Annotated in this window: 105 protein-coding genes, 2 tRNA genes, 1 other RNA gene, 1 pseudogene and 1 riboswitch (1 of these 110 only partly in view); of the genes and pseudogenes, 63 read left to right on the forward strand and 46 right to left on the reverse strand. The window is 67.1% G+C overall.

From position 1 onward, the window contains the following. The 10 genes from ABD024_RS02875 to ABD024_RS02920 all read left to right on the forward strand — a co-directional run. On the forward strand, nucleotides 1-695 hold a 695-nt coding region (locus ABD024_RS02875), incomplete at its 5' end, for a DUF819 family protein (RefSeq protein WP_343849423.1). Between the two features lie 26 nt (nucleotides 696-721). After that, the gene (locus ABD024_RS02880) at nucleotides 722-2,125 is read left to right on the forward strand and encodes a C40 family peptidase (RefSeq protein ID WP_343849425.1); all 1,404 of its coding nucleotides are present in this window, start codon (nucleotides 722-724) and stop codon (nucleotides 2,123-2,125) included. A gap of 49 nt (nucleotides 2,126-2,174) precedes the next feature. Next, the gene (locus tag ABD024_RS02885; RefSeq protein ID WP_343849427.1) at nucleotides 2,175-3,272 is read left to right on the forward strand and encodes a dipeptide epimerase; all 1,098 of its coding nucleotides are present in this window, start codon (nucleotides 2,175-2,177) and stop codon (nucleotides 3,270-3,272) included. Then, on the forward strand, nucleotides 3,272-4,129 hold the full coding sequence (locus ABD024_RS02890) for a MurR/RpiR family transcriptional regulator (protein WP_343849429.1): 858 nt from the start codon (nucleotides 3,272-3,274) through the stop codon (nucleotides 4,127-4,129). Before ABD024_RS02885 ends, ABD024_RS02890 begins: the two co-directional genes overlap by 1 nt. Before the next feature lie 89 nt (nucleotides 4,130-4,218). Further along, complete coding sequence (locus ABD024_RS02895) at nucleotides 4,219-4,998, forward strand: L,D-transpeptidase family protein (protein WP_343849431.1); 780 nt, start codon at nucleotides 4,219-4,221, stop codon at nucleotides 4,996-4,998. Continuing rightward, a complete protein-coding gene (locus ABD024_RS02900; RefSeq protein ID WP_343849433.1) occupies nucleotides 4,995-6,230 on the forward strand; it encodes a dicarboxylate/amino acid:cation symporter in 1,236 nt (411 codons plus the stop codon). The genes ABD024_RS02895 and ABD024_RS02900 overlap by 4 nt, the downstream gene beginning before the upstream one ends. A 107-nt stretch (nucleotides 6,231-6,337) precedes the next feature. Further along, entirely contained in the window at nucleotides 6,338-6,934 is a 597-nt protein-coding gene (locus ABD024_RS02905; protein WP_343849435.1) for an anthranilate synthase component II, read from the forward strand. Continuing rightward, entirely contained in the window at nucleotides 6,931-7,989 is a 1,059-nt protein-coding gene (gene trpD / locus ABD024_RS02910; protein ID WP_343849437.1) for an anthranilate phosphoribosyltransferase, read from the forward strand. The genes ABD024_RS02905 and trpD overlap by 4 nt, the downstream gene beginning before the upstream one ends. A gap of 89 nt (nucleotides 7,990-8,078) precedes the next feature. Then, a complete protein-coding gene (trpC, locus tag ABD024_RS02915) occupies nucleotides 8,079-8,873 on the forward strand; it encodes an indole-3-glycerol phosphate synthase TrpC (protein ID WP_343849439.1) in 795 nt (264 codons plus the stop codon). Between the two features lie 5 nt (nucleotides 8,874-8,878). Further along, nucleotides 8,879-9,571, forward strand: coding sequence for an HAD family hydrolase (locus ABD024_RS02920; protein ID WP_343854446.1), 693 nt, complete (start codon nucleotides 8,879-8,881; stop codon nucleotides 9,569-9,571). A gap of 17 nt (nucleotides 9,572-9,588) precedes the next feature. On the opposite strand, the gene ABD024_RS02925 is transcribed toward ABD024_RS02920, so the two are convergent. Continuing rightward, nucleotides 9,589-10,332 (reverse strand): sulfite exporter TauE/SafE family protein, encoded by a 744-nt coding sequence (locus ABD024_RS02925; RefSeq protein WP_343849441.1) that lies wholly within the window; start codon nucleotides 10,330-10,332, stop codon nucleotides 9,589-9,591. Nucleotides 10,333-10,424: 92 nt separating this feature from the next. Further along, entirely contained in the window at nucleotides 10,425-11,126 is a 702-nt protein-coding gene (gene crp, locus ABD024_RS02930) for a cAMP-activated global transcriptional regulator CRP (protein ID WP_056387876.1), read from the reverse strand. A gap of 289 nt (nucleotides 11,127-11,415) precedes the next feature. On the opposite strand from crp, the gene speD reads away from it, so the two are divergent. After that, nucleotides 11,416-12,201 carry an adenosylmethionine decarboxylase gene (gene speD, locus ABD024_RS02935; protein WP_056387873.1) on the forward strand — a complete coding sequence of 262 codons (786 nt, stop codon included), beginning with the start codon at nucleotides 11,416-11,418 and terminating at the stop codon, nucleotides 12,199-12,201. Between the two features lie 79 nt (nucleotides 12,202-12,280). On the opposite strand, the gene coq7 is transcribed toward speD, so the two are convergent. Both coq7 and ABD024_RS02945 read right to left on the reverse strand, forming a co-directional pair. Further along, a complete protein-coding gene (gene coq7 / locus ABD024_RS02940; protein WP_343849445.1) occupies nucleotides 12,281-12,922 on the reverse strand; it encodes a 2-polyprenyl-3-methyl-6-methoxy-1,4-benzoquinone monooxygenase in 642 nt (213 codons plus the stop codon). Next, entirely contained in the window at nucleotides 12,919-13,164 is a 246-nt protein-coding gene (locus tag ABD024_RS02945) for a 4Fe-4S binding protein (protein ID WP_343849447.1), read from the reverse strand. Before ABD024_RS02945 ends, coq7 begins: the two co-directional genes overlap by 4 nt. Nucleotides 13,165-13,309: 145 nt before the next feature. Here ABD024_RS02945 and rplM point away from each other — a divergent pair, with 145 nt between their 5' ends. The 4 genes from rplM to ABD024_RS02965 all read left to right on the forward strand — a co-directional run bounded on the left by rplM (nucleotide 13,310) and on the right by ABD024_RS02965 (nucleotide 16,392). Beyond that, on the forward strand, nucleotides 13,310-13,738 hold the full coding sequence (gene rplM, locus ABD024_RS02950) for a 50S ribosomal protein L13 (protein ID WP_343849449.1): 429 nt from the start codon (nucleotides 13,310-13,312) through the stop codon (nucleotides 13,736-13,738). 10 nt (nucleotides 13,739-13,748) lie between these two features. Continuing rightward, a complete protein-coding gene (gene rpsI / locus ABD024_RS02955; RefSeq protein ID WP_214555787.1) occupies nucleotides 13,749-14,141 on the forward strand; it encodes a 30S ribosomal protein S9 in 393 nt (130 codons plus the stop codon). Nucleotides 14,142-14,154: 13 nt separating this feature from the next. Continuing rightward, a tRNA-Gln gene (locus ABD024_RS02960) sits at nucleotides 14,155-14,229 on the forward strand. A 240-nt stretch (nucleotides 14,230-14,469) separates the two neighbouring features. Beyond that, entirely contained in the window at nucleotides 14,470-16,392 is a 1,923-nt protein-coding gene (locus ABD024_RS02965; protein WP_343849452.1) for a chloride channel protein, read from the forward strand. A 97-nt stretch (nucleotides 16,393-16,489) separates the two neighbouring features. Here the strand turns inward: ABD024_RS02965 and rpiA are convergent, their stop codons facing one another. The 6 genes from rpiA to ABD024_RS02995 all read right to left on the reverse strand — a co-directional run bounded on the left by rpiA (nucleotide 16,490) and on the right by ABD024_RS02995 (nucleotide 19,122). Beyond that, the gene (gene rpiA, locus ABD024_RS02970) at nucleotides 16,490-17,131 is read right to left on the reverse strand and encodes a ribose-5-phosphate isomerase RpiA (RefSeq protein WP_343849454.1); all 642 of its coding nucleotides are present in this window, start codon (nucleotides 17,129-17,131) and stop codon (nucleotides 16,490-16,492) included. A gap of 34 nt (nucleotides 17,132-17,165) precedes the next feature. Beyond that, the gene (locus ABD024_RS02975; RefSeq protein ID WP_343854450.1) at nucleotides 17,166-17,603 is read right to left on the reverse strand and encodes an EVE domain-containing protein; all 438 of its coding nucleotides are present in this window, start codon (nucleotides 17,601-17,603) and stop codon (nucleotides 17,166-17,168) included. 11 nt (nucleotides 17,604-17,614) lie between these two features. Continuing rightward, complete coding sequence (locus ABD024_RS02980; RefSeq protein WP_343849456.1) at nucleotides 17,615-18,235, reverse strand: 5-formyltetrahydrofolate cyclo-ligase; 621 nt, start codon at nucleotides 18,233-18,235, stop codon at nucleotides 17,615-17,617. 66 nt (nucleotides 18,236-18,301) lie between these two features. After that, nucleotides 18,302-18,488, reverse strand: a non-coding RNA gene (ssrS, locus tag ABD024_RS02985) — 6S RNA. A gap of 77 nt (nucleotides 18,489-18,565) precedes the next feature. After that, nucleotides 18,566-18,874: a cell division protein ZapA gene (locus tag ABD024_RS02990; protein WP_343849458.1), complete on the reverse strand. Its 309-nt coding sequence runs from the start codon at nucleotides 18,872-18,874 to the stop codon at nucleotides 18,566-18,568. A gap of 8 nt (nucleotides 18,875-18,882) precedes the next feature. Beyond that, nucleotides 18,883-19,122 carry a TIGR02449 family protein gene (locus ABD024_RS02995; protein WP_343854454.1) on the reverse strand — a complete coding sequence of 80 codons (240 nt, stop codon included), beginning with the start codon at nucleotides 19,120-19,122 and terminating at the stop codon, nucleotides 18,883-18,885. Nucleotides 19,123-19,231: 109 nt separating this feature from the next. Between ABD024_RS02995 and ABD024_RS03000 the strand changes: the two genes are divergently transcribed. Both ABD024_RS03000 and ABD024_RS03005 read left to right on the forward strand, forming a co-directional pair. Beyond that, complete coding sequence (locus ABD024_RS03000; RefSeq protein ID WP_343849460.1) at nucleotides 19,232-19,795, forward strand: UPF0149 family protein; 564 nt, start codon at nucleotides 19,232-19,234, stop codon at nucleotides 19,793-19,795. Continuing rightward, on the forward strand, nucleotides 19,792-21,132 hold the full coding sequence (locus ABD024_RS03005; protein ID WP_343849462.1) for an aminopeptidase P N-terminal domain-containing protein: 1,341 nt from the start codon (nucleotides 19,792-19,794) through the stop codon (nucleotides 21,130-21,132). Before ABD024_RS03000 ends, ABD024_RS03005 begins: the two co-directional genes overlap by 4 nt. Here the strand turns inward: ABD024_RS03005 and cydX are convergent. From cydX to rph, 10 genes are all read right to left on the reverse strand, one after another. Next, complete coding sequence (cydX, locus tag ABD024_RS03010; protein WP_343849464.1) at nucleotides 21,129-21,269, reverse strand: cytochrome bd-I oxidase subunit CydX; 141 nt, start codon at nucleotides 21,267-21,269, stop codon at nucleotides 21,129-21,131. The genes ABD024_RS03005 and cydX overlap by 4 nt on opposite strands. 15 nt (nucleotides 21,270-21,284) lie before the next feature. Further along, nucleotides 21,285-22,415 carry a cytochrome d ubiquinol oxidase subunit II gene (cydB, locus tag ABD024_RS03015; protein ID WP_343849466.1) on the reverse strand — a complete coding sequence of 377 codons (1,131 nt, stop codon included), beginning with the start codon at nucleotides 22,413-22,415 and terminating at the stop codon, nucleotides 21,285-21,287. Nucleotides 22,416-22,425: 10 nt separating this feature from the next. Further along, the gene (locus ABD024_RS03020) at nucleotides 22,426-23,997 is read right to left on the reverse strand and encodes a cytochrome ubiquinol oxidase subunit I (RefSeq protein WP_343849469.1); all 1,572 of its coding nucleotides are present in this window, start codon (nucleotides 23,995-23,997) and stop codon (nucleotides 22,426-22,428) included. Next, complete coding sequence (gene cydP, locus ABD024_RS03025) at nucleotides 23,994-24,224, reverse strand: cytochrome oxidase putative small subunit CydP (protein WP_343849473.1); 231 nt, start codon at nucleotides 24,222-24,224, stop codon at nucleotides 23,994-23,996. The genes ABD024_RS03020 and cydP overlap by 4 nt, the downstream gene beginning before the upstream one ends. A 93-nt stretch (nucleotides 24,225-24,317) precedes the next feature. Continuing rightward, nucleotides 24,318-25,634: a Xaa-Pro dipeptidase gene (gene pepQ / locus ABD024_RS03030; RefSeq protein ID WP_343849478.1), complete on the reverse strand. Its 1,317-nt coding sequence runs from the start codon at nucleotides 25,632-25,634 to the stop codon at nucleotides 24,318-24,320. A 178-nt stretch (nucleotides 25,635-25,812) separates the two neighbouring features. Beyond that, a complete protein-coding gene (locus tag ABD024_RS03035; RefSeq protein ID WP_343849482.1) occupies nucleotides 25,813-26,160 on the reverse strand; it encodes a PilZ domain-containing protein in 348 nt (115 codons plus the stop codon). Further along, nucleotides 26,157-28,460 (reverse strand): DUF1631 family protein, encoded by a 2,304-nt coding sequence (locus ABD024_RS03040; RefSeq protein ID WP_343849485.1) that lies wholly within the window; start codon nucleotides 28,458-28,460, stop codon nucleotides 26,157-26,159. The genes ABD024_RS03035 and ABD024_RS03040 overlap by 4 nt, the downstream gene beginning before the upstream one ends. 91 nt (nucleotides 28,461-28,551) lie before the next feature. Beyond that, nucleotides 28,552-29,733: a radical SAM family heme chaperone HemW gene (gene hemW, locus ABD024_RS03045; RefSeq protein WP_343849488.1), complete on the reverse strand. Its 1,182-nt coding sequence runs from the start codon at nucleotides 29,731-29,733 to the stop codon at nucleotides 28,552-28,554. Beyond that, on the reverse strand, nucleotides 29,730-30,332 hold the full coding sequence (gene rdgB / locus ABD024_RS03050; protein ID WP_343849492.1) for an RdgB/HAM1 family non-canonical purine NTP pyrophosphatase: 603 nt from the start codon (nucleotides 30,330-30,332) through the stop codon (nucleotides 29,730-29,732). Before rdgB ends, hemW begins: the two co-directional genes overlap by 4 nt. Before the next feature lie 5 nt (nucleotides 30,333-30,337). Then, entirely contained in the window at nucleotides 30,338-31,069 is a 732-nt protein-coding gene (gene rph, locus ABD024_RS03055; RefSeq protein WP_343849495.1) for a ribonuclease PH, read from the reverse strand. Between the two features lie 76 nt (nucleotides 31,070-31,145). Between rph and ABD024_RS03060 the strand changes: the two genes are divergently transcribed. From ABD024_RS03060 to ABD024_RS03090, 7 genes are all read left to right on the forward strand, one after another. Then, nucleotides 31,146-32,009 carry a YicC/YloC family endoribonuclease gene (locus tag ABD024_RS03060; protein ID WP_343849497.1) on the forward strand — a complete coding sequence of 288 codons (864 nt, stop codon included), beginning with the start codon at nucleotides 31,146-31,148 and terminating at the stop codon, nucleotides 32,007-32,009. Next, nucleotides 32,006-32,641, forward strand: coding sequence for a guanylate kinase (gene gmk / locus ABD024_RS03065; protein WP_343849501.1), 636 nt, complete (start codon nucleotides 32,006-32,008; stop codon nucleotides 32,639-32,641). The genes ABD024_RS03060 and gmk overlap by 4 nt, the downstream gene beginning before the upstream one ends. A 75-nt stretch (nucleotides 32,642-32,716) precedes the next feature. Next, nucleotides 32,717-33,553 carry an ABC transporter ATP-binding protein gene (locus ABD024_RS03070; protein ID WP_343849504.1) on the forward strand — a complete coding sequence of 279 codons (837 nt, stop codon included), beginning with the start codon at nucleotides 32,717-32,719 and terminating at the stop codon, nucleotides 33,551-33,553. Beyond that, nucleotides 33,550-34,326: a lipid asymmetry maintenance ABC transporter permease subunit MlaE gene (gene mlaE / locus ABD024_RS03075; RefSeq protein WP_343849508.1), complete on the forward strand. Its 777-nt coding sequence runs from the start codon at nucleotides 33,550-33,552 to the stop codon at nucleotides 34,324-34,326. The genes ABD024_RS03070 and mlaE overlap by 4 nt, the downstream gene beginning before the upstream one ends. A gap of 34 nt (nucleotides 34,327-34,360) precedes the next feature. After that, a complete protein-coding gene (gene mlaD, locus ABD024_RS03080) occupies nucleotides 34,361-35,212 on the forward strand; it encodes an outer membrane lipid asymmetry maintenance protein MlaD (RefSeq protein WP_343849511.1) in 852 nt (283 codons plus the stop codon). Nucleotides 35,213-35,261: 49 nt separating this feature from the next. Continuing rightward, entirely contained in the window at nucleotides 35,262-35,936 is a 675-nt protein-coding gene (locus ABD024_RS03085) for an MlaC/ttg2D family ABC transporter substrate-binding protein (RefSeq protein WP_343849516.1), read from the forward strand. Then, the gene (locus tag ABD024_RS03090; protein WP_343849520.1) at nucleotides 35,933-36,241 is read left to right on the forward strand and encodes an STAS domain-containing protein; all 309 of its coding nucleotides are present in this window, start codon (nucleotides 35,933-35,935) and stop codon (nucleotides 36,239-36,241) included. The genes ABD024_RS03085 and ABD024_RS03090 overlap by 4 nt, the downstream gene beginning before the upstream one ends. A gap of 68 nt (nucleotides 36,242-36,309) precedes the next feature. Here ABD024_RS03090 and ABD024_RS03095 read toward each other — a convergent pair whose 3' ends face one another. Continuing rightward, a complete protein-coding gene (locus ABD024_RS03095; protein WP_343849522.1) occupies nucleotides 36,310-37,140 on the reverse strand; it encodes an MlaA family lipoprotein in 831 nt (276 codons plus the stop codon). Nucleotides 37,141-37,337: 197 nt separating this feature from the next. On the opposite strand from ABD024_RS03095, the gene rpoZ reads away from it, so the two are divergent. From rpoZ to ABD024_RS03130, 7 genes are all read left to right on the forward strand, one after another. Next, entirely contained in the window at nucleotides 37,338-37,628 is a 291-nt protein-coding gene (gene rpoZ / locus ABD024_RS03100) for a DNA-directed RNA polymerase subunit omega (protein ID WP_007509529.1), read from the forward strand. Between the two features lie 126 nt (nucleotides 37,629-37,754). Next, on the forward strand, nucleotides 37,755-39,920 hold the full coding sequence (locus tag ABD024_RS03105) for a RelA/SpoT family protein (RefSeq protein WP_343849528.1): 2,166 nt from the start codon (nucleotides 37,755-37,757) through the stop codon (nucleotides 39,918-39,920). A 103-nt stretch (nucleotides 39,921-40,023) separates the two neighbouring features. Next, nucleotides 40,024-40,407, forward strand: a complete 384-nt coding sequence (locus tag ABD024_RS03110; RefSeq protein WP_343849531.1) for a RidA family protein — start codon at nucleotides 40,024-40,026, stop codon at nucleotides 40,405-40,407. A gap of 82 nt (nucleotides 40,408-40,489) precedes the next feature. Continuing rightward, nucleotides 40,490-42,604, forward strand: a complete 2,115-nt coding sequence (gene recG / locus ABD024_RS03115) for an ATP-dependent DNA helicase RecG (RefSeq protein WP_343849533.1) — start codon at nucleotides 40,490-40,492, stop codon at nucleotides 42,602-42,604. Nucleotides 42,605-42,655: 51 nt separating this feature from the next. Further along, entirely contained in the window at nucleotides 42,656-43,591 is a 936-nt protein-coding gene (locus tag ABD024_RS03120; protein WP_343849535.1) for a nucleoside hydrolase, read from the forward strand. Between the two features lie 71 nt (nucleotides 43,592-43,662). Next, entirely contained in the window at nucleotides 43,663-43,917 is a 255-nt protein-coding gene (locus tag ABD024_RS03125; RefSeq protein WP_056387772.1) for a type B 50S ribosomal protein L31, read from the forward strand. Nucleotides 43,918-44,201: 284 nt separating this feature from the next. After that, nucleotides 44,202-45,497, forward strand: coding sequence for a citrate synthase (locus ABD024_RS03130; protein ID WP_343849540.1), 1,296 nt, complete (start codon nucleotides 44,202-44,204; stop codon nucleotides 45,495-45,497). A 72-nt stretch (nucleotides 45,498-45,569) separates the two neighbouring features. On the opposite strand, the gene ABD024_RS03135 is transcribed toward ABD024_RS03130, so the two are convergent. Beyond that, entirely contained in the window at nucleotides 45,570-46,241 is a 672-nt protein-coding gene (locus tag ABD024_RS03135) for a hypothetical protein (RefSeq protein ID WP_343849543.1), read from the reverse strand. Nucleotides 46,242-46,303: 62 nt separating this feature from the next. Further along, complete coding sequence (locus tag ABD024_RS03140) at nucleotides 46,304-48,832, reverse strand: penicillin-binding protein 1A (RefSeq protein WP_343849546.1); 2,529 nt, start codon at nucleotides 48,830-48,832, stop codon at nucleotides 46,304-46,306. A gap of 271 nt (nucleotides 48,833-49,103) precedes the next feature. On the opposite strand from ABD024_RS03140, the gene ABD024_RS03145 reads away from it, so the two are divergent. The 11 genes from ABD024_RS03145 (at nucleotide 49,104) to ABD024_RS03195 (ending at nucleotide 61,479) form a co-directional block, all read left to right on the forward strand. Further along, entirely contained in the window at nucleotides 49,104-50,162 is a 1,059-nt protein-coding gene (locus ABD024_RS03145; RefSeq protein WP_343849548.1) for a pilus assembly protein PilM, read from the forward strand. After that, the gene (locus tag ABD024_RS03150) at nucleotides 50,162-50,905 is read left to right on the forward strand and encodes a PilN domain-containing protein (RefSeq protein WP_343849550.1); all 744 of its coding nucleotides are present in this window, start codon (nucleotides 50,162-50,164) and stop codon (nucleotides 50,903-50,905) included. The genes ABD024_RS03145 and ABD024_RS03150 overlap by 1 nt, the downstream gene beginning before the upstream one ends. Beyond that, complete coding sequence (locus ABD024_RS03155; RefSeq protein ID WP_343849552.1) at nucleotides 50,902-51,555, forward strand: type IV pilus inner membrane component PilO; 654 nt, start codon at nucleotides 50,902-50,904, stop codon at nucleotides 51,553-51,555. The genes ABD024_RS03150 and ABD024_RS03155 overlap by 4 nt, the downstream gene beginning before the upstream one ends. Continuing rightward, nucleotides 51,555-52,097: a pilus assembly protein PilP gene (locus ABD024_RS03160; protein WP_343849556.1), complete on the forward strand. Its 543-nt coding sequence runs from the start codon at nucleotides 51,555-51,557 to the stop codon at nucleotides 52,095-52,097. Before ABD024_RS03155 ends, ABD024_RS03160 begins: the two co-directional genes overlap by 1 nt. A 55-nt stretch (nucleotides 52,098-52,152) precedes the next feature. Next, nucleotides 52,153-54,297: a type IV pilus secretin PilQ gene (locus tag ABD024_RS03165; RefSeq protein ID WP_343849560.1), complete on the forward strand. Its 2,145-nt coding sequence runs from the start codon at nucleotides 52,153-52,155 to the stop codon at nucleotides 54,295-54,297. A 183-nt stretch (nucleotides 54,298-54,480) separates the two neighbouring features. Beyond that, nucleotides 54,481-55,476 carry an AAA family ATPase gene (locus tag ABD024_RS03170; protein WP_343849564.1) on the forward strand — a complete coding sequence of 332 codons (996 nt, stop codon included), beginning with the start codon at nucleotides 54,481-54,483 and terminating at the stop codon, nucleotides 55,474-55,476. Then, the gene (locus tag ABD024_RS03175; protein ID WP_343849568.1) at nucleotides 55,473-56,408 is read left to right on the forward strand and encodes a DUF58 domain-containing protein; all 936 of its coding nucleotides are present in this window, start codon (nucleotides 55,473-55,475) and stop codon (nucleotides 56,406-56,408) included. Before ABD024_RS03170 ends, ABD024_RS03175 begins: the two co-directional genes overlap by 4 nt. After that, on the forward strand, nucleotides 56,405-56,926 hold the full coding sequence (locus tag ABD024_RS03180; protein ID WP_343849571.1) for a DUF4381 domain-containing protein: 522 nt from the start codon (nucleotides 56,405-56,407) through the stop codon (nucleotides 56,924-56,926). Before ABD024_RS03175 ends, ABD024_RS03180 begins: the two co-directional genes overlap by 4 nt. Further along, nucleotides 56,919-57,905, forward strand: coding sequence for a VWA domain-containing protein (locus ABD024_RS03185; RefSeq protein WP_343849575.1), 987 nt, complete (start codon nucleotides 56,919-56,921; stop codon nucleotides 57,903-57,905). Before ABD024_RS03180 ends, ABD024_RS03185 begins: the two co-directional genes overlap by 8 nt. Next, a complete protein-coding gene (locus ABD024_RS03190; protein ID WP_343849577.1) occupies nucleotides 57,902-59,788 on the forward strand; it encodes a VWA domain-containing protein in 1,887 nt (628 codons plus the stop codon). The genes ABD024_RS03185 and ABD024_RS03190 overlap by 4 nt, the downstream gene beginning before the upstream one ends. Further along, nucleotides 59,788-61,479 carry a BatD family protein gene (locus tag ABD024_RS03195; protein WP_425543118.1) on the forward strand — a complete coding sequence of 564 codons (1,692 nt, stop codon included), beginning with the start codon at nucleotides 59,788-59,790 and terminating at the stop codon, nucleotides 61,477-61,479. The genes ABD024_RS03190 and ABD024_RS03195 overlap by 1 nt, the downstream gene beginning before the upstream one ends. Here ABD024_RS03195 and ABD024_RS03200 read toward each other — a convergent pair. Continuing rightward, nucleotides 61,466-61,987 (reverse strand): O-acetyl-ADP-ribose deacetylase, encoded by a 522-nt coding sequence (locus tag ABD024_RS03200; protein WP_343849579.1) that lies wholly within the window; start codon nucleotides 61,985-61,987, stop codon nucleotides 61,466-61,468. The two genes, ABD024_RS03195 and ABD024_RS03200, sit on opposite strands and share 14 nt — an antisense overlap. Nucleotides 61,988-62,049: 62 nt before the next feature. Between ABD024_RS03200 and ABD024_RS03205 the strand changes: the two genes are divergently transcribed. From ABD024_RS03205 to ABD024_RS03220, 4 genes are all read left to right on the forward strand, one after another. After that, nucleotides 62,050-62,505: a MarR family winged helix-turn-helix transcriptional regulator gene (locus ABD024_RS03205; RefSeq protein WP_343849583.1), complete on the forward strand. Its 456-nt coding sequence runs from the start codon at nucleotides 62,050-62,052 to the stop codon at nucleotides 62,503-62,505. Between the two features lie 224 nt (nucleotides 62,506-62,729). Next, entirely contained in the window at nucleotides 62,730-63,839 is a 1,110-nt protein-coding gene (locus tag ABD024_RS03210; protein ID WP_343849588.1) for an efflux RND transporter periplasmic adaptor subunit, read from the forward strand. Between the two features lie 4 nt (nucleotides 63,840-63,843). Then, nucleotides 63,844-66,936, forward strand: a complete 3,093-nt coding sequence (locus tag ABD024_RS03215; RefSeq protein ID WP_343849593.1) for an efflux RND transporter permease subunit — start codon at nucleotides 63,844-63,846, stop codon at nucleotides 66,934-66,936. Nucleotides 66,937-66,994: 58 nt separating this feature from the next. Then, entirely contained in the window at nucleotides 66,995-67,387 is a 393-nt protein-coding gene (locus tag ABD024_RS03220; RefSeq protein WP_343849596.1) for a hypothetical protein, read from the forward strand. Nucleotides 67,388-67,435: 48 nt separating this feature from the next. Here ABD024_RS03220 and ABD024_RS03225 read toward each other — a convergent pair whose 3' ends face one another. The 3 genes from ABD024_RS03225 to ABD024_RS03235 form a co-directional block, all read right to left on the reverse strand. Beyond that, nucleotides 67,436-68,869 (reverse strand): M20/M25/M40 family metallo-hydrolase, encoded by a 1,434-nt coding sequence (locus tag ABD024_RS03225; protein ID WP_343849600.1) that lies wholly within the window; start codon nucleotides 68,867-68,869, stop codon nucleotides 67,436-67,438. A gap of 103 nt (nucleotides 68,870-68,972) precedes the next feature. Further along, nucleotides 68,973-69,383, reverse strand: coding sequence for a large-conductance mechanosensitive channel protein MscL (gene mscL / locus ABD024_RS03230; RefSeq protein WP_343849604.1), 411 nt, complete (start codon nucleotides 69,381-69,383; stop codon nucleotides 68,973-68,975). 88 nt (nucleotides 69,384-69,471) lie between these two features. After that, a complete protein-coding gene (locus ABD024_RS03235; protein ID WP_343849610.1) occupies nucleotides 69,472-70,155 on the reverse strand; it encodes a fumarylacetoacetate hydrolase family protein in 684 nt (227 codons plus the stop codon). 159 nt (nucleotides 70,156-70,314) lie between these two features. On the opposite strand from ABD024_RS03235, the gene ABD024_RS03240 reads away from it, so the two are divergent. Genes ABD024_RS03240 through ABD024_RS03255 form a run of 4 tightly spaced genes read left to right on the forward strand, consistent with a single transcriptional unit; the run spans nucleotide 70,315 to nucleotide 74,802 of the window. After that, nucleotides 70,315-71,550 (forward strand): efflux RND transporter periplasmic adaptor subunit, encoded by a 1,236-nt coding sequence (locus ABD024_RS03240; protein ID WP_343849614.1) that lies wholly within the window; start codon nucleotides 70,315-70,317, stop codon nucleotides 71,548-71,550. Between the two features lie 56 nt (nucleotides 71,551-71,606). Next, nucleotides 71,607-72,293, forward strand: coding sequence for an ABC transporter ATP-binding protein (locus ABD024_RS03245; RefSeq protein WP_343849619.1), 687 nt, complete (start codon nucleotides 71,607-71,609; stop codon nucleotides 72,291-72,293). Between the two features lie 10 nt (nucleotides 72,294-72,303). Then, nucleotides 72,304-73,467 carry an ABC transporter permease gene (locus ABD024_RS03250; RefSeq protein ID WP_343849625.1) on the forward strand — a complete coding sequence of 388 codons (1,164 nt, stop codon included), beginning with the start codon at nucleotides 72,304-72,306 and terminating at the stop codon, nucleotides 73,465-73,467. A gap of 12 nt (nucleotides 73,468-73,479) precedes the next feature. Continuing rightward, nucleotides 73,480-74,802, forward strand: a complete 1,323-nt coding sequence (locus tag ABD024_RS03255) for an ABC transporter permease (RefSeq protein WP_343849629.1) — start codon at nucleotides 73,480-73,482, stop codon at nucleotides 74,800-74,802. 87 nt (nucleotides 74,803-74,889) lie between these two features. On the opposite strand, the gene ABD024_RS03260 is transcribed toward ABD024_RS03255, so the two are convergent. The 3 genes from ABD024_RS03260 to ABD024_RS03270 form a co-directional block, all read right to left on the reverse strand. Continuing rightward, nucleotides 74,890-76,278, reverse strand: coding sequence for a short-chain fatty acid transporter (locus ABD024_RS03260; protein WP_343854462.1), 1,389 nt, complete (start codon nucleotides 76,276-76,278; stop codon nucleotides 74,890-74,892). A 181-nt stretch (nucleotides 76,279-76,459) separates the two neighbouring features. Next, nucleotides 76,460-77,371, reverse strand: a complete 912-nt coding sequence (gene yedA / locus ABD024_RS03265; RefSeq protein WP_343849634.1) for a drug/metabolite exporter YedA — start codon at nucleotides 77,369-77,371, stop codon at nucleotides 76,460-76,462. A 78-nt stretch (nucleotides 77,372-77,449) separates the two neighbouring features. Further along, nucleotides 77,450-77,719 (reverse strand): hypothetical protein, encoded by a 270-nt coding sequence (locus tag ABD024_RS03270; protein ID WP_343849636.1) that lies wholly within the window; start codon nucleotides 77,717-77,719, stop codon nucleotides 77,450-77,452. Between the two features lie 77 nt (nucleotides 77,720-77,796). Here ABD024_RS03270 and ABD024_RS03275 point away from each other — a divergent pair, with 77 nt between their 5' ends. The 6 genes and pseudogenes from ABD024_RS03275 (at nucleotide 77,797) to ABD024_RS03300 (ending at nucleotide 82,667) form a co-directional block, all read left to right on the forward strand. After that, nucleotides 77,797-78,153, forward strand: a complete 357-nt coding sequence (locus ABD024_RS03275; protein WP_343849638.1) for a Rieske (2Fe-2S) protein — start codon at nucleotides 77,797-77,799, stop codon at nucleotides 78,151-78,153. 36 nt (nucleotides 78,154-78,189) lie between these two features. Next, nucleotides 78,190-78,357 (forward strand): annotated as a pseudogene (locus ABD024_RS03280) (IS3-like element ISPsy28 family transposase); the annotation flags it as partial. A gap of 27 nt (nucleotides 78,358-78,384) precedes the next feature. Continuing rightward, on the forward strand, nucleotides 78,385-78,819 hold the full coding sequence (locus ABD024_RS03285; protein ID WP_343849643.1) for a low molecular weight protein-tyrosine-phosphatase: 435 nt from the start codon (nucleotides 78,385-78,387) through the stop codon (nucleotides 78,817-78,819). Between the two features lie 479 nt (nucleotides 78,820-79,298). Then, a complete protein-coding gene (tviB, locus tag ABD024_RS03290) occupies nucleotides 79,299-80,576 on the forward strand; it encodes a Vi polysaccharide biosynthesis UDP-N-acetylglucosamine C-6 dehydrogenase TviB (protein ID WP_343854466.1) in 1,278 nt (425 codons plus the stop codon). A 19-nt stretch (nucleotides 80,577-80,595) separates the two neighbouring features. After that, nucleotides 80,596-81,609, forward strand: a complete 1,014-nt coding sequence (gene galE / locus ABD024_RS03295; protein ID WP_343849647.1) for a UDP-glucose 4-epimerase GalE — start codon at nucleotides 80,596-80,598, stop codon at nucleotides 81,607-81,609. A 47-nt stretch (nucleotides 81,610-81,656) separates the two neighbouring features. Next, a complete protein-coding gene (locus ABD024_RS03300) occupies nucleotides 81,657-82,667 on the forward strand; it encodes an NAD-dependent epimerase (RefSeq protein WP_343849651.1) in 1,011 nt (336 codons plus the stop codon). Between the two features lie 124 nt (nucleotides 82,668-82,791). Here ABD024_RS03300 and ABD024_RS03305 read toward each other — a convergent pair whose 3' ends face one another. The 4 genes from ABD024_RS03305 to ABD024_RS03320 form a co-directional block, all read right to left on the reverse strand. Continuing rightward, nucleotides 82,792-84,141, reverse strand: a complete 1,350-nt coding sequence (locus ABD024_RS03305) for a phosphohexomutase domain-containing protein (protein ID WP_343849654.1) — start codon at nucleotides 84,139-84,141, stop codon at nucleotides 82,792-82,794. Nucleotides 84,142-84,695: 554 nt separating this feature from the next. Continuing rightward, nucleotides 84,696-86,513 (reverse strand): SLC13 family permease, encoded by a 1,818-nt coding sequence (locus tag ABD024_RS03310; RefSeq protein ID WP_343854470.1) that lies wholly within the window; start codon nucleotides 86,511-86,513, stop codon nucleotides 84,696-84,698. 445 nt (nucleotides 86,514-86,958) lie between these two features. Continuing rightward, a complete protein-coding gene (gene trmB, locus ABD024_RS03315) occupies nucleotides 86,959-87,669 on the reverse strand; it encodes a tRNA (guanosine(46)-N7)-methyltransferase TrmB (protein ID WP_343849659.1) in 711 nt (236 codons plus the stop codon). Between the two features lie 81 nt (nucleotides 87,670-87,750). Next, nucleotides 87,751-89,973 carry a DUF6600 domain-containing protein gene (locus ABD024_RS03320; RefSeq protein WP_343849662.1) on the reverse strand — a complete coding sequence of 741 codons (2,223 nt, stop codon included), beginning with the start codon at nucleotides 89,971-89,973 and terminating at the stop codon, nucleotides 87,751-87,753. A 277-nt stretch (nucleotides 89,974-90,250) separates the two neighbouring features. Here ABD024_RS03320 and ABD024_RS03325 point away from each other — a divergent pair. From ABD024_RS03325 to ABD024_RS03350, 6 genes are all read left to right on the forward strand, one after another. Further along, nucleotides 90,251-90,324 (forward strand) — tRNA-Gly (locus ABD024_RS03325). 30 nt (nucleotides 90,325-90,354) lie between these two features. Next, nucleotides 90,355-90,807, forward strand: coding sequence for an ATP-dependent zinc protease family protein (locus tag ABD024_RS03330; protein ID WP_343849665.1), 453 nt, complete (start codon nucleotides 90,355-90,357; stop codon nucleotides 90,805-90,807). Nucleotides 90,808-90,817: 10 nt separating this feature from the next. Next, on the forward strand, nucleotides 90,818-91,702 hold the full coding sequence (gene rimK, locus ABD024_RS03335) for a 30S ribosomal protein S6--L-glutamate ligase (RefSeq protein ID WP_343849667.1): 885 nt from the start codon (nucleotides 90,818-90,820) through the stop codon (nucleotides 91,700-91,702). Nucleotides 91,703-91,836: 134 nt separating this feature from the next. Next, entirely contained in the window at nucleotides 91,837-92,358 is a 522-nt protein-coding gene (locus ABD024_RS03340) for a hypothetical protein (RefSeq protein ID WP_343849670.1), read from the forward strand. A 579-nt stretch (nucleotides 92,359-92,937) separates the two neighbouring features. After that, the gene (locus ABD024_RS03345; RefSeq protein WP_007509416.1) at nucleotides 92,938-93,624 is read left to right on the forward strand and encodes a response regulator transcription factor; all 687 of its coding nucleotides are present in this window, start codon (nucleotides 92,938-92,940) and stop codon (nucleotides 93,622-93,624) included. Continuing rightward, nucleotides 93,608-94,891, forward strand: a complete 1,284-nt coding sequence (locus tag ABD024_RS03350) for a sensor histidine kinase (protein WP_343849675.1) — start codon at nucleotides 93,608-93,610, stop codon at nucleotides 94,889-94,891. Before ABD024_RS03345 ends, ABD024_RS03350 begins: the two co-directional genes overlap by 17 nt. Nucleotides 94,892-95,309: 418 nt before the next feature. Here ABD024_RS03350 and ABD024_RS03355 read toward each other — a convergent pair whose 3' ends face one another. The 4 genes from ABD024_RS03355 to ahcY all read right to left on the reverse strand — a co-directional run bounded on the left by ABD024_RS03355 (nucleotide 95,310) and on the right by ahcY (nucleotide 99,374). Next, complete coding sequence (locus ABD024_RS03355; RefSeq protein WP_343849678.1) at nucleotides 95,310-96,227, reverse strand: branched-chain amino acid transaminase; 918 nt, start codon at nucleotides 96,225-96,227, stop codon at nucleotides 95,310-95,312. A 53-nt stretch (nucleotides 96,228-96,280) separates the two neighbouring features. Continuing rightward, on the reverse strand, nucleotides 96,281-96,859 hold the full coding sequence (locus ABD024_RS03360) for a DUF4124 domain-containing protein (protein WP_343849681.1): 579 nt from the start codon (nucleotides 96,857-96,859) through the stop codon (nucleotides 96,281-96,283). A 25-nt stretch (nucleotides 96,860-96,884) separates the two neighbouring features. Further along, complete coding sequence (gene metF, locus ABD024_RS03365; RefSeq protein ID WP_343849683.1) at nucleotides 96,885-97,709, reverse strand: methylenetetrahydrofolate reductase [NAD(P)H]; 825 nt, start codon at nucleotides 97,707-97,709, stop codon at nucleotides 96,885-96,887. Between the two features lie 225 nt (nucleotides 97,710-97,934). After that, nucleotides 97,935-99,374, reverse strand: a complete 1,440-nt coding sequence (gene ahcY, locus ABD024_RS03370) for an adenosylhomocysteinase (protein WP_343849685.1) — start codon at nucleotides 99,372-99,374, stop codon at nucleotides 97,935-97,937. 80 nt (nucleotides 99,375-99,454) lie between these two features. Continuing rightward, nucleotides 99,455-99,588, reverse strand: a riboswitch (S-adenosyl-L-homocysteine riboswitch). A 97-nt stretch (nucleotides 99,589-99,685) separates the two neighbouring features. Here ahcY and ppc point away from each other — a divergent pair. Beyond that, the gene (ppc, locus tag ABD024_RS03375) at nucleotides 99,686-102,391 is read left to right on the forward strand and encodes a phosphoenolpyruvate carboxylase (RefSeq protein WP_343849687.1); all 2,706 of its coding nucleotides are present in this window, start codon (nucleotides 99,686-99,688) and stop codon (nucleotides 102,389-102,391) included. Between the two features lie 78 nt (nucleotides 102,392-102,469). On the opposite strand, the gene ABD024_RS03380 is transcribed toward ppc, so the two are convergent. The 8 genes from ABD024_RS03380 to ABD024_RS03415 all read right to left on the reverse strand — a co-directional run. Beyond that, complete coding sequence (locus ABD024_RS03380; protein WP_343849689.1) at nucleotides 102,470-102,742, reverse strand: GIY-YIG nuclease family protein; 273 nt, start codon at nucleotides 102,740-102,742, stop codon at nucleotides 102,470-102,472. A 4-nt stretch (nucleotides 102,743-102,746) separates the two neighbouring features. Further along, nucleotides 102,747-103,376: a glutathione S-transferase family protein gene (locus ABD024_RS03385; protein WP_425543119.1), complete on the reverse strand. Its 630-nt coding sequence runs from the start codon at nucleotides 103,374-103,376 to the stop codon at nucleotides 102,747-102,749. A gap of 74 nt (nucleotides 103,377-103,450) precedes the next feature. Then, nucleotides 103,451-105,313, reverse strand: coding sequence for an ATP-binding cassette domain-containing protein (locus ABD024_RS03390; protein ID WP_343849693.1), 1,863 nt, complete (start codon nucleotides 105,311-105,313; stop codon nucleotides 103,451-103,453). A gap of 121 nt (nucleotides 105,314-105,434) precedes the next feature. Continuing rightward, nucleotides 105,435-106,634, reverse strand: coding sequence for a methionine adenosyltransferase (metK, locus tag ABD024_RS03395; protein WP_343849695.1), 1,200 nt, complete (start codon nucleotides 106,632-106,634; stop codon nucleotides 105,435-105,437). Between the two features lie 197 nt (nucleotides 106,635-106,831). Further along, nucleotides 106,832-107,662, reverse strand: coding sequence for a class I SAM-dependent methyltransferase (locus ABD024_RS03400; RefSeq protein WP_343849697.1), 831 nt, complete (start codon nucleotides 107,660-107,662; stop codon nucleotides 106,832-106,834). 101 nt (nucleotides 107,663-107,763) lie between these two features. Next, nucleotides 107,764-108,750, reverse strand: a complete 987-nt coding sequence (gene dusB / locus ABD024_RS03405) for a tRNA dihydrouridine synthase DusB (protein ID WP_343849699.1) — start codon at nucleotides 108,748-108,750, stop codon at nucleotides 107,764-107,766. Nucleotides 108,751-108,806: 56 nt separating this feature from the next. Next, on the reverse strand, nucleotides 108,807-111,353 hold the full coding sequence (locus tag ABD024_RS03410) for a TonB-dependent receptor (protein ID WP_343849701.1): 2,547 nt from the start codon (nucleotides 111,351-111,353) through the stop codon (nucleotides 108,807-108,809). A gap of 401 nt (nucleotides 111,354-111,754) precedes the next feature. After that, nucleotides 111,755-112,309, reverse strand: partial view of a PepSY-associated TM helix domain-containing protein gene (locus ABD024_RS03415; RefSeq protein ID WP_343849703.1) — the 3' portion only. Its footprint extends 558 nt past the window's final position; only the last 555 of its 1,113 coding nucleotides appear in the window; its start codon lies off the right edge, out of view — the gene reads right to left on this strand; it ends in the stop codon at nucleotides 111,755-111,757.

The raw sequence follows: 112,309 nt of genomic DNA on the forward strand, positions 1-112,309 counted from the left end.
ACACGTACCTGGCAATGTCGCTGCTGACCGATGCGCTGGGTTACTCGATGTGGGTGGTGGTGCTGTTCTCGGTGGCGCGACTGGCACCGGCGTTCAACCGCTGGACCCGGGCGAAATCCAGCGGCGACATTCCGCTGGCGCCGGTGAAGGCCAAGGCGCCGACCACCTACGACAGCGTGCTGTTGTGGTTGGGCATGGCGCTGGCGGTGGCGGCGCTGTCGGGCTGGCTGGCCGGCTGGCTGCCGGTTTCCGGCATGATCAGCGCGACCACCTGGACGATCCTGCTGGCCACCGGCTTGGGCCTGGTGGTGGCGCACACGCCACTGGCGGAGTTCCCCGGCGCCAGCACGATCTCCAGCGCGATGTTGATAAGCGTGGTGGCGGTGCTGGCCTCGCAGAGCAACTTCCAGGGCATCGCGGCGGCCCCGCTGTACCTGCTGTGCGGCGTCACCATCATCGCGATCCACGCGGTGCTGCTGATCGGCTGCGCCAAGCTGTTCCGCTTCGACCTGTACCTGTGCGGGATCTCTTCGCTGGCGCATATTGGCGGCGTGGCCGCCACGCCGATCCTGGCGGCCAGCTATTCGGCTGCACTGGTGCCGGTCGGTATCCTGCTGGCCCTGCTCGGCTACATCCTGGGCACCGGTTTCGGCCTGCTGGTGGCGACGATCCTGTCCACGCTGGCGACTACCTGATGCGGTTTCAACATAGGACCAAGACGATGCGACTTCCCCTGCTTGCCGTTACCGTGCTTGCGCTCGCCTTCGCCGGCGCACCGTCGCAGGCGCGCGAGGCGAACGCTGCGTTGACCGTGCCGCCGTCCGGCGTGCTCGGCGTCGGCGAGGCGCAGCTCACCCCCGCGTTCTGGGTCGGCCTGCAAGCCAAACCCGATCAGGTGATCCTCGACCGCGCCGCGATCGAGGCGCAGAACGCGAAGCTGCTGCAGCTCGATCCGTCGATGTACGACCTGCGCGCGCTGCCGAAAACCTTGAGCCGCGAGCAGGTTGCCGGCTGGATCACGGCGCTGTCCGAGCGGCCGGACCGTCCGCTGTTCGACGTCGACGGCCGTCCGGTGCCGGCCGCAACGCTGGATGCCGTGGTCGGCAACCTCGCGCTCGATGCGATTCCCGCACAGCAGCCGACGCGCTACGGCCTGGTGGTGCGCCGCGCCGCGTTGCGCACGTTCCCGACCACGCTGCGAGTGTTCAGCGAGAAGGGCGACACCGACATCGACCGCTTCCAGGAAAGCGCCGAGTTTCCCGGCACGCCGGTGGCGATCGTGCACGCCAGCGCCGACGGCCAGTGGCTGTTCGTGGTCAGCCCGCGCTACGCGGCGTGGATCGACAAGAATGATGTCGCCGAAGGCAGCGCGACCGAAGTGTTCGGCTACGCCGACAAGACGCCGTACCGGGTGGTCACCGGCGCCGTCGAGCGCACCGTGTTCACCCGCGAGCAGCCGGCGGTATCGCAGCTGCCGCTGGACATGGGGACGCGCGTGCCGGTGGTGACCAAGCTGTCGCCGGATCAGCCGGTCAACGGCCAGACGCCGTACGCCGCGCACGTGATCGAGTTGCCGCTGCGCCAGGCCGACGGCTCGCTGGGGTTCAGCCCGGCGCTGCTGCAGAAGAACACCGATACCGCCGCCGACTACCTGCCGCTGACCCGCGCCAACATCATCCGCCAGGCGTTCAAGTTCCTCGGCGAGCGCTATGGCTGGGGTCACGCCTATGACGGCCGCGACTGCAGCGGCTTCGTTTCCGACGTGTACCGCAGCATGGGCGTGCAGATGCCGCGCAACACCAGCAGGCAGGCGATCAGCCCGGCACTGGAGCATCGCGCGTTCACCGCGAAGGACAGCCGCGAGGAGCGCCTCAAGGCCGCGCGGGCGTTGCAGGTGGGCGACCTGGTCTACATCCCCGGCCACGTGATGATGGTGATCGGCCAGCTGCACGGCCAGCCGTACGTGATCCACGACGCGGGCGGCATGAGTTACCGCAAGGCCGACGGCAGCAAGGCGCGGGTCAGGCTCAATGCGGTGTCGGTGACGCCGCTGCTGCCGATGCTGTTCAACGACAAGCAAAGCTATGTCGACCGCATGACCAGCATCGTGCGCATTCGTCAGTGAGCACGCCTGTACCAAGAAAAAAGGACACAGATTCCATGAAGGTTTGCCCATGAAAATCACCGACATCCAGTTCGGCATGCTGCGGGTGCCGCTGAAGACCCCGTTCAAGACGGCGCTGCGCACGGTCAACACGGTGGAGGACATCGTGGTGATGGTGCATACCGACGAGGGTTCGGTCGGTTATGGCGAGGCGCCGGCCACCGCGGTAATCACCGGCGATACCCACGGCTCGATCATCGACGCGATCCGCCACTACATCTCGCCGCGGTTGATCGGCCAGGACATCGCCAACCTCAATCACATCACCCAGCTGATCCAGTCCTCGATGGAGAAGAACACCAGCGCCAAGGCGGCGGTGGAGATCGCGATCTACGACCTGTGGGGTCAGCTCTACAACGCGCCGCTGTACAAGCTGCTCGGCGGCGGCGACCCGGTGATCACCACCGACATCACCATCAGCGTGGATTACATCGACAAGATGGTGGCCGATTCGGTTTCCGCGGTGGAACGCGGCTTCGAATCGCTGAAGATCAAGGTCGGCAAGGACATCGGCGTCGACATCGAGCGGGTCAAGGCGATCTACGCGGCGGTGGAAGGGCGCGCGCTGCTGCGGCTGGACGCGAACCAGGGCTGGACCGCCAAGCAGGCGGTGTACGCGCTGCAGACGCTGGAGGAGGCCGGCATCAAGCTGGAGCTGATCGAGCAGCCGGTGAAGGCGCGCGACCTGGCCGGCATGCGCTACGTCACCGAACGCGTGCACACCCCGGTGATGGCCGATGAGAGCGTGTTCGGCCCGATGGAAGTGATCGAGCTGATCCGCCTGCGCGCGGCCGACATCATCAACATCAAACTCATGAAGACCGGCGGCATCTCCAACGCGATCCGCATCGCCGACATCGCCGCGATGCACGGCATCGAATGCATGATCGGCTGCATGCTGGAGACCAGCATCAGCGTGGCGGCGGCGGTGCACGTGGCGGTGGCGAAGTCGAACGTGATCACCAAGATCGACCTGGACGGGCCGTCGCTGTGCCAGTTCAATCCGGTCGACGGTGGGGTAATCTTCAACGAGTCGGAAATCTCGGTGACGGACGCGCCTGGACTGGGCATCCGCGAGATCCGCGGATTGGAGAGGATCGAAGCCTGATGTCGCCACTGGTCAAAATCCGTTCGGAACGCGACCAGATGTCGGCAGTGGAGCGGCGCATCGCCGACTTCATCCTGGAGAACGCGCAGTTGCTGCGCGACTACTCCTCGCAGCAACTGGCCAACGCGCTGGGGATCAGCCAGTCCAGCGTGGTCAAGTTCACCCAGAAGCTGGGCTTCAAGGGCTATCCGGACCTGAAGTATTCGGTCGGCGAAGCGATCGCCCGCGCCGACAACGGCGACACGCCGCAGGTCGCAGCGGCGAGCGGCGGCGAGGGCGGCGGCGCGTCCGCCGGCAACCTGTGGCGGCGCAAGTCCGAAGCCGAGGAGGCGACCCGGCTGATCAATCCGCCGGAAACCCTCCACGCCGTGGCCGACGCGATCGAGCAGGCCGGCCGTGCCGGCAAGGTGTTCATCATCGGGCTGGGCGAGGACGACATCCATGCACGCGGCTTCGCGCTGAAGCTGTCGCTGCTGGGCATCCTCACCGTGCACAACTTCGACACCGCGCGGATGACCGCGAACGTCTCCGCGGCCAGCGCCGGCGACGTGCTGCTGGTGTTTTCCGAGCATGGCAACCATCCGGCGCTGTGCAAGATCAGCCGCTACTTCCGCGAGCGCCGCGGCCAGGTGATCACGGTGACGCGGCACACCGCGAACCCGTTGCGCGCGCTGGCCGACCTCTCCCTGGTGGTGTCGGCGCACGACGAGCTGCCGTACATCCAGCCGCTGCTGTACCAGTCGGCGCTGCAGCACCTGCTCGACGGCGTGTTCGTGCAACTGTGCGAAGACCACGACGATCGTCACGCGCAGCTGCTGGCCAACCTCGACCGCATCCAGCTGATGCTGGAGCCGTAACCACGGAAATCGGGAATCGAGACAGGAGCAACACTCCAGGCGGATTCCCACACTTGTCGCGTGACGTTCAACTACCGGATGAAAAGCTGATGACTGTTCGCCGCCGCACCCTTGCCCTGCTGACGTTTGCCATCACGCTTGCCGGCGCCGCGCATGCCGGCGCGGCGGCCACGCCTTGGCACGACGCCCGCCAGCTGGTGCTGGTCACCACCGCCGGCTGGAACGTGAATCACGGCACCCTGCGCACGTTTGCGCGCGACGGCGACGGTTGGCGTGAAGTGCGCGCCGCCACGCCGGTAACCATCGGCAAGAACGGCGCCGGCTGGGGGCTGGGCCTGAACGCGCCGCAGCATGACGGGCCGCTCAAGCGCGAAGGCGACAACCGCAGCCCGGCCGGTGTGTTCCGCATCGGCGAGGCGTTCGGCTATGCCGCGCATGCGGCCACCGCGCTGCCGTATCGCGCGCTCACCGCCACCGATTACTGCATGGATGTCAGCGGTGCGGCGCAGTACAACCGCATCGTCGACGCCAACGTGGTCGGCGCCGACGCCGTGAAGGGTTCCAGCGAACCGATGCGGCGCGACCTGCACGTGAACGGCGACCAGGGCTACCGGCTCGGCTTCGTGATCGAGCACAACGCGCAGGCGGCACCGCAGGGCGGCAGCTGCATCTTCGCGCACCTGTGGAAGTCGCCCAGCGACGCCACCGCCGGCTGCACTGCGATGACGCCGGCAGTGATGGAATCGCTGCTGGCCTGGCTGAAGCCACAACAGCATCCGGTCTTCGTGCTGCTGCCGCAGGCCGAATACGAGCGTTTGCGTGCGGACTGGCAACTGCCGGCGCTGGCCTCCGCGGATGCTGCGCAATGAGTGCGACCACCCGGGTCCTGGTGGGACTGGCCACCGGCGCGCTGATCGGCCTGCTGCTGGCCGGCTGGAACGAAACCATGGCGCTGCAGGTGGCGAACGTGGCGCAGCCGATCGGCAAGCTGTGGCTGAACGCGCTGCAGATGACCGTGGTGCCGCTGGTGCTGGCGCTGGTGGTGGTGGGCGTCAACACCGCCACCGACGCGGCCGCCTCGGGCCGCATCGCGCGACGCGCGATCGTGGTGTTCATCGTGGTGCTGACCGGCGGCGCGCTGTTCGCGGCGCTGGCCGCGCCGCTGGTGTTCTCGCTGTTCCCGCACAACCCGGCGCTGATCACGGCGCTCGACCACGCCAGCGTGCCCGCGGCCGCGCAGGCGGCGCCGAACTGGATCGACACGTTGGTGGCGATCGTGCCGAATAACGCGATCATGGCCGCCGCGCAGAGCGCGATGCTGCCACTGGTGGTGTTCGCGCTGTTCCTCGGTTTCGCGCTGACCCGGATCGCGCCGGCGCGGCGCGCGCTGCTGATGGAATTCTTCCAGGCGATCGCCGACGCGATGATCGTGATCGTGCGCTGGGTGCTGTGGATTGCGCCGCTGGGCGTGTTCGCGCTGATCCTTTCGGTGTGCGCTCGCTCGGGCCTGGGCATGCTCAGCGCACTCGGCGTCTACGTGCTGGTCGAGTGCCTGCTGTACCTGGCGGTCACCGTGATGATGCTGCCGCTGGCGGTGGTCTTCGGCGGCGAACGGCTGCGCCGCTTTGCGCTGGCGCTGGTGCCGGCGCAGGTGGTGGCGATCAGCACGCAGTCGTCGCTGGCCTCGCTGCCGGCGATGCTGGAAAGCGCCGACCGCCGGCTCGGCTACCCGAAGCAGGTGGCCGCGCTGGTGCTGCCGATGGCGGTGAGCCTGTTCCGCCTGACCAGTCCGGTGCAGTACGTGACCTCGGCGGTGTTCATCGCCTGGGCCTACGGCATCGACCTGTCCACCGCGCAGCTGCTTGCCGGCGCGCTGCTGGCAGTGGTGATCAGCCTGGGTTCGGTCGGCCTGCCGGGCCAGGTCACCTTCATCGCCACCAACCTGCCGGTGGCGCAGGCGATGGGCCTGCCGCTCAGCCCGCTGGGCCTGATGCTGGCGGTCGACACCATCCCCGACGCGCTGGCCACGCTGGGCAACGTCACCGGCGACCTCACCGCCACCAGCGTGGTGACGCGGCAATCGCGGCGCGATACCACCTGAGCGGAGGCCTGGCGGGTGCGGCTTGCGCCGCTGGCGAACCGGGGCGGACGGCACGGCTATAATGCCGTGCCCGGCGCGCTGCGCCGCCATGTTCCGCAAGGCGCGCCATGCTGCTGATGATCGACAACTACGACAGCTTCACCTACAACCTCGTGCAGTACCTGGGCGAGTTGGGGCAGGCGGTCAAGGTGGTGCGCAACGATGCGCTGGACGTCGCCGGCATCCGCGCGCTGCGGCCATCGCACATCATGATCTCGCCGGGGCCGGGCACGCCGGATGATTCGGGCGTGTCGCTGGACGTGCTGCGCGAGCTGGCCGGCGAGATCCCGGTGTTCGGCGTGTGCCTGGGCCACCAGGCGATCGGCCAGGTGTTCGGCGGCAAGGTGATCCGCGCCAGGCAGATCATGCACGGCAAGACCTCGCCGGTGATCCACCGCGGGCAGGGCGTGTTTGCCGGCTTGCCGAATCCGTTCGAGGCGACGCGCTACCACTCGCTGGTGGTGGAGCAGTCGTCGCTGCCCGATTGCCTGGAAGTCACCGCGTGGACGGAAAACCCGGACGGCTCGATCGACGAGATCATGGGGCTGCGCCACAAGACGCTGGCGGTCGAGGGCGTGCAGTTCCATCCCGAGTCGATCCTGACCCAGCACGGCCACGACCTGCTGCGCAATTTCCTGGGCCAGCCGCTGAGGGCGGCGGCATGAACGACCATCTGCGCGCGATCACCATCACGCCGCAGGAAGCCCTGCAGCGCACGATCGAGCACCGCGAGATCTTCCATGACGAGATGATCGCGCTGATGCGCCAGATCATGAACGGCGAGGTGAGCCCGCTGATGACGGCGGCGATCATCACCGGCCTGCGCGTGAAGAAGGAAACCGTGGGCGAGATCACCGGCGCGGCGCGGGTGATGCGCGAGCTGTCGGCGAAGGTGGATGCGCCGCCGCACGCACACTTCGTCGACATCGTCGGCACCGGCGGCGACGGTTCGTCCAGCTTCAACATCTCCACCACGGCGATGTTCGTGGCGGCCGCAGCCGGCGCGCGCATCGCCAAGCACGGCGGGCGCAGCGTGTCGTCGAAGTCCGGCAGCGCCGACGTGCTGGAGGCGCTCGGCGCGGCGATCGAGCTGGCGCCGGCGCAGGTGGCCGCGTGCATGGCCGAGACCGACATCGGCTTCATGTTCGCGCCGAACCATCATCCGGCAATGAAGGTGGTAGCGCCGGTGCGCAGGGAAATGGGCGTGCGCACGCTGTTCAACATCCTGGGACCGCTGACCAATCCGGCCGGTGCGCCGAACATCCTGATGGGCGTGTTCCATCCCGATCTGGTCGGCATCCAGGTGCGCGCGCTGCAGCAGCTCGGCGCGCGGCATGCGCTGGTGGTGTGGGGCCGCGACGGGCTGGATGAGATCTCACTGGGCGCGGCGACCCTGGTCGGCGAGCTGCGCGATGGCGTGGTGCGCGAGTACGAGGTGGAACCGGAGGATTTCGGTCTGGCGATGGCGTCCAGCCGCAACCTGCGCGTGGAAAATGCGGACGAATCGAAGGCGATGCTGCTCGAGGTGCTGCAGGGCCGCCACGGCGTGGCGCATGACATCGTCTGCCTGAACGCCGGCGCGGCGCTGTATACGGCCGATGTGGCCGGATCGATCGGTGCCGGCATCGACTTGGCCCGTGCCGCGATTGCCAGCGGCGCCGCGCATGCGAAAATGCAGGCCTTCGTGGCAGCCACGCGACGGCTTGCCAATTCGCGGTAGGGCGTACATGGTGCGCAAAGCTGCTGCAGCCGGTGTGCCGGCGTCCTTGTCGCGCATCGGATGCGCCCCTACACCACCAGTGAGATGCCATGACTGACATTCTCAATCGCATTCTTGCCCGCAAGGCGGAAGAAGTTGCCGAACGCCGGGCCCGACTGCCGGAAGCCGAACTGATCGCGCGCATCGCGGACCTGCCCGGCACCCGCGGTTTCGCCGCGGCGATCGAGGCGAAGATCGACGCCGGTCTGCCGGCGGTGATCGCCGAGGTGAAGAAGGCCAGCCCGAGCAAGGGGCTGATCCGCACGAATTTCGACCCGGCCGCGATCGCGAGGAGCTACGCGGCCGCCGGCGCGGCCTGCCTGTCGGTGCTGACCGACAGTGACTTCTTCCAGGGCAGCGAGGCGTTCCTGCAGCAGGCGCGCGAGGCGTGTTCGCTGCCGGTGCTGCGCAAAGATTTCATCATCGACGCGTACCAGGTGTACGAGGCGCGCGCGATCGGTGCCGACTGCGTCCTGCTGATCGTCTCGGCGCTGGACGACGACGTGCTGCTGCAGCTGTCGTTGCTGGCCGCGGAGCTCGACATGGACGTGCTGTGCGAGGTGCACGACGAGGAGGAACTGGAGCGCGCGATGGCGTTGCCGGTGCCTCTGATCGGCGTGAACAACCGCAACCTGCGCAACTTCGAGACCTCGCTGGAGACGTCGCTGACGCTGCAGGGGTTGATCGAGTACGACCGCATCCTGGTGGCCGAATCCGGCATCCACACGCCGGAAGACGTGGCGCGCCTGCGCGCAGGCGGCATCCAGGCGTTCCTGGTCGGCGAGGCGTTCATGCGCGCCGAGGACCCGGGCACCGAGTTGCGACGATTGTTCTCGATCCCGTGACCGTGATGCCGGAGCGCGAAGCGGTGGCGCCAGCGGGCGCGGATGCGGTATCGCCGCGCGTGGTGTTGTTCGATTTCGACGGCGTGCTGATCTGCGGCGATTCGTTCTACCTGTTCATGCGCGAGCGCTACCGCCGTTCGTGGTGGCGCGGCCCGCTGGCGCTGCTGAGCACGCCGCTGCTGTTGCTGCAGCTGCCGTTCTCGCGCCGTCTGCCGATGCGTCTGCTGGTGCGTATCGCGCTGCTGGGGCTGGGCGAACGGCGTTACCAGGCTGCCGCGAACGCGTTTGCCGCCACCCTGGCACGGCGGCCGAGGCAGTTCTGTCGCGACGGCCTGCAGGCATTGCGCCGGCACCAGGCGCAGGGCGACCGGGTGATCGTGGTGACCGGCTGCGAGCACACCCTGGTCAGCGGAATCCTGCAGCAGCTGGGGCTGACCAACCTGGAAGTGCTGGCCTCGCAGTTGCGTCCCGGCTGGCTCGGCATGCGGCCGCTGTGGCACAACGTGGGCCGGCGCAAGGTGCAGTCGCTGGCCCGGCACGGACTCAGCGAGTGGCAGGTGGCGTACGGCGATTCCATGTATGACGCGGCGATGCTGAAGCTGGCCGCCGAGGCAGTGCTGGTCAACGGCACGCCCACGCTGTGCAAGAAGGTCGAGAAGGCGCTGGGCCGCGCGGTCACCCGCGTCGAGTGGTACTAGTAGAAGAGCGTGAGCTCCTACAGCAGCGTATGCGCCAGCTGGCCCAGGCTGATCAGTACGATCAGGCTGCCCACCGCGGCCATCACGGCCTGCTCGGGCAGGTGGCGTACCAGCCAGGCGGCGAACGGCGCGGCGATCACGCCGCCGGTGATCAGGCCCAGCACGATCGGCCAGTGACCGACGCCGACATGCCAGACCAGGGTGGCGGAGATGCAGATCGTCACCACGAACTCGGCCGCGTTGACCGAACCGATCGTGCTGCGCACGCCGCCACCGCGCGCGATCAAGGTGCTGGTGGCCAGCGGCCCCCAGCCGCCGCCGCCGATCGCGTCGAGCAGCCCGGCGAAGAAGCCCAGCACGCCACTGTGCTGTACCCGGTGGCGGGTCAGCCGCTTGCCGAAGGCGCGCAACAGCACCATCGTGCCGAGGATCAGCAGGTAGGCATTGACCCAGGGCCGGATCGCCTCGCCCGGCACGTTGGCCAGGAAGGTCGCGCCGAGAATGCCGCCGATCGCGCCGGGAATGGCCAGCTGCCAGAACAGTTTCCAGCGCACGTTGCCGAACCAGGCGTGCGCCGCGCCGGAAACGCCGGTGGTGAACACCTCGGCGGTATGCACGGTGGCGCTGGCCACCGCCGGCGGCAGGCCCAGCGCCAGCAGGATCGAGTTGGAGACCAGCCCGTAGGCCATGCCCAGCGCACCATCGACCAGTTGGGCGAGCAGGCCGACACCGACAAAAATGAAGAACTGTCCGTAATCCAAGCGCTGTCTCGCAGACGATGGCGGAGGCCATCCTCGACCCGTCTTCGTGAAAAAACCGGGTCAGATGGCCGACGGGTGAGTCCCGCGCGGGATCAGCGCGTACCGCGCACCACGATGGTCTTGCCGGAGACGTCGATCATGCGCTGCTCCTCCAGCTGCTTGAGCACGCGGCCGACCATCTCGCGCGAGCAGCCCACGATGCGGCTCACTTCCTGGCGCGAGATGCGGATCTGGGTGCCGTCCGGATGAGTCATCGAATCCGGCTCCTGGCACAGGTCGAGCAGGGTGCGCGAGATGCGGTTGGTGACGTCCATGAAGGCCATCCGGCTGACTTGGCGCGAAGTGCGCAGCAGGCGGTTGGTCAGCTGCGAGCCGATCGCGAACAGGATCTTCGGGCATTCCTCGCGCAGCGGGCCTTCCATCAGCTGGAACAAGCGCTCGTAGCTGACTTCGGCCATCTCGCACGGGGTGCGCGTGCGGACCATCGACTCGCGCTGGGCCTGCTCCACGAACAGGCCCATCTCGCCGATGAACTGGCCACGGCTGATGTAGGCAAGGATCAGTTCGCGGCCCTGCTCGTCCTCGGTGCATACCGCCAGCGAGCCCTCGACCACGTAATACAAGGTGTTGGCCGGGTCGCCGGGTCGGATGATCGCAGTCTTGCCCGGGTAGCGCCGGCGGTGGCACAGCGCCAGGAAGCGTTCCATCGCGGCCGGGTCGGGTGCGAAGCCGAGCGGAGCCTGCGAACGTTCAAAAGCCTGTTGGAGCTGGTATTTAAGTTGCGCCACGATCATCCCCTACAGAATGGTTGTCATTACAGCGGCAGTCGTTGCCACACGCCATGCGTGTCGCTGAACCATCCTTGCATGCTTGGCATTATGGCAAACCTGAGCGCTTGCCGCAGGTTCAATTTCTTTTCTTTTTGCCGCATACTGCGCGGTCTTCCGGATGCGGCAAGGTTGCCACATGCGGTTCACAAGGGTCGTGCAGGCTGTGCGCCTGCGCTTCACACCATACCGCGGGGACCCTTGTCGCTAACCCGCCTCTACTGCTGGCCGAACACCCGGTCATGGAGAGCCGCCCGTGGTCAAACCACTTCCCCGTCTGCGCCTGCAGGGTTTCAACAACCTGACCAAGGCGTTGAGCTTCAATATCTACGACATCTGCTATGCGGTGTCCGAGGACCAGCGCCGGCGCTACATCGAGTACATCGATGAGCAGTACGACGCCGACCGCCTGACCCAGATCCTCACCGATGTCGCCGAGATCATCGGTGCGAACATCCTGAACATCGCGCGCCAGGACTACGATCCGCAGGGTGCCTCGGTGACCATGCTGATCTCCGAGGAGCCGGTGGTCGAAAAGCTCGGCCGCGACTCGATCGCCGGCGCGGTGGTCGCGCACATGGACAAGAGCCACATCACCGTCCACACCTACCCGGAAACGCATCCGCACAACGGCATCGCCACCTTCCGCGCCGACATCGACGTGGCCACCTGCGGCGTGATCTCGCCGCTGAAGGCGTTGAACTACCTGATCGACAGTTTCGAGTCGGACATCGTGGTGTGCGACTACCGCGTGCGCGGCTTCACCCGCGACGTGAAGGGCAAGAAGCACTTCATCGACCACAAGATCAACTCGGTGCAGGACTACCTGGCCAAGCACATCCGCCAGAAGTACGAGATGTTCGACGTCAACGTGTACCAGGAAAACATGTTCCACACGAAGATGCACATCAAGGACTTCGACCTCGACACCTACCTGTTCGAGTCGCACGCCGACGACCTCTCGTTCAAGGAGCGCCAGCGCATCGAGTCGCTGCTGCGCCGCGAGATCGAGGAATTGTTCCACGGCCGCAACCTGATGTGACGAAAAACCCGCCGAAAGGCGGGTTTTTTTCCGGGTCGTGCCATCGCATGGATCTCGCAGGAGCACACCTTGTGCGCTCCTATACGCGATAAGCCACCGTCTTCATCAGCATCGAGCTGGCGTGCATCAGCTGCGGCAACGGGAACGGCAGTTCGATGCCGCCGCGTTGCTGCGCGGCCTGCGCGTGGCGGATCTCGTCCGACTGCATCTGCGTCAGCACGGCGCGCGAGCGCTCGTCCTGCGCGGGCAGCTTTTCCAGGTGCTCGGCGAGGTGGGCTTCCACCTGGCGTTCGGTCTCGACCACGAAGCCGAGGCTGACCGGATCGCCGGCCAGCGCGGCGGCCGCACCGATCGCATAACTGCCGGCGTACCACAGCGGGTTGAGCAGGCTCGGGCGGCTGTCCAGTTGCTGCAGGCGTTCGGCGCACCAGGCCAGGTGATCGGTCTCCTCGACTGCGGCATGCAGCAGGTGCTGGCGGTTGTCGGCGTTGCGCGCCAGCGCGGCCTGGCCGAAGTACAGCGCCTGCGCACAGACCTCGCCGGTGTGGTTGATCCGCATCAGTCCGGCGGCGTGGCGGCGCTCGGCATCGTCCATGTCCGTTTCGGCGATGCCGACGGCGGGGGAGGGCCGATGCGCTTGCGGTGAACCGGCGATTGCCTCCAGCGCGCGTTCGCAGCCGGCCAGCAGGCGGTCGAGGGGGCTCAGCGTGCGCACGGTCATGGGCTTTCCTGATTCGAATAGGGTTGTTCGAGTTGTTGGGCCAGCAAGGTCAGCGGGTACCGGGTCGGCCAGTCCGCGGGCCAGTGCGGAGGCGATCGCGATGCGCCCGCGCGGCGACTCCGCCTCGTTGCGGTGGGACAGACCGGCAGGCATAGCCCGCATTGCACGCATTGATCGGCCAGCTCGGCGATGCGGCCCTCGGGCGCGCGCAGGGGGGACTTTTCAAGCAGCATGGTGGTCATGCTATCATTGCCAGCTCACAGCTCGCCGGTCGGTGGGCTTGCGCCGTGGATGACGGCTCCGCTATCATCTCGCGCCTTTGTTCCATCGAAGCATGCTTACTCGAATCATGCGTACCGCCTCACGGCGGCAGACAGGTATTCTGAAATGAAAACGTTTAGCGCCAATGCCGACAACGTCAAGCGCGACTGGTTCGTGGTCGATGCCACGAACAAGACGCTCGGTCGCCTGTCGACCGAAATTGCCCGTCGTCTGCGCGGCAAGCACAAGCCGGAATACACCCCGCACTGCGACACCGGCGATTATATCGTGGTGATCAACGCGCAGAAGGTTCACGTCACCGGTGCCAAGCTGGACGACAAGAAGTACCACCGCTTCACCGGCTATATCGGCAACCTGAAGACCACCAGTCTGAAGGAGTTGCTGGCAACCTACCCGGAGCGCGTGATCGAGATCGCCGTCAAGGGCATGCTGCCGAAGAACCCGCTAGGCCGCGAGATGTATCGCAAGCTCAAGGTCTACGGCGGTGCCGAGCATCCGCATACCGCACAGCAGCCGCAGGCGCTGGAGATCTAAGGAAATGACCATGGCAATCCAGCAAAATTACGGCACCGGCCGCCGCAAGACCTCCGCCGCCCGCGTGTTCCTGCGCAAGGGCAAGGGCGAAATCGTGGTCAACGGCAAGTCGCTCGAGGCATTTTTCGGTCGCGAGACCTCGTGCATGATCGTGCGCCAGCCGCTCGAGCTGACCGAGAACACCGACAAGTTCGACATCAAGGTGACGGTTGCCGGTGGCGGCATCACCGGTCAGGCCGGCGCGATCCGCCTGGGCATCGCCCGTGCGCTGATCGAGTACGACGAAAGCCTGAAGTCGCCGCTGCGCAAGGCCGGTTTCGTGACCCGCGACGCCCGCGAGGTCGAGCGCAAGAAGGTCGGTCTGCACAAGGCACGTCGCGCCACCCAGTTCTCCAAGCGCTAAACTTACGTACCCTAGCCCCGTCGCCAAGCGGTAAGGCACCTGACTCTGACTCAGGCATTCGGTGGTTCGAATCCATCCGGGGCTGCCAATCCAGATGCCGACGCACGCAGCGATGCGTGACGACCCGGCCAAATGCCCGCCCTCCGGCGGGCATTTTCGTGTGGGCGATACCGAGTCTGCCGCGCGCCGGCGGCTGGACGCCGGCGTTGCCCACGTTCGCGGGAAATGCGCGAAATCGCATGAAATTACGCGTCGTTACGCGATCTTCTTCCTTTTTTTTCGCACTGCAGCAGCGTAAAATTTCCGCTTTCCCCGTTGCGAAACCTCGATGACGCCAACCTCTGACGATCCCGTCGGGCACGCCGACGTGCGCACGGTCGGCAGCACCGACGCCCTGCCGCTCGCCCCCGCGCTGGGGTTGTCGCTGGACGCGGCGCGCATGCCACGCAAGTCCACCCTGGTCACTCATCGGATCATGCTGATCAGTGTGCTGGCGGTGATCCTGGGCGTGGCGGCGGCCTATGTCGCCCAACTGCTCATGCTGATGATCAACCTGATCACCGACCTGTGTTTCTACGGCCGGGTGTCGGACGTGATCGGTCCCCATGCGCGCAGCGGCTCGTTCGTGCTGTCGCCGGCAGACAATCATCTGGGCGCCTGGGTCATCCTGATCCCCGCCATCGGTGGCCTGCTGGCCGGGATCATGGCGCGCTGGGGCTCGCGCGCGATCCAGGGGCATGGCATCCCCGAGGCGATGGAACAGATCCTCACCAACGAATCCAACATCCCCGCCCGCATCACCTGGCTCAAGCCGGTGTCCTCGGCGTTCGCGATCGGTACCGGCGGCCCGTTCGGCGCCGAAGGCCCGATCATTTCCACCGGCGGTGCGATAGGTTCGCTGATCGGCCAGCTGCTGCGCGTCACCGCGAACGAGCGCAAGGTGCTGCTGGCGGCCGGTGCGGCGGCCGGCATGGCAGCCGTGTTCGGCGCGCCGGTGGCTTCGCTGGTACTGGCGGTGGAGCTACTGCTGTTCGAGCTGCGTCCGCGCTCGCTGATCCCGGTGGCACTGGCCACGGTGACGGCGGTCGGCGTGCGCTACGCCACCTACGGCGCGGCGCCGGTCTTTCCGATGCCGGAGGTACTGCAACCGGGGGGCTGGGCGCTGGCCAGCTTCGTGCTGATCGGTGGCCTGGTCGGTTTCGCCTCGGTCGGCGTCACCCGGGCGGTGTACGGCGTCGAGGATCTGTTCGAGAAGCTGCCCATCCACTGGATGTGGTGGCCCGTCATCGGTGCGCTGGTGGCCGGCGTCGTGGGCTGGATCGAGCCGCGCACCCTGGGCGTGGGCTACGACAACATCGACGCCCTGGTGCAGGGCCACTTCGGCCTCACCATGTTGCTCACCTTCGGCACGCTGAAGTTCATCTCATGGGTGATCGCATTGGGCAGCGGTACCTCGGGCGGTACGCTGGCCCCCCTGTTCATGATCGGCGGCTCGCTCGGCGCGGTCATTGGCATCGGCATCAACCAGGTGATGCCCGGCTTCGGCGTCGATCCGCGCATCGCCGCGCTGGTGGGCATGGCCGCCATCTTCGCCGGCTCCTCGCGGGCGCTGCTGACCGCCGTGGTGTTCGCCTTCGAGACCACGCGCCAGCCGGCGAGCCTGTTGCCGCTGCTGGGGGGCTGCACCGCGGCCTACCTGATCTCGGCGCTGATCATGCGCAACACCATCATGACCGAGAAGATCGCGCGGCGTGGCGTCAAGGTGCCCTCCGAATATGCGGCCGATTACCTGGAACAAGTGAGTGTGGGTACGGTTTGCTCGCGCGATGTGGCGACCTTGCAAACGACCCAGACGCTGGCGGAAGTGCGGCGCTGGCTCGCCGAGGAATCTGCCGATACCCAGCATCGGAGCTATCCAGTCGTCGACGAGCAAGGTGACGTGAAAGGCATGCTGCCCCGACGTACTCTGCTCGACCCGCAGTGGCATTACACGCTGGCGCTGGGGGAGCTGCTCTCGGGACCACCGATTGCGGTCAGTGAGAGTCACTCGCTGCGTGATGCCGCCGATCACATGGTTGCCGAAAAAGTCGGGCGGTTGGTCGTGGTCAGCGAGGACGATCCGCGCAAGCTGGTGGGCATCATCACCCGCGGCGACATTCTCACGTCCCACACCCAACGTCTGCGCGAGGCGCGTTTCAAGGGCCGGCATATCAAGCTGGGCAAGTCGAGCAAGCCCGCGCCTTCCGTGTAGTCCTGGACGGGCGTGCCCGTGTGCTCGCTCCCGGTTCCCGAAATGCAAAACGGCCCGCACGGGCCGTTTTACATTTCGGCGTTCTCAATGGGATGGCTTACATCTCGCGGTCGCCGATCAGCACCACGTCGGCCGGACGCCGCGCGAACAGGCCGACGGTGACGATGCCGGGCAACTGGTTCAGCTCGCTCTCCAGTGCGGCCGGGTCGACGATCTGCCAGCCGTGCACGTCGATGATCCAGTTGCCGTTGTCGGTGACCACGCCATCGCGCCACACCGGCTGGCCGCCGCGCTTGACGATCTCGCGGCCGATCAGGCTGCGCGCCATCGGGATCACCTCGATCGGCACCGGGAACTTGCCGAGCAGCTCGACCCGCTTGCTGGAGTCGATGATGCAGACGAACTTTTCGCTCGCCGCGGCGACGATCTTCTCGCGGGTCAGCGCGGCGCCGCCGCCCTTGATCAGGCGCTTGTGCGGATCGCATTCGTCGGCGCCGTCGATGTAGATCGTCAGCGGGCCGGCGGCGTTGAGGTCGAGCACCGGAATGCCGAGCCGCTTCAGCTGTGCGGTGGACTGTTCCGAACTGGATACCGCGCCCTGGATGCGATCCTTCAGGTCGGCCAGCGCGTCGATGAAGAACGCCACGGTGGAGCCGGTGCCGACGCCGACGATGGCACCGTCCTCGACGTAGCGGATCGCGGCCTCGCCAGCCTGGCGTTTTTCGTTTGCGTTGCTCATCGGTGGATTCCGGTGGAGGGTAGTCGGGTCGCGCTCATTCCAGCGCGAGGATGTATTTCCAGTGGGCCGCGTCGACCGGCATCACCGACAGCCGGTTGCCCTTGCGCAGCAACGGCATCTCGATCAGCGCAGGATCGTTCTTCAGTTCGTCCAAGCTGATCGTGCGCTTGAGTTTCTTCACGAACTTCACGTCGACCAGCATCCAGCGCGGCTTGTCGCGCGAACTGCCCGGATCAAAATATTTGCTCTTCGGGTCGAACTGGCTGGGATCGGGATACGCATCCGTGGCCACCTCGGCGATGCCGACGATGCCGGGCACGGCGCAGTTGGAGTGGTAGAAAAACACCTTGTCGCCGGGGCGCATGCCGTCGCGCATGAAGTTGCGCGCCTGATAGTTGCGCACGCCGTCCCAGGCTTCCTGCTTCCTGCGCTTGAGGTCGTCGATCGAGAACGCGTCCGGTTCGGACTTCATCAGCCAGTGGTTCACGCGGCATTCTCCGGATGGGGGACAGGCGCGTGGCAATCGATCAGCTCGCGCTCGGTGGCGATGAAGTCGAGCGGGACATCCCAGGCCTTGTTCCTGACCTCGGGCAGTTCCTGGAACGCGTAAGCGATGCCGACCAGCAGCGGTTCGGTCGGGCGCACCTGCTCGTTGAGGAAGGCGAAGCTGCGGTCGTAGTAGCCGCCGCCGTGGCCAAGCCGATGGCCGCGGCGGTCGAAACCGAGCAGCGGCACGAACACCAGGTCGAGCTGGAACGGCTCCAGCAGTTCGCCCGGCGCGACCGGCTCGGGGATGCCGTAGCGATTCGGCTGCACCGCGTCGCCGGATTGCCAGGGGGCGAAGCGCAGATGCTTGTTGCGGCCGATCACCGGCAGCAGGAACTGCTGGCCGCGACCAGCCAGCGGCGGGATCACCAGGTTCAGCGGCAGCTCGCCGTGGCTGGCCCAGTAGCCGGCCACGCGCGTGTCGGTGAAGTATTCGGGCAACTGTTCGAGGCTGCGACGCAGGCCTTGCGCGGCGGCGATGCGTTCGGCCGGCGACAGGGCGCGGCGTTGCTCGGCGAGGCGCTGGCGAAGCTCGCGTCGTTGGGCGGTGGCGTCCACGTTTCGCGCAGCTCCGTCGTAGTTCGCCCCGTTCGTCCTGCGACGAACGGGGCGGGGGGATGAGTGGCGTCAACCGCGATGCCGCTGCCCACCGAACGACCTTGATCCACGATGGATCAGGTGGGAGAGCTACATGGCCTCAAGGCTTTCCGCACGTGGCGGACATGCACAACAGCCGATGTTAAGCCGACCCGGGGCCGTATTTAGGAACAAGGCAAATGTAAGAGTGTGCTGGCGCACATCGCAGAAAACGCCGTGGACGATTTTAGGCGCTTGCCCTGGAATGTGCCACTGCCGACGGATGGCCGGTGTTCATCCAGTCGTGGCCGATCAGCGCTTGAGCGGCTCGCCCTCGAGTGCGGCATCAAGCTTGCTACGCAAGGCGGCGAGGCCATCGCTGAGGCGCTGTTCCTGGTTGTCATGCTGCTTGCGCAGACTGAGGAACTCGTGCGTCACGCTGATCGCGGTGAGTACCGCCAGCCGCTCGAAACTGGGCGCTTTCGCATTTGCGCGCAGTTCGCGCATCTTGCGGTCGAGGAAGCCGGCGGCTTCGAGCAGAGCATCGCGCTCCTCCGGCGCGCAGGCGATCAGGAATTCTCGGTCGATCAGTCGCAGCGCGACCGGTTCACTGCTGGACATGGTTTCTATCAGCCGTTGCTTTCAAGCGATTTGAGCCGCTGGATCATCGCCTCGACACGGCTGCGGGCCTGCTCGTTGCGCGCCAGCAGGCCCGCACGCTCACCGGACAACTGCTCCTGGCTCTGGCGCAGGCTGCGGTTTTCCTCGGTGAGCCGGCGCACCGTATCGAGCAGCCGATCAAGCTGCTGGGCCAGGGCGGCCAACTCTTGATGGACCGGATCGGACGGGGTGGGCTCAGGCGTACTCATGCCCGAAACTATAGCAGGACGCCGATGGAAGTCAGCCCATCGGCGGCCGGGCGGCGGCAGGCCCGGCGGCTGCATTAAACTGGCGGTCATTCCCAGCAGGAGTACCGCCATGACGGCACCCGGACTTGTGGGCCACGACGATATCGACGCACTGATCATGCGCCTGCGCCTGGGCACCGAGGCCAGCGAATTGCATGGCTCGTTGTGCGGCTATCTGGCCGGTGGCGGCACGCTGCGCGGCACGTCCGTGCTGGCCGCACTGCAGCTCGATGGCGAAGCAGGCAATCCCTCCGCAGATGACCTGGCCTTGCTGGACCGGCTGGCCCGGCAGTGCGAATCCGAGCTGGCCGATCCGGAGCTGGGCTTCGAGCCGCTGCTGCCGGAGGATGACCGTCCGCTGGAAGAACGCGCCGAGGCGATGGTCGACTGGTGCCGCGGCTTCCTCGGCGGTTTCGGCCTGGCCGGCACCACGGCGCACGCGCAGCTGTCGGAGGAGGCGCAGGAAGTGCTGCGCGACCTTGGCATGGTGGCTGCTTCGTCGTTCGATTTCGGCAGCGAGGACGAAGACGAGGACGCGCTGATCGAGGTGCAGGAGTTTGTGCGCGTCGCGGCAATGCTGCTGCACACCGAATGCGCCACGTCCGATCCGTCCGCCAGCGGCACCGTGCATTGATCCCGAGTGCCCCGAAACTGGCCGCGCTGGCGATCGGCCCGGACGAATTCGCGCGGCGTCGGCGCCAGCTGATGCAGATGGCCGGCGAGGACGCGGTGTTGCTGGTCGCCGCCGCGCCCGAACGCATGCGCAACGCCGATGCGGCGTGGCCGTACCGGCAGGATTCGGACTTCCATTACCTGGCCGGCTTTCCCGAATCCGATGCGGTGCTGGCCTTGCTGCCGGGGCGCCGGCACGGTGAAGCGGTGCTGTTCTGCCGCGAGCACGATCCCGAGCGCGAGCGCTGGCACGGCCAGTCGATCGGCACCGAACGGGCGGTGGCCGACCACGGCATGGACGACGCGTTTCCGATCGAGGACATCGACGACATCCTGCCCGGCATGATCGAGGGCCGCGGCCGGGTCTACTGCCACTTCGGCCGCGAGCCGGAGTTCGATGCGCAACTGCTTGGCTGGATGCGCCGCCTGCGCCAGTTGCGCGGCGGTGGCGTGGTGCCGAAGGAATTCGTGGCGCTTGGCCACCTGCTGCACGATCTGCGCCTGTACAAGTCGCGCGCCGAATTGAAGCTGATGCGTGCGTCCGCGGCGATCGCGGTGGACGCGCACCTGGCCGCGATGCGGGTTGCCGTGCCGGGGCGCCACGAGTACGAAGTGGAGGCCGAACTGCTGCGCGTGGTGCGCAGCCGTGGCGCGGTGCCGGCGTTCGCGCCGACCGTCGCCAGCGGCGCGAATGCCTGCGTGATGCACTACCAGAGCAACCGCGCGACGTTGCGCGATGGCGAGCTGCTGCTGATCGACGCCGGCGCCGAACTGGACTGCTATGCGTCCGACATCAGCCGCACGTTTCCGGTCAACGGCCGCTACAGCCGCGAGCAGCGCGCGTTGTACGAAGTGGTGCTGGCCGCGCAGCTGGCGGCAATCGACGAGGTGCGTCCGGGGCGGCCGTTCGCCGCGGCGCATACGGCGGCGGTGCGCGTGCTGGCCGAAGGCCTGTGCGAACTCGGCCTGCTCAAGGGCGATGCCGACATGGTGGTCGCCGATGGCAGCTATCGGCGCTATTTTCCCGCCAAGACCGGCCATTGGCTGGGTCTGGACGTGCACGACGTCGGCGACTACCGGGTCGACGGCGAATCGCGCCTGCTCGAACCGGACATGGTGTTGACGGTGGAACCGGGCCTGTACGTGCCGCCGGACGACCGCTCGGTGGCCGAGCGCTGGCGCGGCATCGGTATCCGCATCGAGGACGACGTGGCAGTAACCCGCGACGGCAACGAGGTGCTGACCGCGGCCGTGCCGAAAGAGGCCGAGGCGATCGAGGCGTTGCTGGCGGCTCGCTAGCTCAGCTCGTCCGGCAGCAATGAGTCTTCACGCATCCGGTTTGCCTCGTCGGTGGCGTGCACTTCGTACCACATGGCATTGAGGATCGCGAAGGCGCAGGCCAAGCCCAGCCCGAGGATCCATGAGAAATACCACATCAGCCCATACTCCCTTCAATAACCGCCGTGCGCCTTGCGCACCTGCTCCAGCGTGACCCGTCCGCGCATCACCCGATACACCCAGCCGGTGTAGAGGATGACGATCGGCAGCAGCATGGCGGTAACCACCAGCATCAATTGCAGCGTGCCGCGGCTCGACGACGCGTCCCACACGGTGAGGCTGGAACGCGGGTCGAGGCTGGACGGCAGCAGGAACGGGAACAGCGCGAAGCCGGCCGAGGCGATCGTGCCGCCCACCATCAGGCTGCTGGCGATGAAACCGGCCACGCTGCGCCGGCCGACCAGCGCCTGCACGCCGACGGCTGCGGCCAGCGCCAGCAGCGGCGCGGCCCAGAACCACGGGTACTGCATGTAGCCGGCAAACCAGCTGCCGCCGACCGCGACCTGCTTGTACAGCGGGTTGGAAACGCCTGCGGTCATCACCGGGCCGGCGATCGCATAGCCGGGGATGCCGTAGGCCAGCCACACGCCGGCCAGCACGTACAGCGCGGCAAACACCAGCGTCGTCCAGCGCGCGATCGTCACCGCGCGCACCGCGATGGCGTGATCGGCTTTCAGCGCGGCGAAGCAGGCGCCGTGCGCCAGCAGCATGCCGAGCGAGACCAGCCCGCACAGCAGCGCGAAGGGATGCAGCAAGTCGAGGAAGCCGCCCTGCCAGTTCATGCGCAGGTCGTCGTCGAAGCGGAACGGCAAGCCGAGGAACAGGTTGCCGAAGGCGATGCCGGCCACCAGCATCACCACCAGCCCGGAGCCGGTGAGCACCCAGTCCCACAACGAAGCCCAGCGCGGGTCGTGGATCTTGCCGCGGAAGTTGAAGCCGACCGGGCGCAGGATCAGCGCCAGCAGCACCAGCGCGATGGCGAAATACATGCCGGAAAACGACACCGCGTAAAGCATCGGCCACGCGGCGAACGTGGCGCCGCCGGCGAGGATGAACCACACCTGGTTGCCTTCCCAGGTCGGCTCGATGCCTTCCAGCAGCACCTTGCGTTCCTCGTTGTCGCGGCCCAGCACCTTGAGCAGGCCGGCCACGCCGAAGTCGAAGCCGTCCATGATCGCGAAGCCGATCAGCAGCGTGCCGAGCAAGGCCCACCAGATCACCCGCAGCGTGGCGTAGTCGAACATGGCGATGTCCTCAGAGCTGGCCGGATGGCATGGCGGCTATCGCCGGCGGCCAGATGCCCAATCCGTCGGGCCCCTTGCGCACGAACTTCAGCATCAGAAACACGTCGATGACCGCCAGTGCGGTGTAGAAAAACACGAAGCCGCCGAGCGACGTCAGCACCTGGCCGGCGCTGACCGACGACACGCCCAACGCGGTTGGCAGCACGCCTTCGATCGCCCACGGCTGGCGTCCGTATTCGGCCACGATCCAGCCCAGTTCGATCGCCACCCACGGCAGCGGCAGACTCCACAGCGCCAGACGCAGATACCAGCGCTGACTGTCCAGCGTGCGTGTGCTGGCTTTCCAGAATGAAAATGCGAACAGCGCGATGAAATAGAAGCCGCAGCCGACCATGATGCGGAACGCCCAGAACAGCACCGGCACGTTCGGGATGGTGCTGTCGGCGGCTTTCTGGATATCCGCCGGCGTGGCCTGGCGCGGGTCGTCGACGTATTTCTTCAGCAGCAATGCATAGCCCAGATCCTGGTCGTGCGCGGCCAGCGTGGCCTTGGCCTGCGCGTTGGCCTTGTCCTGGCGCAGTACCAGCATCGCGTCATAGGCCTGGATGCCGTTGCCGATGCGGCCCCTGGCGGCATCCACCAGTTCCGCGATGCCGGGCATCGTTTCGTCGAGCGAACGGGTGCCGATCAGGCCCATCACCCACGGAATCTTCACCGCGAAGTGGGTGGTGCGCTGGTCCACATCGGGAATGCCGAACAGGGTGAACGCGGCCGGCGCCGGCTCGGTGTGCCACATCGCCTCGATCGCCGCCATCTTCATCTTCTGGTTGAGCGACACGGTGTAGCCGGATGCATCGCCCAGCACCACCACCGACAACGCCGCCGCCAGCCCGAAGCTCGCCGCCACCGTCATCGAGCGCTTGGCAAAATCCACGTTGCGCCCGCGAAGCAGGTACCACGCGCTGATCGACAGCACGAACATCGCACCCAGCACGTAGCCGGCGCTCACCGTGTGCACGAATTTTTCCTGCGCCACCGGATTGAAGAACACCTCGGAGAACGAGGTCACTTCCATCCGCATCGTCTCGGCGTTGAACGCGGAACCCACCGGATGCTGCATCCACGCATTCGCAATCAGGATCCACAACGCCGACAGGCTGGTGGCCAGCGCCAGGAACCACGTCACCAGCAGATGTTTGATGCGCGAGATGCGCTCCCAGCCCATGAAGAACACGCCGATCAGGGTGGCTTCGAGGAAGAACGCCATCAGCCCTTCGATCGCCAGCGGCGCGCCGAAAATGTCGCCGACGTAGTGCGAGTAGTACGCCCAGTTCATGCCGAACTGGAACTCCATCGTCACCCCGGTGGCCACGCCCATCGCGAAGTTGATGCCGAACAGCACGCCCCAGAACTGCACCATGCGCTTCCACACCTCGCGCCCGGTCATCACGTAGACGCTCTCCATGATCGCCAGCATCCACACCAGTCCCAGCGTCAGCGGCACGAACAGGAAGTGGTACAGCGCGGTCAGCGCGAACTGCAGGCGCGACAGCGTGACGACATCGGCGTCGATCAGGATCATGGATGGGCTTCCGGTGGCGCGGAGACGGCGGGGGCCAGTCGTTGCGCGATGGCGCCCGGGCTGACATCGGGTTTCGGCTGCGGCGCGAACACCACCCACCAGATCAACACGAGCGCCGCGATCTTCAGCGCGACGATGCCGAACAGCTCAAGCGTCAGTCGGCGCAGCGGACGTCGCGGTGCGCTGGAGCTTTCGGGTGGAGCATTGGATGCCGCGGAACGGGACATGCGACGAATCCGTGCATTGCCTGCCCATCAGCATACGCCGCTGCGGTGTGGTGACGATGTGGACGAATGTCGCAGCACACATCGTATGCCGGCTCAGTTCAGTGCGAACGCATCGCGGGTGAGGTTTTCTGGTGCGCCATCCGTGCACACCACGTCGTCCTCGATGCGGATACCGCCGTACTGGCGGAAATGGTCGACGCGGGTCCAGTCGATGTCGGCGGCGAACGGCTTGTCGCGCAGTTCGGCCAGCAGCATGTCGATGAAGTACAGGCCCGGCTCGATCGTCACCACCATCCCGGGTTCCAGCATGCGGGTCATGCGCAGATACGGATGGCCGTCCGGACGCGCGATCGTGCCGCCGTGTTCGCTCTGCTGGAAACCGGCGACGTCGTGCACCTGCAGGCCGATCGGGTGGCCGAGGCCGTGCGGGAAGAACGCGCTGCTGACACCGGACTCGACCGCGCTCTCCGCGCTCATGCGGAAGAAGCCGTGCTCGCGCAGCACACCGGCCAGCACGTGGTGGGCGTGAATGTGCAGCTCGGGATAGCTTTGTCCGGCGCGCACCCTGGCCACGAAGCCTTGCTGGGCGACATCGACGCTGTCGATCAGTGCCTGGAACTCCCACGCGTCCGGCGCGGCGTGGGTGCGCGTGATGTCGCTGGCGTAGCCGGCGGCGCTGGCGCCGGCGTCGATCAGGAACGAGCGGCTGCGCTCCGGCGGTGTGCGGTCGAAATTCGTGTAGTGCAGCACGGCGCCGTGTTCATTGAGGCCGACGATGCTGGCGTACGGCAGCTCGGCGTCGATCTGGCGCGCGGCGGCGAGGTAGGCCATGTGGATGCCGAACTCGCTCTCGCCGGCGCGGAACGCGCTCTCGGCGGCGCGGTGCGCGCGCGTGCCGATGCGGCTGGCTTCGCGCATCAGCGCCAGCTCGTACGGGGTCTTGTACGAGCGGTGCCAATGCAGGTAGTCGAGCACCGGCTGCGGGTTGTTGATTTCCACGCCGTCGATGCCGGGGCAGGCCGGCGCGATCACCGCGCGCGTGCCGACCGGCAGTTGCGCGATGGCTTCCGCCGCGCTGCGCACGACGACGATGTCGAAGTGCTCGGCCCAGTAGCCGTGCGGCGCTTCCGGCACTACGTGCCAGTAGTCGCGCGGCTGCACGAACACCAGCTTCGGCTTCGCCCCCGGGGTGTACGCGATCCAGCTGCCCGGCGCACCAGTCAGCGGCAGCCAGTGCTTGAAGTGCGGGCTGACCACGAACGGGTAGTCCTGGTCGTCGAGAAACTTGCGCAGCGGCGTGCCGGCAGCCACCAGCAGATGGTCGAAGCCGCCCAGCGCGAGGGCCTTGTCGGCGCGTTCGCGCACGGTGGCCAGATGGTGCGGGTACAGCGAGGCGGGTTGGTCGTGCATGGTGATTCCTCGGCGGCGGGCCATCCTGCTGCCGGATCGTCTGCGCGTGCCGCGATTGCCGGTGGCCGCTTGCGCGCAGGGCCGGTACGGCCCGTGGTGAACTGGGGGAAGGGGAAGCAGGCGCCCATGATGACGCGTGCACGTTGCGGCCGCCAGCGAGCTGCGTGCCGGCGCGGAGTCAGTCCTGCGCCAGCCAGCTCTCGATCCGGGCGGCGTCGGCGTCGGTGATCGCCACGATGCGGTAACCGGCCCAGATCTGTCCCGAACTGGCGGCGGCCTCGTGCCACTGTTCCTGGATGCCGACTTCGATCGGCTGCGACTGGGCCAGCAGCCGGCCCGAGCCGGGCAGGGTCATGCTGACCTGGTACAGCGCCTCGCTGCGTGGCGCCTGCGCGCTGATCAGCAGCAGGCCGGTGCTGGACAGGTTGCCCAGGTGGCCGATCGGCAGGCCGCTGATCACGTCGGTGACGATGGCGTTGACGGTGGCGCGCTTGCGTTCGGCGCGACGCTGGTTGCTGGTGCTCATCGGCGGGCAGCCTCCGGCGGAGTGGAGCGGTGCGGCTCGGCCGGCTGGCGCAGGCTGCCGGTGAGGCTGCGCCAGGCGCGGTCGAGCAGGCTCTCCGGCTGCGCCGGCACTTCGCACACGCGGCCGCTGGCCACTTCCTGGGCGAGTTGCATCAGGGTCATTTCCTCGCCGCGCTGGCCGCGCCGGCTGACCAGCAGGCAACGCCCGGACATCGGCGAGTACCAGGCCAGCTTGCGCCGGGCGATCTGCCCGGTGCTCGGGTCGATGAACTCGAACCAGCTGCCGAACGGCAGCTCGCGCAGGTGCTGCTCGATGCGTCGTTCACGCGGGCTGGGTTCCGGTGCCTGGGCCGGATGGGCTGCCGCTGCCACCGGTTCGTGCTGCGGAGCGGACTGCTGTTCGCCCAGACGCTGGTGCTGCTTCAGGCGCAGCGCGAGATCGGTGGCGCTGGGCAGTTCCACGCCGGGGTCGGGCTTGCCCGCGCCGAGCAGTCGCTGCGCCACCTGCACGGCTTCTTCGGCGTGCATGCCGATCTGCTGCAGGCCGGACTCCACTTCCACCTGCAGTTGCAGGCGATCGTCCACCGGCAGACGGCCAAGCAGCTGGTCGGTGATCGCCAGTTGCGCACGGAACGGTTCGCTGTCCTCGCCATGTCGCAGCAAGGTCAGCGCCAGCACGTCGGACCAGGCGCGGTCGAGCAAGGCGCGCAGCAGGCCGCGTGGCGGCGATTGCGTGAAACGTTCGGTCATCAACTCGCCGGCGCGATGGCGCGCCTGGTCGAGTCGCTCGCGTCCTTGCGCCGCTTCCACGTGACGCCGCTCGGCCGCCTGCGCCTTGCGCGTGAGCAGGGCCAGGTGATGCTCGATGTCGGCCAGAAGAGTGGTGTACAGGCCGGCGCTGGGCGGCTCCTGGCTGGCACGGTTGACCAACTGTTCGAGCTTGGTCGCCAGCGGCCGGTTGCTCTCGTCGTCGCTGCCGTCGAGCCAGTCGTTTGCCGCCGCGGTCACCGTGTCCAGCAGCCGTCGCGCCGGATGTTCGCGCTTTTCGAAGAAGCCGTGGTCGGCTACCGCCATGCGCAGCACCGGCAGTTGCAGGTCGCTGAGCAGGTTGCTGGCGTTGCCGCCATGCTGCAGCTGCTGGCCAAGCTGCTCGAACAAGCGCACGACCAGTTCCACCGTGTCGCCCTGCTCGTCGCTGAGCTGGGTGCGCGGCGCGTCGCTGGGCTTGCCGAAATTGAGCTGGGCCAGCAATTCCTCGCGCAGGCGGGCGGCGCTGCGCAGTTCGCGGCTGGCATGGTCGGTGACCTGGGCCAGGTGCTGCTGCAGCGCACCCAGCGCGGATTGCAGTTCCTGCTCGCTGGCGGCACGGCCGGCCGACTGGCTTCCGCCGCCACCCTGGCCGGCGCGTTGCCGCGCCAGCAGGTCGCGCAGGGACTCCAGTACCTCGATGGGGTCGCCGGAGCCGTTGCCGGAACCGGCGTCGGCGCCTTGCGTCGTGGCGGCGCTGCCGGCCGGCGGCGTCGGCTCGCTGGCCGGCTCGGAGCCGCTGGCGGCGGCAGGGCGCGGCCGTTTGCCGATGTGTCGCGGGACCGGAATGCTGCGCAGCTGCGGCAGGATGCCGTCACCTTGCAGGCGGGCGTTGATGATGTCGTACAACGGCGCCAGCGCCTGGATCACCCATTGGTCGAAATGGTGCAGCAGCAGCAGCTGATGTTTCAGCGGCAGCTCGAATTCGGCGCTGGCTGCCTGGCAGGTCAGCGCCAGCACGTGCGGACCCAGCGGCAGCGCCTGGCCTTCCAGCGGCGGCGCGCCGATCAGCACCGCCAGCCGATGGCCCAGTTCGTGCAGCACGCTGCTGTGGCGCACTTCGCCACGGGCACCCAGTTGCTCCAGCCTCATCGACACTTCCTGCTCGGCGGGATCGACCAGTTCCAGCGATTGCCATGGCTTTACGCCGGTGGCAGCCGTGGCCGGCCCGGCCGCGGCGCTGTCGATTTCGTTGAGCGCGCGGCCGAGGCGTTCCATGAAACGTTGCGCGAAGGCGGTGCGGCCCTGCAGCACGCGCTGCCGGCTGGCGAAGCAATCCTGCTGTTCGCCGGCGTGGTGCGCGCGCTCGGCCAGCGCGAAAAGCTGTTTCTCGAATTCACTCAGGCAACGACGCAGGGGTTCCTGCAGTCCTTCCGCGCACAGCGTGTAGCTGGATTCCAGCAAGCGTTGCGCGCGTGCGGACCAGCGCGCGCTGCCGATGCGGTCGCCCTGCTGCGACGCAGACGAGTGACGTCGATCGTGTCCGACATCCATGCATGAACCTGTGAATTCCCCCGGAGCGGCAAGTCTATGCCGGTTGCGGCGGCTATGCCATCCGGGCGACGGGGGGTTGGATGGCCGTTTTTCAGTCGAGAAAAACGCCGATCACGTCGTTCAGAAATCGCTGGCCCAGCGCGGTGGTGTGCAGCCGTTGCGGGTCGTCGTGCAGCCAGCCGCGCTGGCGCGCCGCCGCCAGTGCGGCGGCAATGCGTTCCGGCGGCAGGCCGGTGCGTTTGGCGAATGCGGCCGTCGGCACGCCGTCGACCAGGCGCAGCGCGTTGAGCATGTACTCGAACGGCAGCTCACTGGTGCTGACCACGTTGTCGCCACCGATCCGGCCGGGGCCGCTGTTGGCTTCGAGGTAGGCGCGCGGACCGCGGGTCTTCCAGCGCCGGTGGATCTGGCCGCTGGCGGCGTCGCTGAGCTTGCCGTGCGCGCCGGCGCCGATGCCGAGGTAGTCGCCGAACTGCCAGTAGTTGAGGTTGTGCACGCAGCGCCGGCCGGGCTGCGCATACGCGGAAATCTCGTACTGGCCGTAGCCGGCGGCGGCGAGGCGTGCCTCGCAGGCTTCCTGCATGGCCCAGGCGTGGTCGTCGTCCGGCAGCGGCGGCGGGTTGGCGGCGAACGCGGTGTTCGGCTCCAGCGTGAGCTGGTAGTGCGAGATGTGCGTGGGTGCGAGTGCCACGGCGCGCTCCACGTCGACCAGCGCGCCGTCCAGGGTTTGCTGCGGCAGCGCGTACATCAGATCAAGGTTGATGTTTTCGTAACCAGCGTCCTGCGCGGACTTCACCGCGGCCTCCGCCTCGCCGGCCGAGTGGATACGGCCGAGCCGCTTCAGCTTGTCGTCGTCGAAACTTTGTACGCCGAAGGAAATGCGATTGACGCCGGCCGCCAGATAGCCGTCGAAGCGGCCGTGCTCGACCGTGCCGGGGTTGGTCTCCAGGGTGATCTCGGCGTCCGCGGCCAGCGGCAGGCGCTCGCGCACGCCGTCGAGCAGGCGCGCGATTAGTTCCGGTGCGAACAGGCTGGGCGTGCCGCCGCCGAAGAACACGCTGATTACAGGCCGGCCGATTCCCGGGCGGCCTTCGAGTGCCGTGGCGAAGTCCGCGCGGTCGGCGTCGAGGTCGGCCAGCAGGTGGTCGATGTAGTCGGCGTACGGGGGCGGCTCACTGCGCAGGCCGTGGGAATTGAAGTCGCAATACGGGCACTTTTTCACGCACCACGGCATGTGGATGTACAGCGACAGTGGCGGCGCGATGAGGCTCATGGGTGGTGCAGCTCGCGCAACCGCTCGTGCAGCAGGGCCAGCGCCTGGCCGCGGTGGCTGAGCCGGTTCCTCAGCGCGTCGTCCATCTCGGCGACGCTATGTTCGTAGCCTTCGGGCAGGAACACCGGGTTGTAGCCGAAGCCGCCGCTGCCGCGGCCTTCGGTGAGGATGCGACCGTGCCAGCGCGCCTCGGCGATCAGCGGGGCCGGGTCGTCGGCATGCCGCAGCAGCACCAGCACGCAGATGAAGAATGCACTGCGCTGTTGCGTCGGTACACCATCCAGTGCGCGCAGCAGCTTGGCGTTGTTCGCCCCGGCGTCGCCGTGGCCGCCGCTGTAGCGTGCCGAATACAACCCCGGCGCGCCGTCGAGGTGATCCACGCACAGGCCCGAGTCGTCCGCCAGCGCGGGCAGGCCGCTGGCCTGCGCGGCGTGGCGCGCCTTGAGCAGGGCGTTCTCGACGAAGGCCAGCCCGGTTTCCTCGGCGTCGGCGATGCCCAGGCTGGTCTGGGGCACGACTTCGAGGCCGCTGTCGGCGAGCATGGCGCCGAATTCCTTCAGCTTGCCCGGATTGCTGCTGGCCAGCACGATGCGCGACATCGGGCTCAGCCCTGCGCCAGCGCCGCGCGTTGCGCCGCGACCAGTTCGCCGATGCCCTTCTCGGCCAGCGCCAGCAGCGCGTCCATTTCGTTGCGGCGGAACGCATGGCCTTCGGCGGTGCCCTGCACTTCGATGAAGCCGCCGCCGTCGTTCATCACCACGTTCATGTCGGTGTCGCAGCCGGAGTCCTCGATGTAATCCAGATCGAGCACGGGCACGCCCTGGTAGATGCCGACCGACACCGCCGCGACCGCGCCGACGATCGGGTTGCGCTTGAGGTTCTCGCGCTTCATCAGCAGGTTCACCGCGTCGACCAGGGCCACGTAGGCACCGGTGATCGCCGCGGTACGGGTGCCACCGTCGGCCTGCAGCACGTCGCAGTCCAGCGTGATCACGCGTTCGCCCAGCGCCTGGCGGTTGACGCAGGCGCGCAGGCTGCGGCCGATCAGCCGCTGGATTTCCATCGTGCGACCGCCCTGGCCACCACGCGCCGCTTCGCGCTGCATGCGGGTGTTGGTGGCGCGCGGCAGCATGCCGTATTCGGCGGTGATCCAGCCCTCGCCCTTGCCGCGCAGCCAGGCCGGGGCGCGATCCTCGATGCTGGCGGTGCACAGCACGCGGGTGTCGCCGAAGCTCACCAGCACCGAACCTTCGGCGTGGCGGGTGTAGTGGCGTTCGATGCTGACGGTGCGCAGCTGGTCGCTGGCGCGACCACTGGGGCGGGTGACGGAATTCATGGGGAGTGGCCGGATTGGGCAAGGTTGGACCGGAGAGTTTACCATTGCGTCCTTTCCCCACGTCCGGAAGGCGCCGATGATCCGCAGCATGACGGCCTACGCCAGTGCCGAAACCACCGGCCCCGCCGGCACGCTCAGTTGCGAGCTGCGCACGGTCAACCACCGCTACCTGGAGCTGAGCCCGCGGCTGCCCGACGAGTTGCGCGGTTTCGAGTCGCAGTTGCGCGAGCGGGTGGCGGCCAAGCTGTCGCGTGGAAAACTCGATGTGACTGTGCGTTTGCGCGGCGGCGAGGCACGCGGCGATTCGCTGCACGTCGACACCGCGCTGCTGTCGCGCCTGTCCGAACTGAACCTGGACCTGGCCGCGCTGTTTCCCGGCCTGCAGGTGCAGTTCACCGAATTGCTGCGATTCCCGGGCGTGATGCAGCAGGCCGAAGTCGATCCGGAAACGCAGCAGGCCGCGCTGTTCGACGTGCTCGATCGCGCGCTCGATGCGCTCACCGCCACCCGCGAGCGCGAGGGCGAGAAGCTCGGCGAGATCCTGCGCGACAAGCTTGACGCGATCGAACGCGTGGTCGCCGACGTGCGCGGCTGGATGCCGGAGATCCGCGCGGCGCTGCGCACCCGGCTGGAAACGCGGCTGGCCGATTTGAAGCAGCCGGTCGAGCCGGGCCGGCTGGAACAGGAGCTGGTGCTGCAGATCACCCGCACCGATGTGGACGAGGAACTCGACCGGCTCAGCACGCACATCAGTGAAACGCGGCGGGTGCTGGGCCTGGCCGAGCCGGTCGGGCGCCGGCTGGATTTCCTGATGCAGGAGTTCAATCGCGAGGCGAACACGCTCGGCTCCAAGTCGGTCGACGCGCGCAGCACCAATGCCGCGGTCGAGCTGAAGGTGCTGATCGAGCAGATGCGCGAGCAGGTGCAGAACATCGAATGAACGCTTCGATCGAAGGCACGCTGTTCGTGGTCGCCGCGCCCTCCGGCGCCGGCAAGTCCACCCTGGTCAACGCGTTGCTCGAGCGCGAGAGCGCGATCTCGTTGTCGGTGTCGCACACCACGCGGCCGCCGCGGCCGGGCGAGACGTACGGACGGCATTACTACTTCGTCGAGCGCGCCGAGTTTGAGCGCGAGATCGCCGAGGGCGTCTTCCTGGAACATGCCGAGGTGCACGGCAACCTGTATGGCACCTCGCGCACCACGGTGCAGGAATTGCTGGCGCAGGGCCGCGACGTGCTGCTGGAGATCGACTGGCAGGGCGCCCAGCAGATCCGCCGCAGCAAACCCGACTGCGTCAGTGTGTTCATCCTGCCGCCGTCGCGGGCGGAACTGGAGCGGCGCCTGCGCGGTCGTGGTTCGGACAGCGCCGAAGTGATCGAGCGCCGGCTGCGCAATTCGCGCGGCGAGATCGCCCACGCGCACGAGTTCGACTACATCCTGGTCAACGATGCGTTCGACGAGGCGCTGGCCGGGATGCAGGCGATCGTGCGGGCGGTGCGCCTGCGCAGCGCGCTGCAGTGGCGGCGGCACGAGGCGCTGATCAACGAACTGCTGGCCGCCGGGGCCGAGTGAACCGGATGGCTCTCGCGATGGTCTTGGAATGATGCTTCAGCTACCTTGTCCGCTTTCCCGCCGTATTTGCCACCCATGACCGAACCCGTTCGCGCCACGCCTGACGACACCACCCTGGTGCGGATCCGTGGGCTGACCACGGTACTCAATGGCAAGACCATCTTTGATGCGCTGGACCTGGACATCCCGCGTGGCCGGATCACCTCGATCATGGGCCCGAGCGGTACCGGCAAGACCACCCTGCTCAAGCACATCACCGGACAGATGCACGCCGACGCCGGCACCATCCATGTCGATGGCCAGAACGTGGCCGAACTGTCGCGCGAGCAGCTGTACAAGCTGCGCGAAGGGGTGGGTTATCTGTTCCAGAATTCCGCGCTGCTGACCGATTTCGACGTGTTCGAGAACGTGGCGTTCCCGTTGCGCCAGCACACCCGGCTGCCGGAGGCGCTGATCCGCAACCTGGTACTTATGAAATTGCAGGCGGTCGGCCTGCGCGGTGCCGCGCGACTGATGCCGAACGAGCTGTCCGGTGGCATGGCGCGGCGGGTGGCGCTGGCGCGCGCGATCGTGTTCGACCCGCAGCTGATCCTCTACGACGAGCCGTTCGTGGGGCTCGATCCAGTGGCGCTGAACCAGGTGTTGAAGCTGATCCTGACGTTGAACCAGACCCTCGGCATCACCAGCGTGCTGGTATCGCACGAACTGGCCGCGGTACAGCAGATCGCCGATCACGTGATGCTGCTGTCCAACGGCAAGGTGGTGGCGCAGGGTAATCCCAAAACCATCGCCGATGACGGCTCGCCGTGGACACGGCAGTTCTTCGGCGGCGAGGCGGATGGACCGATACCGTTCCGCTACCCGGCCAGCGACTACGCCGCGGAACTGGGTTTTGCCGGAGTGGTGAAGTGAACGCGCGCGGGCAGCAACATGACAACGTGGTGACCCAGTCGCTGGCCCAGATCGGCAACTGCGGCCTGTTCCTGCTGACCCTGCTGGCGGCGATTCCGCGCAGCTTCCGCTACGTGCGCGAGACGATCCGCCAGCTGTGGTTCGTCGGCGCGATGAGCCTGACCATCATCATGGTCTGCGGCCTGTTTGTCGGCATGGTGCTGATGCTGCAGCTGTACCACGTGCTGTCGATCTTCGGCGGCACCTCGGCCAGCGGCATGGTGGTGGCGCTATCGGTCTATCGCGAACTGGGCCCGGTGGTGACGGCGCTGCTGTTCGCCGGCCGCGCCGGCACCGCGATCACCGCCGAGATCGGCCTGATGCGCGCCACCGACCAGATTTCCGCGATGGAGATGATGGCGGTCGACCCGATCGCCTACGTGGGCACGCCGCGTTTCCTGGCCGGTCTGATCGCGATGCCGTTGCTGTGCTGCGTGTTCTGCGCGATGGCGGTGTTCGGCGGCCACCTGGTCGGGGTGACCTGGCTGGGCATCGACAACGGCACGTTCTGGTCGAACATGACCGCCCAGGTCGACGTGCGCACCGACATCGTCAACGGCGTGCTGCTGAAGAGCCTGGCGTTCGGCGCGGTGGTATCGCTCATCGCGGTGTTTCAGGGCTTCACCACCCCGCCGACCAGCGAAGGCGTGGCCTACGCCACCACCCGTACCGTGGTCGCCTCGTCGATCGCGATCCTGGCGCTGGACTTCGTACTCACCGCGTTCTTGATGTGACCGCCATGACCTATCGTTTTCCGAGGATTCTGCCGTGAGCCAACCGAGAAGTTCGTATGCCGTCGGCACCGGCCTGTTCATTGTGCTGGGTTTTGCCGCACTGGCCTACCTGGCCACCCAGACCAGTTCAGTGGCGAACGTGCACCAGGGCGACAGCTACAGCGTCGAGGCGCAGTTCACCAACATCGGCCAGCTGAAGGAGCGCGCCCCGGTGAAGATTGCCGGTGTACGCGTGGGCCAGGTGCAGTCGATCACGCTGCAGCCGGGGCATGACGTGGCCGACGTGAAGCTGTCGATCGACAAGAGCTACGACAAGATCCCGCAGGATTCGGTGGCGACGATCTTCACCAGCGGCCTGCTCGGCGACCAGTACGTGGGCATCGAGTACGGCAGCGCGAAGCAGGCGGTGGCCGCCGGCGGCACGCTGGCGCGGACCAAGTCGACTCAGCCGCTGGAAGAGATGCTCGGCAAGTTCTTCGGCGCCGGCGGCGTGGTCGACAACGTCGGTGGCAGCTACACGGTGAAGGCGGGCTTTACCAATGTCGGCACGCTTTCGGCCGGCGCGCCGGTGAAGATGGCCGGCGTGGTGATCGGCAGCGTGCAGTCGGTGCACGCCGACCCGGTCAAGCTGAATGCCGAGGTGGTGCTGTCGATCGACAAGCGCTACGACGCGATCCCCGACGATTCGGCCGCCGCGGTGTTCACCAGCGGTTTGATCGGCAGCCAGTATGTTGCGATCCAGCCGGGCGGTTCGCCCGACTCGCTCAAGGATGGCGACGAGATGATCCTGACCCAGTCCGCGATGCAGTTGGAGGACCTGATCGGCAAGTTCCTGGTCAACGGTTCGCCCAGCGACAAGAAAGATGCCGGCAACGGCAACAAATAGCCCGCTATCCCCCCGGCTTGCTGAGCCGGTTCTGCTGAAGGAGTTACTCATGTTGCGCAGACTGGCACTTGCCATCGCCATCGCGTTTGGCACCGTCATCGCCGTTCCTGCATTCGCCCAGGCGGATGCTGTTGCCCCGGCCGCTGCCCAGCAGGCGCCGGTAGCGGTCGTGCAGACCATCGCCGACCAGCTGGCCACGGCGATCGAGGGGCATCGCGACGAACTGAAGAAGAACCAGGAAAAGCTGATCAGCGTCATCGACGAGGTGTTCCTGCCGCACTTCGATATCGACTACGCCTCGATCCTGGTGCTCGGCCAGCATGCCCGCCAAGCCACCCCGGCGCAGCGCGAACGCTTCGCACGGGCGTTCTACAACTCGATCACGCACCGTTACGCCGAGGGCCTGCTCAACTACACCCGCGGCCGCGTCAAGGTGTTGCCGTTCAAGGGCGACCTCAACGACAAGCGCACCGTGGTGCGCACCCAGGTGGTGCTGGACGACGGCAAGCTGGTGTCGATCGACTATGCGTTCCGCAAGGGGCGCGGTGGCGACTGGAAGGCCTACGACGTGATCATCGAAGGCATCTCCTATGTCACCAACTACCGCAACCAAGTGGACGCGGAGATCCGCAAGGTCGGCATCGACCAGTTGATCACCAACCTCGAGACCCAGGGCTCCAAGGCGCTGGAGACGATGGCCAAGGACAACAAGGACAAGTCGTGACGGATACGGCCGCACACGGTTTCCAGCTGGACGTCGGCACGCCTGGCACCCTGGGTGTGCGCGGCGAGCTCAGCTTCGACACCGCGGCAGCGGCGTTGCAGGCGATCCAGTCCGCCCTGGCCGGCGGCTCCGTGTCGCATCTTGATCTGGCTGGCGTGCGCCACAGCGACAGCGCCGGGCTCGCCTGCGTGCTGGCGGTTGCGGCCGAGGCTGCCCGGCGCGGACAGGCGTTGCGGGTCGTGCACATGCCGGCCGGCATGCAGGCGCTGGCGCAGGTCTGCGAGGTCGATCGCCTGATCGCCTGATTGGCACCGTCAGGCTGCAACGAAGAAGGGGCCGCGCGGCCCCTTCTTCGTGTCGGTTCGTACCCGCCCTATGGCTGCTGGGTCGCCTTGTCCGGATGCTTGTTTTCCCACTGGTGCTGTTGGTCCAGCAGTTCCTCGGGGTCGAAGTTCTGCTCGTCCAGGCCCTGCATCTGCTGGATGATCTCGAGCGGCGGGTTGCCGTCGTAGATCTTGTACAGGCGTTGCTGGCGGTATGCGTCGCGGATGAACACGTAGGGGTCATAGGCGGACTGCAGGAAACTTTCCGCGTCGATCGCGCGCGAACGGATCGTCACCAGGTACATCATCTGCGGCATGTACTGCAGACCGTTGTAGTGGTGGTTGTTGGCGAACAGGGTCAGCGGATCGAAGAAGTAGCTGTCGACCGGCCGCTGCCAGATGTCGCGCACCGTGCTCGGGCCGAGGAGCGGCAGCATCAGATAGTCGCCTTCCGGCGTACCCCAGCGCGCCAGGGTGATGCCGAAGTCATTGTCTTCCAGCGGCAGGCCAAGCTGGCTGGCCGGGTCGAAGAAGCCGCCGATGCCCAGGGTCAGGTTCACCAGGAAGCGGCCGGTGCTTTGCAGCGCCTGCTTCGGGCGCGCCTGCAGCAGGTCGTTGGCGACCGTGACCGGCATGCGGATATTGGTGAAGAAGTCGCTGAACGAGCGGCGTACCGGCGGGTTGGTGATCTTGCGGTAACCCAGCGCGACCGGCCGGATCACCGCCTGGTCCACCGCGTCGTTGAATTTGTACGCGCCGCGGTTGTACTTCTCCAGCGGGTCGTCGGTGCGCGGTTTGGCGATGGTGCAGCCGGCCAGCAACGCGATCGCAAGCACGGGCAACCAGCGGCTCAACAGGGGAAATCGAAGCGGTGAGGGCATCGGTGCGGGGGTTCGCGTCGGGAGACAGTAAGTGTACTGTCTGGTTTTATATCTTGCACGGCTTTCGGCTCGCTTCCATGGAAAGCACGCCGATCCGTGGCCAGCCCACCATGATACGCGTCGCGCGCATTGCCAGCAAAGCACCTGCTGGCTACACTGTCAGACCATATAAGTCATTTATTCCCTAAGGATTTCGCATGGCACGCATTACCGTGGAAGACTGCCTCGAGGTGGTCGACAACCGTTTCGAGCTGGTATTGATGGCGACCAAGCGCGCACGCCAGCTGGAAAAGGGCGCCGAGCCGGCCGTCAATCCCGACCATGACAAGCCGACCGTGCTGGCGTTGCGCGAGATCGCCGCCCGCCGCATCGACCAGGCCACGATCGACCAGATCGACAAGGCCGAGCGCGAGCGCGCCGAGCGCGAGGCGCTGGAGTGGGCCGCAGCCGAGGTCGACGACGACCTCTCCAAGGGCGGCGACGACTGATGGACGGCGGCTGCTGTAGCACGCGTACCCGTCGCACCGGCGCGTCCGGTGTGATGGCTCGCATGCGTCCGGCAGCCGTTGCCAGTTCCTGCCGCGAGGTGGGCGCCTGACCAGGCGCCGGCACCGATGACTGCGGCCACCCATCCCGCCACGGTCGACCTGTCCGCGCTGCCGCCCTATGTGCTGGCACTGAAAGAGCGCATTGCCTACCTGCCCGAGGCGCAGGTCGAACGCGTGCTGCGTGCGTTCCAGGTCGGCGCGCAGGCGCATGCCGGCCAGGAGCGCAAGAGCGGCGAACCGTACATCACCCATCCGGTGGCGGTGGCCGGCATCCTGGCCGAGCTGGGACTGGATGCCGAGACGATCATCGCGGCGATCCTGCACGACACCCTGGAAGACACCGAGCTCAGTCGCGAGGTTCTGGCAGCCGAGTTCGGCGAGGTGGTGGCCGAGCTGGTCGACGGCGTCACCAAGCTGGACAAGATGCGCTTCGGCAGCCGCCAGGAAGCCGACGCGGAAAGCTTCCGCAAGATGCTGCTGGCGATGGCGCGCGACATCCGCGTGATCCTGATCAAGCTGGCCGACCGCCTGCACAACATGCGCACGCTCGGCGCCAAGGATGCGCCCTCGCGCCGCCGCATCGCGCGCGAGACGCTGGAGATCTACGCGCCGATCGCGCAGCGCCTGGGCATGAACAAGTTCAAGGCGGAGCTGCAGGACCTGGGCTTCCGCACGCTGTACCCGGACCGCTACCGGGTGATCAGCGAGCGCATCCGCGCCGCGCTGGGCAACCGGCGCGAGGCGATGGGCAAGATCGAGGAAGCGCTGTCCGCACGACTGGCCGCCGACCACCTGCCGGCCCGCGTGGTCGGCCGGATCAAGTCGCCGTGGAGCATCTATTCGAAGATGCGTGGCGATCACAAGAGTTTCGCGCAGCTGATGGACGTGTATGGGTTCCGCGTGGTCGTCGACAGCGCGATGAGCTGCTACATGGCGCTCGGCGTGGTGCACGCGCTGTACAAGCCGGTCGATCGCCGCTTCAAGGATTTCATCGCGATTCCCAAGGCGAACGGCTACCAGTCGCTGCACACCGTGTTGCTGGGGCCGTTCGGCGCGCCGATCGAGGTGCAGATCCGCACCGCCGAGATGGACTCGGTGGCCGAGCGCGGTGTCGCCGCGCACTGGGCCTACAAGACCGACTCCGGCCCGGCCAACAGCGCGCAGTCACGGGCGCGCGAATGGCTGTCCTCGCTGGTCGACAGCTCGGCGAGTACGGTGTCGTCGTCGGAGTTCATCGAGAACGTCAAGATCGACCTGTTCCCCGACGAGGTCTACCTGTTCACCCCGCGCGGCGACATCCTGTCGCTGCCGCGCAACGCCACCGCGCTGGACTTCGCCTACGCCGTGCACACCGACGTGGGCGACCATGCGGTGGCCGCGCGAGTCGACAAGAAGCTGCTGCCGCTGCGCGCCAAGCTGGAGTCGGGCCAGCTGGTGGAGATCATCACCGCGCCGTCGGCGGTACCGAACCCGGCCTGGCTGGAAGTGGTGGTCACCGGCAAGGCGCGCGCCGCGATCCGCCAGTACCTGAAACACCTGCAGCACGAAGACGCGGTCGACTTCGGCCACCGCATGCTCGACCGCGCGCTGGACGCGCAGGGCAGCAGCCTGGACGGCATTCCGCCGGCGGTGCTGGACCGTTTCCTGGAAACCTCCAAGCTGAAGCGGCTGGAGGAGCTGCTGTCGGACATCGCGCTGGGCAACCGCATGCCCGACGTGGTCGCCAGCCAGTTGCTGGCCTCGCGCGGCAAGAAGGCCGGCAAGCCGCAGGCGTCGGCGCATGTGCTCGAGAAGATCCGCATCACCGGCGCCGAACGCGGCGTGCTCAGCTTCGCCAATTGCTGCCACCCGCTGCCGGGCGACGACATCATTGGTTACCTGTCCTCGGGCAAGGGCATCGTGGTGCATCGCGAGGAGTGCCCGAACGTGGTCGAGCTGCGCAAGTCGCCCGAGCGCTGCGTGGCGATCGAATGGGATCGCGACGTGCAGGGCGACTACCGCGCCGAGCTGCGCATCGAGGTGATCAACCGCCCCGGCGTGCTGGCCACCGTGGCCGCCGCGATCGCCGCCGCCGACTCGAACATCGAGAACGTGGAATACGTCGAGCGCGATGCTGCCGCTGCGACGTTGCTGTTCGCGATGGAAGTGAAGAGCCGCAAGCATCTGGCCGACGTGATCCGCCGCGTGCGCCGCACCGGCGTGGTCAGCGGGGCGTACCGCTATCCCCTGTAGGAGCGCACCCTGTGCGCGAAAAACCGGCAGGGCGGCCGAGCCTGGCCTTTTCGCGCACAGGGTGCGCTCCTACAATCACGTCTTTCTCCGCTCGAGGTTGCCCATGTCCCGCAGCATCATCTCCACTGAACAGGCACCGGCCGCGATCGGCCCGTATTCGCAAGCCGTGCGTGCCGGCAACACCGTGTATTTCTCCGGTCAGATTCCGCTCGATCCGGCCACGGGTGCACTGGTCGGTGGCGACATCACCGCGCAGACGCGGCGGGTGTTCGACAACCTCACCGCGGTGGCCGCAGCGGCCGGTGGCTCGCTGGCGCAGATCGTGCGCGTCGGCATCTACGTCACCGATCTGGCGAACTTCGCCGCGGTCAACGCGGTGATGGCCGAATACTTCCAGCAGCCGTACCCGGCGCGGTCCACCATCGAAGTATCCGGCCTGCCGAAGGCGGCGCAGGTCGAAGTTGACGCGGTGATGGTGCTGGACTGAGTCGCGTCAGCGCCCCGCACCGACAGCCGGCGTCGGCGTCAGGCTTACGACAAGAGACGGTGCTCGGTTAGGCTTGCAGGTCATGGCCACCCGCACCGTCCGTCCTGCTCCCGCTATCGGTACTGACCCGGGTATCACGCCTGTCGGTGCGTTGCCGGGCGTGGGCCCGGCGCTGGTCGCGTCGCTGGCCCGGCTCGGGCTGGAGCGGGTGCAGGACCTGTGGTTCCACCTGCCGCTGCGCTACGAGGACAAGACCCGGATCACCGCGATCGCCGACCTGCGGGTAGGCGAGCGGGCGCAGGTGGAAGGCGTGGTCGAGGCGGTCGAGCGCGGCTTTCGCTATCGCCCGCAATTGAAAGTGGCGATCGGCGACGCCAGCCGACAGACTTTGTTGCTGCGCTTCTTCCACTTCAACCGGGCGCAGGCCGAGCAGTTGCTGCCGGGGACGCGACTGCTTTGCTACGGCGAAGTGCGCCATGGCGCGCAGGGCCTGGAGATGGTGCACCCGAACTACCAGCGCCTGAGCGGGGAAGCGGCGGCCACGGTCGACGAGTTGCTGAGCCCGATCTATCCGACCACCGAGGGGCTGGGTCCGAAACGGCTGGCCGGAGTGATCGGCAAGGCGCTGGCGCTGCTGCCGCCGGCCGCGCAACTGGAGTTGATTCCGCCGGAATTGTGCGCCAGGTACGGACTGACCTCGTTGCGTGACGCATTGCTGTACGTGCATCGGCCGCCGCCGGACGCGCATCTGGGCCAGCTCATGCTGGGTCAGCATCCGGCGCAGCAGCGGCTGGCGTTCGAGGAGTTGCTGACCCAGCACCTCAGCCTCAAGCGCATGCGCGCGGCGGTACGGCGTCGGCGCGCGCCCAGGCTCACGGGCGCCGACGGGCTGCAGCGGCGGATGCTTGAGCGGCTGCCGTTCCGGCTCACCGCGGCGCAGCAGCGCGTCGGCGACGAAGTCGCGCACGACCTGGTGCGGCCGCAGCCGATGCTGCGGTTGGTGCAGGGCGACGTCGGCAGCGGCAAGACCGTGGTCGCGGCGCTGGCGGCGCTGACGGCGGTGGAATCGGGCTACCAGGTTGCGCTGATGGCGCCGACCGAACTGCTGGCCGAGCAGCACCTGCACAATTTCCGGCACTGGTTGCAGCCGCTCGGCGTCGAAGTGGAGTGGCTGGCGGGCAAGGTCACCGGCAAGGCGCGCAAGCAGGCGCTGGCGCGGGTGGCGGAAGGTGCGCCGGTGGTGATCGGCACGCATGCGCTGATGCAGGAAGGCGTGGCGTTCGCGCGGCTTGGCCTGGTGATCGTCGACGAGCAGCACCGCTTTGGCGTGCAGCAACGTCTGTCCCTGCGCGACAAGGGCAAGGATGGCGGGCTGGTGCCGCACCAGCTGGTGCTGACCGCCACGCCGATCCCGCGCACGCTGGCGATGAGCGCGTACGCCGACCTCGACGTCTCGTCGATCGACGAACTGCCGCCCGGGCGCACCCCGGTGCAAACCATCGCGATCTCGAACGCGCGGCGGATCCAGGTGATCGAGCGCATCCACGCCGCCTGCGGCGAGGGGCGCCAGGTGTACTGGGTATGCACCCTGATCGAGGAGTCCGAGCAACTGCGCGCGCAGGCGGCCGAAGTGGCGCACGCGGAACTCTCCGCCGCACTGGCCGGCTTCAAGGTCGGTCTGATCCACGGCCGCATGAAGCCGAAGGAAAAGCAGGCGGTGATGGACGCGTTCAAGTCCGGCGCGCTGGCCGTGCTGGTGGCGACCACGGTGATCGAGGTCGGCGTGGACGTGCCGAATGCCAGCCTGATGGTGATCGAGAACAGTGAGCGACTGGGACTGGCCCAGCTGCACCAGTTGCGCGGCCGGGTCGGCCGCGGCGCGGTGGCCTCCAATTGCGTGCTGTTGTACCAGCCGCCGCTGGGCCAGTTGGCGCGCGAGCGGCTGCAGGTGATGCGCGATACCAACGACGGCTTCCGCATTGCCGAGAAAGACCTTGAGCTGCGCGGCCCGGGCGAGGTGCTGGGTACCCGCCAGACCGGCCAGCTCAGCTTCCGCATCGCCGACCTCACCCGCGACGCGCACCTGTTACCGGCGGTGCAGCAGGTTGGCGAACACATGCTGGCCGAACATCCGCAGCAGACCGGACAGCTGATCGAACGCTGGATCGGCGGTGCGGCGCGCTACGCGCATGCGTGATGGTCGGCTTCCATCGAATACACTGAGCGGCTGGACCAAGACGACACGCCCATGAGCAAACCGCAACTCCTGATCGATACCGACCCCGGCGTCGACGACGCACTGGCCATCCTGATGGCCTACGCGCATGCCGACATCGCCGGCCTCAGCATCGCCGCCGGCAACGTGGGCCTTGGCCATACCGTGCGCAATGCGCGCACCCTGGTCGATCTGGCTGGCGCGGCCACGCCGGTGTTCGCCGGTTGCGCCGCGCCGCTGGTGCGCGCGCCGGACGAGGACGCCGCGTTCGTGCACGGCGAGGACGGTTTCGGCGACATCGGTTTTCCCGAGCCGGCCGCCGCGCTGGCCGACGAACCGGCCGCGCTGGCGCTGCTGCGGCTGACCCGCGAGCGGCCGGGCGAGCTGACCCTGGTGGCGCTGGGCCCGCTGACCAACCTGGCGTTGGCGTTGCGGCTCGATCCGACGTTGCCCGAGCGGGTGGCGCGACTGGTGGTGATGGGCGGCGCAGTCACCGGCCACGGCAATACCGGCAAGGTGCCGGCCGAGTTCAACATCGGCTTCGACCCGGAAGCGGCGCATGTCGTGTTCGAGGCATTCCCGGCGTTCGACCTGGTCGACTGGGAAGCCACCTTGCGGCATGCCTTCGACGATAACGAGTTCGATGGCTGGCTGGCTGCCGGCGATCGGCGCGCGGATTTCTTCGGCAAGATCGTGACCACGGCGCGCAGCTACAACACGAAGCACGACCGCCACGGGCTGGTGGCAGCCGATGCGCTGGCGATGGCGGTGGCGCTCGATCCTTCGATCGTCACCCGGCGCGAGACCCGGGCGGTGGCAGTGGAACTGGACGGCCGCCTGACCCGTGGCGCCACCGTGGTCGACTGGAATGCACGACTGGGCAGGCCGGCCAACGCGAACATCGTGCTGGAAGTGGACCAGACGCGCTTTGCCGCGATGGTGCGCCGTGCGCTGGGCGTGCCGGTCTGAGCGCTGACTTGCAGGGGAGGCGGGTTCCTCGTTACAATGCCGCTCTTTTCACCACCGCTTTAGAGCCCGCCATGAAGCCTGATATCCATCCGAACTACAACCCGGTGGTGTTCCAGGACCTGTCGTCCGACTTCGCGTTCCTGACCAAGTCGACCATGTCCAGCAAGGAAACCATCAAGTGGGAAGACGGCAGTGAGTACCCGCTGATCAAGGTGGATATCTCCAGCCATTCGCACCCGTTCTACACCGGCAAGCAGAAGACGCTGGATGTCGGCGGCCGCGTCGACAAGTTCCGTCGCCGCTATGCGGGTTCCGTCAAGGAATAATTGACGGCGTTGGCCGGCGCTCGACGCCGGCCGCGCAGGTCCGATTCGAAATACGGGGCAGGCGTAGGCCTGCCCCGTATCTTTTCATGCCTGGCATTCGACCATTCGACCATTCGCCATCGAATGCAAACGGAGACCTTGTGCGATAATGGCCGGTGAACTGACGTCACCGCGTCCGTTGCATCGCGTGTTTTCCCCGGCACGTCATGCCCAGGCATTTCTTCGCCGGCCGGCGCCGCCATTGCGGTTGCCGGCGGCGGCGACCCACATGTAAGGAGGTTTCCGTGTCCGATCCCAAGACCGTCAAGCTGGTGGATGAGTCGAACAATCGCAGCAGCGAACTGCCCCTTGTCAGCGGCACGCTCGGTCCGGCGTGCATCGACATCGCCACGCTGTACAAGGACACCGGCCACTACACTTTCGATCCGGGTTATGGCTCGACCGCCAGCACCCGGAGTGCGATCACCTACATCGACGGCGACAAGGGCGTGTTGTTGTATCGCGGTTATCCGATCGAGCAGCTGGCGGAGAACTCCAGCTTCCTCGAAGTCGCTTACCTGCTGCTCAACGGCGAGCTGCCGAAACCAGCCGAGTTCGCCACGTTCGAGCATGATGTCGCGCATCACACGATGCTGCACGAGTCGCTGAAGAATTTCTTCCAGGGCTTCCACCACGACGCGCACCCGATGGCGATGCTGGCCGCCGCGGTCGCTTCGTTGTCCGCGTTCTACCACGACGACCTCAACGTGGATGACCCGACCGATCGCAAGCTCGCCGCGATCCGCCTGATCGCCAAGATGCCGACCATCGCCGCCGCCTGCTACCGCTATTCGATCGGCTGGCCGATGCGCTATCCGCGCAACAACCTGGAGTACGTCGACCGCTTCCTGCACATGATGTTCGAGGTGCCGAGCGAACCGCTGCAGATGAATCCCGTGGCCGCCAAGGCGCTGGACTTGCTGTTCATCCTGCACGCCGACCACGAGCAGAACGCGTCCACCTCGACCGTGCGCCTGGTCGGCTCCACCGGTGCGAACCCGTACGCGTCGATCGCCGCCGGCATCACCGCGCTGTGGGGCCCCGCGCATGGCGGCGCCAACGAGGCGGTGCTCAAGCAGCTGCAGGAGATCGGTACGCCGGACAACGTCGAGTCAGCGATCCTGCGCGCCAAGGACAAGAACGACAGCTTCCGCCTGATGGGCTTCGGCCACCGCGTGTACAAGAACTTCGACCCGCGCGCGAAGATCATCCGCGAAATGTGCCACAAGGTGCTGGCCGAGTTGGGCGTCAACGACCCGCTGCTGGACGTGGCGATGAAGCTGGAAGAGGCCGCGCTGAAGGACGAATACTTCATCGAGCGCAAGCTGTATCCGAACGTCGATTTCTACTCCGGCATCATCTACAAGGCACTGGGCATTCCCACCGAGATGTTTACCGTGATGTTCGCGATCGCGCGCACGGCCGGCTGGATCGCACACTGGATCGAGCAGCACGAAACGCCCGGATCGCGCATCGGCCGTCCGCGCCAGGTCTATACCGGCGCCGACGTACGCGACTACGTGGCGACCGCGAAACGCTGATCACGGCATTTCCTGGAGTACAAAAAAGCCCCGGCCTTGGCCGGGGCTTTTTTGTAGGATGGCGGTTCCAGCTCAACGCAACGCCGCGCCCAACCGTTGCTCGAAGGTCTCGTCGGAGCTCTCGTCGAGCAGCATTTCCACCTGGACCAGCGAGGCGCGCCGCATCGGCCGGTCGTCGGCGCGGTCCAGCGGTGCCTGGCGCAGTGCGTCGCGCGGCAGCACGGTGAGGTCGAACGGCAGCTCGTCGGCGGCGAACAGCAGCACCGGGTATTCGGGCTGGTCGTCGCGGCTGTAGCGCAGCCGGCGCACCTGGGTTTCGATCGGCACGCCATGTTCGCGCAGGTGCAGCACGACCGCCTCCGGGTCGTCGCTGTACACGTGCAGGCAGACCGCCGAATGCGCGTCGGCGGTGCCCTCGAGCACGGCGCCGACCAGGCGCGGTTCGAACGCGGCGAGGAAGCGCATTGCCTCGACCGCGGCCTCGCGCCGCTCCCGCAGCAGTTGCGGCTGGCTGTCGGCAAGGAACAGGCGCTGGTGCTCGCGCAGCGCCTGCTCGACCTCCAGGTTGCGCGGCAGTGCCTGCGTGTCGAGGATGCCCAGTCGCTCGGCCGCCTTCAGCTTGGCGTGGTGGAAGTCACGGATGCCGTGCTCGCTCATCAACCGCGCGGCTTCCTGGGCGACACGCAGGCGGTTGCGTTGCAGGCGATCGTGCGCGTGGATGCGGTGGTGTTCGCCTCGGGACATGGCGCGCTCCTCATCGATCGGTAACCGGCAGCTTCCGTCTCGCGGGAAGCCGCGTCGAAGGTTCAGAAGATGTCGTAGGCGTGCTGCTGGTCCTGCTCCTTCTGCTGGGCGGCCTGGCTGCGCAGGCGGTCGACGTCTTCCACCTTGAACATCTCGTTGATGCCGTCCGGATCGCCCGACGAGGCGGGCAGGCCGCTGTAGCGGTTGACCAGTACCGTACTGATTCCCGGCGGCATCGGCAACGTGCTCGATGGCAGGTCCTTCAGGGCGCTGCCCATGTACGCCATCCAGATCGGCAACGCCGCCTTGGCGCCGAACTCGCCGCGGCCGAGCGAGCTGTAGTCGTCGAAGCCCATCCACACCGCGGTCGACACCTCGCCGTTGAAGCCGACGAACCAGGCGTCGCGGTGATCGTTGGTGGAACCGGTCTTGCCGGCCAGGTCGTCGCGCTCCAGCGCGCGCGCGGCCGAGCCGGTGCCGCGCAGGATCACGTCCTTCATCAGCGAAACCACCAGGTAGTCGTTGCGTGCCTCGAGCACGCGCGGCGCTAGCACCGGCGGGTGCGCGCCGTCGCCATGCGCGTCGGCGGGCAGCACCGCGTCGCCGACGCCGTCGACGCTGCTGGATTCGGCAGGATCGGCGGACGCGGCGCTGGCCAGGTTGTTGGCGGGCGTGGGGTTCATCTCGGCCGGCGGCGGGCCGGGCGGCCGCGTGTCGAGCAGGCGCTCCTGGCAGTTGCGGCAGGCGCGCGCGGGGTTGGCCACGTACACCGGCTTGCCGTTGCGGTCGTCGATCTCGTGGATGAAATACGGTGTGACCAGGTAGCCGCCGTTGGCGAATACCGCATAACCGCGGGCCATGCCCATCGGCGATACCGAGGCGGTGCCCAGCGCCATCGACAGGTTGGCCGGGATCGCGTCCTGCGAGAAGCCGAAGCGGGTGGCGTATTCGCGCATGTAGCGCACGCCGGTGGCGTCGAGCAGGCGCACCGAGACCAGGTTCTTCGACTGCACCAGCGCCTCGCGCAGGCGCATCGGTCCGGCGAACTTGTCGTCGTCGTTGGAGGGCGTCCAGATGCCGTTCGGGCGCGATGGATCGGGCAGGGCGAGCGGCGCATCGTTGATGATCGAGGCCGGGGTGAAGCCGCGTTCGAATGCCGCCGAGTACAGGTACGGCTTGAAACTGGAGCCGGGCTGGCGCGCCGCCATCACGGCCCGGTTGAACTTGCTGCGCACGAAGTTGAAGCCGCCGACCAGGGCCTGGATCGAACCGTCCTCCGGCTCGATCGAGGTCAGCGCCGCCTGCACGGCGGGGATCTGCGCCAGCTGCCACTCGCCCTTGTCGTCGCGGGCCAGCCGGATGATGTCGCCGCGCTTGAGCACGCCGTCGACCCTGGTCGGCGCGGCGCCGACGCGGTCGTCATTGATGTGCGGGCGCGCCCAGCTGATTCCGGCCAGGTCGAGGATCACGCTCTCGTGGCTGGACAGGTAGACCGTCGCCTGCTTCGCGTCGCTGGCCGTGACGATGCCCGGCTGCATGCCGGAGACGCTGCTGTAACTGGACAGCAGACCGTCGAGATCCGCTTCGCCGGCGCCGGCCGGCAGGTCTTGGTGGGCTTCCGGCCCGCGCCAGCCGTGCCGGCGGTCATAGGCGACCAGCCCGTCGCGTACCGCTTCCACGGCAGCCTGCTGGCGACCGCTCTGCACCGTGGTCCTGACCACGTAGCCTTCGGTCAGCGCATCGTTGCCGAAGCGGTCGAGCACCTGCCGACGCACCATCTCGGCCAGGTAGGGGGCATCCACCTCGATCGGCTGCTCATGCGGGTAGGCCTGGTTCGGCTCGGCGATCGCCTGCTCGTACACGGCCTTGGTGATGTAGTCGTGGCGCAGCATCTCGCCCAAGACCCAATTGCGCCGGGCAATCGCGCGCTTCTGTCCGTTGATCGGATTGACTGCCGACGGCAGCTGGAAGGTCGAGGCGATCAGCGCGCATTCGGCCACGGTCAGCTGGTCCAGCGTCTTGCCGTAGTAGTACTCGGCAGCCGCGGCGACGCCGTACGAGCGGTGGCCGAGGAACATCTTGTTGAGGTACAGCTCGAGGATCTGGTCCTTGCTCAGCTCGTGCTCGATGCGCAGGGCGATGAAGATCTCGGTGAGTTTGCGCGAATACAGCTTCTCCGGGCTCAGAAAAAAGTTGCGGGCAACCTGCTGGGTGATCGTCGAGCCGCCGGGACCCTTGTCGCCGCCGGTCACGACGACATGCCAGCCGGCGCGGGCGATGCCGTGCCAGTCCACGCCCGGGTGGTGGTAGAAGTCCGCGTCCTCGGCCGACAACACGGCGTGCTTGAGCCGGTCCGGCACGTTCTCGATGTCCACCGGGATGCGCCGGGTCTCGCCGAAACTGGCGATCAGCTTGCCGTCGGCGCTCAGGACGCGCAGCGGTACCTGCATCGGGTAGTTCTTCAGCTCGGCCACCGAGGGGAGCCTCGGGGCTATCAGCCAATACGCCACACCCACCGCAACAACTGCCAGAAGCAAACCGGAAAAGGCCAGGACCAGAGCCCAGCGCAACAAGCGTTTGAAAATTTGCATGGTGTGGAGATAGCGAGACCTGAGTCAAAACATGACAGAGTATAGATGTAGGAGTATTCCCGCATGAGCAGCGGTCGACCAAATGCAAAAGCCGGACTCCAAAGCAAGGGTCGGGCCAACAGGGGGCTTCCCTTAAATGTGGTGGGCATCACGTCAATTACTTGAGAAAGTTCCCGTAGACCGTTGCCATTACGTTATTTTTTCGATTTAATGCCACTGCGCACCCCGCCAGGATTCTGGCTACGGGCGTCAGCGGCAAGGGGGAAACACCGTGGGGCTCTTTACACCGAAGAAGCCGGCGCTGATTGGTGTCGACATCAGTTCGACTGCCGTCAAGCTGCTGCAGCTAAGTCAGGCGGGCGGTCGTTATCGCGTTGAGCATTACGCGGTCGAGCCGTTGCCGCCGAACGCCGTGGTCGAGAAGAACATCGTCGAAGTCGAGGCGGTGGGCGATGCGATCCGTCGCGCGCTGGCACGCTCGGGCTCCAAGCTCAAGCACGCCGCCGCCGCGGTGGCCGGGTCGGCTGTGATCACGCGCATCATCCCGATGACTGCCGAGCTTTCCGACGATGATCTGGAAGGCCAGATTCAGGTCGAGGCGAACCAGTACATCCCGTACCCGATCGACGAAGTCAGTCTCGACTACGAGGTGCTCGGTCCGGTCCGCGACAACCCCGACATGAACAATGTGCTGCTGGCGGCCTCACGGACCGAGAACGTCGACATGCGCGTGGCCGCACTGGACTTGGGCGGGCTTACCGCCGCGGTGATCGACGTCGAGGCGTTCGCGATGGAGAATGCCTTCGCGATGATCGCCGACCAGCTCAACGTCAGTCGCGATGCGCTGGTGGCGGTGGTCGACATCGGCGCCACCATGACCACGCTGTCGGTACTGCGCAACCAGCGCACGATCTACTCGCGCGAGCAGGTCTTTGGCGGCAAGCAGCTGACCGACGAGATCATGCGCCGCTTCGGGCTCTCCTACGAGGAAGCCGGTCGCGCCAAGCGCAAGGGCGGCCTGCCCGAATCCTACGAGACCGAGGCGCTGGAGCCGTTCAAGGAGTCACTGATCCAGCAGATCAGCCGCCTGCTGCAGTTCTTCTTTGCCGGCAGCGAATACAGCAAGGTTGACCAGGTGGTGCTGGCCGGTGGTTGCGCCTCGATCGAGGGGCTTGGCCCGATGCTGGAAGAACAGCTCGGCGTGCCCTGCGTCGTCGCCAATCCGCTGGCACGCATGTCGCTGTCGCCACGGGTACAGGCACAGTCGCTGGCGCAGGACGCCCCCGCGCTGATGATTGCGGTCGGCCTCGCCCTGAGGAGCTTCGACTGATGGCACACGTCAATCTACTTCCATGGCGCGCCGAACGGCGCAAACAGCGCGAGCGCGAGTTCTACATGCAGCTTGTCGCCGCCTTCGTGGTGGCGCTGGGCGTGCTGCTGCTGTGGGTCTTCTGGATGGATCAGCGCATCGACAACCAGAACGAGCGCAACGCCTACCTGCAGACCGAGATCAAGCAGCTCGACGTGCGCATCGCCAAGATCAAGGATCTGGAGAAGGTGCGCGAGCACCTGCTAGCGCGCAAGCAGATCATCGAGCAGCTGCAGGCCGACCGCTCGCAGATGGTGCACCTGTTCGACGAACTGGTGAAGACGATCCCCACCAGCGCGCGGCTGAGCGGGCTGAAACAGGGCGGCCAGTCGATGACGCTCGACGGCGTGGCGCAGTCCAACGCCAGCGTCGCCGAGTACATGCGCAACATCGAGGGCTCGCCGTGGATGGGTCATGCCGATCTGAGCAAGACCGAAAACACCCATAACGGCACCCGCATGCCGTACGTATTCGGCCTGAACGTGCTGCTGAGCAAGCCGAAGAGCGACGAGGTCGACGCCGGCAAGACTCCGGTGCTGCCGGCCGACGCCAGCTCCAGTATGGCTCCGGCCGCGGCGGTTCCGGCGGCATCCGGTACGGCGCCCAAGACGGCGACCACCCTGCCGGCGCAGCCCGCGACGTCGGCCACCCCGGAAGCCACGCCGGTGAGTGCGCCAGCTGCCACGGGAGGGACCGGATCATGAGTTTCTTCAACGATCTCCAGAACCTCGACCGCAACAACGTCGGTGGCTGGCCGCAATCGGTCAAGATTTTCTTCACCGTGCTGCTGCTCGGCTTCGTGCTGCTGGTTGGGTGGTACTTCTTCGTCAGTGACCAGCAGGACAGCCTGAAGACGCTGGCCGGCAAGGAGGACCAGCTCAAGCAGGAGTTCTCGACCAAGCAGGCCAAGTCGGTCAATCTTGAGGCGTTGCAACAGCAACTCGACGAGATGCAGGACATGCTGCGCCAGTTGCTGCGCCAGTTGCCCAGCAAGACCGAGATGCCCGAATTGCTGACCGACATCTCGCAAACCGCACAGTCCGCCGGCCTGGAGACCGATCTGTTCCAGCCCGGAGCGGAAACCCCGAAGGATTTCTACGCGGAGAAGCCGATCACGTTGCGCTTCACCGGTACCTACCACCAGTTCGGCACCTTCATCAGCGGCGTGGCCTCGTTGCCGCGGGTGGTGATCCTGACCCTGCACGACGTCTCGCTGACGCCGAAGTCGCCGGGCAAGGACGGTCCCGCGAACGGCCAGCTGGTGCTGCAGGGCACGGTGAAGACCTACCGCTACCTGGACGACGAGGAAAGCTCCGCCGCTGGCGCCGGCAAGAAGGCGGGGGGAGCGAAATGATGAACAAGCTAGCTGCCATCAAACCGGCCCATGCCGCACGGATTGCGCTGATGCTGGGTGCCGCGCTGGTGCTGGGCGGTTGTACTCGTGGCATGTCGGACTTGCGCACCTGGGTCGCCCAGGAAAAAGCCAGGAAGGGCGCGCCGATCCAGCCGCTGCCGGTGATCAAGACGTTCGAGACGTTCAAGTACGACGACCAGGATCGGCGTGATCCGTTCAGCCCGAGCACGGCCGAGCTGGAGAACAGCAGCGCCACCAGCGGTCCGCGGCCCGATGCCAACCGGGCCAAGCAGCCGCTGGAGCTGTTTGCGCTGGACAGCCTGAAGATGGTCGGCACGGTCGGTACCGGTGCGGGTATGGAAGTGCTGGTCAAGGACCCGGGTGGTGTGATCCATCGCGTCCATGTCAACGAATACATGGGCCAGAACTACGGGCATATCACGGCGATCAGCGAAGACCATATCGACTTGGTCGAGCTGATATCCAACGGGAATGGTGGCTGGATGGAACGTCCGGCCAGCATCGCGCTTGACGCGAAATAGGTAGACAGGGGCTGATGCAATGACCAACCAAATCCAATCCGTCCGGGGCCGTGTCATGCGCCATGCGAGCCGTTACATGTTGATGGGCCTGCTGATCGCCGGTGCCACCTGGGCCAGCGCTGCGATCGCAGCAACCACCACGTTGAAGAACATCAGTTACGACGCACTGCCTGGCGGCAGCGTCGAGCTGCACATGGACTTCGGCAATGGCCCGGTGCCGGAGCCGAAGATCTTCACCACCGGCAACCCGCCGCGCATCGCGGTCGACTTCGCCGACACTGACAATGCGGCGGCCCGTCACCTGGACATCGGCAAGGGTTCGACCTCCGGTGTGTCCGCGGTGTCCGCCGGCGGCCGCACCCGCGTGGTGGTCGAGCTGATGCGCGAGTCGAGCTATCGCTCACGGGTCGAAGGCAACAGCTTGGTGCTGACCGTCAACAACGGCAGCACGGACCAGTCCGTGACCACCGCGTCCACGATCGACCCGACCAAGGCTCTGCCGTCGTCATCGGCCGGTCCGGCCATCTCCGGTATCGACTTCCGCCGCGGCCCGAACGGAGAAGGTCGCGTGCTGATCAACTTCAGCGGCAGCGGCGCGAATGCGGAGATGACCCGCAAGGGCGACAAGGTGCTGGTCACCATCGACCACGCGAACCTGCCGGCCAACCTCGCCCAGCGCTTGGATACGCTGGACTTCGCCACGCCGGTGCAGTCCATCGTCACCCGCGCCGGCGCGGGCGGCGGTGCGCGCATGGAAATCGCGATCAAGGGCAACGTCGAGACCTCCGCCTACCAGACCGCCGACCAGTACGTGATCGAAGTGGCGCCGAAGAAAGTTGACGCCGCCAAGGATGCCAAGCTGGCCAAGCTGGGCCAGGAGCCGAGCTACAACGGCAAGCGCGTCACCTTCAACTTCCAGGACATCCCGGTACGCTCGGCGCTGCAGCTGATCGCCGACATCTCCGGCCTTAACCTGGTCGCCTCCGACAGCGTCGGCGGCAGTGTCACCCTGCGTCTGGTCAACGTGCCGTGGGATCAGGCGCTGGACGTGATCCTGCGTGCAAAGAGCCTGGACAAGCGTCGCAACGGCAACGTGGTGTGGGTTGCACCGCAGGCCGAACTGGCCAAGTACGAGCAGGACGTGGCCGACGCCAAGCTGAAGGCGCAGGACACCGCCGAGCTGGTCACCGACTACGTGCCGATCAGCTATGGCAAGGCGGCGGACATCGCCAAGCTGCTGACCAGCGGCAGCATGCAAGGTGGTGGTGGCGCCAGCGGCGGCAACACCCAGCGCGGCTTCCTGTCGCCGCGCGGCAGCGTGTCGTTCGACGAGCGTACCAACACGCTGCTGCTCAACGACACGCCGGAGAAGATCAGGCAGCTGCGCGACCTGATCGCGGTGCTGGACAAGCCGGTGCAGCAGGTGCTGATCGAGTCGCGCATCGTGGTCGCCAGCGACGACTTCACCCGCGAGCTGGGCGCCAAGTTCGGCGTCAATGGCCGGGTAAACAACACCGAGTTCCAGAACGCCGCCACGGCCACGCCGGCGTTGACTGCAGGCATCGGCGGCGGCAACGTGACCTCGGGTGGCTTCAACGTGAACCTGCCGACCAGCCCGGCGGCCGGAACCTTCGGCCTGGCCATCCTCGGCGCCAACTACGCGATCGACCTGGAACTCTCCGCGGCCCAGACCGAGGGTCGTGGCGAGGTGATCTCCAGCCCGCGCGTGATCACCGCCAACCAGCAGGAAGCGGTGATCCGCCAGGGCCAGGAAATCGGCTACGTCACGTTCCAGAACAGCGCCGGCAGCGGCGCCGGCAGCGGCACCGCGACGGTGCAGTTCAAGGACGCCGTGCTGGAGCTGAAGGTGACCCCGACGATCACCGCCGACAACCGCGTCTACCTGATGATCAACGTCAAGAAGGATGCGCTGGCCGGTTATGTGGATGCCCCGGGTAGCGGCAAGATCCCGACCATCGACACCCGCGAGATCAATACCTCGGTGCTGGTCGACAACGGGCAGACCGTGGTGCTGGGCGGCATCTACGAGATCAACAAGTCCAACACCATGACCAAGGTGCCCGGCCTGGGCGACATCCCCGGCATTGGCGTGCTGTTCCGCAATACCTCGCGGACCAACACCAAGGCCGAGCTGCTGATCTTCGTGACGCCGCGCATCCTCAGCGACACGCTGCAGTAAACGCGCAAGGTTGCAGTGAAAGAGGCGGCTTCGGCCGCCTCTTTTTTTGTGCGCGCCGACCAGGCTTCCGGAGGCCGGTTAAACTTCCTGCGTTGCCGATGGTCTGTAGCACGCCATCTGGTCCGGCTGCACCCCGCTGCGCGCCGGGTCGCGCCGCTGTCACGTCAAGAACGGAACCCGCTCATGGATATGCCCGAAACTTCAACGCCGAGCCGTCTGCAGCAAGCGTTCGTGCAACTGCGCGACGACCTGCAGCAATGCATCATCGGCCAGCCGCATCTGATCGACTGCCTGCTGGTGGCCTTGCTGGCCGACGGTCACTTGCTGGTCGAGGGTGCCCCCGGCCTGGCCAAGACCACGGCGGTGAAGGCGCTGGCGGCGCGTATCGAGGCGGACTTCCACCGCGTGCAGTTCACCCCCGACCTGCTGCCGGCCGACCTCACCGGCACCGACGTGTTCCGCCCGCAATCCGGCAGCTTCGAGTTCGAGCGCGGCCCGCTGTTCCACAACATCATCCTGGCCGACGAGATCAATCGTGCGCCGGCCAAGGTGCAGTCCGCGCTGCTGGAGGCGATGGCCGAGCAGCAGATCACCGTCGGCCGCCGCACCTGGCAGCTGCCCGAGCTGTTCATGGTGATGGCGACGCAGAACCCGATCGAGCAGGAAGGTACGTTCACCCTGCCGGAGGCCCAGCTCGACCGCTTCCTGATGCACGTGACGATCGGCTATCCGGATGCGGTCGCCGAACTGGCGATACTCAAGCTGGCGCGTGAACAGGCCAGTCGTCGTGCCCATCCCGTCGCCGCGCCACCGGCGTTGCTCAGCCAGACCGACGTGTTCGCCGCGCGCGATGCGGCGATGGCGGTGCACATGGCGCCGGCGCTGGAGGAATACCTGACCCAGCTGGTGCTGGCCACCCGCGATGCCGGTCGCTACGGGCCGGAACTGAAACGCTGGATCGCCTGGGGCGGCAGCCCGCGCGCCACCATCGCGCTGGACCGCTGCTCGCGCGCGCACGCGTGGCTGGCCGGCCGCGATTACGTGCTGCCGGAAGATGTGCACGCGATCGCCCACGAAGTGCTGCGCCATCGCGTGCTGCTCAGCTACGAGGCGGAAGCCGAGGGCGTGCGGCCGGACCAGGTGATCGATCGCCTGCTGGATCTCGTGCCGCTGCCGTGAACGCCGTCGCTTCACATCACGCGGGCGGCGACGGCCGCAGCCAGGTTGCGCTGGCCGAACTGATCGCGCTGCGTGCGCGGGTCGGCCGCGTGCGCATGGCGCCGCTGCTCAGCCGTGCCGCGCGCAGCGGCCAGCAGTCCAGCCGTCTATACGGCCGCGGCATGGACTATGCCGAGTCACGCGTCTACCAGGCCGGCGACGACGTGCGCCGGCTCGACTGGCGGCTCACCGCGCGCAGCGGCAAATTGCATACCAAGCTGTTCCAGGAAGATCGCGAAGGCTGTCTGCTGATCCTGCTCGACACCCACGCCAGCATGCGTTTCGGCACGCGGGCGCGCTTCAAGTCGGTGCAGGCGGCGCGCGCCGCCGCCGCCGCCGCGTGGTACGCGGTACGCGCCGGCGAGCGGGTCGGGGTGATGGCATTCGGCCACGCCGACCTGTTGTTGCGGCCGCAGGCCGGGCCGCGCGGTGCGTTGGCGGTGTGCGGCGCGCTGGCCGAATGGGATGCGCAGCCCGCGTCCGATCGGGTCGAGCCGTTGTCTGATGCGCTGGCCCGCGCCAGCCGCGTGCTGCATGGTGCCAGCCGCGTGCTGCTGGTCAGCGACGGATTCAGCTGTGACGCATCGGCGCGACAGCGCCTGCTCGACCTGGGCCGGCATGCCGGGGTCAGCGTGCTGGTGGTGGCCGATGCGCTGGAACTGGCGCCGGCCCCGCCGGGACGCTATCCGCTGGAACATGCCGGCGAACGCTGCGAAGTGTTGTTGCAATCCGAGCGTCAACGCAGCGATTTCCAGCGTGCGTTGGGTGCCGGCCCGGCTCGGCTGGGCGAGCTGGCACAATCGCTGGGCCTGCGCTGGAACAGCATCGACACCACCGCCGATGCGTTCGACGCGGTCAGCGGCCTGCTCGGCGCGCGGAGGTCGACGCGATGATGTCTGCTCAGCCCGCGCCGTCGCCCGGCCCGCCATTGCGCGATATCCACCTGCCGCCCGAGCCGTCCTGGTGGCCGCCGGCGCCGGGCTGGTGGCTGCTCGCCGCGCTGCTGCTGGCGGCAGTGCTGGCTGGCATCTGGTGGTGGCGACGGCATCGCCGCGCGCTTCGCCAACGCCGACAGGTGCTCGGCGAACTCGATCGGCTCGCACGGCAGCATCAGCACGACGGCGATGGGCTTGCGTTGGCGAGCGCGCTGCACCAGTTGCTGCGCCGGGTGGCACGCCAGCACGATGCGCAAGCCGCGCGACAGCGTGGCGACGCCTGGCGGCAGACGCTGGCGCGGGTACCAGTCGATACCGCCACGTTGCAGCAACTGCTGGCGCTGGACCAGCAGATCTATCGACCACCCGCATCGTTCGACCATACAGCCAGCGTGACGGCCGTGCGGGCGTGGCTGCGGCTGGCGTTGAAGCCGGCGAGCTGGAGACCGGTCGCGACGGAGCATGCCGATGCCTGAGTTCGCCTGGCCCTGGGTGATTGTGCTGCTGCCGCTGCCGTGGCTGCTGCGCCGCTGGCTGCGCCCGGCCGCGCCAGGGCAGGCGCTGCATCTGCCGCAGCCGGGTGTGCGACTGGCTACGGTCGCTGGCAACCGCGCTCGCGGCGCCACGTCGTGGCTGCTGGCGCTGGCCTGGCTGTGCCTGCTGGCCGCGGCGGCGCGGCCGCAATGGGTGGGGCCGCCGCAGGCGCAACAGCGCAGCGGGCGCGCGCTGATGCTGGCGGTGGATCTCTCCGGCAGCATGCGCACCGGCGACATGCAACTGGCCGGCCAGGACGTCAGCCGTTTCGGCGCAGTGGAGGCGATTGCCGGCGATTTCATCAGCCGCCGCGATGGCGACGAGATGGGCCTGATCCTGTTCGGCAGCCAGGCCTTTCTGGTGACGCCGCTGACCTACGACCTCACCGCGGTGCGCGCGCAACTGCAGGGTGCGGCGGTGGGGCTGGCCGGCACCGAGACGGCGATCGGCGACGCGATCGCAGTGGGCGTAAAGCGGCTGGCCGCGCTGCCCGAGCAGGCGCGTGTGCTGGTGCTGCTCACCGACGGCGTCAACAACGCCGGCAGCATCGCGCCGCGCGACGCGGCGCGCGCGGCGAAGGCGGCCGGCGTGCGCATCTACACCATCGGCATCGGCGCCACGCGCATGCGCATACCCGGTTTCTTCGGCAGCCAGCTGGTCAATCCCTCGGCCGACCTGGATGCGGACATGCTCACCGACATCGCCACGCAGAGCGGCGGGCGCTTCTTCCGCGCCACCGACAGCGGCGAGCTGGCCGACGCGTATCGCGCGATCGACGCACTGGAACCGATGCCGCAGCACGGGCCCTTGCTGCGCCCGCAGCATGAGCTGTTCCGCTGGCCGTTGCTGACCGCGATCGCGTTGCTGTTGCTGGTGACCGTGCCGCGTCGCTTCGCGCACACACGGGAGTTGCCGGCGTGAGCGAGCTGCTGCAGCAATTCCATTTCCTGCGGCCGTGGTGGTTGGCTGCGCTGCTGCTGTTGCCGCTGCTGGGCTGGCTCGGTGTGCGCCGCAACGTGGCGCAGGTGGAACTGTCGCGGCTGGTCGACGCCGAGCTGCTGCCGCATCTGCTGCGCGGGCGCGCCGGCAACCGCAGCCTGCCGCTGTGGCTGTTTGCGCTGGGCTGGACGCTGTGCGCGCTGGCGCTGGCCGGGCCGACCTGGAGCCGCGTCGAGCAGCCGTTGTACGCGAGCCGCGCGGCGCAGGTGGTGGCGATCTCGCTGTCGCAGCACATGCTGGCGCGCGACGTGGCGCCGAGCCGGCTCGATCGCGCGCGCTACAAGGCGCGCGACCTGCTGCATGCCAACCAGGACGGCCTCAACGCGCTGATCGGCTACGCCGGCGAGGCATTCGTGGTGGCGCCGTTGACCTCGGATGCGCACAGCCTCGACGACCTGCTTGAGGCGATGGCGCCGGACACCATGCCGGTGGATGGCGACGACGCGGCGGCGGCGATCGAGCGCGGCGTGGCGCTGATCCGCGACGGCAAGGCCAGCGGCGGTTCGCTGGTGCTGATCACCGACCAGGCCGACGCCGCGGCCGCGGTCGCCGCGCGCAAGGCGAACGCCGCCGGCGTGCAGGTGTCGGTGCTTGGGGTGGGCACGCCGCAGGGCGGTCCGGTGCCGTTGCCCGATGGCGGCTTCCTGCGCGATGCGCAGGGCGGCATGCTGCTGGCCCGCCGCGACGATGCCGCGCTCGCTGCGCTGGCCGCGGCCGGCGGCGGCCGCTACGTGGCGATGAGCGCAGACCAGCACGACGTCGACGCGCTGCATGCACAACTGCGCAGTGCGAAGGCGACGCTGGCCGACGGGCAGGTCGGCGACGCCTGGCAGGATCGCGGCGCGTGGCTGCTACTGCCGCTGCTGCTGGTCGTGGCGCTGGCGTTCCGTCGCGGCTGGCTGCTGTTGCTGCCGCTGGTCGTGTTGCCGCTGTGGCCGGGCACGGCCGCGGCGACGACGTGGCAGGACCTGTGGCAGCGCCGTGACCAGCAGGCCGCACAGGCCTTGCATGCGGGCGACGCGAAGCAGGCGCAACAGCTCGCACGCGATCCCGCCTGGCGGGGCGCGGCGGCGTATCGCGCCGGCGACTACGCCGCCGCGGCGCAGGCCTTGCAGCAGGTGCCCGGCGGCGACGCGGCGTACAACCTCGGCAACACGCTGGCGAAGCAGGGCGCGTACCAGAAGGCGCTCGCGGCCTACGACCATGCGCTGCAACTCGACCCGGCCAACGCCGATGCGAAGGCGAACCGCCAGGCGGTCGAGGACTGGCTGCGCCAGCAGCAACAGCAGCCGTCGGACCAGAAGGAACACGAGGGCCACGGTGGCAAGCAGAACCAGTCGTCGCAGGGCGAGCAGGGCAAGAGCGGCAAGCAGGATGCGAAGGATCAGTCATCCGCAGCGGATGATGCCGCGCCATCCGCCCAGCCGGGCCGGGATGGCAAGTCGCAGGCGCAGGATCAGTCCGGCAAGAACGAGTCGCCGCAGAGCAAGTCCGAGCAGGGCGGCGCCGATCAACCCGAACCGCAGACCGCGCAGCAGCAGGCCGAGCAGCAGGCGCAGGCGGAGCAGGCGCGACAGGCGTTGAAGCAGCAGATGGATGCCGCGCTGGCGAAGCCGGGCGACGGCAACGCCGAGCACCAGCTCGGCGCGCTGGCCAAGGACGATCCGCAGGCGAAGCTGCCAGCCGACCTGCGCCATGCCCTGCAGCGCGTGCCGGATGATCCCGGCGCCCTGCTGCGGCGCAAGTTCGAACTGGAATACCAGCAGCGCCACGGCGGCGCACCGAGCGAGGATGGACAGCCGTGATGTTTCGACAGGTCGTATGCAGTTGTTTGCTGATGCTGGCGCTGATCCCGGCGCTGGCCAGTGCGGCCGAGGTAACCGCCACGCTGGACCGCGACCACGTGCAACTGGGCGAGACGGTGACGCTCAACGTGCGCGTCCAGGGCGACACCGGCGGCATCGCCGCGCCCGACCTGCGCGCGCTGAATCAGGACTTCCAGTTGCTCGGCACCTCGCAGAACAACAGCCTCAGCGTGGTCAACGGCAAAGCCAGCTCCGAACTGACCTTTGGCGTAGCGCTGCGGCCCCGCCACGTCGGCGTGCTGCAGATTCCCGCGCTTAGCGTGGCCGGCCAGCGCACGGCGCCGCTGCAGCTCACCGTGGCGGCGCCGGATCCGGTCGCGGCCGCCACCACGCAGCGCGACGTCTTCATGGAGTCGCAGGTCGAGCCGGCGCATGGCTACGTCGGCCAGCAGCTGACCTACGTGGTGCGGCTGTACTACGCCAACCGCATCGGTGGCGACGCGCCGCCGCCGCCGCAGGTCGACGGCGTGGAAGTCAGCGCGCTCGGCAAGGGCCTGAACTACGACGCCGAGCGCGGTGGCCGCACCTATCACGTGCTGGAACAACGCTACGCCCTGATTCCGCAACATGCCGGACAGGTCGAGATTCCCCCGGTGGATTTTCAGGGCGAGGCCGCCGATCCGCGCGACCCGAACAGTTTCTTCGGCGCCACCGTGCCGGTCAGTGCCAGTGCGCCGGCGCAGACGATCACCGTGAAACCGGCGCCCGCCGACTGGGGCGGCAGCGCGTGGTTGCCGGCACGCCAGCTGAGCCTGAGCCTGGACGGCTGGCCCACCGCGCAGGATGCGCCGCCGCGGGTCGGCCAGCCGCTAAACCTCACCATGAACCTGCAGGCCAGCGGCCTGTCGTACGAGGCACTGCCGGCGCTGAGCCTGCCGCCGCTGGACGGCGCCACGGTGTATCCGGACAAGCCGGTCACCGGCAACCGCCAGTACGGCGAGTGGATCATCGGCCGACGCCAGCAGTCGTTCGCGATCGTGCCTGAGCGCGCCGGCACGCTGACCATTCCCGCCACCACGCTGAAGTGGTGGAACGTGCTGACCGACAAGATGGAAGTGGCGCAGATCGCCGCGCACAGCGTCACCGTGCTGCCGGCGATCGGTGCGGCTGCCACGCCGCCGCCCGCACCAGCCGCAGCGGTGGACAGCGGTGTCGTCGGCAGCACCACTTCGGTCGCGACGACACCCACGCCATGGCGCTGGATCGCGCTGGCCAGCCTCGGCCTGTGGCTGCTCAGCGTGCTGGCCTGGTGGCTGTGGCAGCGGCGCCGGCGCGCGTCGTCGGTGAGGCCGCCGGCCGCGGCGCGCACTTCGGCGCGCAGTGGCCAGCTGGCCTTTCTTGCCGCGGCGCGCGGCAGCGATCCGGCCGCGCAGGTGCGCACCCTGCTGGCCTGGGCGCGCGCGGAGCGGCCGGCGATCCAGCACCTGGGCGAATTGTCGGCGGCGCTGGACGATGCCTCGCAACGTGCGGCGATCGAAACCTTGCAGCAGCGTCACTACGCGGCCACGCCGTCACACGATGCCGGCACAAACCTGGCCGAAGCGTTCAAGCGCGGCTTCGTCTGGCGTGCCCCGGAGGCGACCGACGAAAACTCCGGGTTGCCGCCGCTGTATCCGTTCAAGCTGCATTGAGCGCGTGCTGGAACACCGCGCGCATGGCATTGCTGAAACAACACAGCGTGACTTCGATATCGTCGTTGCCGTCCAGTTCGTCGCGCAGCGTAGCCACCGCCACCGCGGCGGCCTGCGCGGCGGGGTAGCCGTAGACGCCGCAGCTGATCGCCGGGAACGCGATCGTGCGGAGCCGCTGTGCGCGCAGCAGTTGCAGCGAGTTGCGATGGCAACGCTCCAGCAACTGCGCCTCATCGCGGGTACCGCCGTACCAGATCGGCCCCACCGTGTGGATCACCCAGCGCGCTGGCAGGGCGAAGCCGGGCGTGATGCGCGCCTCGCCGGTGGGGCAACGCACGCCGGGAGCGATTTCCGGCAGCGCGCGGCAGGCTTGCAGCAGGGCCGGTCCGGCGGCGCGATGGATCGCACCGTCCACACCGCCGCCGCCGAGCAGCCCGGAATTCGCCGCGTTGACGATGGCGTCCACGGCCAGGCGGGTGATGTCGGCGTGGATGACCTGGATGGGCATGGGACGGCGGCTTACCTTATGCTTCAGGCAGACATTCGAGCGCGGCGGGGTGGCAACGGATCATGGCGAAAACGGAAGACATTTCCTTCGGCTATCTGCTCAGCGACGTGACCTTGCTGTTCCGCAAGCACTTCGACCGGCGCGCGGTGAAATTCGGGTTGACCCGCGCGCAATGGCGCGCGACCAAGGTGTTGTACCACCGCGAAGGCCTGCGGCAAACCGAGCTGGCCGAGTTCCTGGAAATGGAGCCGATCGCGGTGGGCCGGGTGATCGACCGGCTGCAGGCGGCCGGTTTCGTCGAGCGCCGGCCGGATCCGAAAGATCGTCGCGCCTGGCGGCTGTACGTCACCGACCAGGCGCGCGTGATCGTGGGCGACATGGAGATCATCGCGCGCGGGCTGCGCAAGGATGCCACCCGCGGTATCGGCCACGACGAACTGCAGCAGGCGTTGGCGGTGATCAGCCGGATCAAGGACAACCTGCTGGCGCTGGAGCAGGGCGACGGCGGCACGCCTTGATTCGCGCATGCGGCGGCACTGGCCAGTGCCATAGGTCGGGGTCATCCACAGCACAATCCGCGCCATAGTGGGAACCTGGCGTGTCTTCCGACGGGTCAACCTGAGGTCGTCACACGCGTTGTAACGAGCCTGGTGCATGGTCACCGGCCCTGCGGTTCTCCCGACCGCGCAAGAACCCCGCCATCGCCACCGCGCGTGGCGCGAAGATCGAGAAGCCCCCGCGCATGTCCCGGAAAAAAATCGTCCTTGTGGTGGCTGTCCTGCTGGCGATCGCCCTGGCCATGCATTTCGGGCGCGGTGGCGGCGACAGCAGCAAGGCCGCCAAGGCCCCGGCAGCGGTGCCGGTCGAGGTGGCCAGCGCCAGCCGGGGCGACGTCGAGCTGTCGCTGAAGCTGGTGGGCCGGGTCGAGGCGTGGTCGACGGTGAGCCTGCGCGCGCGGGTCTCCGGCCAGCTGCAGTCGCTGTCGTTCACGCCCGGCGCGCTGGTGCGCAAGGGCAGCGTGCTGGCGCAGATCGACCCGCGCCTGCTGCGGGCGCAACTGGACCAGGCGCGCGGCAGCGTGGCGCGCGACCAGGCGCTGCTGCAGAAGGCGCAGGCCGACCAGCGGCGTTATGCCGACATGCTGGCCAGGGGTTTCGTCTCGAAGGCGGACTACGATCTGTACCAGGCCAACCTGGCGGTGGCCCGCGCCACCTTGCAGAGCGACCGGGCCGCGCAGGAACTGGCGCAGACCCAGCTCGACTATGCGCGCATCGTTGCCCCGTTCGACGGCGTGGCCGGCGCGCCGCTGGTGTGGCCAGGCGCACAGATCAGTGCCGACAGCACCGACATCGTGGTGCTCAACCAGGTCGAGCCGGTGCGCGTGGCGTTCAACATTCCCGAGGACAGCCTACCCGCCGTGCGCGCCGCGCTGGCCAACGGCGCGGTCGCCGTGCAGGTGACCGTTTCCGGCGACAAGGGCACGCCGCTGGCCGGCGCGCTGGAATTCATCGACAACGCGGTCGACGCCACGACCGGCACGATCGTGCTGAAGGCGCGCTTCGACAACGCCGAGCATCGGCTCACTCCCGGCCAGTTCGTGCAGGTGAGCCTGCCCACCACGCGCCTGGCCAACGTGGTCAGCGTGCCGGTGCATGCGCTGCAAAGTTCCAGCAGCGGCAGTTTCGTGTTCGTGCTCGGTGCCGACGGCAAGGTGCAGCAGCGCTACGTCACCCCCGGCCCGACCAGCGCCGGGCGTACCGTCATCGACAAGGGCCTGAAAGGCGGCGAGCAGGTGGTCACCGAAGGCCAGATGCTGCTGGTCGACGGCAGTGCCGCCGTCGTCAAGGGGTGATCGGATGAATATCCCCGAGCTCTGCATCCGCCGCCCGGTGATGACCACGCTGCTGATGACGGCGCTGCTGGTGTTCGGCATCGTCGCCTATCCGCGGCTGCCGGTGAACGAGTTGCCGAACGTCGACTTCCCCACCATCAGCATCAGCGCCAGCCTGCCCGGCGCCTCGCCGGAGACGATGGCGTCGGCGGTGGCCACGCCGCTGGAAGGCCGGCTGTCGACCATCGCCGGGATCAGCTCGATGAGCTCGACCAGCGCGCTCGGCTCCACCTCGATCACGCTCACCTTCGGACTGGATCGCAACATCGACGCGGCGGCGCAGGACGTGCAGTCGGCGATTTCCTCGGCGCTGCGCCAGTTGCCGAGGGAAATGACCACGCCGCCCACGTTCCGCAAGGTCAACCCGGCCGACGCGCCGATCCTTTTCCTGGCGATGGGCTCGAGCACGCTGCCGCTGACCCAGGTCAGCGAGTATGCGGAAACCGAGCTGGCGCAGCAGCTGTCGATGATCGACGGCGTGGCCCAGGTGAACGTGTATGGCTCGCAGAAATACGCGGTGCGGATCAGCGTGGATCCCGACCGGCTGGCCGCCAGCGGCATCGGCATCGACCAGGTGCAGAACGCGATCGCCGACGCCAACGTCAACCAGTCCACCGGCTCGCTCTACGGCAAGCGCCAGCAACTGCCGATCCGCAGCGACGGCCAGCTGCTGCGCGCGGCCGCCTACAACGACGTGGTGGTCGCGTACCGCAACGGCGCGCCGGTGCATGTGGGCGACATCGGCCAGGCGCGCGACAGCGTGCAGGACGACCAGCGCGTCAGCTCGTACAACGGCAAGCAGGCGATTGTGCTGGCGATCCAGCGCCAGCCGGGCGCGAACACGGTGGCCACGGTGGACCGGATCAAGGCGGTGCTGCCCAGCTTCCGCGCCGGGCTGCCGCCCTCGATCACGCTGGACACGCTGTACGACCGCTCGCAGTCGATCCGCGACTCGGTCGACGACGTGCAGTTCACCCTGCTGCTGGCCGGCGCGCTGGTGGTGTTCGTGATCTACCTGTTCCTGGGCAACCTGTCCGCCACGCTGATCCCAGCGGTGGCGCTGCCGATCTCGGTGCTGGGCACGTTCGGCGTGATGTATGCGCTGGGCTACAGCCTGGACAATCTCTCGCTGCTCGCGCTGACCCTGGCGGTCGGCTTCGTGGTGGACGACGCGATCGTGATGCTGGAGAACATCGTGCGCCACATGGAAGCGGGCGTGCCGCCGTACGAGGCGGCGCTGAAGGGCGCCGGCGAAGTCGGTTTCACGATCTTCTCGATGACGCTGTCGCTGATCGCGGTGTTCATCCCGGTGATGTTCATGGGCGGCATCGTGGGCCGGCTGTTCCATGAATTCGCGGTGGTGATCAGCGTGGCGATCCTGATCTCCGGCATCGTCGCGATCACGCTGACGCCGATGCTGTGCAGCCGTTTCGTCAAGGCGCACGACCATGAGAAAAAGAACTGGCTGATCGCCGGCTTTGATCGCGGCTTCAGCGCCGTGCAGCGCGGCTATGCGGGCAGCCTGCGCTGGTGCATGGACCGCCCGCGCCTGGTGCTGGCCGGTTTCGGCGTGAGCCTGCTGGCCACCGCGCTGCTGTTCTACACCACGCCGAAGGATTTCATCCCAGCCGGCGACAACGGCCAGCTGCGCGTCAACACGGAAGGGCCGGAGGATGTGTCGTTCGAGGGCATGCTGGCGCGCCAGCAGCGGCTGGTCGACATCGTGGCGAAGGACCCGAACATCGCCGGCTACATGTCCACCGTGGGCGCGGGCGGCGCGCGCAGCACGATCAACAACGGTTCGATCCTGCTGCTGCTGAAGCCGGCGCACGAACGCAAGCTCGGCCCGGACGGCATCATCCAGGAGTTGCGGCCGAAACTGGCGACGGTGGCGGGCATCCGCAGCTATATCCAGAACGCGCCGGCGATCCAGATCGGCGGGCGGCAATCCAAGGCGCAATACCAGTACACGCTGCAGTCGGTGAACCTCGACCAGCTGTACGAATGGAGCGGCAAGGTGACCCGCACGTTCGCCGCGCTGCCGGGCTTCGAGGATGTCACCAACGACCTCGACCTCAACAGCCCGTCGATCACGGTCAAGGTCGACCGCGCCAAGCTGGCGCCGCTGGGGTTGACCATGGCGCAGGTGCAGACCGCGCTGGGCATCGGCTTCGGCCAGAACCAGGTTTCCACCATCTACGGTTCGGCTACGCAGTACTGGGTAATGCTGCAGGTCGAACGCAAGCTGCAGGACGATCCGGCGGTGCTGTCGCAGCTGTACGTCACTTCGAACAGTGGCAGCCTGGTGCCGCTCAGCGCGGTGGCCAGCTTCGCCCGCGAGCCGCAGGCACTGACGGTGAACCACCAGGGCCAGCTGCCGGCGGTGACGGTGTCGTTCAACTTGGCGCCGGGCGTGTCGCTCAGCGACGCGGTGACCCGCATCGACGGTGCAATGGACACGATGGGTCTGCCGGCGACGATCAGCGGCAGCGTGCAGGGCACCGCGCAGGCGTTTCAGGAATCCATGCAGGGCATGGGCATGTTGCTGCTGCTGGCGGTGTTCGTGATCTATCTGGTGCTGGGCATCCTGTACGAGAGCTTCATCCATCCGCTGACGATCCTGTCCGGCCTGCCGGCGGCGGCGGTCGGCGCGCTGCTGACCCTGGTGATCTTCAACGCTTCGCTGGATCTGTTCGCCTTCGTCGGCATCGTGATGCTGATCGGCATCGTCAAGAAGAACGCGATCATGCTGATCGACTTCGCGCTGGAACGGCAGCGCGAGGAAGGCATGTCGCCGGCACAGGCGATCTTCGACGCCTGCCGCGTGCGCTTCCGCCCGATCATGATGACCACGATGGCGGCGATGGCCGGCACGTTGCCGATCGCGCTGGGCATCGGCGCCGGCGCCGAGGTGCGCCGTTCGCTGGGCCTGGCGGTGGTCGGCGGGCTGGTGTTCTCGCAGGTGCTCACGCTGTACCTGACGCCGGTGATCTACATCTACATGGGCCAGCTGCAGCAGCGCTTCCAGCGCTCGGCCAGGACATCGCCGGCGCGCTAGCTTGCGGCGTTCAGCCGTCCGCGACTAGGCTGGCCGCTCCGTCATCGAGGGAGCGGGCATGCGCAGCCTGACATCGGTCATCACCGTATTCGCCGCCGTCGCCGGCATGGCCATCGGCGCCACCGCCTGCGCCGGCACTCCCGCGCAGATGGACGCCGCCGCCCTGCAGGCCTGGGCCGGCCAGCCGTGGGACAAGGCCGCGCTGATGAACACCACGGTGGAGCTGGGCCGCTACCGCAACGTGCCGGTGGTTGCCGAATTTCCCTGTTCGGACGTCTGCCCGCAGTACACCGTGCGCATCATCCATTACCGGCTGCCGCCGGACGCATCGTGCGCCAGCGTGGGCGGCGTCGAGAAGGAAGTGCTGGTGCCGATCGCGATCGCCGTGCGGCCGAAGACGTTCTGCATCCCCGAACCGCTGGTGGCGTCGGGGCAGTACTACGCGAAGTAGTGAACTGCTCCCTCCCCCGCGATGCAGGGAAGGGAGCAGTTCGTCGGCTCACTCGCCGGCGCCGTCTTGCGCGAATGCGCCCGGCGCGGAACCGAAGTCGCCGTTCGCCTGCGCGGCCATGTACGAGAACGCCGCGTATACCGCCACGTTCTGCGCCAGCTCGGCCGGATCGATCTTGTCCAGCGTGTCGTTCGGAGTGTGGTGCCAGTCGAAGTACTTGGTGCCGTCCTGGGTCAGCGACAGCGCGGCCATGCCCTTGGCGTGCATCTGCGACAGGTCCGAACCGCCACCGCCGGGACGCGTGGTGTCGTAGGCCACGCCGACCGGCTCCAGCACCCTGGCGATCTGGCCGATCGCATCGCGTGCCGCGGGCTTCACGCTGGCGCTCATGCGCCAGATCTTGCCGGCGCCGAAATCGGACTCGGTGCCGAGCTGGAACTTCGCCACCTCGGCGCCGTGCTTGTCGGCGTAGGCGCGGCCGCCCCACAGGCCCATCTCCTCGTTGGCGAACGCGATCACCCGGATCGTGCGGTCGGGCCGCTGCGGCAGGTCGCGGATCAGCTTGCCGGCGGCCATTGCGATCGCCACGCCGGCGCCGTCGTCGATCGCGCCGGTGCCCAGGTCCCACGAGTCGAGGTGGCCGCCGATTGCCACCACCTGGTCGGGGTGCTTGCGGCCGGTGATCTCGCCGATCACGTTGGCACCGGTGTATTCGCCGACCACGCCGCAGTCGAGATCGAGCTTCAGCGTGACCGGCTTGCCGTAGGCCAGCACGCGCTCGAGCTGGTCGGCGTCGGGGTTGGTCAGCGCGGCGGCGGGGATCGCCTTGGCCGGGTCGCGGAAGCCGGTGACGCCGGTATGCGCGGCGCGCTGCTGCGCGTCGGTGCCGGCTGAGCGCAGCAGGTAGCCAGCGGCGCCCTTGGCCTGGGCGATCACCGCGCCGGTCGTGCGCACGGCCGAGCCCATGCCGTAGCCGTGGCCGTCCTTCGCGCGTTCCATGCGGTAGCCGACGTAGACGATCTTGCCATTGATGCTCGCCGGGTCGGCCGCCTTCAGCGCATCCAGCGTGTCGAATTTCACCACCTCGGCGGTCAGCCCGCCCTCCGGCGTGCCGGCCGAATAGCCCAGCGCGGTCAGCACCAGCGGCTGCGGGAACGGCGCCACGATCGCGGCGTGCTCGCTGCGACGCACCCACAGCGGGTACGTCACCGGCTCGGTGTAGACCTTGTCGTAGCCGAGCTCCTTGAATTTCGCCACGGCCCAGTCGACCGCGCGCCGATCCGCCTCGCTGCCGGCCATGCGCGCGCCGACCTCGGTAGTCAGCGACGCGGTGACCTTGTACGCGGTGTCGTCGTGCAGCGCCTTGTCGCGCAACTGTTCGGCCGTCTTTACGGCCGTGGCGGGAATCGTGGTGTTGGCCGCGCTGGCGATGCCGCTGGCCAGCAGGCCGGCGGCGAGCAAGGTGAGGGGAAGACGGCGCATCGGGGGACTCCGCTGGGTAAACCCCGATTATGGCGTGGTTGCCCGTTGCCGCTTAGGCCAGAAGTCATGGGTGGCCGGATGCGTTCCCGCACGAACTCGCGAACTATGGCCTGTTCTTCAGCAGATCGCGGATCTCGGTCAGCAGGGCCACGTCGGCGGGCGGCGCGGCGGGCGCTTCTTCCTGCTTGCGGCTGAGCCTGTTGATCCCCTTGATCACCATGAAGATCGCGAACGCGATGATGATGAACTGGATCAGCGTGTTGATGAAGGCGCCGTACTGGATCGCCACCTCGGCCACCTTGTGCGCCGGGTCGCTGACGTCGGCCGGCTTGAGCACCCACTTTAGCTGGCTGAAGTCGATGCCGCCGGTGAGCCAGCCGATCGGCGGCATGATGATCTGGTCGACCAGCGAGCTGACGATCTTGCCGAAGGCGCCGCCAATGACCACACCGACCGCCAGGTCGATGACATTGCCGCGCATGGCAAAGGCCTTGAATTCGCTGAGCATGCTCATGCTGCTGGTACTCCCGTGGTTGGGCCGGGTGGTGCGCCGAATGTAGCGCGACAGGGTAGGCGCGAACAGATGAAGCCTTCGTGGAAAATCAGACGATCCGGCCGTGCAGTTCCGCCACGCCGACCAGTTCGGCGTGGAAGCGGTCGCCGCGCTGCAACGCAGCAACGCCGGCCGGTGTGCCGGTGAAGACCAGGTCGCCGGCCTTCAGCTCGAACAGCGTGGACAGCGCCGCGAGGATGTGCGGCACATCGTGCACCATCTCGCCTAGCGTGCTCTGCTGGCGCAGTTCGCCGTTCACGCTGAGCCGCAGCACGGTCTGCGCATCCACCGCCGCGCCGGCCGGGCGCAGCGCGGAGACCGGGGCGGAGTGGTCGAAGCCCTTGGCCACGTCCCACGGATGGCCCTTGGCCTTGGCCTGCGCTTGCAGATCGCGACGGGTCAGGTCCAGCCCGACGCCATAGCCCCACACCAGGGCCGCGGCCTGCTCAGGACTGAGGTCGTGACCGCCGGCGCCCAGCGCCACCACCATCTCCACCTCGTGGTGCAGATCGGCGGTCGCCTGCGGGTACGGCACGTCGGCACCGTCGGCGACCACCGCATCGGCCGGCTTGCAGAAGAACATTGGCGCGGACTTGTCCACCGTGGCGCCCATTTCGCGCGCATGCTCGGCGTAGTTGCGGCCGATACAGAACACCCGGCGGATCGGGAAACGCTGGTCGGAGCCGATGACCGGCAGGCTGGGAATGGCGGGCGCGTCGATGATGTAGTTCATGCGCGCTAGCGTAGCAAAGCCCGGGTTGCAGTAGGCTTCGGATCGACGCGGATGACAGCTGTCACCGACGATGGCTGATCCTGCACCCTGATCGCGCGGCTTTCGATCAGCCAATCTTGTACTCATCAGACAGCCGGCAGCGCCGGGCGGGGAGCACGAGTGGATAACGCGGAGTTGTTGAAAGAGCTGCGCATCGAACGCCACCAGCGCGAGGATCACGGGCGTAACCCGGGGCGCTGGCTGTGGATCGGCGGTGCGATCGTGGTGCTGCTGTTGCTGCTCGGCGGTGCCGCGCAGCTGTTCTTCGGCCATCGCGCAGTGACCGTGCAGACCGTCACGGCGGTGGCGCCCAGCGCCGGCAGCGAGGCGGGTGCGGTGCTGCAGGCGACCGGCTACATCACCGCGCGGCGACAGGCCACGGTGTCGGCGCAGATCACCGGCACGCTGACCGCGGTGCTGATCGAGGAAGGCGACCACGTCACTGCGGGCCAGGTGCTGGCGCGGCTGGACGACAGCGGCTACAAGGCCCAGCTCGAAGCGGCGAAGGCGCAGGCCGACTCGGCGCATGCGCAGGTGGCGCAAGTCCGGGCGCAGCTGACGCAGGGCAGCCACGACGCCGTGCGGCTGGAGTCCCTGGCCGCCCGCGGGCTGGTGTCGACGCAGGCCGCCGAGCAGGCGCGCACCCAGGTCGATAGCTTGCGCGCGCAGCTCAACGCGCAGCAGCAGCAGGCCAAGGCCGCCGACGCCCAGGCCGCGGTGGCGCAGGTGAACTTCGACTATTGCGTGGTGCGCGCGCCGTTCAGCGGCGTGGTCACCACCAAGGACGCCCAGGTCGGCGAGATCCTCTCGCCGCTGTCCGCCGGCGGCGGCTTCACCCGCACCGGCGTGGGCACCATCGTCGACATGGATTCGCTGGAGATCGATGTCGACGTCAACGAGGCCTACATCGGCCGGATCAAGCCGGACATGCCGGCCGACGCGGTGCTGGACGCGTACCCGGACTGGAAGATTCCCGCCCGCGTGGTCGCCATCGTGCCCACCGCCGACCGCGGCAAGGCCACCATCAAGGTGCGCGTGGCACTGGAAAAGAAGGACGCGCGCGTGGTGCCCGACATGGGCGCGCGGGTGTCGTTCCTGGAAGAAAAATCGAAGGCCAGCGCCAGCGTGCCGCAAGGCGTGCTGGTGCCGGCCAGCGCGATCGTGCAGCGCGACGGCCGCAGCGTGGTGTTCGTGCTCGATGGCAACCAGGTGCGCCAGCGCACAGTGAACCCTGCTGCGCAGTCGTATGGCGATTTGCGCCTGCTGCCCGCCGCGGTGAAGCCGGGCGACAGCGTGGTGGTGTCGCCGCCGGCCGAACTGCGTGACGGTTCGGACGTCCAGATCAAGAAACCGTAGCCCGTTTCGTATTCGAGCGGGCTCCCGCAAAAATTCATGTTCATCGGAGATCCACCATGGGCACACTGATCGATATCCAGAACCTGGCCAAGACCTACGAGCGCGGCAAGCAGAGGGTCGAGGTGCTGCATCACGTCAACCTGGCCATCGCCGAGGGTGACTTCCTCGCGCTGATGGGGCCGTCCGGATCGGGCAAGACCACCTTGCTCAACCTGATCGGCGGGCTGGACACGCCGAGCGCCGGCAGCATCAGCGTCGGCGGCCAGCGCATCGACCAGCTCGGTGGTGGCGCGCTGGCGAAGTGGCGCGCCTCGAACGTGGGCTTCATCTTCCAGTTCTACAACCTGATGCCGATGCTGTCGGCGCAGCGCAACGTGGAATTGCCGCTGCTGCTGACCAAACTGTCGGCGGCGCAGCGCAAGAAGAACGCCGCCATCGCGCTGCAGTTGGTCGGCCTGGCCGACCGCGGCAGCCACAAGCCGGGCGAGCTGTCCGGCGGCCAGCAACAGCGCGTGGCAATCGCCCGTGCGATCGTCTCCGACCCCGAGCTGCTGGTCTGCGACGAGCCCACCGGCGATCTCGACCGCCAGTCCGCCGAGGACGTGCTCGGCCTGCTGCAGCAGCTCAACCGCGAACACGGCAAGACCATCGTGATGGTCACGCACGATCCGAAGGCGGCCGAATACGCCAACCACACGCTGCACCTGGACAAGGGCACGCTGGTCGAGCAGGCGCTGGCCTGAGGAGGCAATGATGAAATACCTCCACCTGATCTGGGCCGCGCTGTTCCGGCGCAAGACCCGCACGATACTCACCCTGGTGTCGATCATCGCCGCGTTCCTGCTGTTCGGCATGCTCGACGCGGTGCGCACGGCGTTCGACTCCGGCAGCCAGAGCATCGCCGGCGTGGACCGGCTGGTTACCTCGTCGCGCTACTCGATCATCCAGCCCTTGCCGGAAGCGCTGAAGACGCGCATCGCCGCGATCCCCGGCGTGCGCGACGTCGGCCACGCGAACTGGTTCGGCGGCATCTACCAGGACCCGAAGAACTTCGTGTTCAGCTATGCGGTGAGCCCGAATTACCTCGACCTGTATCCGGAAATCCGCCTGTCGGCCGAGCAGCGCAAGGCCTTCGACGACAACCGCATCGGCGCGGTGATCGGCGACAAGCTGGCGCAGAAGTACGGCTGGAAGGTGGGCGACAAGATTCCGCTGCAGTCGACCATCTTCCCGCAGAAGAACGGCTCCAAGACCTGGACGTTCGACATCGAGGGCATCTTCACCGTCGAGAAGGGCGCAGCCAACGGGCTCGACCAGATGTTCATGCTGCACTGGAAATATTTCGACGAGGCCAACGCGTTCGGCAACGGCACGGTCGGCTGGTACATCGACCGGCTGACCGACCCGGCGCAGGGCGACCGCGTGGCGCATGCGATCGACGCGCTGTCGGCCAACTCCGACCACGAAACCAAGACCCAGACCGAGCAGGCCTTCAGCGCCTCGTTCGCCAAGCAGCTGGGTGACATCGGCCTGATCGTCGGCTCGATCATGGGCGCGGTGTTCTTCACCCTGATCCTGCTGACCGCCAACACCATGGCGCAGGCGGTGCGCGAACGCACGTCCGAACTGGCGGTGCTCAAGACGATTGGTTTCTCCAGCACCAGCGTGCTGGCGCTGGTGCTGGCCGAATCGGTGCTGCTGTTGCTGATCGGCGGCGTGATCGGGCTGGGCCTGGCCGCCGTGCTGGCGCCGGCCATCGGCAAGGGCAGCGGCGGCATGATCAACCTGCCGCCGGTGGGTGCCGGCAGTTGGGCGATGGGCCTTGGCCTGATGGTGCTGATCGGCCTGGTGGTGGGCGCGTTGCCGGCGTGGCGGGCGATGCGGTTGAACATTGTCGATGCACTGGCTGGCCGCTGAGGAGAATCGGACATGCGCAAATTCAAGTCATTCCTGCGCGGCCTCGGCCTCGTCGCCATCGTGATCGCGGGCCTGCTCATCTGGTCCAGATTGCCGTGGCCCGCCGTGCTGCTGCTGGTGCTGCTGCTGGCACTGTGGCTGGTGCTGACCCGGCGTGGCCGGCAGACGCTCTCGATCACCAGCGTGGGTATCAGCACGCTGCGCCAGCGCATCGGCGCCTCGCTGGTGGTGGTAATCGGCATCGCCGGCGTGGTCGGCGTGCTGGTGGCGATGCTGGCGATGGGCGAGGGCTTCCAGAGCACCTTGCAACAGACCGGTTCGGACGACACCGCGATCGTGCTGCGCGGCGGCTCCAATGCCGAGTTGAACTCGGTGCTCGACCGCGACAGCGTCAACGTGGTCGTCCAGGCGCCGGGCGTGGCGCGCAGTGCCGACGGCAAGCCGGTGGCGTCGGCCGAACAGTCGGTGGTCGCCAACCTGCCCAAGCGCAGCGACGCCAGCGTGGAGGCGAACGTGCCGATTCGCGGCGTCGGCGACGAGGCCTGGACCTTGCGGCCGAACGTGAAGATCGTGCAGGGCCGCCGCTTCAAACCCGGCCTGCGCGAACTGGTGGTGGGCCAGGGCGCGATGCGCCAGTTCGCCGGGCTGGACGTGGGCAGGCAACTGCGCCTGGCCGGGCAGGAATGGTCCATCGTGGGCGAGTTCACTTCCGGCGATTCGCACGACTCGGAGCTGTGGGGCGATGCGCAGACGGTGGCCTCGGCCTATCGCCGCGGCAGCAGCGTGCAATCCGTGACCGTGCGGCTGACCTCGCCGCAGGCGTTCGATGCGTTCAAGGCCGCGCTGTCCGGCGACCCGCGCTTGAAGGTCGACGTCAGCACCACCCGCGAGTACTTCAGCAAGCAATCCGAAAACCTGACCAAGGTGATCCGCGTCGTCGGCATCACCGTAGGCGTGATCATGGCGATCGGCGCGATCTTCGGCGCACTCAACACCATGTTCGCCGCGATCGCTGCGCGTGCCCGCGAGATCGCCACCTTGCGCGCGATCGGTTTCCGCGGCCTGCCGGTGGTGGTCTCGGTGCTGATGGAGACCATGCTGCTGGCGCTGCTCGGCGGCGTGCTCGGTGGACTGGTCAGCTGGCTGATCTTCAACGGCTACACCGCGTCCACCCTCGGCGCGAACTTCAGCCAGGTGGTGTTCCAGTTCAAGGTCTCGCCGGAACTGTTGTGGCTGGGCATCAAGTGGGCGATGGCGATCGGCTTCGTCGGCGGCCTGTTCCCCGCCGTGCGCGCTGCCAGGTTGCCGGTGACCACGGCCTTGCGCGAACTGTAAAGCGAACTGTAGGAGCGCACTCTGTGCGCGATGCTTTCGGTCATGTGACCAGGAGCCTCGCGCATAGGGTGCGCTCCTACGCGTGCATCAGGGCATCACCGGCGGCACGTAGGTCAGCGTCATGCCCAGCAGCCACAGCATGCCCAGCACCAGCGGCACGTGCACCACCAGCTGGATGAAGGTATAGCCGACCACGTCGCGCGCCTTCAGCCCGAGCACGCCGAGCAGGGGCAGCATCCAGAACGGGTTGATCAGGTTCGGCAGCGCCTCGGCCGCGTTGTACACCTGCACCGCCCAGCCCAGGTGCACGTGCAGGTCGTTCGCCGCCTGCATCACGTACGGCGCCTCGACCAGCCACTTGCCGCCGCCGGACGGCACGAAGAAACCGAGCACCGCCGAGTACGCGCCCATCACCGCGGGGAAGCTCTCCTGGCCGGCCACCTGCACGAACAGATGCGACAGCCGGTGCGCCAGGGTGGCGCCGTCGCTGCCCGGCACGTGGGTGAGCAGCGCGGCGATGCCACCGTACAGCGGGAACTGGATCAGCACGCCGGACGTGCTCGGCACCGCGCGGCTCACCGCGTCGAGGAAGCTGCGCGGGCGCCAGTGCAGCAGGATGCCCAGGGTGAGGAACAGGAAGTTGTAGGTGTTGAGGTTGGCGATCGCGGTGACCGCCGGCTTGCTGGCGAACTCATGGCCGAGCCAGCCCAGCCCCAGCAGGCCGATCGCCAGCGACAGCAGCGGGCTGTATTCCAGCCACTCGCCCGGGCGCGTGCGCGGCGGCAGCACGGGCGTCGAGGTTTCGCCCACGTCGAAATCTTTCGAGGTGCGCGCGTTCGCGTCCGACGGTGCGGTGGTCCAGCAGATCAGCAGCGACACCACGATCAGCACCGCAGTCAGCACGATCGACTGCCACAGGAAGATGGTCTGGCTGAAAGGCAGCACGCCGGTGATCGCCAGCAGCCCCGGCGGCATGCTGGCCGGGTTCGCCTGCAGCTGCGCCGCCGATGACGACAAGCCCATCGCCCAGATCGCGCCCAGGCCGAGATACGCCGCCGCGCCGGCCGCGCGGTAATCCATGCGCAGATCCTCGCGCCGCGCCAGCGCGCGTACCAGCAACCCGCCGAACACCAGCGAGAAACCCCAGCTCAGCAGCGAGGCCAGCATGCTGACCAGCGCGATGTACACGATCGCCCCGCGCCCCGTGCGCGGCGCCCGCGCCAGCACGTCGATGAAGCGCGCCACCACCGGTGCAGTGGCCAGCACGTAGCCGCCGATCACCACGAACGCCATCTGCATGGTGAACGGGATCAGGCTCCAGAAGCCGTCGCCGAACGCGTTGACCGTCGCCGTCGGCGTGGCGCCAAAACTGAAAGCGGCCAGCGCCACCACCACCACGCCCAGCGCCGCAAACACCCACGCATCCGGAAACCAGCGCTCCGCCCACGCCGCACTGCGCAACGCCGCACGCGCCATCCAGCCGTCCTGCCTTGCGTTGTTCATGCTGCCTCCGCCGGTGATCGCGACATCGTCGCGCAGCGGCGGCGGAGCGGGCAAGCCGACCATGGTCTAGGCAGGGCGTCGATCCCTCGCCCACTCTGCCGTTCGTCCTGAGCCTGTCGAAGGATGGACGGCAGGTCGGAGTGGGGCCTTTGACCTAGCGCTTGCGCTTCGCCAGCGTGATCACCGCCACGCCGAACAGGATGATCGCCATGCCGGCGAGTTCATAGGGCCCCACGTGCTCGCCGGCCAGCAGCACGCCGAACAGCACCGCCACCGGCGGGTTCACGTAGGCGTAGCTGGTGGCCAGTGCCGGTCGCGCACGCTTGAGCACATACAGATAGGCGCTGAACGCGATGATCGAGCCGAACACCGCCAGATAGGCGATCGCCAGAGTGGAACGCAGGCTGGGATGCGCCGGTAACTGCTCGCCGCTGAGCAGGGCGAAGGCGAGCAGCGCGAAACTGCCGCACACCATCTGTGCCGCGGTGTTCATCGGCCCGGGGGGCATTTCGCGGCGTCGGCTCCATGCCGAGCCGAAGGCCCATGCCGCGGCGGCAGCCAGCAGCGCCAGTGCGCCCAGCCGCGAGCCGGACAGGCTGCTGCCCAGGTTCAGCACGATCACGCCGGCAAAACCGACCACCAGGCCGACGCTTTCGCGCCGGTTCGGCCACTCGCCGTACATGCCGGTGAACAGCGCGGCGAACAGCGGCATGCTGGCTACCGCCACGGCGGCGATGCCCGAGCTCACCTGCTGTTCGGCAAAACACACCAGGCCGTTGCCGAGGCCAAGCAAGAACACGCTGGTGATCGCGGCGTTGCGCCACTGCAGTGGCGTCGGCGGGGCGATCCCGCGCAAGCGCAGGAAGCTGTACAGCACCCCGCCGGCACACAGAAAGCGGATTCCGGCCAGCAGAAATGGCGGGTAGCTTTCCAGCGCGAAACGGATGCCCAGGTAGGTCGAACCCCAGATCACGTACAGCGCGAACAGTGCCAGCGGTATCAGGAAACGGGGGTCAGTCAGACTGCGCGGCGTTTCGACCGCGACGGAGACAGGGGTGTCGGGCATGGGGGTGGATCGTGTGGGGACGGCGCATTATCCCCGCGTCCATGCCGGTTGTCCGCAGCGGGTTGCCGAAAAACGCGATCAGTGCGCGACGGGGCGCCCCTGGCGAACCACCACGAACTCGCCTTCCAGCACGGCCGGCTGCGCGTTGGACGCCACCGTCTTCGCCGGCGCGCGGCCCTGCTTCCACTGACGCACGGCCAGCAGCACGACGCCACCGACCAGCAGCACGCCGGCCACCACCAGCCCGAACACCAGCAGCACGCCAAGCACCGCCACGCCGAGCAGCAACGACAGGGCACGGGCCAGCGGATGGCGGGGACGACGCAGGGAAGGCAGGGCAAAGTACATGTGTTAAAAATCCGTGTGGTAAAATCAACGACTTACGCGACAACCATGGGGCCATCCGCCCCGCGAGGCAAGTGCCGATGGATACATTTCTTCCCGCCGAATTGTCGCAACAGCAGTCGCTGTGCCGGCTCGACGAGATCCCCGACGGCGGCGCCACCGCCGTCGACGCCAGTCTGGCCGACGGCGACGAAAGCCTGATCCTGCTGCGCCATGGCGACCACGTACACGGCTACCTCAACGTCTGCCCGCACGCCGGCCGCCGCCTCGACTATGCCCCCGGAAAATTCCTGCTGAAGAACGACACCCTGATCTGCGCCGTGCACGGCGCCACCTTCAACCGGGGCGACGGCCTGTGCATCGCCGGTCCGTGCCGCGGCGAACATCTGCGCGCGGTGGCGGTGCAGGTGGAAGATGGTGTGGTGAAGCTGATGTAACTTCCGTCTTGCGCCTTTCCCTGCGCGCAGGGAAAGGTCACCGCATCAACGAGCCGCCGTGGCAACTGTCGGGACAACGGCTGCAGCGAAACGCTGTTCGGCTCGCTGAAAGTGGAGCGGCTGCACGGCCAGCTCTGGTACAACGCGTCCCGTTTACACTCCATCTTGAACTACGTCAGCCCGGCGCAGTCCGAGGAACACTGGGGCCTGCTTGAGGAGTCATTCAGCACAATGTTCAAGCGGATCTTGACCGTCTGCATCGGCAACATCTGCCGCAGCCCGACCGCCGAATACCTGTTGCGCGAGCGGTTGGCATCCCGGGATATCCAGTTGGGCAGCGCCGGCCTTGGCGCGCTGGCGGGTTACCCGATGGATGCGACGGCGTTGCAACTGCTGGCCGAGCAAGGCATCGACGGCGCAGCGCATCGCGCGCGCCAGCTCACCCCCGCCATGCTGCGCGAGGCCGACCTGGTGCTCGGCATGGAAAAGAATCACGTGGACGCCATGGTGCGGCTGGCACCGGAAGCCAGCGGCAAGATTTTCATGCTCGACAAATGGTTGCAGGGACGCGACATTCCCGACCCGTACCGCCAGCAGCGTCCTGCGTTCGAGCAGGCTTACGGCATGATCGCGCAAGGTATCGACAGTTGGCTGCGCCACCTGTAACCGCCCCATGCACAGATAAGGATGACCATCTGGATGGCCGCTGCACAAAACCCCATCGCAAGGCACTGACGAAATCGATCTGGGCGAACGGTCGGTACCCTGATCGGCCACAAGTGGCCGATCGTCATCGTTACCGGCGCGCTCTTCGTGATCAGCGTGGCCTGCGCCATGCCGCCTCCGCTGCCTTGCTTCCTCCTCTGCGAAGCAGGGGAGGACTGAGTAGGGGTCGCTCTTGCGCTTGGCTCCAGCACCGAAGAAAGTCCCCTTGAGGGGCAACGCAGGGGAGAGTTGGGAAGGGTGTGCTCTTTGCCTCAATGCCAAAGCTCAATCCATACTCCCTACAAAACGCCAAAGCCCCAAACCCACCAGCGTCGCCCCTGCAACCCGAAACCCCCATAATCGACGGTCGAACCAGCTCCAACGGTTCCCTCCCATTCGTCCGACCCCGCGCCCGGTTCAAATTGCCGTACGGAGGCACCATGCAATCACTGAACGACACGAAGATCGCCATCATCGGCTTGGGATACGTCGGGTTGCCACTGGCCGTGGAGTTCGGCAAGCGCTACGACACCGTCGGCTTCGACATCAATACACTCCGCATTGGCGAACTGCGGGCCGGTCGCGACCACACGCTCGAAGTCGATGCGGACGAACTCGCCACGGCGACACGCCTGCGGTTCAGCGCCGCGCTCGACGATATCCGTGATCGCAACGTTTACATCGTGACGGTGCCCACTCCGATCGACACCGCCAAGCGACCGGACCTGACCCCGCTGATCAAGGCCAGCGAAAGCCTGGGTAAGGTGCTCAAGCCCGGCGATACCGTGGTGTACGAGTCCACCGTCTACCCCGGTTGTACCGAAGAAGTCTGCGTGCCGATCCTCGAAAAAGTCTCCGGCCTCACCTACAACCGTGACTTCTTCGCTGGCTACAGCCCCGAGCGCATCAACCCCGGCGACAAGCTGCATCGCGTCACCACCATCCTCAAGGTCACCTCCGGCTCCACGCCCGAAGTGGCCGATTTTGTCGACAGCCTGTACGGCTCGATCATCACCGCCGGCACGCACAAGGCCAGCTCGCTGAAAGTGGCCGAAGCCGCCAAGGTGATCGAGAACACCCAGCGCGATCTCAACATCGCCCTGGTCAATGACCTGGCCATCCTGTTCAACAAGCTCGGCATCGACACGCTGGAAGTGCTGCAGGCCGCCGGCACCAAGTGGAACTTCCTGCCGTTCCGCCCCGGCCTGGTCGGTGGCCATTGCATCAGCGTGGATCCGTACTACCTCACCCACAAGGCGCAGGAAGTGGGGCACCACCCGGATGTGATCCTGGCGGGTCGCCGCACCAATGACAGCATGGGTCCGTATATCGCCGGTGAGGTGATCCGCCTGATGGTGTGCAAGGGCATCAACCCGGTTGGCGCGCGCATTCTGATACTCGGCCTGGCGTTCAAGGAAAACTGTCCGGACCTGCGCAATACGCGCGTGGTCGATATCGTCGCCTCGCTGAAAGCCTACAACGCCGATGTGGACGTGCATGACCCCTGGGTCGATGCGGAACAAGCGCGGCACGAATACGGAATCACCATGATGGCTCAACCATCGATGGCCAATTACGACGCCGTCATCATCGCTGTCGGACACCAGCAGTTTGTGGCGCTGGGGACAGAAGGCATCCGCGCCCTCGGCAAGGCTTCGTCAGTGGTCTACGACGTGAAATATGTTCTTCCCCGCGAAGCTGCAGACGGCCGGCTCTAAGTACATGGCGGACAAACGCTTGAAGATTCTGGTCTGTGGTGGCGCCGGCTATATCGGCAGCCATACCTGCGTTGCGCTGGGCCAGTTGGGGCACGAGGTGGTTGTCTTCGACAACCTGAGCAACAGCACGCGGGTGGCGATTGACCGCATGGCTGAGCTTGTCGGTCGTCCTGTTGCCTTCATTCAAGGGGATATTCGCGAACGGCGCGACCTCGCGCGGGCTTTCGCCGGTGGAGTGGATTGCGTGATCCATTTCGCCGCACTCAAGTCGGTTGGCGAAAGTTGTTCACGGCCGCTGACCTATTTCGACAACAACATCTCCGGCACGATCACGTTGCTGCAGGCCATGGAAGCGGCGCAGGTGAGCCGCATGGTGTTCAGTTCGTCAGCTACTGTCTACGGCAATTCAGAGCAAGTCCCGGTTACGGAGAGTGCGCCGCTGCAGGCCACCAATCCCTATGGCCGCACCAAGCTGATCATGGAAGAGCTGATCCGCGACTACAGCGCGTCCCAGCCCGGCTTCAGCGGGGTCCTGCTGCGCTACTTCAACCCGGTCGGCGCACATCCCAGCGGCCGCATCGGCGAAAGTCCCACGGGCACTCCCGCCAATCTGATGCCCTACGTTACCCAGGTGGCGATCAAGCGCCGGGAGCAGTTGCAGGTCTTTGGCGGCGACTATCCCACGCGTGACGGTACGGGCGTGCGCGACTACGTGCACGTGGTGGACCTGGCCGAGGCGCATGCCAGCGCGGTTCGCTGGGCCATGACACAACAGGGCTGTATAGCGCTGAATCTCGGCACCGGATGTGGCTACAGCGTGCTGGAACTCATCAGGACTTTCGAGCGCACGACCGGTGCACGAGTGCCTTATCGCATTGTCGAACGACGCCCCGGCGACGTAGCCGAGCTATGGGCGGACGTGTCCATGGCGCGCGAAGTCCTGGGTTGGCAGGCACGCCATGGACTGGAGCGCATGTGTGAGGATGCCTGGCGCTGGCAATTGAATAACCCGGACGGCTATCAGGTCGCCTGATCTTTGGTCGATGCTGATTTGATCGCGCATATTTACGGAATGCATCCATGAAAGTCCTCGTCACCGGCACCGCCGGCTTCATCGGTTCCCATGTCGCCCTGAAACTGCTCGAGCGCGGCGACGAAGTCATCGGCTTCGACAGCCTCAACGACTACTACGACGTGAACCTGAAGAAGGCGCGGCTGGCGCGCTTCGTGGATCATCCGCACTACACGCATATTCACGGCGACCTGGCGGATCGGGCGTTGGTTGAAAGTGTGTTCGCCACGCACAAACCGCAGCGTGTCATCAACCTCGCGGCGCAGGCGGGCGTGCGTTATGCGGCGGAAAATCCGCATATCTACGTGGCCAGCAACATCACTGGTTTTCTCCATGTTCTGGAAGGCTGCCGCCATCATGGCGTGGAGCATCTGGTATTCGCCTCGACCAGCTCGGTTTACGGCGCCAATACGAAGATGCCGTTCTCCGAGCATCAGCCCACCGAGCATCCTTTGACGCTTTACGCAGCGACCAAGAAGGCCAACGAGCAGATGGCGCATAGTTACGCGCATCTGTATGGCATCCCCAGTACGGGTTTGCGATTCTTCACGGTGTATGGTCCGTGGGGACGGCCGGACATGGCGTTGTTCCTGTTCACCAGGGCGATCCTGGCCGGCGAGCCGATCAAGGTGTTCAACCACGGTCACCACAAGCGCAGTTTCACCTATGTCGACGATGTCGCCGAAGGCGTCATCCGCACGTTGGACACGGTGCCGGGCAAGGGTTTGCATTGGGACGCGCTGGCGCCCGATCCCGCCAGCAGCGGCGTGGCGCCGTACCGGCTGTTCAACATTGGCAACGAGCAGTCGATAGATCTGCTGCGCTACATCGAGGTGCTGGAACATTGCCTCGGCCGCAAGGCACAGATGGAGATGCTGCCGCTGCAGGCGGGCGACGTGCCGGACACCGAAGCGGATGTGTCGGATCTGATTCAGGCCGTCGGCTACAAGCCGCAGGTATCGGTGGAGGTCGGCGTGGCCCGTTTCGTCGATTGGTACCGCGAGTACTACGGAGCGTAGGTAGTGCTCGCGCCTGCCGTTCGTTTCCACCTGGCAACGGGTGGCGCAGGTCCTGTCGACGCCACCGTGCCGGAGCTGACGGCGCTATGGCCGGCGTCGCCGCTGGCGACTTGCGGCTACGCGCTCAGCCGTTGATCAGCGCCGCGATCTCGGCGGTGCGTTCCCGCATCAACGCATCGTCGCCGCGCGATTCCACGTTGAGTCGCAGCAGCGGCTCGGTGTTGGAGCTGCGCAGGTTGAAGCGCCAGTTGCCGAAGTCGGCGCTGATGCCGTCGGTGTGGTCGAGCGCGGGCGTGAGGTGGGTGTAGTGCGCCATCACCCGCGCGGTGGTGGCGCTTGCGTCGGCGACCTTGAAGTTGATCTCGCCGCTGCACGGGAACGCGCGCATGCGGTCTTCCACCAGCTCGGCCAGTGACAGGCCGCTGGCGGAGATCAGGTCGGCGATCAGCAGCCACGGGATCATGCCGGAGTCGCAGTAGGCAAAGTCGCGGAAGTAGTGATGCGCGCTCATCTCGCCGCCGTAGATGGCGTTCTCGGCGCGCATGCGTTCCTTGATGAAGGCGTGGCCGGTCTTGCTCAGCACCGGGATGCCGCCGGCTTCGCGCACCATCTCGATGGTGTTCCAGGTGAGCCGCGGGTCGTGGATGATCTTGCCGCCCGGGTGCCGCGCCAGCAGCGCTTTGGCCAGCAGGCCGACCAGGTAGTAGCCCTCGATGAAGCGGCCGTCGGCATCGAAGAAGAAGCAGCGGTCGAAATCGCCGTCCCAGGCTACGCCAAGGTCGGCGCCATGCGCGCGCACCGCGTCGGCGGTGGCGGCGCGGCATTCGGGCAGCAGCGGGTTGGGGATGCCGTTGGGGAAATGGCCGTCCGGCTCGTGCTGGATGCGGATGAACTGGAACGGCAGGTGCGGGGCAAGCTGGTCGACCACCAGGCCGGCGCCGCCGTTGCCGGCGTTGGCCACGATCTTCAACGGCTGCAGCCGGTCGCGGTCGACGTAGCCAAGCAGATGCGCGATGTAGGCGGACTTGTCCGTCATCCGACGCGGCGTGGCGGTGGTAGTCGGGATCGGTGCGTCGTGGCTGGCGGCGAAGTCGCGGATCGCGAACAGCCCGCTGTCGCCGCTGATCGGTCGCGAGCCTTCGCGCACCAGCTTCATGCCGTTGTAGTCCATCGGGTTGTGGCTGGCGGTGACCATCACGCCGCCGGCCGCGCCGAGGTGATCGGTCTGGAAATAGACCTCCTCGGTACCACCCATGCCGATGTCGATCACTTCGCGCCCGGCCGCCTGGAAACCTTCGCTCACCGCCGCCTGTAGCGCCGGGCTGCTCAGGCGTACGTCGCGCCCCACCACCACCGGTCCCGGGCCGAGCAGGCCGGCCATGCCAAGGCCGATCTTGCGCGCCAACGTTTCGTCAAGCTCGTCGGGCACGCGCCCGCGAATGTCGTAGGCCTTGAAGCAGGGGAGTGTGGTCATCCGTGTGTTCCTGGTTGTTGCGGTCAGCCGTGAATGATAGCGGTCGGCACTGCTTCGGTCCCGCCGCCTGCTGTGCAGGGGGGCGAACCGAAGCTGCATGCCCTGCTCCCTCCCCCGCGAAGCAGGGGAGGGTGGGGTTGCTCTTTGTCAGGGCAAGCTCACACGGCCCCGTTCGTCCTGAGCCTCACAACTCCGCTCGCCCCGAGCCTGTCACCTCTTCCGTTCGTCCCCGGATCAAGTCCGGGGCAGGCTCCGAGCCTGTCATCTCTTCCGTTCGTCCTGAGCCTGTCGAAGGATGAGCGGAAGAGCGCGGTGGGTCGACATCCCGCGGCGAACGCCCTTCGACAGGCTCAGGGCGAGCGGAGTTGTGAGGTTCGGGGCGAGCGGAGTTGTGAGGTTCGGGGCGAGCGGAGTTGTGAGGCTAGGGGCGAGCGGAGTTGTGAGGCTCGGGGCGAGCGGAGTTGTGAGGCTCGGGACGAACGGAGGATCGGTGCACCCGCACTGCGATGTCGCCATGCACCGCTCCCGCGAAGCGGGGGCGGAGTCCGGGCCGATCAGTGGAACATCAGGTTGATCGCGAGCAGGGTGACGACGAGGACCAGGAAGGTCAGCGGCAGGCCGACGCGCAGGAAGTCCTTGCCTTTGTAGCCGCCGGGGCCGGTGACCATCATCAGCGCCGGGTGGCCGGAGCTGAGTAGGAAGGTGTTGGAGGAAGACACCGCCACGATCAGCGCGTAGGCCGACGGATTGCCGCCGGTGGCGACGGCCACGCTGATCGCGATCGGCACCATCATCACGGTGGCGCCGACGTTGGACATCACCTGCGAGAACAGCAGGGTGAGTACCGCCAGCACCAGTTGCAGCAGGTAGGGCGAGGCGTTGCCCAGGTAGTACAGCACCTGCTGCGCCAGCCACGCGGCGGTGCCGGTGGCGTCCATCGACCAGCCCAGCGGGATCAGGCAGGCGATCACGAAGACGGTTTTCCAGTTCACCGCCTTGTACGCCTCGTCCATGTTCAGCACGCCGGTCAGCAGCATCGCGATGGCGCCGGTCATCATCGCGATCGACAGGTCGAGGTTGGTGAACAACGCCAGGCACTGGGCGAACAGGAAGAAGCCCACCGCCTGCCAGATCTTGCCGGGGCGCTGCTGCTCCTTCGGGATGTCGGTGACGACGACCAGGTCCTTGTCTTCCGCGGCCAGCGCCAGGTCGCGCCAGTTGCTGTGCAGCACCACGGTGTCGCCGGCGCGCAGGCTGACCGCGCGCACGTCGTCGCGGAACACCTGCTCGCCGCGGGTCACCGCCAGCACCGAGATGCCGAAGCGCTTGCGCAGGCGCAGCTCGGCCACGGTGTGCTTGATGAAGCGCGACACCGGCGGGATCACCACTTCGGAAATGCCGGCACGGGTGGGGTTGAACAGCTCGCCGAGCTGGCGCATGCGCGAGGACAGCCGGCACAACTGGTTGTTGGCGAACTGCGCCAGTTGCTCGCGTGGGCCGAACACGCCCAACACCGAGCCGACCCAGATCACGTGGTCGGCCGGTGGTGCCATGCGTGCGTCGTTGCCGCTCTTGATCGCCAGGATCAGCGGCGCTTCGTGCAGTTGCTCGACCTCGCCGATGCTCATGCCGACCAGCGGGCTTTCCGCGGTGACGGTGAGCTCGGACGTTTCGCCGCCGATGCCGTAGGTCTCGGCAAAATAGCTTTCGGTGCGGCCCGGCGTCACCTTCAGTCGCTCGTCCTCGTGCCCGGGCAGCAGCTTGCGTCCGAACAGGTAGAAATACAGCACGCCCACCGCCGCCAGCGCCAGGCCGATCGGAGTCACGCTGAACAGGCCGAACTTGGGGATGGTGTGCGCGCCCGGCATCAGGTTGGCATTGGCGCTGGCGATCAGGTCGTTCAGCACGATCAGCGAGGAGTTGGCGATCAGCGTGGTGTTGGTGGCGGTGAGGATGCAGAACGCCATCGGCAGCAGCAGCTTCGACAACGGCACGCCGGTGCGCGCGGCCAACCGGCTGCTGACCGGGATCATCAGCGCGGCCAGCGCCTGGCTGGGGATCACCGAACTGAACAGGCTGGCGACCAGGTTGATCACCACGCCCAGACGCGATTCCGCGCCGCGCGACATGCGCACCACGAACTGCGCGGTGGCGTTGAGCACGCCGGCCCGGTCCAACCCCTCGCCCATGATCATGATCGCGATGATCGCGATCACCGCGTTGCCGGCGAAGCCGTTGAACACGCGATCGGACGGCAGCAGCCCGGTCAAGCCGATCACCACTACCACCAGCAGCGCCACCATGTCGGCGCGCAGCCACTCCAGCACCAGCATCAGCATGGTGAAACCCACCAGCCCGAGTACCAGGATCATTTCGGGGGTGAGCGAGAGTGCCACTAGCTGACGTCCCTGCAGGGCAGCCGGTTACGGTGGATGCGGCGGGGCAGTGGAAGCTTCACGCTGCGACGGTTCGTCCCTGTGTGGATGAGCGTGAGTATAAGCGGGGCGGCATGGTTGCTGGTGAACCGGAGGCCAAGAACAACCCCGCCCCTGAAGGACTCCCTTCGATCGCCCAACCCTTCCACATCCTTCCGTCCGCCTCGAACCTGTCACCCCCATCCATTCGCCCCGGACCTGCGCCCATCCGTTCGTCCTGAGCCTGTCGAAGGATGGACGGATGGACATGGCGAGCGAGTTCAAACATCCCGCGAGTGCCCTTCAACAGGCTCAGAGCCTGCCCCGGACTTGATCCGGGGCGAACGGGGTCTGGCACAGCTGCGAGTAAAACGCGGAGGCCGGAAGCGTGACGCCCTTCCTCTCAAACTTTCCGATACAACAAATCCCACACCCCATGCCCCAGCTTCAGCCCACGCCGCTCGAAGTGCGTCTCGATGCGCCACTCCGGCTTCTCGGCGTACTGCCCGGGGCCGAGCTGGTTGCGCCAGGCGGGGGCGGCTTCCATCACTTCGAGCATGTGCTCGGCGTAGGGCTGCCAGTCGGTGGCCAGGTGCAGCAGGCCGTCGGGGGCCATGCACGAGGCGAGCAGGGCGGCGAACTCGGGTTGGATCAGGCGGCGCTTGTTGTGGCGCTTCTTGTGCCACGGATCGGGGAACCAGATGCGTGCTTCGGACAAGGCGGCAGGGGCGATCTCGTGTTGCAGCACTTCCACCGCGTCGTGCTTGTATAGCCGCACGTTGGCTGCGTCGCGTGCGGCCAATGCATTCATCAGCCGGCCCACGCCGGGGCCGTGCACTTCGACACCGATGAAGTCGCGCGCCAGGTCGTGCTCGCTGGCCCAAGCCAGTGCCTCGCCGTTGCCGAAGCCGATCTCCAGCACCAGCGGCGCCACGCGACCGAAGTTCGCGGTGAAGTCGTGCGGGGCGCCTTGGTAGTCGATGCCGAAGCGCGACCACAGCGTGTCGAACGCGCGCTGCTGCGCCGGCGTCATGCGCCCTTCGCGCAATACGAAGCTGCGGATGCGGCGCATGTATTCGGGAGTTGGGCGATCGGGGGAATCGGTCGTGGGCATCCGCGCATTGTAGAGCCTGACCCCCACCCCAAGCCCTCCCCTGCAGGCAGGAGAAGGTTGGGGTGGGCTCAGACTCTTGCCTCAGTGCTGCCGCTCGTCCTCGCGCACACGCTCCGCATTCCTGCGGTTGGACGGCCGCGATTCGCTGCGCTGCGGTCGTGGCGCTTCGGCGCGCGGTGGCTGCGGCGCGGTGCGTTGCGGCGGTTGGTACTGCGGTTGCGGGCGAGGTTGCGACACCGGCTCGCGCTGCACCGGGCTGGGCATCGGGCGCGGCTGCTCGCGCACATACTCGCGCGGCGCGGGTTCGGGCCGCTGGAAGCGCGGTTCGGCCCGCTCGCGCACCGGCGCCGCCGGCTGCGGCCGTTCCCGCTGCACGGTGCGGTCGGACTGGTAGCGCTGGAAGCGGTCGTTGTCGGCCGGCATGCTGCGAGGTTCGGCGCGCCGGATCTGCGGCGCCTCCGAAGGCATCGGACGGTTGCCGGGGATCGCGCGCGGCTGTTCTTCGGCGGCGGGGGCGATGTAGCTGACGCCCGGGCGTGGCGTCGCCGTGCGGCGATCCACGTCGTCGCGGCCGCGCGGGTGGGCGAAGCGGGCGGAGCGCAGTTCGCCGTCGTCGCGCACCATGTCCGGCCCGCGGTTGGGCGTGGCCGGCATGATGCGCGGGACGGCGGGCAGTTGCCCGGTCGCGGTGGCTGGCCGGCGTTGAATGTTGTCGTTGCGATCCGCCATGGACGGACGCCCGCTGCGGCGGAGGTCGCCCTGGCCATCCAGCACGCGCACGTTGCTGCGCGGCGTGGCGGCGAACCTGTCGCCGCGGCCGGGAACGGGCGCGTCGTGGATCGTGGGTGGCGCACGGCGCGCCACCACCTGCCGGTTGAAGCCGCCGGCGGGCAGGTCGCGTGCATGCGTGTTGCGCGGTGGTCTCGTAGCGCCGGCGATCGGGCGGGGCCGGTCGACGCCACGCGGCAGCACCGGTGCATCGGTGAGTTTGCGCGGGTCGATCCGCACCATGTCGCGCTGCACGTGGCGGCCGCCGGCGAAGCTGCGGCCGGGCACGGCGGTGAAGCCGCGCGGTGCGTCGCGGTTGACGTAGCGGTCGCCGCGACCGGGCTGGCCGCGGCGGTAACGGTTGTAGTGGTCGTCGATGTCGCGGCGCGGATCGTAGCCGTGGCGCCCGCGGATATTGCGGATGTTGACGTTGGCGTAGTAGTTGCGGCCACAGCGGTACCACGGGTTGTAGAACTCGCCCGGGCCGAGCGGGAACCAGCCTACCGGCGCACCGCCGATGCCGACCGACCAGCCACCGCCGCCGACGAAGGCGACCAGCGCCGGTGCGTAGATCGGGCGCACGTCGCGCGGCCCCGGGATCCAGCCCCAGCCGTCGCGCACGTACGCCCAGCGGCCGTAGTGGTACGGCGCGAAACCCCACGGCGCATCATCCACCCAGGTCCAGCCCCACGGCGCGATGTAGGCCCAGTGGCCGTTGCGGTAAGGCGCCCAGTTGGCGTCGACGTCGCTGGGGAACCACACCGCGCCATACTCGCTGGTGTCCTGCCAGGCGCCGTACTGGTCGAGGTCCTGGTAACCGACCACGTCGTCGGAGACGTACCGGCTGCTGTCCGATTGCGCGTAGCGGCGGTCGCGTTCGCTGGCCCAGGCGTCGAACGCGTCACCGCCGCCAATGTCGGTGATCGTCACCATGGACAGGCTCGGGTCGACGAAGCGGTAGCTGCGCCCGGGATTGATCGGGCGTTGCGCGTTGTTCTCGCCGAACACGGTGGCACCGCCGTCGAATGCGGTGACGCGGGTGCTGCCGTCGCGCTCGTCGATGTCGACGCGGAACGTGCCGGGCTGGTCGACCACCAGCGCCACCGCCGGGGTGTCGATCTCGTAGCTCTGGCCGTCGTCGAGGCGGCGCACGGTGAGGCTGAGCGTGCCCTGGGTCAGTTCGATCTGGGCCAGCTGGTCGTTGAGGTCGAGCAGGCCGAAGTCGGTCCGCCCGTCGATGCGCAGCGTGCCGCCACCGAACTCCAGCTCGGCGCGCGCGCCCTGGGCGGTGGACAGTTTGTCGCCGGTGGTCAGCGGGCGGTTGATGTTGGCGTCGCTCCAGTCCTTCGCGCCGGCAGGCAGGAAGCCGAGATCGCCAGCGATGTACGACAGCCGCGCCACCCGGCTCGGCGGATCGGCGCTGTCGTCGACGCCGGACTGCGCCTGGGCCAGGCCCGCCACCATGCACAGCAACATGATCGCCAGCGCGCGCCAGTGACGGCGCCACGAAGTGGACAACTCGACGAACCTGGGCATGGTGCTCTCCTTGGGAGCGGGCTTGCGATGGGTACGGAGGCTTGCGTTCGACACCCTCGCCTCAACGTGCATTGTCAGGCCGGGGATGACCGTCGCCGGATTATGCGCAGGCGCTTGTTCAGCACGCGTTGGGCCACCCGATCCAGCTTGCTCCCTCCCCCGCAAAGCAGGGGAAGGAGCGAACGTGCAGTCGCAGAAATGCCCTTCTGCCTGGAAGGGCGGGTGGGGGTCGAGCTTTTCAACCACGCGAATCCCGGGTTACCATCCGCCGGCCAAGGCGGGTGTAGCTCAATGGTAGAGCTGTAGCTTCCCAAGCTACTGACGAGGGTTCGATTCCCTTCACCCGCTCCACCCCCGGTCCCCGAGCAATCCCGAACCCTTATGGCGGATCTGATCACCCTCGGTTGGCGGGAGCGGCTGGCGTTGCCGCAGCTGGGTATCGACATGCTCAAGGCGAAGCTCGATACCGGCGCGCGCAGCAGTTCGCTGCACGTGGACACCCTCGAGACCTTCCAGCGCGACGGCGCGACCTGGCTGCGTTTCACCATCCATGCCGGGCGGCGCCAGCCGGTGGAGATCTGCTGCGAGGCGCCGGCGTTGGACCGCCGCGCGGTGACCGACACCGGGGGGCGGCGCACCGAGCGCTGGTTCATCCGCAGTGAAGTACAACTGGCGGGGCAGCAGTTCAGCGTCGACATCAACCTGACCGATCGTCGGCATATGCTGTTTCCGATGTTGCTGGGCCGCAGTGCGCTGAGCGGGCGTTTTGCGGTGGACCCGGTGCGTTCCTATACCCAGACGCGGCCACTGACGGCGGCCACGGACTTTCGATGACGGCCACTTCATGAAGATCGCGATCCTGTCGCGCAATACCCGACTCTATTCGACCAAGCGCCTGGTCGAGGCCGCGCGCGTGCGCGGGCACGTGGTGCGCGTGTTCGATCCGCTGCGCTGCTACGTGCGCATCGCGCCGGGGGCAGCGTCGATCCGCTACAAGGGCAAGGAGGTGCGCGACATCGATGCGGTGATCCCGCGCATCGGCACCACCAGTACGTTCTACGGCACCGCGGTGCTGCGCCAGCTGGAGATGATGGGCGTGTACACGCCGAACCCGTCCGATGCAGTGCTGCGCGCGCGCGACAAGCTGCGCTGCCTGCAGATCCTCGCCGCGCAGGGCATCGACATGCCGGTGACGGTGTTCGGCGACAACCCGGACGACGCCGACGACGTGCTGGCCCTGCTCGGCGATCCGCCGCACGTGATCAAGCTCAACGAAGGCAGCCAGGGCACCGGCGTGGTGCTGGCGGAGAAGCGCGCCGCGTCGCAGAGCGTGATCGAGGCGTTCCGCGGCCTGTACGCGAACTTCCTGGTGCAGGAGTTCGTGGCCGAGGCGAAGGGCAGTGACCTGCGCTGCTTCGTGGTCGGCAAGAAGGTGGTGGCGGCGATGCAGCGCGACGCCACCCCGGGCGATTTCCGCGCGAACCTGCACCGCGGCGGCACCGCGGTGGCGGCCACGCTGAGCGCCGAGGAGAAACGCATCGCCGTTCGCGCGGCCGGCGCGCTCGGGCTGGGCATCGCCGGCGTGGACCTGCTGCGCTCCAACCGCGGCCCGCTGCTGCTGGAAGTGAACGCCTCGCCCGGTCTGGAAGGTATCGAGGCCGCCACCGGCGTCGACGTGGCCGGCGCGATCGTGGGCCAACTCGAACGACGAATGGCCGAAAAGGCCTGAGCGGACTGGTGCCCTCCGGTTCGGCAAAGTCAGATGTACGAACAGATTCGTTGACAGCGGCGCGGCAGGGAATCTAGCCTGCGTGCTCCGGCCGTGCCGGGCAATGGGTCGAACAATTCCAGGGGGGAGAATCCATGAATACCAGGAACCGGGTCGCGCTGATCTTGGTCTTGCTTGCGTTGTGTGCGCTGGCTTCGCCGCTGTTGGCGCGGTCAGCCAAGGTGAAGCCTATGCAGGTGCAGGCCGACACCAAGGCCAAGTTCGACGCTGTGGCCGCCGAGGTGCGGGCTCAATTGGCTCCGGGTGGACGGTTCGAGTTCGTGACCAAGGAAGAGCAAGCCAAGCTCGACACCAACCTCGATGCCATGGGTGCGCTGTTCGACAAGTACGGCACGGTGGCCCAGATGGATCGGGACACCAAGATTGCCCTATTCAACGGTCAGGAAGTGGTCAACGGCATCCTCAAGCAGCGCGATGCCGAGCGTCTGATCTGCCGGTCAGAGATGCCCACCGGCTCGCACATTCCCACCACCAAGTGCCGAACCTATGGTGACATCCAGCGGGCGGAGATCGATTCGCACAATTACATGGAGCGGTTCCAGCAACGCGCCCAACCCAACGGCAGCGCGCTCGTTCCGGGAACCCTCGGACACTGAGCGTGCGTGAGCGTTACGCGCTGCGGCGAACGCCATGGCGGTAGTGCCGCCGTGAGCCGTCGAAGAAGCCCACCGGGACCGAACTCGAAATCGTGTGCGTGTTGTGGGCGCGCGGCTCGTGCACCGTGCGCGAAGTCCACGAGTTGCTCTACCGCGGCGAGGGCGGCGGCCTCACGATAGCAGGTCAGCACCGAATCAGAAGTTGTCGGGATTGACCCTTCCATGAACGGCTCGGATCGAGCGCCTTGCCCGGTTATCGCGGCGCGTCAGAAAGCGCGTCCGCCAGCATCGGGATCATGAATGGATTTGACGCTCGGAGTTAACTGTCACCTAACCAGCCAGCAGCTATAAGGTGCAGGTCGTCTGGTTGCGGACACGCGATATGACGGGCGGCAGGTGATGGTATCGGGGCAGTAGCTTGGGCCCAGGTGGGCGACAACGAGTCGCGCATCTGGGCCTTTTTCTTGCCTGTGTGGCACCCCATTCAGTTTCACGGTGCAGCCGGCGCGCCGGCTTCACACAAGATTGTTAAGCTTGCAACTCCAGCCGGCCCGTGCGCCGGCTGCGCAGGAGTGACACATGCGCGTACTGGTTATCGAAGACAACAGCGATATCGCGACCAACATCGGCGATTATCTGGAAGACCGCGGCAACGTGGTCGATTTCGCGGGCGACGGCGTGACCGGCCTGCACCTGGCGGTGGTGCACGATTTCGACGTGATCGTGCTGGATCTCACGCTGCCCGGCATGGACGGTCTGGAAGTGGCGCGCAAGCTGCGCCACGAGGCGCACAAGCAGACCCCGATCCTGATGCTGACCGCGCGCGATGCGCTGGAGCAGAAGCTGACCGGTTTCGAATCCGGCGCCGACGACTACATGACCAAGCCGTTCGCGCTGCAGGAACTGGCCGCGCGACTGGAAGTGTTGGCGCGCCGCGGCAAGGGCCCGCAGAGCCGGGTACTGAAAGTGGCCGACCTCACCTTCAACCTCGACACACTGACGGTGAACCGCGAGGGCAAGTCGATCCAGTTGAACCCGATTGGCCTGAAGCTGCTGCAGGCGTTGATGGAAGCGAGCCCATCGGTGGTCACCCGGCAGGATCTGGAACAGCGCGTGTGGGGCGAGGAACTGCCCGACAGCGACTCGCTGCGCGTGCACATCCACGGCCTGCGCGCGGCGATCGACAAACCGTTCGACAAGCCGCTGATCCACACGCGGCACGGCATTGGCTATCGGATGGTCGAGCCGGATGCAGTCCAGGCGTAAGCTTCGCTATCGGTTGATCGTCTCCTTCACGCTGTTCGGCTTCGGCCTCAGTGCGCTGTTTGCCGTGGCCGCGCTTTACGTGCGCGCGAAGGTGGAGGACCAGCTGGTGGTGTCGGCGTTGCAGCACGACGTCGACCAGGCGGTCGAGAACAAGCACCTGCACCCCGACCTGCCGCTGAAATCCGACCTGATCGATGCGTGGCTGTGGAGCGACCGCACGATCTACAAGGCGCCGCTGGCCTGGCAGAACCTGGCGACCGGCGTCTACGACATGAAGGACGTGGACGAATCGGGCCGTCCGCGCCATTACAAGCTGGCGGTCAGCCGCAAATACGGCCTGATCGCGTTCGTCATCTACGACATCAGCCGCGAAGACCTGGGCAAGCAGCAGCTGATCCTGTCGCTGGTCGGCGCCGTGTTGTTGTTCAGCCTGCTGTCGCTGGCGATCGGGTTATGGCTGTCGCGCAAGGTGTTGAAGCCGGTCAGCGAGCTGGCCAATCGTCTGCGCGAGTTTCGCAAGGCCGGCAAGGCCGAGCCGCTGGCGCCGCATTTCGCCGACGACGAAGTGGGTGAACTGGCGCATGCCTTGGACGAATATTCCGCGCGGCTCACCGCGATGGTCGAGCGCGACCGCGAGTTCAACTCCGACGTCAGCCACGAGTTGCGCACGCCGCTGGCGGTGATCGCCAGCACCACCGAACTGCTGCAGGGTTCGCCCGATCTCACCGAGAAGCTGAGCGAGCGGCTGAAGCGGATCGAGCGCGCCTCGCGCCAGGCCACCGAGCTGATCGAGGCGTTGCTGCTGCTGTCGCGCGCCGAGCGGCGCGGTCCCACCCGCGGCGAGACTACCGAGGTGGGCAAGGTCGCCGCCGACGTGATCGAGAGCCAACGCCCGCAGATGCGCGGCAAGCCGCTGAGCATCGAGCTCGCTGTCAACGAACCGGTCAACGTCAACGCGCCGGCCTCGGTGCTGTCGGTGGCGCTGACCAACCTGGTCGGCAATGCGATCAAGTACACGCTGGAGGGCAGCGTGCGCGTCGAGGTGGGCGATGGCCGCATCGAGGTGATCGACACCGGCCCCGGGATCAAGCCGGAAGACGCAGAGCGCCTGTTCCAGCGCGGCGTGCGCGGCGAAGGCGCCGGCGGCAGTGGCGCCGGCCTCGGCTTAGCGATCGTGCGCCGCCTGTGCGAACTCTACGGCTGGAATGTCTCGATGCGCCCGCGCGCTGACGCCAACGGCGCGATCGCCAGCATCAAGTTCAGCTGACGCCTTTGGCTTCTTACTCGACCTTCCGTTCGTCCCCGGGTCAAGTCCGGGGCAGGCTCTGAGCCTGCCACCTCTTCCGTTCGTCCTGAGCCTGTCGAAGGATGGACGGAAAGCACGGTGGGCCGGCACTCCGGCGAACGCCCTTCGACAGGCTCAGGGCGAACGGGATTGTGAGGCTCGGAGCGAACGTGATTGTGGGGCTCAGGGCGAACGGGGGTTGTGGGTTCTGGAGCGGCGTAGGCTCTGCAAGAGCACTCCGCACCCGAAGGACTCCCTTCCCTGCTGCGCGGGGGAGGGAGTGAATCAGAGCGAGGCGCAAACGAAAACGCCCCGCATCGCGGGGCGCTTTCTCGAGCGATCAGGTCAGCGCTCTCTCGTTTCTCGCCGTCCCGCTCGCACCTGCTTGCGTCTCAGAACCTCACACCTGCTCCAGCCAACCCCACTTGTCGTGGGTGCGGCCGTCGAACAGGCCGAAGAACAGTTCCTGCAGGCGCAGGGTCACGCGGCCGGCCTTGCCGGTGCCGACCTGCTTGCCGTCGACCGAGCGGATCGGGGTGATTTCGGCGGCGGTGCCGCACATCAGCACTTCCTCGGCGAGGTACAGGTATTCGCGCGGGATGTCGCGCTCGACCACCTCGATGCCGTCCTCGCGGGCCAGCGTCTTCAGCGTGTCGCGGGTGATCCCGGCGAGGATCGACGCACTGGCCGGCGTGGTGTGCAGCACGCCGTCGAAGACGAGGAACAGGTTCTCGCCGGCGCCTTCGCTGAGCAGGCCGGTGGAGGCCAGCGCGATGCCTTCGCCGAAGCCCAGGCGGCGCGCTTCACGCGCGATCAGCTGGCCGGAAAGATAATTGCCGCCGGCCTTGGCGCCGGCCGGGATGGTGTTCGGCGCGAAACGCTGCCAGCTCGACACGCAGGCGTCGATGCCGTTCTGCAGCGCTTCCGGCCCGAGGTAGGGACCCATCGGCCAGGCGGCCACGGCGACGTCGATCGGGGTTTCGGCGGACAGGCCGAAACCGCCCAGGCCACGGTAGGCGACCGGACGCAGGTAGGCGGCGCCCAGGCCGTTCTTGCGGATCACTTCACGGCAGGCCACCGCCAGGTCGTCGGCCGAGTACGGCAGCACCATGTCGTAGATCTTGGCCGACTGGTACAGCCGGTTCAGGTGGTCGGTGAGGCGGAAGATCGCGGCGCCATCCGGCGTGGCGTAGCTGCGGATACCCTCGAACACCGATGAGCCGTAGTGCAGTGCGTGCGACATCACGTGGGTGGTCGCCTCGGCCCAGGGCTTGATGCTGCCGTTCTGCCAGATCCACTCGGGGTACTGCTGCGCCATGTCGATTCTCCAATGGGGACCGCCCATGATAACTGTTGGTTGCCGGGCTGGCGTCAATTCGCGTTGCGCAACCACAGGCAGCCGGCCTGGCGCACGATGTCGAAACGCAGTTCCCGCGGGCCGCCGCTGCCGTCATTGCCGACGGTGTGCAGTACCAGCTGGCTGCCGGTCGATGGCAAAGCGGGTGGGGTGTCGCTGGCGAACGGAGCGTCGCTGCTGGCTGCTTGCGCCGGCGCGCTGCCGTCCGGGATATCCGCGTCCAGCAGCGGCTGCTTCATCAGCTCGGCCAGCGCACGGATGTCCGCGATCGCCGCGCCGCGGCCGTAGCCGTTCCACAACATCAGGCCGGCCAGGCGGTTGGCGTCGCGACTGGCAAAGGCGTCGATCACACTCTGGCGCAATTCGCCCGGGCTGGCCGCGCACAGGATCGGCGGCGGTGCGGCCAGCGGGGCAGTGGCATTGCCGGGCTGGGCGCCGGGACTGACCGGGGTGGCCTGCAGCGCGGCGCAGGGCTGGTCGGTGAACACCGCGCCGCCGTTCGCGCCGATGCAGCGATGGATCTCCGTCTGCGCCGCGGCGGGTGCGGCACAGGTGAGCAGGATCAGGCAGAGCAGGGCGGCCAACCGGTACATCACACCAGCATACCTGTCGTGCAGATCAGGAAAGCTGCTGCAGCACCGCCTGCGTGGCACGAGCCCGGTTCAGCGTGTAGAAGTGCAGCCCGGGCGCGCCGCCGTCGAGCAGGCGCCGGCACAGTTGCGCCACCACCTCGGCGCCGAGCGCGCGCACCGAGTCGGCGTCGTCGCCGTGCGCCTGCATGCGCTTGGCGATCCAGCGCGGAATCTCCGCGCCGCACATGTCGGAGAAGCGTTTCAGCTGGCTGTAGTTCGAGATCGGCATGATCCCCGGCACGATCGGCACGCTCACGCCGAGCTTGCGCACGTCGTCGACGAAGCGGAAATACGCATCGGGGTTGAAGAAGTACTGGGTGATCGCGCCGTCCGCACCGGCGTCGACCTTCGCCTTGAAATGCTGCAGGTCGCACAGCGCGTCGTCGGCTTGCGGGTGGGTTTCCGGATACGCCGCCACCTCGATGTGGAAGTGGTCGCCGCAATGCTGGCGGATGAAACTCACCAGTTCGGCGGCGTAGCGAAAATCGCCCGCGGTGGCCATGCCCGAAGGCATGTCACCGCGCAGCGCCACGATGCGCCGATAGCCGGCTGCGCGGTAGCCGTCCAGCAACGCGGCGATCTCCGTCCGGGTGCCGCCCATGCACGACAGGTGCGGCGCCACCCTGAGCCCATGCTGCGCGTGCAGTCGCGCCACCGTGTCGCTGGTATAGCTCAGCGTGGAACCACCCGCACCGAACGTGACCGAGGCGTACTCCGGCTGGTGCACCTTCAGCACCTGCACGCTGCGATCCAGCTGCGCGCGCTGCTCGTCGGTCTTGGGCGGGAAGAATTCAAAGCTGATCGCCGGCATCGCCTGGGTTCCTGGTCGCGGTGGCGGCGAGTATATATCTTTGTGTCGCGATGAAGCGATAGATGGTGAAGCGGGAAATGGGAGCAGGGAATGGGGGAATAGTTGAAAAAGCGGGAGCGTCCGTGCGCTTCACCGTAAAAAAAAACGGGACGCATGGCTGCGTCCCGTCAGGTGAGGCTAGAAGGCTCTTATTCCCTTCTCCCCATTGCCTATTCCCGGCTCAAATCAGTAGCGGTAGTGATCCGGCTTGTACGGACCTTCCACCGGCACACCGAGGTATGCGGCCTGGGTGGCGCTGAGCGTGGTCAGCTTCACGCCGATCTTCTCCAGATGCAGGCGCGCGACTTCCTCGTCGAGCTTCTTCGGCAGGATATAGACCTTGGCCTCGTACTTGTCCTTGTTCGCCCACAGGTCGATCTGCGCCAGGGTCTGGTTGGAGAACGAGTTGGACATCACGAAGCTCGGGTGGCCGGTGGCGCAGCCGAGATTCACCAGGCGGCCTTCGGCGAGCAGGAAGATCGCACGACCGTCGGCGAAGGTGTACTTGTCCACCTGCGGTTTGATGTTGAGCTTGGTGACGCCGGCCATCGTGTTCAGCGCATCGACCTGGATCTCGTTGTCGAAGTGGCCGATGTTGCAGACGATCGCCTGATCCTTCATCGACTTCAGGTGCTCCAGCGTCAGCACGTCCTTGTTGCCGGTGGTGGTGACGTAGATGTCACCGCGTCCCAGCGTGCTCTCGACCGTGTTGACCTCGAAGCCTTCCATCGCCGCCTGCAGCGCGTTGATCGGATCGATCTCGGTCACGACCACGCGCGAGCCGTAGGCACGCAGCGAATGGGCGCAGCCCTTGCCGACGTCGCCGTAGCCGCAGACCACGGCGACCTTGCCGGCCAGCATCACGTCCATCGCGCGCTTCAGGCCGTCCGCCAGCGACTCGCGGCAGCCGTACAGGTTGTCGAACTTGCTCTTGGTGACCGAATCGTTGACGTTGATCGCGGGGATCAGCAGCGACTTCGCCTCGGCCAGCTGGTACAGGCGATGCACGCCGGTGGTGGTCTCCTCGGAGACGCCCTTCCAGTCCTTCACCACGGTGTGCCAGTAGCCCGGACGCTCGGCATGCACCCGCTTGAGCAGGTTCTTGATCACCTGTTCCTCGTGCGAGGAGGCCTTCTCGTCGACCCACTTGCTGCCGTTCTCCAGCTCGTAGCCCTTGTGGATCAGCAGCGTCACGTCGCCGCCGTCGTCGACCACCAGCTGGGGCCCAAGGAAACCGCCCTTGCCGTCGGGGAAGGACAGCGCGTCCAGCGTGCAGTCCCAATACTCTTCCAGCGTCTCGCCCTTCCAGGCGAACACCGGCGTGCCGGTCGCGGCGATCGCGGCGGCGGCATGGTCCTGGGTCGAGAAGATGTTGCACGAGGCCCAGCGCACGTCGGCGCCGATGTCCTTCAAGGTCTCGATCAGCACCGCGGTCTGGATCGTCATGTGCAGCGAGCCGGTCACGCGCACGCCCTTCAGCGGCAACGTGGCGGCGTGCTTCTTGCGGATCGACATCAGGCCCGGCATCTCGTGCTCGGCGATGTCCAGCTCCTTGCGGCCCCAGTCGGCGAGCGACAGGTCACGGATCTTGTAGTCGTGGTGGTTTTCTTTGAGTGCGGCGTTCATGCATGTCTCCGGTTAGTGCGAGGTTCTTTCGAGTGGACCGGCCATGGATGGCCGGTTTGCTGCGAAGGGACTCGCGTACAAACAACCGGGCGCCGTTGTGGAACGTGCCGCGCCGAGCCTGGCCATTTTTTGTGAAGAGTCTGCACAGGGATGTGCAGGCTGTTGCGGATGGATCCGCATTCACGAATGAACGGTCGCAGCGCCCCTCGGCGGGCAGTACAAGCCAGATATTGTAGCGGCAGAAGCCGGCGGATGCCGTCGGCGTCGCAATTCGTTTAGGCTTGCCCTCCATCCCGTCCCCGGAGCCCTGCATGGAATCAAGCCGCGAACCCGAGTTCCTGCCGCCCGACGGCCCGCTGCGCGAGGACGTCAGCCGGCTCGGCGCGATGGTCGGGCGGATGCTGGCCGAGCAGGGCGGCACGGCGTTCTTCGAGCGGGTCGAGCAGGTGCGCACCGCGGCGATCCGCCGACGCCGCGAAGGCGCCACGGTGGAGGAACTGGCCGCCTCGCTGGCCGGTCTCGATGCCCACGACGCCGAAGCGCTGGCGCGCGCGTTCGCCACCTATTTCCAGGCGGTGAACACGGCCGAGCGGGTGCACCGCATCCGCCGGCGCCGCGACTACCAGCGCGAGGGCAGCGCGCCGCAGCCCGAGTCGCTGCTCGACGTGCTGGGTCGGCTGAAGGCCGAGGGCGTGGGCGCCGATGAACTGGTCGGCTGGCTCGACCGGCTGTGGATCGAGCCGGTGTTCACCGCGCATCCGACCGAAGCGGTGCGCCGCTCGCTGCTGGAGAAAGAGCAGGCGATCGTGCGCTCGCTGATCGACGGCTTCGATCCGCAGCGCACACCGCAGGAACGCAAGGAAGACGACGACCGCATCTACATGGCGCTGTCCGCCGGCTGGCAGACCGCCGAGGCCTCGCCGGTGCGGCCCAGCGTGCAGGACGAGCGCGAACACGTCGATTTCTACCTGGCCAACCCGCTGTACCGGATCGTGCCGGCGCTGTACGAATCGCTGTCGCAGGCGCTGCAGGAAACCTACGGCATGGCGATCAAGTTGCCGCGACTGCTGCGCTTCGCCAGCTGGGTTGGCGGCGACATGGACGGCAACCCGAACGTGGGCGCCGACACCATCGCCGACTGCCTCGACTCGCAGCGCGCGCTGGTGCTGGAGCGTTACCGGGAGGACGTGGCCAGGCTGACGCGTCAGCTCAGCCAGACCGAGAGTCGGGTCGCCACGTCGGCGGCGCTGCGCGCACGGCTGGCGGATTACCGCGCACGCTTTCCCGTGGCCGCGGCGCAGATCCGGCCACGCCACGCCGACATGCCTTACCGCTGCCTGCTGCAGCTGGTCAGCGCGCGGCTGGCGCTTACCGGCGACCAAGCTATGGACGGCTATACGTCCAGTGACGAATTGCTGGACGACCTGCAGCTGATCGCCGACAGCCTGTTCCAGCACCGCGGCGTGCACGCCGGCGCCTATGCGGTGGAACGCCTGGTGTGCCGCGTGCGCAGCTTCGGTTTCCACCTGGCGCGGCTGGACGTGCGGCAGGATTCGCGCGTGCACGACGACGCGCTGGCGGCCCTGCTGGCCGATCCGGACTGGGCTTCCCGCGACAGCACCGCACGCGCCGACCGGCTGCGTCCCTACGCCAGCGGCGAAGCCGTGTTTGCGCACAGCGCCGATGCGAACGCCGAGTCCCTGCAGGCGGTGTTCGCCACCCTGCGCGACAGCCGCCGCAGCCACGGCCACGACGCCATCGGTCTGTACATCATCAGCATGGCGCGTTCGGCCGCCGACGTGCTGGCAGTGCTGGCGCTGGCGCGGCGTGGCGGGCTGGTCGACGAAGCGCAGCATGTGCCGCTCAATATTGCTCCGCTGTTCGAGACCGTCGACGACCTGAAGAACGCGCCGGCCACGTTGCGCGCGCTGCTCGACGACCCGGTCTATCGCCGCCATTTGGCTGCACGCGACGACCAGCAATGGGTGATGCTGGGCTACTCCGACAGCGGCAAGGACGGCGGCACGCTGGCCTCGCGCTGGGGCCTGCAGCGCGCCCAGGGGGAGTTGCTGGAAGTGGCGCATGCCGCCGGTATCCACCTCGCGTTCTTCCACGGCCGCGGCGGCTCGGCCAGCCGCGGCGGCGCGCGCATCACGCCGGCGCTGATGTCTTCGCCGCGCGGTGCGGTGGCCGGCGTGCTGCGGGTGACCGAGCAGGGCGAGGTGATCCACCGCAAATACGGCATCCGCGCGCTGGCGCTGCGCAACCTGGAACAGACCGTCGGCGCGGTGCTGCGTGCGTCGCTGCGTCCGCGCGAAGACGAACCATGCGAAGCGCGCTGGCGCGAACTGATGGAGACCTTGTCGGCGACCAGCCGGCGCAGTTATCGCGACTTCGTCGAGCGCGACGGCTTCGTCGACTACTTCCGCAGCGCCACCCCGGTCGACGTGATCGAGCAGATGACCCTGGGCTCGCGTCCGGCCAGCCGCCGCAGCATGCGCGGCGTGCAGGATCTGCGCGCGATCCCGTGGGTGTTCGCCTGGACCCAGTGCCGCTCGATCCTGCCCGGCTGGTACGGCCTCGGCAGCGCGCTGGAGCAGGGGGTGCAGCAGTTCGGCGAACAGGCGCTGGCGGAGATGGCGCGCGACTGGCCGTTCTTCTGCAACCTGCTGGACGACGTCGAGATGGTGCTGGCCAAGTGCGACCTGGACATCGCCGAGGCGTTCTCGAAACTGTCCGGCCCGCTGCACGACGAATTCTTCGGCCTGATCCACGCCGAGTTCGCGCGCACCCGCCGCTGGTTGCTGCAGCTGAAGGGCAGCGACGTCCTGCTGCGCGGCGAGCCGCGCCTTGCCGCCTCGATCCGCTTGCGCAACCCTTACGTCGACCCGATGAGCCTGCTGCAGGTCGACCTGCTGCAACGCTGGCGCGAAGGCGACCGCAAGGATGACGCCGTGTTGCAGGCGCTGGTTGCCTGCGTCAATGGCGTTTCGCAAGGTTTGCAAAACACCGGTTAATCGCGGCGCTTCATAGGGCGGGCACGGCCCGCCGGCTCCACGATGAGTCACAGCCAGAAGCGGCGGGCCGTGCCCGCCCTACGATTTGAGGCTCGCCTGCAGCGCGGCGATGCGCTGCTCGCGTGGCAGTCGCTTCCACGCCATCTCCAGCTTGAGCGCCTCGCTACGGTCGGCGACCCAGACCCAGCCCAGCAACTGCCGCGGCGGGTTGGAGCGGGTGAAGCGGGCGCCCTTGCCGGCCAGGTGTTTCGCGTAGCGCTGTTCGGGGTCGCGTGCGATGCCGGTGTAGACGCGGCCGTCGGCGCATTCCAGCAGGTATACGGCCCAAGCGTCGGCGCCGACGTCGCTCATGGGCTCAGGCCCACTCGACCAGACCTTCGGCCTCGCACACTCGCTTCCACGACGGGCGCGCCTTGAGTCGTGCCGTCAGCGCGGCCAGCTGCGGCCATGCCGTCGCCGGGCGCGGCATGTTGCGCGACCAGCGCATCAGCATCAGCGTGTACAGATCCACCACCCCGAACGTGTCGCCCAGCATGTACGGGCCGTGCGCGGCCAGCTGCGCATCGATGTACGACCAGCACTTTTCGATGCCGATACGCGCCGCTTCCTTGATGCTGTCGCCGGCGTCGGGCAGATGGTCGCCGGGATAGAACCACTGGCGGAACAGCGGCTGCAGCGAGTTGGCCAGGTACAGCATCCATTGCAGGTGATCGGCGCGCTGAGCGCTGCCGATGGCGGGTGCCAGCGCGGCTTCGGGATGCCGCTCGGCCAGCAGCATCGCCAGCGCCGCCGCCTCGCCGTGGGGTACGCCGTCGATCACCAGGGTCGGCACCACGCCGTTCGGATTCAGCGCCAGGTAGGCCGCGCTGCGTTGCTGGCCGGCGTCCAGATCGACCCGCTCCAGCGTGTGCGGCGCACCGATCTCGAGCAGGGTCAGATGTACCAGCAGGTTGGCGGAACCGGGGGCGTAGTAGAGCGTGTACATGGCGATCATCCGCAGGGGCAATCCGCGAATGATACGCCGCTGTGTCGCCGTGCCTGCGCCGCAGCGGTCGAAGGTCAGGCGTCCAGTTCGGTCCAGCGCGCGTAGGCCGCGTCCAGTTCGGCCTGCAGTGCCACCAGTGCCTCGTTCGCCTTGACGATGGCGGCGCTGTCCTGCTGGAAGAAGGCCGGCTCGTTCATCGCCGCCGTGCGCGTGGCGATGTCGCCTTCCAGTTGCTCGATGCGTTTGGGCAACTGTTCCAGCTCATGTTGTTCCTTGAAACTGCGCTTGCGCTTTGCCGCAACGGGCGCCGCAGGTGCCGGAGCCGGCGTGGCGGATTTGCCGGTGGTCGGGGTGCTGCGCGCGGTGGGCCGTTGGCGCAGCCAGTCGGTATAGCCACCCACGTACTCGCCGATCTGGCCTTCGCCTTCCAGCACCAGTGTGCTGGACACCACGTTGTCGAGGAAGGCGCGATCGTGCGAGACCAGCAGCAGGGTGCCCTGGTAGTCGGTCAGCAATTCTTCCAGCAGTTCGAGGGTCTCGACATCCAGATCGTTGGTCGGTTCGTCCATCACCAGCAGGTTCGACGGTTGCGCGAACAGCTTGGCCAGCAGCAGGCGGTTGCGCTCGCCGCCGGACAGGCGGGTGATTGGCGCGCGCGCGCGGTCGGGCGAGAACAGGAAGTCCTGCAGGTAGCCGATGATGTGCTTGCGCTGGCCGTTGAGTTCGATGAACTCGCGGCCCTCGGCCACGTTGTCCAGCGCGTTGAGCTGGTCGTTGAGCTGCAGGCGGTGCTGGTCGAAGTAGGCGATCTGGGTGCCGGTGCCCAGCTCGGCCGTGCCATGCAGCGGGGTCAGTTCGCCCAGCATGATCTTCAGCAGGGTGCTCTTGCCGGCGCCGTTGGGGCCGATGATGCCGATACGGTCGCCGCGCATGATCGTGGTGGAGAGATCCTCGATCAGCACGCGGCCGTCATAGGCCTGGTGCACGTGCTGCAGGTCGATCACCTTCTTGCCCGAGGCCTGCGCGTTCGCCGCATTCATCTTGACGTTGCCGCTCAGGTTGCGCCGCTCGGCGCGCTCGTTGCGCAGCGCCTTCAGCGCGCGTACGCGGCCTTCGTTGCGGGTGCGCCGGGCCTTGATGCCCTGGCGGATCCACACTTCCTCCTGCGCCAGCTTCTTGTCGAACAGCGCGTTCGCCTGCGCCTCGGCGTGCAGGCGTTCCTCGCGGCGGCGCAGGTAGTTGTCGTAGTCGCCGGGCCAGTCGGTGAGTGCGCCGCGGTCGATCTCGACGATGCGCGTGGCCAGTGCGCGCAGGAAGCTGCGGTCATGGGTGACGAACAGGATGCTGCCGGCGAACTGCTTGAGGAAGGTTTCCAGCCAGCCGATCGCCTCGATGTCGAGATGGTTGGTCGGCTCGTCCAGCAGCAGCACGTCGGGCTTGCGCACCAGCGCCTGGGCCAGCAGCACGCGGCGCTTCATGCCGCCGGACAGCGCGGCGAAGTCGGTCTCGCCGGGTAGCTCCAACTGGGTCAGCACGTCGCTGACGCGGCGGTCCAGATCCCAGCCGTGCTGCGCCTCGATCTGGTGCTGCACGTCGCCGAGCGCATCGAAGTCGCCCTCGGCCAGCAGATGGTGATAACGCGCCAGCAGCCGGCCGAGATCGCCCAGCCCTTCGGCGACCACGTCGAACACGCTGCCGGCGGTGCTTTGCGGCACTTCCTGCGCCATCCGCGCCACCACGACGCCGTTCTGGATGCGCACCTCGCCATCGTCGGCGTGCAGCTCGCCGGCGATCAGCTTCATCAGGGTGGACTTGCCTTCGCCGTTGCGGCCGACGATGCAGACACGCTCGTTCGCCTCGATCGACAGATCGACATGTTCGAGCAGGAGTGGGCCGCCGATGCTGAAGTCGACGCGTTGCAATTGGATAAGAGACATCCGCCCATTGTAGCTGGTGCGGCAGGTATCGCTGCGTCTGGAGTCCGCTTCGCAAGGCGGCTGAAAAACAAAACGGGCCGCACAAGGCGGCCCGTTTCGCTTGCAGGGTTGCGACGCCGGCTTACTTCAGCTTCGCGTCCTTGCGCAGCGCCTCGGCGCGGTCGGTCTTTTCCCACGAGAACGCGGTGAAGGCCTTGCCGTCCGGACCCTTCATCTGGTGCGGGGTGCGGCCAAAGTGGCCGTAGCTGGCGGTCTGCTGGTACATCGGGTGGATCAGGTCGAGCATCTGCAGGATGCCGTACGGGCGCAGGTCGAAGTGCTTGCGGATCAGCTTCTCGATCTTCTCGTCGCTGATCTTGCCGGTGCCGAAGGTGGTGACCGAGATCGAGGTGGGATGTGCCACGCCGATCGCATAGCTCACCTGCACTTCGCAGCGGTCGGCGATGCCGGCGGCGACGATGTTCTTGGCCACGTAGCGCGCGGCGTAGGCGGCCGAGCGGTCGACCTTGGACGGGTCCTTGCCGGAGAACGCGCCGCCACCGTGACGGGCCCAGCCGCCGTAGGTGTCCACGATGATCTTGCGGCCGGTCAGGCCGCAGTCGCCCACCGGGCCGCCGATGACGAACTTGCCGGTCGGGTTGATGTGGAACTTGGTGCCCTTGTGCAGCAGCTTGGCCGGCAGCACCGGCTTGAGGATGGTCTCGCGCACGGCCTCGATCAGGTCTTTCTGCTTCACGTCCGGATCGTGCTGGGTCGACAGCACCACGGCGTCGATCGCCGTTGCCACGCCGTGCTCGTAGCGCAGGGTGACCTGGCTCTTGGCGTCCGGGCGCAGCCACGGCAGCGGCGAGTTCTTCCGCTTGCGGACTTTCGCCTGCTGCTCGACCAGGCGGTGCGAGTAGTAGATCGCCGCCGGCATGAAGTCCTTCGTCTCGTTGGTGGCGTAGCCGAACATCAGGCCTTGGTCGCCCGCGCCCTGTTCTTCCGGCTTCTTGCGGTCCACGCCCTGGTTGATGTCCGGCGACTGCTTGCCGATCAGGTTGATCACGCCGCAGGTGGCGCCGTCGAAGCCGACGTCGCTGGAGTCGTAACCGATGTCCACGATGACCTTGCGGGTCAGCGCTTCCAGGTCGATCCACGCATTGGTGGTGATTTCGCCGGCGACGATCGCCACGCCGGTCTTGACCATGGTTTCGCAGGCGACGCGGGCGCGCGGATCCTGCGCGATGATCGCGTCGAGCACGGCGTCGGAGATCTGGTCGGCGACTTTGTCCGGATGGCCTTCGGAGACCGATTCGGAGGTGAACAGGTAGTTGGACATCGCGGTATATATCCCTTCGTGCGGATAGAAAGATAAAAGAGGTCGGGCATGATACATCGCCGCCCCCGGTTTTGCAGCCCGTGGGAATTCTGGGGCCAGGGGGTTAGGCCGGTGTTCAGTCGTTTGAACGGCTTTACGGCCTGCGACTTGGGCCTCGGCCGGGCGTGACCTGGGAGCGGGGACGGCCCGTCCATGGCTCAGTATGGAGAGGCGCGGGCCTGCACGAACGCAAAGAAGAACACCGCATCGGGGTCGTTGCGGACCGCCTGCAGCTCCATGCGCATGCCTTCGACCGTGGCGGCATCGACCTTTCCGGCGAGCACCAGCTGCTCGGCCGCCGACACAAGCAGTTCTTCCCAGAATTCGATCATGCGCTTGCGTCGCGCCGGCTGACGATTGTCCAGATGGATGCTCTTCACTTCCGTCCGCACGTCGCGGTAGCCGCCGGCCAGCAGCAGGTTGCCCAGCTTGGCGCCAATGAACGGGTCGCCGCCGGTGTCGTACTGGTAATCGTTGAACGCCATCCAGTAGCGAAGCAGGTTCGGTGAATAGGGGTCGAGGAAGAAAGAGGAGTTGAGCACCTCGGTGACGTAGACGGTGGCGCCGGGGCTGAGCACGCGGCGTACCTCGCTGAGTACGCGCGAAGGGCTGGGCATGTGTTCCAGCACCCAGCACAGGTAGGCGGCATCGAAACTGCGTTCGGCGAAGGGAAGGTCCGTGGCGTCAGCCTGCTGCAGGGTATAGCGCGTCGCGCACCAGGTGGTTTCGGCCAGTTTGCGTTCGGCGGCAGCCAGTTGCGCGGCGGAGCGGTCGATGCCGGTGACGTGCAATTGCGGAAACCGTCGCAGCAGGATCTCGGTCTGTGCGCCGACCCCGCAGCCGATTTCCAGCAGGCGGGTCGCGTCGCTGTAGTCGATGTGATTGAACAGGCTGGTCTCGAACATGCGGGCCTGCCGCACCAGCCGGGACTGCTCTTCCGCGGAAAATCCGTGGATATAGGGGAATTCGCCTGTGGCAGTCCTGTTCATCGTCGTGGCCGGAGACCCGAAGGAGCCGCCGCTGCTTGCCACGGTACTCCTCCGTCATGGCAGCGGGGAGTGCGCCCGACGATTTCCCGCGGGACGTTCGTTCAGGCCGCCAGGCGCGCCTCGTCCTGCAGCGCGGCGAAATAGTCGCGGGTCAGGCGCAACTGCTCGCCGGCGGTTTCCGCACGGTTGACCACCTGGCGGAACGCCGCGTTCTCCGGCCGGTCCTTGGCGTACCAGCCCAGGTGCTTGCGCGCGATGCGCACGCCGGCCGCTTCGCCGTAGAACGCGTAGAGCTGTTCGAGGTGGCCGAGCAGGATCGCGGCGACTTCGGCCGGTTCCGGTTCGGGCAGCAGTTCACCGGTGGCGAGGTAGTGGGCGATTTCGCGGAAGATCCACGGCCGGCCCTGGGCACCGCGGCCGATCATCACGGCATCGGCGCCGGTGACGGCGAGCACATGCTCCGCCTGCTGCGGCGTGCAGACGTCGCCGTTGGCCAGCACCGGGATACGCACGGCAGCCTTCACCGTGGCGATGGTGGCGTACTCGGCCTCGCCTTCGTACTTGTCGGCGCGGGTGCGACCGTGCACGGCCAGCGCGGCGATGCCGCTGTCCTCAGCGATGCGGGCGATATTGAGTGCGTTGCGGTTGTCGCGATTCCAGCCGGTGCGGATCTTCAGCGTTACCGGCACCTCGACCGCGTCGACCACCGCCTTGACGATGCGCGCCACCAGCGGCTCGTCCTGCAGCAGGGCCGAGCCCGACCACACGTTGCACACCTTCTTCGCCGGGCAACCCATGTTGATGTCGATGAGCTGCGCGCCGTTGGCGACGTTGAAGCGCGCCGCTTCGGCCAGCATCGCGGGGTCGTAGCCGGCGATCTGCACGCTGACCGGTTCGGGTTCGCCGGCGTGGTCCATCCGCCGGAGCGACTTGCGGGTGTGCCACAGGGTCGGGTCGGCGCTGGTCATCTCGGACACGGCCAAGCCCGCGCCGAGCCGCTTGCACAGCAGGCGGAACGGCTTGTCGGTGACGCCCGCCATCGGGGCGAGCACCAGCGGCGGGTCGATGCGGTAAGGGCCGATTTGCATCCGCGCATTGTAGTGAATCCCGGAAACCGCCGCGCCGGCGGTTTCCGGGGGCACGGCTACAACGCGCCGCGCACGGTCAGGCCGAACGTGCGGGGAGCGCCCAGGAAGGCATTGATCGAACCGGGCTGGATCGGCGCATCGAAGCCCACCTGCTTGTAGGTGCGGTCCGTCAGGTTGTTGCCCCACAGTTCGACCTGCCAGCGCTTGCTGATGGCGCCGACGACCAGGCGGGCATTCAGCAGCGTGTAGGCGGGCTGCATCTTGGTCGGGTTCAAGTCAGATCCGGTGTTGTACTCGGTCATGTGCTTGGCGCCCACGTTGAGGCGTCCCATCAGGTAGTCGTTGAAGTTCCACTGATAGGTGACTCCGCCGGTGAGCGCCCATTTCGGCGCGAATCCCGCGGTGTTGCCCGGCACGTGCGCCAGTGCGGGGTCGGGCAGCAGATCGTTGCCGTACTTCGCATCCGTGTACGTGGCACCGCCCTGCAGCGACAGTCCCGGGATCCGGGTCTGCCACAGCATGTCGGCGTCCACGCCCTTGGTGGTCAGTTCGGGCACCGAGCGCACCACGTAACTGGTGCCGAGGAAGCTGTTGAGCTGGAAATCGGTGTACTTCGAATGGAACAGCGCGGCGTTCAACAACAGGTTGCCGTCCCGCCAGCTGGTCTTGGTGCCCAGCTCGTAGCTGTCCACGAATTCGCCTGGGAACGAGGTGTCGGTGACCGGGACAATGCCCTGCGGGCCATCGTTGCGCCCGTTGCCCGATTGCACCCGATCCAGATTGAAGCCGCCGGCCTTGTAGCCACGCGCAGCCGAGGCATAGGTCATCACGCCGTCGCTCCAGCGATACGCGGCCTTCAGCGTGCCCGACCATTCATTCGCGGTGAAGTCCTGTGTCGTGGTGCGGCCGTTGAACATCGGGTTGGCCCAGGGCAGGCACATGTAACCGATCACCGTGGGCACGATCGCCGCGATGTACGGCGCCGGCACGCCCCGGGCGGCCAGCGCCCCGCCGACCCGGGCCGGGCTGCCCAGCCCGGCGGCGCAACCCAGGCCGCCGTTCGGGTTGGTGTAGTGCGAGTCCACCGACTTGTTCTCGTGGGTGTAGCGCAGGCCCAGGGTCAAGGCCAGCTTGTCGGTCGCGTGGAAGGTGGCGTTGCCGAACGCGGCCGTGCTCTTCGCGTCCTGGTTCCAGTGGTCGCGCGATGCGGCGCCGACAAACGAGGTGCCGTAAGGCTTGCCGCTGGCCTGGGACAGGAACGTCGCGGCCCCGGCGGTATTGACCAGGCCGGGCGGGAACGACTTGGCGATGTCGTTCAGCAAGGCGGTGGACAGATAAGGCTCATACGCCGCGCCCAGCGTGACCGCATCGTGGCGTTGCAGCTTCTCGTTGTCGTAGTACAGGCCGACCATCCAGTCGACGCGGTCCGTGTTGCCAGCCAGGCGCAGCTCCTGGCTGAAGGTCTTGAAGCGCACCGAGTTGTCTTCGGCGCCGTAGGGGCGGTACCAGATGTCGGCGCCGCTGAAGTCGAGGTCGGTGCCGACGATGGCGTCCCACTTGCGCAGCGCGGTGATCGAGGTGAGCGTGGCGTTGCCGAACCACGAGGTGTTCCAGTTGACCTCGGTCGACAGGCCCTTGTCGGTGATCTTCTGCGTGGTGTCGCGGTTGTTGTAGGCGAGCCGCTTGTCGATGTCCACGGCCGGGATCACACCGTTGCCGCCGGCCAGCGCGTTGACGATCGCCGCGGTGGGGCCGCGCACCACGGTGACGCCGACGCAGCAATTCTCGTTGCGCTGGGTGTAGTCGCCAATGATGTTGATGTCGAGGTCGCTGCTCGGCGTGAGCAGCAGTTGCGTGCGTATCGAGTGGAAGTCCTGATCGCCGTCGCTCTTGAGCGTGCGCGGTCCCACGCCGGTGTTCACGTCGTTGAAGCCGTCGCGCTTGCGGTCGGCGGCGTAGATGCGGAACGCGGCGTAGTCGCTCAGCTTGTTGTTATACGAACCGGCCACGCCCACGGCACCGTAATTGCCTGCGGTGAACTCGAGGTTGCCTTCCTCCTTGAAGCTGGGCCGTTTGGTGATCACGTTGATCAGGCCGGCCGAGGTGTTTTTGCCGAACACGGTGCCTTGCGGGCCCTTCAGCACTTCCACCTGTTCCAGTTCGCCGAGGTCGCCGAATGCGACGCCGTTGCGCGCGCGTGGCACGCCGTCGATCACGATGCCCACCGAGGATTCCAGGCCAGGGTTGTCGCCGACGGTACCGACGCCGCGGATGCGCGCGGTGGTCTGCGTCTCCGAGGTGGTGCTGGTAACGAACAGGGTCGGAACCAGGGTCTGCAGATCCTTGATGTCGCGTACGCCGGTGTCCTGCAGCAACTGCTCGGGCAGGGTCGCCATGGTGATCGGTACGTCCTGCAGCAGTTCCTCGCGTTTCTGCGCGCGTACCGTGATCTGGCTGAGCGTGGTGACCTGCTTGTCGGCCTCCTGCCCGCTGCTGGCGGGTGCCGCGGTGTCCTGTGCGTGTGCCAGCGGCAGCTGGGCCGCGGCGAGCGTGGCGATGATCGAGAACGCCAGCCGTTGCCGACGATGATTGCGGATATTCATGGTTGCTCCCCCCGTGATGGACCTTGGTGCACGGTGACGCCCCCTACGGCGTTGCACCGTGCCCGCTCTTTGGCTCCCGACCCCGAATGCGCGCCCCTGACCCGTGGTGACGGCGTTGCGGACGAAGTTAAAACTTTGTGTTCCAAAACGTAATTTCTTGTGACACAGGCATCCTAGCCATTGCCAAAATTGAAAGCAACGTAATGAAAAAATAAAGTTTTTTGCATCGCAAGAAAAAACGATTAGCGCTATCCGCTCTCATGGACTGCGGATTTCGGGACTTGTCTTTGGCCATCATGGGAAGTGCGCGTCGATGGTTTGCCGGTTCGGCGTCGACACGCGGTCACGGTCGCGTTGCCGTGATCCAGGCGCAGCGGCAAGCATCGAAGGCGCCCTGCGCTTTACTGCCGGTTGCGCGGTTGGCGCGTGCGCCAGAACAGGAATCCGGTGACCAGGAAGAATGGCGGCAGCAGCCCGCACAGCAGCGCCAGCAACTTTCCGGCCAAACCGCCCACGCTGCCGGCGTGCAGCGGATAAACCGCGTTGCTGAGGCGCGCGCCGGTACCCTCGGCGGTGGCGTCGACCGCGCCCAGCACGCGGGCTTGGTAAGGATCGAGCCACACCTGACTGCGCCCGACCGGATGCCATTCGCCCGGCGCCCGTGCGCGGATCGTCACGCGGCCATCGGCGGCCGAGGGCAGCACGATGCGGCGCAGTTCGGCGTCCGGCAGCGCGTGTTGCGCGGCGTCGAGCACTGCCGTCCAGGCGATCGTCTGCGGGTGCGGCGCGATGCGGGCCGGCGTTGGTGTGGCCGGTGCGTCCGCGAACAGCGTCTGCAAGACGTGCCGGGTGCCCGCGCTGTAGACCATCAGGGTGCCGGTCAAGGTCACCAGCAGCAGCAACGGCAGGCTGAGCACGCCGATGCTGCGATGCCAGCTGACCCAGCGCCGCGCCGG

The organism is Rhodanobacter soli, from assembly GCF_039523495.1.
Lineage (GTDB): Bacteria > Pseudomonadota > Gammaproteobacteria > Xanthomonadales > Rhodanobacteraceae > Rhodanobacter > Rhodanobacter soli.

Coding starts and splice junctions, on each gene's coding strand:
- ABD024_RS02880 (WP_343849425.1), top strand. CDS start 722: ATGCGACTTCCCCTGCTTGCCGTTACCGTGCTTGCGCTCGCCTTCGCC.
- ABD024_RS02885 (WP_343849427.1), top strand. CDS start 2,175: ATGAAAATCACCGACATCCAGTTCGGCATGCTGCGGGTGCCGCTGAAG.
- ABD024_RS02890 (WP_343849429.1), top strand. CDS start 3,272: ATGTCGCCACTGGTCAAAATCCGTTCGGAACGCGACCAGATGTCGGCA.
- ABD024_RS02895 (WP_343849431.1), top strand. CDS start 4,219: ATGACTGTTCGCCGCCGCACCCTTGCCCTGCTGACGTTTGCCATCACG.
- ABD024_RS02900 (WP_343849433.1), top strand. CDS start 4,995: ATGAGTGCGACCACCCGGGTCCTGGTGGGACTGGCCACCGGCGCGCTG.
- ABD024_RS02905 (WP_343849435.1), top strand. CDS start 6,338: ATGCTGCTGATGATCGACAACTACGACAGCTTCACCTACAACCTCGTG.
- trpD (WP_343849437.1), top strand. CDS start 6,931: ATGAACGACCATCTGCGCGCGATCACCATCACGCCGCAGGAAGCCCTG.
- trpC (WP_343849439.1), top strand. CDS start 8,079: ATGACTGACATTCTCAATCGCATTCTTGCCCGCAAGGCGGAAGAAGTT.
- ABD024_RS02920 (WP_343854446.1), top strand. CDS start 8,879: ATGCCGGAGCGCGAAGCGGTGGCGCCAGCGGGCGCGGATGCGGTATCG.
- crp (WP_056387876.1), bottom strand. CDS start 11,126: ATGATCGTGGCGCAACTTAAATACCAGCTCCAACAGGCTTTTGAACGT.
- coq7 (WP_343849445.1), bottom strand. CDS start 12,922: ATGACCGTGCGCACGCTGAGCCCCCTCGACCGCCTGCTGGCCGGCTGC.
- ABD024_RS02945 (WP_343849447.1), bottom strand. CDS start 13,164: ATGACCACCATGCTGCTTGAAAAGTCCCCCCTGCGCGCGCCCGAGGGC.
- rplM (WP_343849449.1), top strand. CDS start 13,310: ATGAAAACGTTTAGCGCCAATGCCGACAACGTCAAGCGCGACTGGTTC.
- rpsI (WP_214555787.1), top strand. CDS start 13,749: ATGGCAATCCAGCAAAATTACGGCACCGGCCGCCGCAAGACCTCCGCC.
- ABD024_RS02965 (WP_343849452.1), top strand. CDS start 14,470: ATGACGCCAACCTCTGACGATCCCGTCGGGCACGCCGACGTGCGCACG.
- rpiA (WP_343849454.1), bottom strand. CDS start 17,131: ATGAGCAACGCAAACGAAAAACGCCAGGCTGGCGAGGCCGCGATCCGC.
- ABD024_RS02975 (WP_343854450.1), bottom strand. CDS start 17,603: ATGAAGTCCGAACCGGACGCGTTCTCGATCGACGACCTCAAGCGCAGG.
- ABD024_RS02990 (WP_343849458.1), bottom strand. CDS start 18,874: ATGTCCAGCAGTGAACCGGTCGCGCTGCGACTGATCGACCGAGAATTC.
- ABD024_RS02995 (WP_343854454.1), bottom strand. CDS start 19,122: ATGAGTACGCCTGAGCCCACCCCGTCCGATCCGGTCCATCAAGAGTTG.
- ABD024_RS03000 (WP_343849460.1), top strand. CDS start 19,232: ATGACGGCACCCGGACTTGTGGGCCACGACGATATCGACGCACTGATC.
- cydX (WP_343849464.1), bottom strand. CDS start 21,269: ATGTGGTATTTCTCATGGATCCTCGGGCTGGGCTTGGCCTGCGCCTTC.
- cydB (WP_343849466.1), bottom strand. CDS start 22,415: ATGTTCGACTACGCCACGCTGCGGGTGATCTGGTGGGCCTTGCTCGGC.
- ABD024_RS03020 (WP_343849469.1), bottom strand. CDS start 23,997: ATGATCCTGATCGACGCCGATGTCGTCACGCTGTCGCGCCTGCAGTTC.
- cydP (WP_343849473.1), bottom strand. CDS start 24,224: ATGTCCCGTTCCGCGGCATCCAATGCTCCACCCGAAAGCTCCAGCGCA.
- pepQ (WP_343849478.1), bottom strand. CDS start 25,634: ATGCACGACCAACCCGCCTCGCTGTACCCGCACCATCTGGCCACCGTG.
- ABD024_RS03035 (WP_343849482.1), bottom strand. CDS start 26,160: ATGAGCACCAGCAACCAGCGTCGCGCCGAACGCAAGCGCGCCACCGTC.
- ABD024_RS03040 (WP_343849485.1), bottom strand. CDS start 28,460: ATGGATGTCGGACACGATCGACGTCACTCGTCTGCGTCGCAGCAGGGC.
- hemW (WP_343849488.1), bottom strand. CDS start 29,733: ATGAGCCTCATCGCGCCGCCACTGTCGCTGTACATCCACATGCCGTGG.
- rdgB (WP_343849492.1), bottom strand. CDS start 30,332: ATGTCGCGCATCGTGCTGGCCAGCAGCAATCCGGGCAAGCTGAAGGAA.
- rph (WP_343849495.1), bottom strand. CDS start 31,069: ATGAATTCCGTCACCCGCCCCAGTGGTCGCGCCAGCGACCAGCTGCGC.
- ABD024_RS03060 (WP_343849497.1), top strand. CDS start 31,146: ATGATCCGCAGCATGACGGCCTACGCCAGTGCCGAAACCACCGGCCCC.
- gmk (WP_343849501.1), top strand. CDS start 32,006: ATGAACGCTTCGATCGAAGGCACGCTGTTCGTGGTCGCCGCGCCCTCC.
- ABD024_RS03070 (WP_343849504.1), top strand. CDS start 32,717: ATGACCGAACCCGTTCGCGCCACGCCTGACGACACCACCCTGGTGCGG.
- ABD024_RS03085 (WP_343849516.1), top strand. CDS start 35,262: ATGTTGCGCAGACTGGCACTTGCCATCGCCATCGCGTTTGGCACCGTC.
- ABD024_RS03095 (WP_343849522.1), bottom strand. CDS start 37,140: ATGCCCTCACCGCTTCGATTTCCCCTGTTGAGCCGCTGGTTGCCCGTG.
- rpoZ (WP_007509529.1), top strand. CDS start 37,338: ATGGCACGCATTACCGTGGAAGACTGCCTCGAGGTGGTCGACAACCGT.
- ABD024_RS03105 (WP_343849528.1), top strand. CDS start 37,755: ATGACTGCGGCCACCCATCCCGCCACGGTCGACCTGTCCGCGCTGCCG.
- ABD024_RS03110 (WP_343849531.1), top strand. CDS start 40,024: ATGTCCCGCAGCATCATCTCCACTGAACAGGCACCGGCCGCGATCGGC.
- recG (WP_343849533.1), top strand. CDS start 40,490: ATGGCCACCCGCACCGTCCGTCCTGCTCCCGCTATCGGTACTGACCCG.
- ABD024_RS03120 (WP_343849535.1), top strand. CDS start 42,656: ATGAGCAAACCGCAACTCCTGATCGATACCGACCCCGGCGTCGACGAC.
- ABD024_RS03125 (WP_056387772.1), top strand. CDS start 43,663: ATGAAGCCTGATATCCATCCGAACTACAACCCGGTGGTGTTCCAGGAC.
- ABD024_RS03135 (WP_343849543.1), bottom strand. CDS start 46,241: ATGTCCCGAGGCGAACACCACCGCATCCACGCGCACGATCGCCTGCAA.
- ABD024_RS03140 (WP_343849546.1), bottom strand. CDS start 48,832: ATGCAAATTTTCAAACGCTTGTTGCGCTGGGCTCTGGTCCTGGCCTTT.
- ABD024_RS03150 (WP_343849550.1), top strand. CDS start 50,162: ATGGCACACGTCAATCTACTTCCATGGCGCGCCGAACGGCGCAAACAG.
- ABD024_RS03155 (WP_343849552.1), top strand. CDS start 50,902: ATGAGTTTCTTCAACGATCTCCAGAACCTCGACCGCAACAACGTCGGT.
- ABD024_RS03160 (WP_343849556.1), top strand. CDS start 51,555: ATGAACAAGCTAGCTGCCATCAAACCGGCCCATGCCGCACGGATTGCG.
- ABD024_RS03165 (WP_343849560.1), top strand. CDS start 52,153: ATGCGCCATGCGAGCCGTTACATGTTGATGGGCCTGCTGATCGCCGGT.
- ABD024_RS03170 (WP_343849564.1), top strand. CDS start 54,481: ATGGATATGCCCGAAACTTCAACGCCGAGCCGTCTGCAGCAAGCGTTC.
- ABD024_RS03180 (WP_343849571.1), top strand. CDS start 56,405: ATGATGTCTGCTCAGCCCGCGCCGTCGCCCGGCCCGCCATTGCGCGAT.
- ABD024_RS03185 (WP_343849575.1), top strand. CDS start 56,919: ATGCCTGAGTTCGCCTGGCCCTGGGTGATTGTGCTGCTGCCGCTGCCG.
- ABD024_RS03195 (WP_425543118.1), top strand. CDS start 59,788: ATGTTTCGACAGGTCGTATGCAGTTGTTTGCTGATGCTGGCGCTGATC.
- ABD024_RS03200 (WP_343849579.1), bottom strand. CDS start 61,987: ATGCCCATCCAGGTCATCCACGCCGACATCACCCGCCTGGCCGTGGAC.
- ABD024_RS03205 (WP_343849583.1), top strand. CDS start 62,050: ATGGCGAAAACGGAAGACATTTCCTTCGGCTATCTGCTCAGCGACGTG.
- ABD024_RS03210 (WP_343849588.1), top strand. CDS start 62,730: ATGTCCCGGAAAAAAATCGTCCTTGTGGTGGCTGTCCTGCTGGCGATC.
- ABD024_RS03215 (WP_343849593.1), top strand. CDS start 63,844: ATGAATATCCCCGAGCTCTGCATCCGCCGCCCGGTGATGACCACGCTG.
- ABD024_RS03220 (WP_343849596.1), top strand. CDS start 66,995: ATGCGCAGCCTGACATCGGTCATCACCGTATTCGCCGCCGTCGCCGGC.
- ABD024_RS03225 (WP_343849600.1), bottom strand. CDS start 68,869: ATGCGCCGTCTTCCCCTCACCTTGCTCGCCGCCGGCCTGCTGGCCAGC.
- mscL (WP_343849604.1), bottom strand. CDS start 69,383: ATGAGCATGCTCAGCGAATTCAAGGCCTTTGCCATGCGCGGCAATGTC.
- ABD024_RS03235 (WP_343849610.1), bottom strand. CDS start 70,155: ATGAACTACATCATCGACGCGCCCGCCATTCCCAGCCTGCCGGTCATC.
- ABD024_RS03245 (WP_343849619.1), top strand. CDS start 71,607: ATGGGCACACTGATCGATATCCAGAACCTGGCCAAGACCTACGAGCGC.
- ABD024_RS03250 (WP_343849625.1), top strand. CDS start 72,304: ATGAAATACCTCCACCTGATCTGGGCCGCGCTGTTCCGGCGCAAGACC.
- ABD024_RS03255 (WP_343849629.1), top strand. CDS start 73,480: ATGCGCAAATTCAAGTCATTCCTGCGCGGCCTCGGCCTCGTCGCCATC.
- ABD024_RS03260 (WP_343854462.1), bottom strand. CDS start 76,278: ATGGCGCGTGCGGCGTTGCGCAGTGCGGCGTGGGCGGAGCGCTGGTTT.
- yedA (WP_343849634.1), bottom strand. CDS start 77,371: ATGCCCGACACCCCTGTCTCCGTCGCGGTCGAAACGCCGCGCAGTCTG.
- ABD024_RS03270 (WP_343849636.1), bottom strand. CDS start 77,719: ATGTACTTTGCCCTGCCTTCCCTGCGTCGTCCCCGCCATCCGCTGGCC.
- ABD024_RS03275 (WP_343849638.1), top strand. CDS start 77,797: ATGGATACATTTCTTCCCGCCGAATTGTCGCAACAGCAGTCGCTGTGC.
- ABD024_RS03285 (WP_343849643.1), top strand. CDS start 78,385: ATGTTCAAGCGGATCTTGACCGTCTGCATCGGCAACATCTGCCGCAGC.
- tviB (WP_343854466.1), top strand. CDS start 79,299: ATGCAATCACTGAACGACACGAAGATCGCCATCATCGGCTTGGGATAC.
- ABD024_RS03300 (WP_343849651.1), top strand. CDS start 81,657: ATGAAAGTCCTCGTCACCGGCACCGCCGGCTTCATCGGTTCCCATGTC.
- ABD024_RS03305 (WP_343849654.1), bottom strand. CDS start 84,141: ATGACCACACTCCCCTGCTTCAAGGCCTACGACATTCGCGGGCGCGTG.
- ABD024_RS03310 (WP_343854470.1), bottom strand. CDS start 86,513: ATGATCCTGGTACTCGGGCTGGTGGGTTTCACCATGCTGATGCTGGTG.
- trmB (WP_343849659.1), bottom strand. CDS start 87,669: ATGCCCACGACCGATTCCCCCGATCGCCCAACTCCCGAATACATGCGC.
- ABD024_RS03320 (WP_343849662.1), bottom strand. CDS start 89,973: ATGCCCAGGTTCGTCGAGTTGTCCACTTCGTGGCGCCGTCACTGGCGC.
- ABD024_RS03330 (WP_343849665.1), top strand. CDS start 90,355: ATGGCGGATCTGATCACCCTCGGTTGGCGGGAGCGGCTGGCGTTGCCG.
- rimK (WP_343849667.1), top strand. CDS start 90,818: ATGAAGATCGCGATCCTGTCGCGCAATACCCGACTCTATTCGACCAAG.
- ABD024_RS03340 (WP_343849670.1), top strand. CDS start 91,837: ATGAATACCAGGAACCGGGTCGCGCTGATCTTGGTCTTGCTTGCGTTG.
- ABD024_RS03345 (WP_007509416.1), top strand. CDS start 92,938: ATGCGCGTACTGGTTATCGAAGACAACAGCGATATCGCGACCAACATC.
- ABD024_RS03350 (WP_343849675.1), top strand. CDS start 93,608: ATGCAGTCCAGGCGTAAGCTTCGCTATCGGTTGATCGTCTCCTTCACG.
- ABD024_RS03355 (WP_343849678.1), bottom strand. CDS start 96,227: ATGGCGCAGCAGTACCCCGAGTGGATCTGGCAGAACGGCAGCATCAAG.
- ABD024_RS03360 (WP_343849681.1), bottom strand. CDS start 96,859: ATGTACCGGTTGGCCGCCCTGCTCTGCCTGATCCTGCTCACCTGTGCC.
- metF (WP_343849683.1), bottom strand. CDS start 97,709: ATGCCGGCGATCAGCTTTGAATTCTTCCCGCCCAAGACCGACGAGCAG.
- ahcY (WP_343849685.1), bottom strand. CDS start 99,374: ATGAACGCCGCACTCAAAGAAAACCACCACGACTACAAGATCCGTGAC.
- ppc (WP_343849687.1), top strand. CDS start 99,686: ATGGAATCAAGCCGCGAACCCGAGTTCCTGCCGCCCGACGGCCCGCTG.
- ABD024_RS03380 (WP_343849689.1), bottom strand. CDS start 102,742: ATGAGCGACGTCGGCGCCGACGCTTGGGCCGTATACCTGCTGGAATGC.
- ABD024_RS03385 (WP_425543119.1), bottom strand. CDS start 103,376: ATGTACACGCTCTACTACGCCCCCGGTTCCGCCAACCTGCTGGTACAT.
- ABD024_RS03390 (WP_343849693.1), bottom strand. CDS start 105,313: ATGTCTCTTATCCAATTGCAACGCGTCGACTTCAGCATCGGCGGCCCA.
- metK (WP_343849695.1), bottom strand. CDS start 106,634: ATGTCCAACTACCTGTTCACCTCCGAATCGGTCTCCGAAGGCCATCCG.
- ABD024_RS03400 (WP_343849697.1), bottom strand. CDS start 107,662: ATGAACAGGACTGCCACAGGCGAATTCCCCTATATCCACGGATTTTCC.
- dusB (WP_343849699.1), bottom strand. CDS start 108,750: ATGCAAATCGGCCCTTACCGCATCGACCCGCCGCTGGTGCTCGCCCCG.
- ABD024_RS03410 (WP_343849701.1), bottom strand. CDS start 111,353: ATGAATATCCGCAATCATCGTCGGCAACGGCTGGCGTTCTCGATCATC.